This window comes from Nonomuraea sp. K271 (assembly GCF_009908215.1).
GTDB lineage: Bacteria > Actinomycetota > Actinomycetes > Streptosporangiales > Streptosporangiaceae > Nonomuraea > Nonomuraea longispora.
The window spans coordinates 1-91,002 of record NZ_JAAAHR010000016.1 but is presented as its reverse complement, the minus strand read 5'-3'; the positions used below and the strand labels follow the sequence as shown (position 1 = coordinate 91,002).

The window sequence follows — 91,002 nt, the reverse complement described above, 5'->3', positions numbered from 1 at the left end:
CGCCCGCCTCCTCCTCTGACCCCGGACGGCCACCCCTTCGCGACCTTGAGCGCGCCCGCCCAGCGGCCCTTCACACCGGCTCCATGAAACTCTCCGGACGACCGGGACCGGAAGCCCACGCGACCTGCCCCGGCACGGCGCTCACGTTGCGCTGCACCAGTGCCCTGCCCCACTCGAAGTCCAGACATGGCCGCCTGCGACGAGGCGTCAGATTCGGGCCGGGAGCGATCAGGCGCGGTCAGGTGTGGTCGATCTCACCGATCACTTGGGCGCCGAGCTCGCGCTCCAGCAACGCCATGCCCGAGACCGCGTCCACGTCGGCGTCCGCGTCGTTGAGCGGGTCGACATCGTCGGCGTCCAGGCCCTTGGAGCGGCCGGGGATCGCGTCCGGCCATGCCGCGGTCCCGCCGCGGGAAGCCGCGCCTGCGCGGGGCGACGGGACGCGAGGGCCTGACTGCGCGGCCGCCTTCGCCGCCGACCGCGCGGCGGCCAGCCCGGTGCCCGCCGCCCCACCGCCGGGCGATCCCGCCTGCTGGGCGGCCGCCACCGTACGGGTGTGGTCGGGGCACGGAGGTGCGCCGGGGGCGAGGTCGTCAGGGGCGTCCGGCCACGACTCGTCGGTGGTCGGAGGACCTGGAGGTGCGGCCGGAGGTTGGCCGGGATCCTTGGCCGCGGCTTCCTGGTCGTCGTGGGAGGCGCCGTTGGACGAGCCGTGGGAGGCGCCGTGTGACGCCGTACGGCCCTGGGAGCCCGGCGTGCCATGGGACGAGGACGAGGCAGGCGCTCCCTGCGGCCCGGCCGGCCCCTGGCCCCCGCCATGAGGGGGCTGCTGCGGACGGGCGGGGCCGCGCGGGGCGGACGGCACGGGAGACCCGCCGACGACCGCCTCGACCCGCCACGTCCCGCCGAGCACGTCACCGAGCGCGGCGGCCACGACGGCGTCCTTGCCGCCGCCCGTGAAGTTCTTCATCGCGCCGACCTGGGTGAAGCCGAGCGTCACGAGGTTGCCCTCCACGCCGACCACCTGGGCGTTGGTGCTCACGTTGGCCCAGACGACGATGCTGCGCTGCTTCAGGGCGGCCAGTACGTTGGCCCACTGCGCCTGAATCGCCCCCGGTCCCCCAGCGACTGGAGCACCCTGGGAACCGTCAGCGGCACCACCTGCCGCAGGCGCCTCGCTCTCGGCCTGCTGCCCTCCACCCGTACCGGGGCGAACAGGCGTGGGCCAGTCATCACCGGACTCGGCCGGCTGGGCCGCGCCTGAACCATCCGGCGCGTCACCCTGACCGGCCGGCGAAGCGGCGACCCGCCCCTGCCCCGACCCTCCGGCGACACCGGAACCCCCCGCCGGGCCGGCACCGGCGGACAGGCCGGAACCAGCGGATGCGCCGGAACCAGCAGGCGCACCGGAACCCGCAGGGGCGCCTGAGGCGGCGCGGGCGGCCATCTGGGCGACCGCGCCGCCGCGTTCGAGGCGTTCGAGGCGGGCGAGCAGCGCCTCCTCGCCCCGCGCCGCGCCGGGCAACAGCACCCGCGCGCACATCAACTCCAGCAGCAGGCGCGGCGAGGTGGCGCCGCGCATCTCGGTGAGACCGGCGTTGAAGATCTCGGCGGCGCGAGTGAGCTCGGCCGGCCCCATCGAGGCGGCCTGCTGGACGAGACGCTCCAGCTCGTCGGCCGGCCGGTCGAGCAACCCACTCGACGCCGCCTCGGGAACGTTGGCCAAAATCACCAGGTCGCGGAAGCGCTCGAGCAGGTCGGAGGCGAAGCGGCGCGGATCGTGGCCGCCCTCGACGACCCGGTTGACCGTGTGGAAGACCTGTCCGCCGTCTCGGGCCGCGAACGCGTTGACGACCTCGTCGAGCAGGTCGCCGTCGGTGTAGCCGAGCAGGGAGACGGCCTTGGCGTAGGTGATGCCCTCGTCGTCGGCCCCGGCGAGAAGCTGGTCGAGGACCGACAGGGAGTCACGCGCGGACCCGGCGCCCGCCCTGACCACCAGAGGCAGCGCGGTCGCCTCGAAGGGCACGTTCTCCGAGGTGAGGATCTCCTCCAGCAGCGCCCGCAACGTCGCGGGCGGCATCAACCGGAACGGGTAGTGGTGCGTGCGCGACTTGATCGTGCCGATGACCTTTTCCGGCTCGGTCGTCGCGAAGATGAACTTCAGGTGCGGCGGCGGTTCCTCGACGAGCTTGAGCAGCGCGTTGAACCCCTCGCGGGTCACCATGTGCGCCTCGTCGATGATGTAGATCTTGTAGCGCGCGGAGACAGGGGCGAAGAACGCCCGCTCACGCAGGTCGCGCGCGTCGTCGACACCGCCGTGCGAGGCGGCGTCGATCTCGATGACGTCGAGGTGGCCGGGACCGGTGGGGGCGAGCGCGACACACGACTCGCAGGCGCCGCAGGGTTCGGGCGTCGGGCCCTGCTCGCAGTTGAGAGAGCGCGCCAGGATGCGGGCGCTGGAGGTCTTGCCGCACCCACGAGGGCCGCTGAACAGGTAGGCGTGGTTGATCCGGCCCGTACGCAGGGCCTGCCGCAGCGGATCTGTGACGTGTTCCTGACCCTTGACCTCGGCGAAGGTCCCGGGTCGGTACTTGCGGTAAAGCGCAAGGCTCATGCGACCATCCCGCCTGCGAGGGGGCTCTCAACGAAGAGACCCCCCGCACACCCGCCAGAGCCCGCTTATCCTTGCTGCCTTCCGGCCCTGGGGAGGTTCACAGGATGACGCCGCGCGAGGGGTCCGTTGACAGTCTAGCCTCATGCCGCAGTGCTCGCTCCATCCCCGGCGACCCGGGAAAAACATGGTCTCCGTACGTCCCGGAGTCAGGTAAGCTCGTCGGCGGAGGATTCGCCTAGTGGCCGAGGGCGCACGCTTGGAAAGCGTGTAAAGGGCAACCTTTCGGGGGTTCAAATCCCCCATCCTCCGCCAGCTCGGAAGGGGTGCACCGTGATCGCGGTGCACCCCTTCCGGCTTTCCAGTCCCACTTGGCCTGTTCGGACGGCCTCTGCACCTTGCTCCGCAGCCAGCCGCTCGGTCGGCTCAGCGGGCAAATCTGGGCAGAACGTGTTCACGCTGACAGCCCATGGGGCGATGGTCCGACTGGCGGTTTCCGCCAGGTTCCTTCGACGACGAGCCCGTGACACTCGACGGCACGCCCGGTGCTGGCCATGAGCGTCGCCGGCATGCTCGCCATGAAGGAGCAGTTCCCCCGCCTCGGCCATGGCCGACCACGGCGGCAGAAGGACATCGCCGCTATCAAGACGCTCCGAGGGCCGGCCTGAACGAAGGCCCGCAGGACCCGCCTGACCACTGTCCGCGCTTCGGGCCGGGGCCGCCGGGTGCGCGGGTCAGAGCAGATTCTTGATCGGCTGGGGTGGTTCCGGCACGGCCTGGGCGAGGACCTCGGTCGCCTCCCGGGGCGTGAGCAGGCGGGCGGAGCACAGGAGGCTGACGGAGTTTCCCCACTGTTCCCGTGCGTCGCCGTGGCGTTCGAGGCGGTGCAGCATGGTGCCGAGCCACCAGCGTGACCTGGCCTCCTTCAGGCGGTAGCTCGACTCGTGGAACAGCCGTGCCGCCGTCGTGTAGCTTTCCACCGCCTCGGTCAGCCGGCCGGCATGGCGGTAGACGTCGCCCAATGAGTCGTGTGCCGACCCCTCACCGACGAACGGGTCCGTCTTCGGCCACAGCTCCACCAACTCGCGTGCCTCCGCGATCGCCTCGTCGAAGCGCCCCTGCCGGAAGTAGACATGCACCCGGTTGTTGCGGAGCACGTTCGGGGCCCCGGGGCGTTCGGCGTCGTCGTTGAGCGCCAGAGCGGCCTCCAGGTAGGCGAGCGCGTCGTCGAGACGTCCCACGATCGTGTGGATGACGCCGAGGTTGCTGAGGGCTCCCACCTTCCTACGGGGCAGTCCGGCGCGGTCCCAGTCGCTGAGAGCCGTCTTCAGTTGCGCGATGGCCTCGCCGTAGCGGCCCTGATCACGGTGAACCCAGCCGAGGAAGCTGCGGAGCTGGGCCTTGTCCTCCCATGCCGCGGCGCCATCGGCCGCGTCGATGGCGTGCACGTAGAGGTCGGCCAGTTGCGTGTGCCAGCCCTGGTAGCTGAAGGGCCAGTGGAGTCCGATGGCCAGGCCGACGGCGGTCACCGGGTCGGTACCGGCCAATGCCTGCTGCGTGGCGGCGATCAGGTTGTCCCGCTCGCCCTGAAGCCATCGTTCCGCCTCGGCCAGTTTCTTGAAGGTGGGTTCGGGCAGTTCGACGGGGCATCGCAGTACGGGATCGCTGTTCAACATGGTGCACACCGTCCAGGTGGTGCACAGATAGTGGTGCAGCACTCGCTGTACGGCGGTGGCGCGCTCCTCCTCGGACAGGTCCTGGTGTGCCCGTTCGCGGGCATAGAGGCCGACCAGGTCGTGGAACTGGTAGTGGTCAGGCCCGGCGGGTTCGACAAGGCGGGCGTCCTGAAGGCGTTCCAGTGCGGCTTCCGCGCGGTGGTGCGGCCAGCCGGTCAGGGCGGCGGCTGCGGCGGATGTGTGGGTGGGCAGGTCGAGCAGGCCCAGCAGGGGCAGCAGGTGGGCGGCGTCACGGCCGGCGGGTTCTTCGTGGAGTTGGTCGTGGCCGACCGCGACGCTGGCGCGGACGGCCAGATCGGCGTACTCCAGCACGTCCAAGCGGCGGGTGGCGTCGGCCAGCTGCACCTCCAGGTCGGACAGGGTCCAGTCGGGGCGAGCGACCAGGCGGGCGCCGACGATCCGCAGGGCGAGGGGGACACCTCCGCACAGGTGGGCGATCCGCTCGGCAGCCTGCGGTTCGGCGCGTACCCGGTCGGCTCCGGCCAGTCGCGACAGGAGCACGGTGGCGTCGGCGGCATTCAGGGTGCCCAGGTGGAGGTGGCGGGCGTCGTCCAGGACGGCCAGCGGGTCCCTGCTGGTGATCAGGACCCGGCAGCCCGGGCCGGCGGGGATGAGCGGGCGGATCTGGCGGACGTCTCGGGCGTTGTCCAGGATGACGAGCAGGTCGCTGGTCGCGGTCAGGGAGCGGTAGCGGGCGGCGGCCTCCCCCTGGTCGGCGGGAACGGCGGCGCCGTCCAGGCCGAGGGAGCCCAGCAGGTGGCGCAGGGCTTGGGCCGGGGTCAGCGGGTCGACGCCGGGGGTGGCTCCGTGCAGGTTGAGGTAGATGACGCCGTCGGTGAACCGGGCGGCCATCGCGTGGGCGACGTGGACGGTCAGGGCGGATTTGCCGATGCCGCCGGGCCCGTCGATCACCGTGATCACAAGTCCGTCGGCAGGGCCGAGTGCCGTGCGCAGGAAGTGGATCTCGGCGGCGCGGGCGGTGAAGGCGCGGGTGTCGGCGGGCAGTTCGAACAGCACGTTCGGCCGGCTGACCGTGACCTCTTGGGCCGGTGCGGTCAGGTCGAGGGCCGGGTCATCGGCCAGGATGGCCTGGTGCAGGCGGCGCAGTCCGGTGCCGGGTTCGATGCCGAGTTCGGAGACCATGACCCGGCGGCTGTCCTGGTAGACGGCGAGTGCTTCGGAGGTGCGGCCGGCGCGGTGCAGGGCGAGCATGAGTTGCGCGGCGGGGCGTTCGCGTAGCGGATGGGCACGCACGTGTCCGGCCAGGTCGGCGGCCACCGCGTGGTGATCCCCGGCGGCGAGGCGGAGGTCGGCGTGGGCTTCCAGGACGGAGAGGCGTTCTTCTTCCAGGCGGGCGGCTTCGGTGCGGGCCCAGAGGGTGGTCATTTCGGTCAGGGGTTCTCCTCGCCACAGTCGCAGGGCCGCTCGGAACAGGGCGTCCGCCGTGGCGCCGTCCCCCTGCTCCTGGCTGGTGCGGGCGCGTTCGGCCAGTCGCAGGAACAGGTGGGCGTCGATGTTGTCCGGTTCCAAACCGATCCGATAGCCGCCGGGCACGGTCTGGATGATCTTTTCCGTGGCGTGGGGCCCGAGGGTCTCACGGAGTTTCGAGATCACGATGTGAAGTTGTTTGGCCGCGGTCTCCGCGGAGTCGTCTCCCCAGATGTCGGTGACGATCCGCTCGGCGCGTACGGCCTGCCCTGCGCTCAGGGCGAGTCTGGCCAGCACACCGATTCGTCGATGCCCGACGAGCCGTACGGGTTCGCCGGCGGCCAGGACCCGCAACGGGCCGAGCAGCCTGATCTCCAGCGCCATCAGGAGATGCTCCCCTCGTTTGGCGGAGTCGGCGCAACCCTGAGGTGGCCGGGCTCCTTCGTGGCGATGACGTATGGCGCCATGATCCACAGATTCTGCGTAGACGTGCCGAGTTGCAGATGCCTTACAAGTGCCTGGGCAGACTACTGGTCGATCAGACAAGACCGGCCCGCTCCGCCGGTTCGACCTGCGGGTCCCCGGGCCAAGTTCCCCCGTGTCCCTCTGTAGGGTCGGCGTCATGCCTGATGTGATCACAGTCCGCTCCGCGCAACCCGGTGACGGGGATGTTCTCGGGGAGATCCACACCCTGTCCTGGGGTGTCTCTCACGGGCCGCTGTGCACGCCGAAGGTCGCCGCGGCCGGAGTCGAGGAGCGTCGCTCCAAGTGGCACGGCATTCTGGCCGAGGACGCGGACACGATCCTGCTGGCCCGCCTGAACGAACGGCCGGGGGCCTTCGCCCGGTACGGGGCCTCCACTTCCCGCCCTGACTCCGCGGAGATCCACACCTTCTTCGCCCACCCGGACGTCTGGGGCAGCGGCATCGCGACGGCCCTGCTGGAGGCCGTCCTGGAGCGGGTGAGAGAGGCCGGGTACGCCGACGTGCACCTGTGGACGCTCCGCGACTCCGCCCAAGCGCGCCGCTTCTACGCCAAGAACGGCTTCGCCGAGACCGGCAGGACCCACGACCACGACTTCGGCGAGGGTGCACCGCTGGTGCTGGTCGAGTTGGAGCGGGCCGTGCCCGGCCGCTGAAACGACACCATGCTCAGTCCCGCGCGGCTCGCCGCGAACTCGCCCTTCAGCAGCCTGGAATCCCGCGTCTTCAGCCGAAGGCTGACCTGGGACGTGGACGGACTGGTGGATCTCCAGCTCTCCTATTCCTACAGCTCGCCCGCAAGGCTCGGCGGTCGCCTGCCCGCCTTCGTCAAGGCGCTGCGACGGGCGCTGCTCGCCGACAACCCCGCGGGGCGGTGGGAGCAGACACTGGTGTCCGAGGTGCTGGTCGCCAGGCGGCCATCCCTTGCCTGAATCGGGTCCAAAGCGCTTTCCTCTACGCTGCCGTCCCATGTTACGAACCAAACCTCTCTGGGCGGTCGCGGCCGGCCTTCTCACCCTGCCGCTCCTGCCGACGCCCGCCACCGCCGCCCCGGCGACGCTCCGCGTCATCTCGTGGAACATCTGCGGCGAGGCGGGCGGGGATCGTGGCGATGCCGGCTACTGCCCCTACCGCAATGAACCCGGCAAGAAGGTGAAGCAGATCGCCGGCCTCGTGGCCGAGCACCAGGCCAACGTGGTGCTGCTCCAGGAGGTCTGCGGCGTCGCCTCCGACAGCCATCTGGAGTTGCTGAAGGCGGCGCTCGGCTCCGGCTGGTCCTTCGCCAGGGCCGACGGCGCGCGCCCCGACGGCCGCGTCGACTGCCGTGGCTCGCTGTCGGGCAACCTCGGCCTGGGCATCGCGGTCAAGTCGCAGATCACCGACACGAAGGTCACGCAGACGCTGCCGCCCGACCCCACGGGAAAGAGCAAGCAGACGTTGCCGACGTTGTGCGTACGTACGGCGAGCTGGGCGGAGACCCGGATCTGCACGACCCACGTGCTCGCCGATCCGGTGGACCCGCGCCGCCCCCAGCAGGTGAAGAACATCAAGACGGCGGTGTCCGCGGGTGGCCTGGACGTCGTGCTCGGCGGCGACTTCAACCTGTTCCCCGGCTCGGCGGAGCTGAAGCCGCTGTCCAGCGCGTACGAGGAGTGCGACGCCGCCGGCGCGAAGCGCAACGAGGTCACCCACCACGCCTGGACCAACGGCAAGCACGTCTACCGCAAGCGCGACCACATCTTCGCCGCCAAGGCCGGCACGAGCAGGCGCTTCACCGCCTGTGACGCCGACCAGTCGTTGATGGACACCACCGCGAACGAGGCGGACAGCGGCCGTCCGAGCGGCTACTCCGACCATGCGCCGCTGATCGGTTACCTTCCAGCGAAATCCTGAGCCGGCGATGACTGCGTGGCAGGGAGCGTGACACCCATAAGGTGTGACGATGGTAGGAAACAGCCCAAAGCAGGCAAAGGCCAGGCTGTCCTGGATATATCCCGCCATGCTGGTGCTGGTGCTCGCCGACCTGTTCCTGATCGACGTCCTGCCGGGCGGCCTGAGCGTGCACAGCCTGGTCGGGCTGGTGCTCGTCTCGGCCGTCGCCCTGCACCTGTTCGACCAGCGCGCCTGGATCAGTCGTACGGTCCGCCGGCTGCTGTCACGGCGTGGGCTGCACAAGGCGGTGCGGCGCGTGGGTGTCCGGGACGGCTCCCTGCTGATCGCCGGCCTCGCGCTGATCGTCACCGGGCTGGTGCAGTGGAGCGGCGTACCGGCCGCCAAACCGTGGCACAGTACGGCGACCGTGGCCTTTCTGATCACCGCAGGCGTGCACCTCTGGGGCAACCGGCGCAGACTGGCCCACCGTATTCGTGAGACCGGCCGCCTCTTCCGGCCGGGCCGCTGACCCGGCCGCGGTCAGACCAGCTCGGCCCAGGGCGACGGTGGGTTCTCCGTGAAGAAACGCAGCAGGCCCAGCAGGCGGCCGGCCGGGGGCGCGGTCCAGTGACGCTCCCCCGGCCTCGGTACGGGATCGGCCAGGCGCCCGAGCGCCCAGGCGAGGTGGACCCGCAACACACGCGCCTCCCAGCAGCCGCCGGAACCGTCTTCCTCGGAGTACCCGCCGAGCATGGCGGAGACGGCGCTCAGCGGCATCTTGGCGAACTCGACCGCCGGGTCGGCCCAGTGCGCGTCGCCCCAGTCCACGATGCCGGTCAGAGCGGCTTCCGACGCGAGCAGATTCTGCGGGGCGACGTCGCCGTGCACCAGGACCATGGGCGGCTCGGCCGGCACGTACGGGCTGAGCACGTCGAACCATCCGGTGAGCCAGCGGGCGGCCTCGGCGTCGATCCAGCCGTCGGCGAGGAGCCGGTCCAGCAGCACTCGCGGATCGCCGGGAGGTTCGCCCCGCGGGACGGCGGACAGGCCGTCCTCCGGCGTCGGGGGCAGCCGGTGCAGCCTGGCCAGTTCGCGGCCCACCTGCCGGTGGACTCGCTCCGCCTGGTGGGCGGGCAGGTCGAGCCTGGCCAGATCGGCTCCCCGCACCCGGTCGAGCACCATGTACGGCACGTCGACCTCGGCGCAGGTGTCGTCAAATGTCACGACCTCAGGCGTCCGTACGCCGAGCCGCCGGGCGGCGGGGATGACCGACGCCTCCTTCACGAGGTCGGCGAGGAACCGCGGCGTACGCGGGATCCGCAGCACGAGGCCGTCGCCTATCAGGTAGGCCCGGTTGGCGACACCGGACAACGCCGGGCGTACTGACTCGGCGGTGTGCCCGTGCCGGGCGGCGATGGCGGCCAGGGTGTCCTGGGTCGGCTCGTACTCCTCCATGGAGCAGCATGCTGGCAGAGCGCGGCATGCGCGGTCCTTCCCTTTTCCGGGGCGTCTCAGGCGGGCGCGAGGGCCTTGGAGCGGTCGGTGGCCATGAGGACGGCGAAGCCCCCGAGCAGGCTGCCCATGATGTAACGCTGCACGCGCAGCCAGGCGGGGCGGCCGGCCAGGAACGCCGCCAGCGCCCCCGCCGAGATCGCGATCAGGCCGTTGACCATGGTGGCGACCACGATCTGCACCGAGCCGAGCGCGAGGCTCTGCAGCAGCACGTGACCCATCGACGGGTCGATGAACTGCGGGAGCAACGACAGGTACAGGATGGCGATCTTGGGGTTCAGCAGGCACGTCAGCAGCCCCATGCCGAACAGCCTGGCCGGCCGCTCCACCGGGAGGTCGCGCGCCTGGAAGGCCGACGTGCCGCCGGGCCTGACCGCGTTCCATGCCAGCCAGAGCAGGTAGGCGGCGCCGGCCAGCTTGAGCGCGGTGTACGCGGCCGGCACGTACGCGAAGACGGCCGTCAGTCCCAGGCAGGTCGCCGTCAGATAGACGGTGAAGCCGAGCACGACCCCGGTGAGGGAGATCAGCCCGGCCCTGCGGCCCTGTGTGATCGACCGTGAGACCAGATAAACCATGTTGGGGCCTGGTGTGAGAACCATGCCCAGCGAAACCAGCGCAATACCGATCAATTCCACCGTCATGTCGGCAGCTTATCCCCGCTATATCCCCCATATATGGAAAAAACGCCCTGCTATGCCACCCTGCGTATTCATGAAACTACGGGGGATGACATTTGCAAGGAGGTGGCATGCAATTCGATGACGACAGGCCTCTCGACCCGTCCCAAGTCGAGGACGTACGGGCTCCGCGCCCGCGACGCGGCGGTGGCGGCAGGCCGGACGGCTGCATGGTGCCCGTCGGCGGCCGGCGCGGCGGCTGCCTGACGCTGGCCCTGGCGGTGGCGGGGCTGCTGCTGTTCGGCGTCGTCCCCTCGCCGTTCAGCGGTGACGAGAGCGAGCGTCAGGGTGAAGGGCAGGCGCCGAGCGCCCCTCCGGCCCGCTCACCGGACGGCAACCTGACCGAACGCTGCCGTACCGGCGCCGACGCCGACCAGTCCGAGGACTGCCGCATCGTCGGCACGGTCAACAGCATTCAGTCGTACTGGCGGGCGGAGTTCGGGCGGCAGGGGCAGGGGGCGTACCGGCCGGCCAGGACCGTGCTGTTCTCCCGGACGGTCAGCACCGGCTGCGGCGCGGCCGACTCCGCCGTCGGGCCCTTCTACTGCCCGCCCGATCGCAAGGTCTACCTCGACCTGACCTTCTTCGACACCCTCCAGCGGAACTTCGGCGCCGAAGGCGGACCTTTCGCCCAGGCATACGTCGTCGCCCACGAGTACGGCCACCACGTACAGAACCTGCTCGGCACCATGGAACGCCTCGGCGGCGCGGGCCTGCCGGGCGCGGGCAGCGCCTCCGTACGTCTGGAGCTGCAGGCCGACTGCTACGCGGGCGTCTGGGCGCGCAACGCGGTCAGAACCGGCTTCTACGACGAGCCGTTCTCCGAGGCCGACATCCACCAGGCGCTCAGCGCGGCCGCGGCGGTGGGCGACGACAGCATCCAGCGGCGCTCGCAGGGCCGGGTGAACCCCGACGCCTTCACGCACGGCACCTCGCGGCAGCGCGCGAAATGGTTCAGCAGAGGATATGAGAGCGGTGAACCCCAGCGGTGCGACACCTTCTCCGGCGCCATCTGAGACCTGGAAAATCGATCACGAGAGCCGGCGAAACCCCTTTTCCAGCAGGGCTGTGAAAACCCGTACCCGCGGACCGAACTGGGCCGACGCAGCCCGGATAACGCAAGGAATCGGATTCTCTCCTAAAATCAGGGGGGTGATCTTCAAGCTTGTCGGCGACGGACGCCCTTATCCAGAACACGGTCTGACGTCCCGGGAGTGGGCGCAGATCCCGCCACGGCAGGTCCGGCTCGACTCGTTGATCACCACGAAGGCCATGCTGGACCTGCACTCACTCCTCGCCGCCGACTCCACGTTCTACGGTGACCTCTTCCCGCACGTGGTGCAGTGGCAGGGCGAGCTCTATCTCGAGGACGGCCTGCACCGCGCGTTGCGCGCCGCCCTCCACCAGCGATCGATCCTGCACGCCAGGGTCCTGGAGATCCCCGACTGAGGGGTGGGGCGGACACGCGAAAGGGCCCCCGGAAAGTCCGGAGGCCCTTGGGCGGATGGCGGTGGTGGTGGGATTTGAACCCACGGATGAGTTGCCCCATCACACGCTTTCGAGGCGTGCGCCCTCGGCCACTAGGCGACACCACCGCGACCGAGCTTACCGGATCCTGCGGGTAGCGAAGAACCGCTTTAGTACGGCCGAGCACTCGGCGGCCAGAACCCCCATGACGACCTCGGGCCGGTGGTTGAGCCGGCGATCGCGTACGACGTCCCAGAGCGAGCCCACGGCGCCGCCCTTCTCGTCGACGGCGCCGTACACGATCCTGTCGACCCGCGCCAGCACCGCGGCGCCCGCGCACATCGTGCAGGGTTCCAGGGTCACCACGAGCGTGCAGCCGGTCAGCCGCCAATGCCCGCGTCGGGCGGCGGCCCGCCGGAGCGCGAGCACCTCGGCGTGGGCGGTCGGGTCGGCGGAGGACTCGCGGTCGTTGCCCGCCGCGGCCAGGACCTCGCCGAGCCGGTCCAGCACGACGGCCCCCACGGGGATCTCTCCCCTGTCGGCCGCCGCGGCGGCTTCGGCCAGGGCGAGGCGCATGGCTTCCTCGTGGGTCACCGCAGCCGGTCGAGCTCGTCGGTGAACGACAGCCGCTCGGCGATCACCGACAGGATGTCGGCGGGCAGCATGCCCTCTTCCATGCTCAGCTCCAGCAGTTCTTCCGAGCTCACGCCGAGGTCGCTGAGCAGCTCGAAGTCGCCGGCGGGGCGCACGCCGAGGCCGTTGCCCTCCTTGTCGGGGACCACTCCGGCGAACTCGGCGAACAGCTCGCCCAGGCTGTCGGAGGCGACCGCGTGCACATCGGAGAGGAAGACGCGCGGCTCGTCGTCGCCGCGGTAGCGGACGAGCGCGAACCATTCGTCCTCGACCTCAACGCAGAGCAGGGCCAGCTCGTCGCCCGTGAGCCCCAGCGTCTCCATCACGGTGTCACCGAAGTCGTCGACGATCTCGGCGTCGTCCAGATCGACCTCGGCTCCGCTCCAACCATCGGAGGTCCTGACAAAAGCCGCAGAGAAGGTGTTGGACGCCATGTCCGCGCTCCAGGGGGTCAGCCGAAGACCGATTCGATGGCACGCTCGAACGGCTCGGAGAAGCCGAGCCGGGCGGCGATGCTGGACAACACGTCTTCGGGCAGCAGGTCAATGTCGCCGGAGAGGATGCCCAGCTCCATCTCGTCCAACCCGAGATCGGCGAAGATCGACAGATCTCCGGCGGGAAGCACGGTCTCCTCGTCCTGGAGGATCTCGTCGAGCTCCTCCTCGTCGGGGACGGGCACGTCGAGGTAGTCGAGCACCTGCTCCGCGAGCGGGAAGTCCCATGAGGCGGCGATGTCGGAAAGGAACACGTCGACCCGCTCGCCGAGGACCCGCAGCGCCACGAAGAACTCGTCGCCGACCGCGACAAGACCGATCGTGCTGCTCTCGCTCGGCTGCTGTCTGAGGGCGTGGATCAGCCCCTTGAGATCGGACGTGAGCGTGCTCGGCAGCAGCCCCGCCTCCCAGCGATCGTCCTCGCGATAAACCACGATGGCGAAGTCGAGAGCGTCTTCGTCTGTCATCGCCATCTCCACCCGACCTCTGACACGACAGATATCACCAACACCTAATCGTTCCAGAGTCGGCCACTGGTCGTGTGCCTCTCCGACCAAATTGTGATCAAAACCGATGAGGTGAGCGGCCGTGAGCAGCACGGTCTGCGTCCTCCGCCGTCACGAGATAGCGTGGCACCCTATGGAAACCCTCGTCGTCGACCATCCGCTCGTGGCCCACAAACTGACCGCGCTGCGTGATGTCCGCACCGACTCGCCGACGTTCCGCAGGCTCGCCGACGAGCTGGTGACGCTGCTCGCGTACGAGGCCACCCGCGACGTGCGCGTCACCGACGTCACCGTCGAGACGCCCGTCGCCCCTGCCCACGGCGTCCGGCTGGCCAAGCCGCACCCGCTGGTCGTGCCCATCCTGCGTGCGGGGCTCGGCATGCTCGACGGCATGACGAGGCTGCTGCCCACGGCCGAGGTCGGGTTTCTCGGCATGATCCGCAACGAGTCGACGCTGCAGGCGGAGACCTACGCCACGCGCCTGCCCGACGACCTGTCCGGGCGGCAGTGCTTCGTGGTCGACCCCATGCTCGCCACCGGCGGCACGCTGGCGGCGGCCGTGCAGTTCCTGTTCGAGCGGGGGGCGGTCGACGTCACGGCCATCTGCCTGCTGGCCGCGCCCGAGGGCCTGGCCCACATGGACAAGGTGTTCGCCAACTCCGGCAAGCCGATCCGCGTGGTGACGGCCGCGCTCGACGAGCGGCTCAACGACAGCGGCTACATCGTGCCGGGGCTCGGCGACGCGGGCGACCGGCTCTACGGCGTGGTCTGAACCCCTGAAGCGGCGCGATCTGAAGCCCTGGCGTGAAAAGTCCTTTTTCCGTCACACGGAGTCGTCACTTCGTTACATACTGTGGTTGAGTGGGTACGAAGAGACAGGAAGGCAACTTCCGCATTGCGCGTGGGGGAGCACGATGAGCGACATGCCCGGTGCCGAGGTGTTCTCGTGAACGATCACACCAAGGCCGATCCGACTCCGTACGCGGAGGTGGAGGCGCTGCTGCGCGACGAGTTCGCCGGCATCCACTCCTCGACCACCGTAACGCGCTGCGTCGAAGCCGCGCACTACGGCGCGCTGGAGGTCACCGGCTACGCACATCCGGGGCTCGTGGAGCGCATCGCGCGTAAGCACCTTCACGTGTTGGCCCTGGTGGCCAGCGAACGTGGCTAGCAAGATCAGAACATACCCACCAAGTTACCTTTACCCCGGCACCCGGGTGGGTAATGTAGACGGTGGGTGGAGTGGGTAAGTGGCACGGAGGCGACAGTGCAGGTCAAAAAAGTCCTCACATACGGTGGTATCGCATTTGTCGCGTACTACCTGTTCGCGCGACCAGCTGACGCCGCGGACGCGGTGAGAGGAGCGTTCGACACGGTGTTCAACGCAGCCGACTCGCTGGCTCAATTCGTGAACAGCCTCGCATGAGACTTGTGACCCACGGGGACTCCGCTCCGTCGTCGGTCAACCGCTACCTCCTCCCCCACGAACAACAGGTCCTCATGGTGCGGCGGCACCCTGCCATCCTGCTCCGTCCGGTCGCCGAGGTCTTCGGCGGCCTGATCGTCGCGGGACTGCTCAGCAGCTTCTTCGGCGGCGCCGGAGCGGGTGGCACGGCGCTGGTCGTCGTCTGGTGGCTGTGGCTCCTGCTGCTGATCCGTTTCGTATGGAAAGTGGCGGAGTGGTCGGTCGATTACTTTGTGGTGACGTCCACGCGAATGTTGCTGACCACCGGGCTCATCACCCGCAAGGTCGCGATGATGCCGTTGGGCAAGGTCACCGACATGAGCTTCCAAAGATCTCTGCTTGGGCGCATGCTCGGTTACGGTGAGTTCATCCTCGAGTCGGCCGGCCAGGACCAGGCGCTGTCAACAGTCGGGTACATTCCGTATCCGGAGACCTTGTACCTCGAGGTCTGCCAGATGCTTTTCCCCGGCAAGGACGAGGGCGACGATTAATCTCCCTGCGGGGAATTCTTCACGTGGGGATACCCGATTCGGCTACTTCATGCAATCATTGCGTGTTGTTGACCCTTCCCCGCCTTGAGAGATGAGATGCCGAGTCAGGGAACCATCGGTGACCGCGTCCGAGGACTGCGGCTGAACAGGCGGATGTCCCAGGCCCAGCTGGCCGGGCCCGACCTGTCTGACAGTTATGTCTCGCTCATTGAGTCGGGCAAGCGCACGCCGACTCCCGTCGTGGCCCGGCTGCTCGCCGAGCGACTCGGCTGCACGACCGAGTTCCTGCTGCACGGGATCGAGCCCCGTCAGCGGATCGACACCGAGCTGGGACTGCGCCACGCCGAGCTGGAGTTGCAGCACGGCGACCCTTCCGCAGCCGCCGATCGTTTCACGGAGATCGTGAAGGCGGCCGACGAGGAAAACGCCATGCTCACCGCGCACGCCCGCTTCGGCAGGGCGCGCGCTCTTGAGGCACAGGGCCGGCTCGGCCAGGCCGTCGAGGCCTTCGAGCGCCTGCGCAGGGAGGCGTCGGCCCATCCCGAGCGGCTGGCCGACCTGCCGCTCGCCATCTCGCTGAGCCGCTGCTACCAGCGGGCCGGCGACCGGCTGCGCGCCCACGACCTGGCCGTCTCCGCGCTGCGGCAGGCCAGGCGGCTGTCCATCACGCAAGGTGAGGTCGCCATCGACCTGGCCACCGCGCTGGTGGAGGCACGCAGCGAGCGCGAGAGCCACTCCCCCGAGCTCGACTACGTGAAGGACGTGCTCGACCTGACCGGCGTCCCTCGGGTTGTGGACCGTTCCGGGGAGATCCGGTCGCTGTGGGAGGCCAGCTCGGCCGCCGCCGCGGGCGAGGACTCCGCACTGGCCGTACGCCTCGCCGACGACGCGATCATGGCAGGGCGTGAGGCCCGTCTGGCGCTGCAGCTCGCACGGGCCGCCATGCACTGGTCGCGGCTGCCCACGGCCGGCATCTCCGAGGCCGAGCGGCTCGTCAGTGCCGCCTCCGAGGCGTTCGCCGTCTTCCCCGCCACCATCCGTGAGCACGGCGAGAGCCTCATCGTGCACGCGCGGGTGCGGGTGCGGGCCGGCGACCCGGCGCGGGCCGGAGAGCTCGCCACGACGGCCCTGGGGCTCTCCCACGACCGTTTCGGCACGACTACCGCCGAGGCGCACCTCGTCCTCGCCGCCGTCGCGCTCGAGCTCGGCGGCGACGCCGCGGCCCACGTGCGCAGCGCGCAGGAGCTGCTGGCCGGGCTCGACCGGCCGGTGTTCGGCTCCGACCGGCCGGCCGCGCGCTGCTGGCGCGAGCTGGGCGACCTCTACGGCAGACTAGGGTCCGTGACGCGGCAGACGGCGGCCTACCACAAGGCTCTCGAGTCGGCCGGGGTACGCTCCGCCATGGCGGGGGTGACGGTCGACACCAGCGTTTCTCGCTGAACCTCCGGGAGCTCCAGATTTGGCTTTTCGAGTCTGGAATAATTAGGGTCTACCAGTCATTCACTCATAGGATGATTGGCTTTCCCGGAGGAGGCGGACTGTGAGTCTGCGTACGGCGCAGCGGGCTTCGCTCGTCGACCAGGTGATCGAGCAGCTCAAGGAGCAGATCACCTCAGGGACGTGGCCGATGAACGGCAAGATCCCTACGGAGACGGTGCTCGCCGAGCAGCTCGGTGTGGGCCGCAACACCGTTCGGGAGGCCGTACGCGCGCTCACGCACGCCGGGCTGCTCGAATGCCGCCAGGGCGACGGCACGTACGTCCGGGCCACGAGTGAGTTGTCCGGCGCGATGTTGCGGCGGTTGCGCCAGGCCGAGCAGCTCGAGATCTTCGAGGTGCGCCGCGCGCTCGAGGTCGAGTCGGCGCGCCTGGCCGCCACCCGGCGCACCGACGAGGACATCCAGCGCATCGAGGCGGCGCTGGCCGAGCGTGACCGGGCCTGGGAGCTGGACGACCCCGACCACTTCGTCGAGGCCGACCTGGCCTTCCACATGGCGGTCGCGCACGCCACCCACAACCTGGTGCTGATCGACCTCTACGAGGACTTCTCGGCGGCGCTGCGGGCCAGCATCACGGCCGCGGGCACATCGCTGAACAGGAGCTACATCCCCCACGACGCGATCGCCAGAGCCATCGCCGCCGGCGACGCCTCGGCCGCCGAGCGGGCGGGGCACGCCTGCATGGAGCACATCCTCATCGCCCTCACCGAGTCATGACTGGCGCAGCGACATGACGAGGTAGCGGAAGACGGGCTGGGCGTCTCCGGGCACGTCCTGGATGAGGGCGGGCCTGGTGGGCGACTCCATGTTGATGCGCGCCAGCTCGCTCTCGATGCCGGTCAGCCCGTCGAGCAGGAACTGCGACTGGAAGGCGATCTGGATGTCGTCGCCGCGCAGCTCGCACTCGACCACCTCGGTACCGCGGCCGATGTCGCCCCCGCCGGCCTGGATGAGCACCTGGCCCTGGCTGAACGACAACCGGATCGCGGTGTTGCGCTCGGCCACCAGGGCCACCCGCTTGATGGCGTTGACGAACGGCATTACCGCCACGTCGGCCCTGATCGACCAGTCGTTGGCCAGCCGCGAGCGGTAGTCGATGAACTGCTCGTCGAGCAGGCGCACGGTCGTGCTGCGGCCGACGCTCTCGAACCCGGCGACCCCGTCGCCCATCGAGACCGACACCTCGCCGCCGCGCAGCGACCTGGCCACCTCGACCAGCACGCGGGCAGGCACCATGGCGGAGACGGCGACGTCGGGGGCGACCGGACGCCAGGAGAAGTCGCGGGCGGCGATGCGGTAGCGGTCGGTCGCCGCCATCGCCACCGACTCGCCCTCGATGTCGACCCTGATGCCGGTGAGCATGGGCAGCGTGTCGTCGCGGCTGGCCGCCGGCGCGACCTGGCCGACGGCCGCGGCGAACACGCCACCGCCGATCGCTCCGACGCTCGGTGGCATGGCCGGCATGGTCGGGAAGTCCTCCACCGGCATCGTGATCAGCCCGAACTCGGCGCTGCCGCAGGTCAGCACCGCCTCTGCGCCTTCGGTGACGATCTCCACGTCGTCGGCGGGCAGGCTCCGGCTGATCTCGGCCAGCAGCCGGCCGGGGATCAGCACGCTGCCCGTCTCGGCCACGTCGGCGTCGATCGCGGCCCGCGCGGAGACGTCGTAGTCGAACGCGGACAGGGTGAGCTCGTCGCCCGCCTCCAGCAACAGCCCGGACAGGACGGGCACCACAGGGCGGCTGGGCAGGACTCGGGCAGCCCACGCCACCGCATCTGCCAAAACATCGCGGTTAACCCGGATCTTCACCTGTTACCACCTCTTCGTCGCCTGCCCCTATGAAAATAGCCGCTGGGACCGACAACTCGGGGCGGGCGGCGCGGCTAGCGGCTGTTCAGGTAGGCCAGCACGGCCAGCACCCGCCGGTTGTCGTCGTCGGACGGCGCCAGGCCGAGCTTGCCGAAGATGGAGGCCGTGTGCTTGGCCACGGCGCTCTCGCTGAGGTAGAGGCGTTGGGAGATGGCCGCGTTGGACCGGCCCTCCGCCATGGCCTCCAGCACCTCCCGCTCGCGGGGGGTCAGCCCGGCCAGTGGCTCGTCCCTGGCGTTGCTGGCCAGCAGCTTGGCGATCACCTCGGGGTCCATGGCCGTGCCGCCCGCGGCGACCCGGCGTACGGCGTCGACGAACTGCTCGGCGTTGAAGACGCGGTCCTTCAGCAGATAGCCGATGCCGCCCGAGCCGTCGGCGAGCAGCTCGCGGGCGTAGAGCTGCTCGACGTGCTGGGACAGCACCAGGATCGGCAGGCCGGGCACCTTCTCCCTGGCCGCGAGGGCGGCCTTCAGGCCCTCGTCGGTGAACGTGGGCGGCAGCCGTACATCGACGATGGAGACGTCGGGGCGGAGCTCCACCAGGCCCTTGAGCAACTCGGGCCCGCTCTCCACGGCCGCCACGACCATGAAGCCGTGGGCCTGGAGCAGGTGGACCAGCCCGTCTCTGAGCAGGTAGAGGTCTTCGGCGACGAGAACACGGTTTGTCATCAGCACAACACCTTGGCCGCCGGCTTGCCGGTGAGCAAGCGCTCGCGGTTGTGGGCGGCCGGGATCCGGATGGCCAGGACGTGCATGAATAGGCCCACCGTGATCATGCCCAGAATCATGGGCCACTGCCAGAACTCGGGCAGGTACAGCGCGAGGAACCAGGCCTTCTCCTCGGTTCCCAAGACCTTGAAGACGCCCGCCACGACCCCCTGCGGCATCGTCGGGCACCAGGCCGTCGCCCACAACATGACGACCGCCACCGTCTTCCATCGCGGCATCTTGTGCACGTCGCCCGCCCAGTGCTCGGGCAGCACCCGGGGCATCTCCATCGTCACGGTGGTGGGACCGCCCGGCGGGCTGTTCAGGGCGAGCACGCCGTCGAAGGCGGCCAGCCGCCGTTCGATGCCCGACAGGCCGGTGCCCTTCGACGGGTCGGCACCGCCCATGCCGTCGTCGGTGACCGAGATGCGCAGGTGAGGGCCGTTGGCGCTGACGTCGACCGTCGCCTTGCGGGCGTTGCCGTGCCGCGCCGCGTTGGAGAGCAGCTCGCTGACCGCGAAGTAGACCGCGGCCTCCACCGGAGCGTCGGGCCGGTGCGGCAGGTCGATGTCGACGGTGACGTCCATCGGGCTGTCCATGGCGAGCGCGCGGACGGCGTCGGCGAGCCCGCGCTCGGCCAGCACCGGCGGATGGATGCCCCGGATGACCCGGCGCAGCTCCGTCAGCGTCTCGGAGGAGGCGTCCCTGGCCTTGGCCAGCAGCGCCTTGGCCGCCTTGGGGTCCTGGTCGACGAGCTGCTCGACGGCGCCCAGCGTCATGCCGATGGCCACCAGCCTGGCCTGCGTGCCATCGTGCAGGTCGCGCTCGATCCTGCGCATCTCGGCCGCCTTGGAGTCGTTGGCCAGGTTGCGGGTGCGCTTGAGATGGCTGACCTGTCCCGCCAGGCGGCTGGCGGTGGTCGCGCCGAGCAGCAGCTCGCTCCACTGCGCGTACAGGCGCAGGCCGCGTGCGGGAAGCACGACGAACAGCGGCGCCAGCAGCGGCTTCACCACCACGTCGAGGACCAGCCAGAGCAGGTCACGCCACGAGCCCGGGTCGGTGAGCAGCCACTTCCACCGGTTGTTCCACGCCGGGATCCTGGGCGTCTTGTAGAGGGTGCGGTCGGAGCGGTACATGCCGTCCGCCTGCGGCACCGGGGGTGGCGGTTCGGGCAGGTACGGGGGCTCGATCTCGATGTCCATCCACTTGCGCATCAGCCGCCGGTTCAGCTCGGCCAGGCGCCGGACCATCATCACCTGCCACGGGAACAGGAAGACCATGCCCAGGCCGAACGTCAGCAGCAGCATGAGCCCGGTCAGCGGGATCGCGGGCACCTCGAGGACGAGGAGCGCGAGAAGCACCAGAATCCGGCCGAAGCTGCGAAGCATGCCTCTAGTCTGCGGCAACGGTGCGCCACGGTCACTGCATCTAAGTACACCCTTGGCGGGCATCCACCCGGATTCCCCCGCTCCCGCCGGATTTCTAGCGTCGATGACATGAAAATCATCGAGGTCAGGAACCTGCGCAAGCAGTATCCGAACCACGTTGCGGTCGAGGACGTGTCCTTCGAGGTGGCGGAGGGCGAGATCTTCGGCATCCTCGGCCCGAACGGCGCAGGAAAGACCACGACCGTGGAGTGCGTCGCGGGCCTGCGGGTGCCGGACGGCGGCACCGTACAGGTGGCCGGGCTCGACCCCCGGCGTGACCGGGCCGAACTGCGTCGGGTGCTGGGCATGCAGTTGCAGGCCGCCGAGCTGCCGGAGAAGATCACGGTGTCGGAGGCCATGGACCTGTACGCCTCCTTCTACCCCGACCCCGCCGACTGGTCCGAGCTGATCGAGCGGGTGGGGCTCAGCGGCAAGCGCGACACCATGTTCAAGAAGCTCTCCGGCGGGCAGCGCCAGCGGCTGTCGGTCGCGCTCGCGCTGGTCGGCAGGCCGCGCGTGGCGGTGCTGGACGAGCTGACGACCGGGCTCGACCCGCAGGCCCGCAGGGACACCTGGGAGCTGGTCGAGCAGGTACGCGCATCCGGGGTGACGATCGTGCTCGTCACGCACTTCATGGAGGAGGCCGAACGCCTTTGTGACCGGCTCGCGCTCATCGACGCCGGCAAGGTGGCCGCCATCGACACGCCGTCGGGGCTCATCGCGCAGGTGGGCGACGAGCAGCGGGTGACGTTCCGGCCGTCCGCGCCCGTCGACGACGCCGTGCTGCTCGCCCTGCCCGAGGTGCGCGACGTGACCAGGAGCGGCGACCAGGTCGTGGTGACCGGCTCGGGCAACCTCGCGCCCACCGTCACCCTGGCGCTCGCCCGGCAGCAGATCGTGCCCGGAGACCTGCGCATCGAGCGGGCCACGCTCGACGACGCGTTCCTCGCGCTCACCGGAAGGAAACTCTCGTGACGAAGATGTTGGTCCTGGAGGCCAGGCTCTACCTGCGTGACTGGCCGACGTTGTTGTTCACCATCGGGCTGCCGCTCGGGCTGCTGCTCGTGCTGGGCCTCAGCATCCCGGTCATGACGCAGGCCGGGGAGTCGGGCGAGCGCATGGTGGACGCCCAGCTGCCCACCATGATGACGCTGCTGGCGTTGCTCACGCTTTCCTGCAACATCGTGCCCGCGGTGCTCACCACGTACCGGGAGCGGGGGGTGCTCCGGCGGATGTCCACCACGCCCGTGCATCCCGCGCGGCTGCTCGGCGTGCAGCTGCTGATCAATCTGGTCGTCGGCGTGGTGTCCGCGACCCTGCTCATCGTGGCCGCCGCCGTGGTGTTCGGCGCGCCGCTGCCGGGGCGGCCGGTGGTCTTCGTGCTCGTGTTCCTCCTGGGCACCGCCGCGCTGCTGGCCATCGGGCTGGTGATCGCCGCGCTCGCGCCGAACGGCAAGACCGCGCCCGGCATCGGGGCCGTGGTGATGTTCCCGCTGATGTTCCTGGGCGGGATGTGGGTGCCGCGCGACATCATGCCGGACGCGGTGCGCGCCGTCAGCGACTTCTCCGTGGCCGGGCCGTTCGCCCAGGCGCTCAAGGACGCCTGGGCCGGGCAGTCTCCCGAGCTCGGGCACCTCGCTGTGGTGGCCGCCGGGCTGGTGATCTTCGGTGGTCTGGCCGTACGGCTCTTCCGGTGGGAGTGAGGCTAGCGCGCCGCCCACACGGGAAGCGCGCCGGTCACGCTGGTCATCAGCGAGTAGAGCGAGGTCGAGGCCGTGATGAACATGCGGTTGCGCTTGGGCCCGCCGAACACCAGGTTGGCGGTGAACTCCGGCAGCCTGAGCCGGCCGATCAGCGTGCCGTCGGGGTCGTAGCAGAGCACCGCCTTGCCGGCCGCGGTCCAGACGCGGCCGGTGTTGTCGAGCCGGATCCCGTCGAAATTGTCGTTCGCGGAGCCGTCGGCGAACACCTTGCCGCCCGTGAGGGAGCCGTCGTCGCGTACGTCGAACACCCGGATGTGCCTGGCCCGCGTGTCGGCGACGTACAGCAGGCTCTCGTCCGGCGAGAAGGCCAGGCCGTTGGGCCGCACGAAATCGTCGGCCACGACGAGGACCCCGCCCGTCACCGGGTCCGCGCGGTAGACGTGGCAGCCGTCGATCTCCTGCTCGGCCGCGTGGCCCTCGTAGTCGCTGAGGATGCCGTACGGCGGGTCGGTGAACCAGACGGAGCCGTCGGAGCGCACCACCGCGTCGTTGGGGCTGTTGAGCCGCCTGCCCTGCCAGCGGTCGGCGATCACCGTTATCGAGCCGTCGTGCTCGGTGCGGGTGACCCGGCGGTTGCCGTGCTCGCAGCTGATCAACCGGCCCTCGCGGTCGAGGGTGTTGCCGTTGGAGTAGCCGGCGGGCTGCCGGAAGGTGCCGACCACGCCGGTCGTCTCGTCCCAGCGCAGCATGCGGTCATTGGGGATGTCGCTCCAGACGAGGAACCGGCCGGCCGGGAAGTAGACCGGGCCCTCTGCCCAGCGGGTGCCGATGTGGAGGCGTTCGACCCTGTCGTCTCCGTTGACCGCGGCGAACCGTTCGTCGAGCACGTCGAACTCGGTGGGGATCGTGTCCATCATGGCATCTACCATACGGAGTTCGGAGCGTAGGGCAAAGTACGAGATATCATCCTGCTGTGGACGATATAGACAGAATGCTGATCGGTCTGCTGCAGGACGACGCGACGCGGTCGTACGCGATGCTCGGCAAGGCGGTGGGGCTGTCCAGCGGCGCCGCGCACGAGCGGGTGCGCAAGCTGCGCGAGCGCGGCGTCATCAGGCGCACCACGATCGAGGTCGACCAGGAGGCGATGGGGCGCACGGTCACCGCCTACGTGCTGGTCGACGGCAGCACATGGATGGGCGACAGCGGTGACCGGCTGGCCGCGATCCCGGAGATCGAGGAGGCGCACGTCATCGCGGGTCCCGCGTCGGTGCTGCTCAAGGTGCGTACGAGCGGACCCAAGGAACTGCAGGACCTCCTGCGTCAGGTCTTCGGGGTGGACGGGGTGACCGGCACCCAGACGGTCGTCGTCCTGGAGACGCTTTTCGAACGGACCCTCAAGTAAACTCCAGGTATGACGAAGGTCGCCTGGAACACACGAGAGCTCACCGTGGGCCAGCTCGCCGAGCGCAGCGGTGTCGCCGTCTCAGCCCTGCACTTCTACGAGACCAAGGGTCTCCTCACGAGCCGCCGCACGGCCGGCAACCAGCGCCGCTACGCCCGCGACAGCCTGCGCAGGGTCGCCTTCATCAGGCTGGCGCAACGCATCGGCATCCCCTTGAAGACCATCAAGGACGCCCTCAGCCGGCTACCGGACGAACGCACCCCTACCCGCGACGACTGGGCCCGGTTGTCGGCCGCCTGGCGGAGCGAGCTCGACGACCGCATCGAGCAGCTCCAGCGGCTGCGCGACGACCTCACCGAGTGCATCGGGTGCGGCTGCCTGTCGCTGGACCGGTGCCCGGTGGCGAACCCGTACGATCGGCTCGGCGACGAGGGGCCGGGCGCGCGGCGCATCGACACCCGGCTGTGCCCTCCCCACACGTCCTGCTGCGTCCCGCCGACCGAGGTGTCCTGAGCCCTGTTCTCCCGCGTGCCGCGGCTCCTCCTACGACGGGTTCTTGTGCGGCGGGACGATGAGCGTGGGCCGGCCCGCGTGGTGCAGCACGTGGTTGGAGACGCTGCCGAGCAGCACCGACCTGACCCCTGCCAGGCCGCGCGAGCCGATGACGACGAGCGAGGCATCGATCTCGTCCGCCACGTCCACGATCTTCTTCCAGATCGACTCGTTGTCGGCCACCGCCCGGTAGGTGACGTCGGACATCCCGCCCGCGACCGCCAGGTCCGCCCCCTCCTTGGCGTGCTGCTCGGCCTGCGTGTGAGCCTCGTCCTCGGCTCCCGCGTCGAACGCCGCCGCGGCCAGCGGATATCTCCTGATCTGTACGAGCAGCGGCTCCCACACCGTGACGACGACGGTGGGCTCGGCGGTCAGGTGCTTGGCCGCGAACTCGATGGCGGCGCGCGAGTCGGCCGAGCCGTCATAGGCGACGAGGATGGTCATGGCGTTCTTCCCTTCGCTCTTCGGCAGAGCACCGAAGCTCCACCCGTGAAGCGCCGGAGCGATCAGACGCCATTCCGGGGGTCGCTGTCTGCTCGGTCACACCGTCACGGACGGACGGCGGGTGTGACCCGGCCGTCCGCGCTCCTCACCCTTGCCTAAAGCTATTAGGGAAATGCCTTATAGTTGTCGGCGAACAGGAGGAAGCTTATGGTGAGAGCAGGGCTGACCCCCGAACGGCTGACCCGGGCGGGGGCGGAGCTGGCCGACGAGGTCGGCTTCGACCAGATGACCGTTTCGGCGCTCGCCCGGCGGTTCGACGTCAAGGTCGCGAGCCTCTACTCGCACCTGAAGAGCTCTCACGACCTCAGGACCAGGATCGCCCTGTTCGCGCTGGAGGAGCTCGCCGACCGGGTGGCCGCCGCCGTCGCTGGGCGGGCCGGCAAGGTTGCCCTGGCCGCGTTCGCCGACGCCTACCGCGACTACGCCCGCGAGCACCCCGGCCGCTACGCCGCAGCACGGCTCCGGCTCGACCCCGAGACGGCGGCCGCCAGCGCCGGCGTCCGGCACTCGCAGATGACACGGGCGATCCTGCGCGGCTACGACATGCCGGAGCAGGACCAGACGCACGCGGTGCGGATGCTGGGCAGCGTGTTCCACGGCTACGTCAGCCTGGAAGCGTCCGGAGGCTTCAGCCACACCGCCGTCGACCCGCAGGAATCCTGGGCCTGGGTCGTGGACTCCCTCGACATCCTCCTACGGAGCCGGTCCGCGGACCGTAGCCGATCAGCAATGCCGGACACCTCTACCGACAGGCGGAGACCATGACCACCCGACACGACCTGACCACCACGCCTGTCACCGCGGACCTGTTGCGCGGCGCCCTCGACGTGGAGACGACCCCGCACGGCCTGCTGCCGCATCGGCTGACCGCCTGGGCGCGCCGGCAGATCCCCGACGACCGGCTGGCCATCGCCGAGGCCCAGCCCTCCGGCGTACGCCTGGTCTTCCGCACCCGGGCCACCACGATCGAGCTGGACACCCTGCCCACCAAACGGGTCATCCAGGGGTTCCCTCCCCCGGCGGACGGCGTGTACGACCTGCTGGCCGACGGCCGGCTCGCCGCCCAGGCCACCGTGGCAGGCGGCCGGCTCCGCACGATCACCGACATGGTCACCCAGTCCTTCGAAGTGCGTGAGGGGCCGGCCGGCACCGCCCGGTTCACCGATCTGCCGGCGGGCGACAAGGACATCGAGATCTGGCTCCCGCACACGGAGGTCACCGAGCTGATCGCCCTGCGTACCGATGCCCCGGTCGAGCCGGCACGAGACGCCGGGCGCAGGGTGTGGCTGCACCACGGCAGCTCGATCAGCCACGGCTCGAACGCCACCCATCCGACCGCCATCTGGCCGGCCCTGGCCGCCGCCCAGGGCGAGGTGGACCTGGTCAACCTCGGGTTCGGCGGCAGCGCCGTGCTGGATCCGTTCACGGCACGTACGATGCGGGACACCCCCGCCGACCTGATCAGCGTCAAGCTCGGCATCAATGTCGTCAACGGCGACCTGATGCGCCTGCGCGCCTTCACCCCCGCGGTCCACGGCTTCCTCGACACCGTCCGCGAGGGGCATCCGACCACTCCGCTGCTGGTCGTGTCCAGCATCCTGTGCCCGGTCCAGGAGGACACCCCCGGCCCGCTCGCGCCCGACTACGACGGCGTGACCCTGCGGTTCAAGGCCACGGGCGACCCGGCCGAGCGCGCCGCCGGCCGCCTGACCCTGAACGTCATCCGTGACGAACTCGCGCGGATCGTCGAACAACGTACGGCCGACGACCCGAACCTGCACTACCTCGACGGCCGTGCCCTTTACGGCGAGAGCGACTACGCCGAATTCCCCCTGCCCGACGAGATCCACCCCGATCCCGCAGGGCACCGCCGCATCGGCGAGAACTTCGCGCGGCTGGTCTTCGGCGACGGCGGCCCCTTCGCCGCGCAGACCGGCTGAGGGCCGCGCGGCCGATTACCCTGTGAGGCTCGGCGCTCGGGGCCGGGGCAACGGCGACATCGTCGACATCCCCCGAGCAGGCCCGCCGAGAAACCGGATGTTCTCGGTCTCGACCGGATCCGGCTCGCTCCACCATTCGAAATCCCAGCCGCGCGACTCGATTACCCGCCTGCTCCAGGCGAAGGTGGACGCGACCTCTGGACGCGCCAGCCGCCCGTCAGAGTCACCCGTGCCCGCCGGCGGTCGCGAGTGACCGGAGCTTCCCGCCGTTGGCGTCGAGCCAGCGGGTCGTGTCCTCCAGCTTACGGATCCGGTCGGCGACCTCGCCGAGCTCTGCCTTCCCGTTCAGCCAGCGGCCCCCTCGCGACAGAGCGCTACCGACGGCCCGGGCGAGGAGCAGCCGGGGCAGCGCGTCGGCCTCGGCGGCGTCCAGCGGGCGGACCGAGGCGTACCCCCGGAGAAAGGCCGCCGTGCGGAGTTGCCAGTCGCGCGTCTCCAAGGCCCCGCTGTAGAACAGCGCCGCCGTCACGTCCTGGACCAGGAAGCCGACCCCGGCGAACTCGAAGTCGAGCACCCCGCTCACCTCTCCGGTGTCCTCGTCGACCAGCACGTTCGGGGCCGCCAGGTCACCGTGGATGACCTGGGTCGGCAGCGCGCCGCCGCCCGCAAACCACTCCTGCTCGACGCGGCGCGCCACGGCGTCGAGACGGGCGACCCGCTCCTCGCTGATCCCGGCGGCGCGCAGCTGACGGCAAAGGGCGCCAATGTGCGGCACGGCGGGATGCGTCAGAGGATTATCGCGCCAGTGCCCCAGCCCGTCTTCTGGCGGCACGCCCAGCATCGCCTCGCCGAGCAGCCCGGCCGCCCGACCGAAGCGCTCGAGTGCCGTCTGGCCCGTGAGGTCGGGCCGCACGCCGGGGATCCACCGGCAGACGGTCGCGGGCCCGGCCGCGGTCTCGATCACCGTGTCCCCGCTGAGCGCGGCGACTGGCTCAGGCACCTGGAAGGGAAGTCCGGCCTGCCGTAGCCACCGCAAGATCTGGTGCTCGGCGTCCACCTGCGCGGCGGACAGGGACTGGCTGACCTGGAGCACGAATCGGAGGTCCGCCTGGCGGAGCATGAACGTCTGGTTGTTGGTTCCCTGCTCGGCTCGAGTGATCGTGGTGCCCGGGGGGAAACCCCACGCTGCAAGCAGCCGTGGCAGGAACTCGAGATCGGCGGGCGCGCTCACGCGCCAATTCTGGCCGCATGCCCAGACCGGCGCGCAACCGGTTATAGGCGCGCCCGCATCGGTTTCACTGAGCCGACATCAGACCTACTGAGTCACGACGTCAGCTTGACTGAGCCGCATCACCTTCACCGAGCAAGGACAAACATCGCTAGATCATGCGACCCTGTAGACCTGCGAGTCCGCGAATGGTGTCCTAAGGGCCATCTATGGGACAAGGCGACGCGGAAAGGGACATCAAAGCGCGGACCCTACAGCGGCACGCGCTAGTGCTGGGCCATGTCGACGAAGCGGCTGTAGTGGCCCTGGAACGCCACCGTCACGGTGGCGGTGGGGCCGTTACGGTGCTTGGCCACGATCAGGTCGGCCTCGCCCGCCCTGGGCGACTCCCGCTCGTACGCGTCCTCCCGGTGCAGCAGGATCACCATGTCGGCGTCCTGCTCGATGCTGTTGTGGACAGACATGCCATTCGCGACGAAGTTGTGGGTGCCTGGCACCGTGGCGTCGTAGACCGGCTGCTCACCCAGGTGTTCGATCGAGGCGATCTCGTCCCAGAACACATCGTTCGTCGCCAACATGTCGAGATCGGAATCGCCGAGAATCGCAGCCACCTCGCCCAGCCGTCCCCGAGTCGGTGCGTGCTTCCCCAGCGTGCTACCGCAGAACTGGCGATGACTCACGCTTCGTTCTGCCAGAACGCCTCGAACGCGGCCCCAGACGTCACGCGGAACCGTATCGACATTGGCGTTACGCTTGACCTCCTGGAGGAGAGTGATGCATCGATCGGCCTGCTTCGAACGCTCGCCGTGCGCCCCCACCTCCTTCAAGAACCGGAGTTGGTTCTCCGCGCCGTAGACGGACAACTGATAGCACGGCCGGTGGTTGCCCTTTCGCGCCTCTTTGACGCGAGTCATCACGTTGCACCGCAGAAGCAGTCGTGCGACGTCATCGACCAGCCGCCGGCTCGTCGAGGCATAGTGGATCCTCGCCTGCCCCACCTTGTCGTCCCACCAGATGCACCCATCGGTTGCCCACAGGTGCCGCAGGAAGAGGGCGACCTGCCGCGTCGGAAGTGAGAAAGCTCCGTCAGGGACAAATCTCTCGTGGCTGCGAGGACCGATCGGCCGCCGCTGGGCGAAGGATCCGTCGCCGATCATGTGGGCGAGCAGGACGACCTCGTCCTCCCGCCACTCCTGAAGCTTCTGAGGTGCTGAGACGTGCCGTGGAACAGCAAGCCGCACCCCAGGCCGAAGCTCGCCAAGGGGCCGCCACCCGTCGTAGGTCATGAAAGGGTGGTTGGCCGTCGCTTTGATCTCCAAGCCGGACTTCAACCGCAGCCGGAAGACGTCCTTCACACCGCTGGAGAACACGTGGGTCATGGTCCGCGGGACAAGCCGGAGCCTCTCGTCAAGGGACCACACCGGAATGTCACGCGCCCCCGACTCCAGCAGATCGCCCAGCGACGCCTCCGCGCCGGTGTCGGCCCGAAGAATCCGAGTATCTGCAGTCAAACAGCCCGACTCCCTCAGGTCGGACACCTGTGGGCGTTTGTCGGTGCGTTGTTCGGGGCCTCGGTTGAGCTGGGAGATCGCGATGACGGGCACCTCGAGCTCCTTGGCCAGCAGCTTGATGGCACGGGAGATTTCGGAGACTTCGTTCTGGCGGCTCTCGACCCGCTTCGGCGAGCTCATCAGCTGGAGGTAGTCGATGACCACGAATCTCAGGTCGTTACGTTGCTTGAGCCGCCGGCACTTGGCCCGGATCTCCATCATCGACATGTTGGGCGAGTCGTCGATGAACAGCGGCGCCTCCGCCACCTCGCTCATGCGGCGGGCCAGGCGGGTCCAGTCGTCGTCGCCCATCATGCCGGAGCGCATGGCGTGCAGCGCCACGCGGGCCTCGGCGGACAGCAGGCGCATGGTGATCTCGTTGCGGGACATCTCCAGCGAGAAGATGACCGTGGCCATCCCGTGCTTGATAGCCGCAGACCGAGCGAAATCCAGACCGAGCGTGCTGTTGTGCGTCGGTATACATGATCTGCTCGCAAGGTACATGTGGTCGGCGTTGTCCACTTCAACGCATCGGACCGGGCGCGATGGGACAGGGCGGACGTCGACGATGTAGCGGACCAGCATGGTCGGGTGTGCCGTGCCAACCTGCCTGGACGCCTTGCGGGACAGCCGGAAGACCTTGTCGGGAGTGGTGAAGTCGATCACGTAGCAGGTGGACTCGGTCCTGCCGTTGACCGGCTTCGTCCGCATGGTGGCCTCGTAGCCGAGGCTCAGGACGAGTTCGAAAGCGTCATGGGCGAGGCTTCGGTTCGTCAGCGCGAGCCGGATCTGCCCGGCTGCGCCGACATCACCGCCGGTGTCGAGCAGGCCGGCCAGCAGTTCACGCCTCTGCTGCTCCGACGCACGCAGGTAGACCCGCGGGATGTGCTTGTCACGGAGGACTCCGAGCGTACGCAGAATGCCCTCAACGGTTCCATATCGCAGGCCGCCCGTGGGCCGACCACGATCAGGACACGTCGGCGCCGCCACGGGAAGACTCATGCGATAGGTGATGGTGGAGCCCGCTCGCGTGATGCGCAGCCCTTCGGCCCTCAGATGGGCGATGATCTCAGGGTCGGTCGTGGTGAAGCGTGCCGCCGCGCTCTCGCCGTCACCGAGCCAGACGCCGAGCGCGTACGGCGGCAGCGGCACATCCTGTGGCGCGAGGTCGAAGGGCGCCGCGACCGCCACCGCGTGGCTGGGCCGGTTGTCAGACCCACAGCGCAACGAAGCCGCGATCTCCTCGGTGGTGACCACGCTCTTGTGCTCTGCCGTCAGGGCTGCGTACTTCGGCGTCGTGACACGCTCCGCCGCCGGACAGGCGGGGAGGTGTCGTACGTAGCCGGTGCGGACCGGCCCGCCCACGCGGGCAGGGATCTTGCCGACGGACCGGAACGTGTCCCCCACGACCGCAAGCGCTTCGCGGTGAGTGACCTGCTTGTCAGGCTCCGTACAAGCCGACCGGCGGGCTTCTTCCACCGCTGTGCCGGACCAGTAGACGTGCGCGGCCCGCCTGGACGCGCGGGTGGTGGTGCGCCACTGGTGCTGAGCGTCCGCGACGATCACGGTGCCGTCGCTGAACTCCACCTCATAGCAGGGCCGGGCGTACATGATGTCCGTTGCGGCGACCACCCGCGTCGGGCGTCCGTCGGCTCCGATCAGCTGATCGCCGACCCTGACCTCACCCATCGTCGTCCAGCCCGTAGGCGTGGGCAGCGGGGTGTCGAGCGCGAGCGCCTTCCCGATGGCCGGGCGGGCGGCGACGACGATCATCTGCCCGGGGTGGAGGCCGTTGGTGAGCTGGTCGAGGTCCTGGAACCCGGTGGGCACGCCGACCATCTGGCCGCCGCGGCTGCCGATGGCCTCCAACTCGTCGAGTGCGCCGGGCATGATGTCGGCCAGCGGCGCGTAGTCCTCGGACGTGCGGCGCTCGGTGACCTGGTAGATCTCGGCCTGGGCGCGGTCGACGAGGTCGTCGACCTCTTCGTTCTGGCCGCCGTAACCGAAGGAGACGATGCGGGTGCCGGCCTCGATGAGACGGCGCAGGATGGCCTGCTCCCGGACGATCTTCGCGTAGTAGCCGGCGTTGGCGGCGGTGGGGACGACGGCCGTGAGGGTGTGGAGGTAGGCGGCGCCGCCGACCCTGGCCATCTCGCCGCGTTTCTGCAGCTCGTCGAAGACGGTGACGGCGTCGGCGGGCTCGCCCCTGCCGTAGAGGTCGGTGATGACGTCGTAGACCATCTGGTGCGCGGGGCGGTAGAAGTCGTCGGAACGCAGGATCTCGACGACGTCGGCGATGGCGTCTTTCGACAGGAGCATGCCGCCCAGCACCGACTGCTCCGCGTCGATGTTGTGCGGCGGGGTGCGCTCGAAACCTGGGCCAGCGCCACCGGTCTCCTCGTCAATGCTCATTGCGCCCCCTCAACCTCGCAGGTGGTCGCACCACCCCCACTTGTAGTCGACCGGTCTGACAGTTTCTCGGAGTCGCGGTCAGTCGGCAACGTGGCCTGTGGACAACGTTGTGGTCAAGCTGTGCACTATTGCCCCCAGCCTGTGAAAGGCCTGTGGACGGGGCTGTGGATAACCTTTTCACGTCTTCACCGAACCCATCCTCACCTGGGCAAAGACTGTCCACCGACTGTGGAGGGAAGAAAGTTTTCCCGACATGCCGTGTAAGGCCCATAATGGAGCAATGCCCATTACCGCCAGAGACCGGGAGATCCTGCGGCTGGCCGTGCCCGCGTTCGGCGCACTGGTCGCCGAACCGCTGTTCCTGCTGGCCGACTACGCCATCGTGGGACACGGCCTGGGCACCACGGCGGTGGGCGCGCTGGGGGTGGCGGGCGCGGTCCTCACCACGCTGGTCAACCTCTGTGTGTTCCTCGCGTACGGCACCACGGCCTCCGTGGCACGCCAGAGCGGCGCCGGCAACCACGATCGAGCCATGCGCAGCGGCGTGGACGGGATCTGGCTGGCGCTGGGCATCGGCGTGGCGCTCATCGCCTTGTGCTGGCCGCTCGCGCCGGCCATCGTGGAGGTGTTCGGGGCGGCGCAGGAGCAGAGCGCGCAGGCGGTGACGTACCTGCGGATCAGCCTGCTCGGCGCGCCCGGGATGCTGGTCGTTCTGGCGGGCACCGGCGTGCTGCGCGGGCTGCAGGACACGGTGACGCCGCTGGTGGTGGCCGTGGGCTCGTTCGCGCTGAACGCGGCGCTCAACGCCTGGTTCGTGCTGGGCCTGGGGTGGGGCATCGCCGGGTCGGCCTGGGGCACCGTGCTGGCGCAGACGCTGGGCGCCGCCGTCTATCTCGTCGTGGTGGTCAGAGGGGCGCTGCGGCTCGGTACGGCGCTGACGCCCCGCCTCGAAGGGCTCCGGCAGGCGGGCGCGGCGGGGGTCGCGCTGCTCATCCGTACGATATGTCTGCGCGTCGTGCTCCTGGTGGCCACCATGGTCGCCACCAGGATGGGCCAGGCCCATCTGGCCGCGTTCGCCATCGCCACCCAGGTCTGGACGCTGCTCGCCTTCGCCCTCGACGCCATCGCCATCGCCGGGCAGGCCATCACGGGGCGTTCGCTCGGCGCCGGCGACGTCGCCGCCACCAAGGACGCCACCAGACGCATGGTCCAGTGGGGCATCTGGTCGGGCATCGCGCTCGGCGGGCTCGTGCTCGCGGCGCGGCCGCTGCTGCCCGGGCTGTTCGACGCCGATCCCGCGGTCACCGGGCTGCTGCTGGCCGTGTTGTGGCCGATCGCGCTGTTCCAGCCGGTGTGCGGGGTGGTGTTCGTGCTGGACGGCGTGCTGATCGGCGCGGGCGACCAGCGCTACCTCGCGTGGGCGGGGGTGTGGACGACACTGGCCTACCTGCCGGCCGCATTCCTCGCCACCGGTTTCGGCGTGGTCGCTCTCTGGTGCGCGCTCGGGGTGTGGATGTTCGCGCGCCTGATCACCCTGGTACGCCGGGCCGCCGGCACTGCCTGGCTGGTGACAGGGGCGTGACCTGCCCGTGCTTGCCGTCATCCACGTGGTGAGACATGGTGGGCGAGGTCCCTGAGGGGTGTTCCGTGTCCACGATTCTGCGACGACTGCCTCCTTCTGAGGCGCGCGGGCTGCGCACCGGCGCCCGGCACAGCCTGGCCGAGGTCTACCGCCCGGCCGATCTCGTGGTGCTCGGGTTCGGCGTGATGATCGGCGCGGGCATCTTCAGCATCGCCGGCCGGCAGGCCGCCACCACGGCGGGTCCCGGCGTGATCCTCTCGTTCATGATCGCGGGGATCGCGTGCCTGCTCGCCTGCCTGTGCTACGCCGAACTGGCGTCCACGATGCCGGCCTCCGGCAGCGCCTACACCTTCACGTACGTCATCTTCGGCGAGGTCTGGGCGTGGATCATCGGCTGGGCGCTCATCCTGGAGCTGCAGTTCGCCGCGGCCGTGGTGGCCAGGGCGTGGGCCGCTATCACGGTCGGGGCCGTCACCGCCTTCGGCGTGCGCGTACCGAACCCCGAACTCGTCGGCGACGTGCTGGTGCTGGTGATCCTGCTGACGCTCACCGGCATCGTCGCACTCGGCGCGCGGGTCGGACTGCGGGCACTGTGGATCATGGTGGCGGCCAAGCTGGTGGCCGTCGGCGCGGTGATCGTCGTCGGCCTGACCCAGGTCGACGTGGCGAACATCGGCGAGTTCTACGTGCCGCCCAAGTCGCTGCCGACCCCGCCGGCCACCGTGCTGGAGATCGTGGTCGGTGAGAGCCAGGCGTTCGGCTGGTTCGGCATCTTCGCGGCGGCCTCGGCCATCGCGTTCGCGTACATCGGGTTCGACGTGGTCGCCACCGCGGCCGAAGAGACCGTGAACGCCTCCGAAGCCGTGCCCAGGGGCATGATCCGCAGCCTGGTGCTCACCACGGTCATCTACCTCGCGGTCGCCCTCGTCATGGTGGGCATGGTGTCGTACACGCGGATCTCGGTGGAGGCGCCGCTGTCCAGCGCGTTCCGTACGGCGGGCGTCGACTGGATGGTGCACGTCATCGACGTGGGAGCGGTGCTCGGCCTGACGACCGTGATCCTGGTGCTGATCGTGGGGCAGACGCGGGTGCTGTTCTCCATGGCCCGCGACGGGCTGATCCCCCGCGGGCTGGCGTCGGTCAGCCGCCGCTACCACACGCCCACCAGGGTGACGCTGCTGATCGGCTTCGTCGCGATCCTGCTCGCCGAGTTCGTGCCGGTGCTCACGATGCAGGAGCTCGTCGTGATCGGGGCGCTGTTCGCGTTCCTGTTCGTCTCGGCGGGCGTGATCGTGATGCGGCGGCGCATGCCCGGCCTGGAGCGCGGCTTCCGGGTGCCGCTCTCACCCGTGCTGCCCGCGCTCTCGCTGGTCGCCACCCTCTGGCTCATGGTCAACCTGCGGGTGCAGACCTGGGCGTGGTTCATCCTGTGGATGGCCTTCGGCCTGCTGGTCTACCTCGTGTACGGCCGCCGCCACAGTGTGCTGGCCCGCCCCCGCGACCCCGTCGAGCCGTCCCGCGGACGGCACCGGCGCTGACCTCTCAGAACCGTCCCGATTCCAGCACGCTGCTCAGGAACTCCCGGGTGCGCGCGTTCTCCGGCTCGTTGAAGATCTTCTCGGGCGGGCCCTTCTCCAACAGCACACCGCCGTCGAGGAAGCAGACCGTGTCCGAGATGTCCCGGCAAAAGCCCATCTCGTGGGTGGTGAGGATCATCGTCATGCCCGCGTCCTTGAGCTCCCTGATGATGCCCAGCACCTCCACCACCAGCTCGGGGTCGAGCGCCGAGGTGACCTCGTCGAGCAACATCAGCCGCGGCTGGGTGGCCAGCGCCCTGATGATCGCCACCCGCTGCTGCTGGCCGCCGGAGAGCTGGTCGGGGTAGGCCCGCGCCTTGTCCGCCAGCCCGAACCTGGCCAGCAGGTCGTGCGCCTGCTCCTCCGCCGGCCCCCTGGCCACCCGGTGCACCTGCCGGGGCGCCAGCGTGACGTTGTCGAGCACGGTCATGTGCGGGAACAGGTTGAACGCCTGGAACACGATGCCCAGCCGCTTGCGCACGTCGTCGACGTTCACGCGCGGATCGGTGATCTCGTCGCCGTCGAGGTGGATCGTGCCGTCGTCCACGGTCTCCAGCAGGTTGACGCAGCGCAGCAGCGTGGACTTGCCCGAACCCGACGCGCCGACCAGGCTGACCACCTCGTGCGCCTCGACCTCCAGGTCGATGCCGCGCAGCACGCTGTGCCCGCCGAAGGTCTTCCACACCCCGTCGATCGAGAGGACGCTCATGCGCCACGCCTCCTGCGCGTACGTGCGGCCAGATGGTCGGTGAACCTGGCCATGGGGATGGTGAGCAGGATGAACAGCAGCGCGGCGGCGAGGTAGGGCGTGTAGTTGAACGTGCTGGCCGCGTGGATCTGCGCCTGCCGAAGCGCCTCCAGCGGCCCGATGGTGGCCACCAGCGCCGTGTCCTTCTGCAGCGAGACGAAGTCGTTCAGCAGCGGCGGCACCACCCTGCGGGTCGCCTGCGGCAACACCACGAACCGCATGGCCTTGCCGTGGCTCAGCCCGAGGGAGCGGGCCGCGGCCACCTGGCTGGGATGGATCGACTCGATGCCCGAGCGGAACACCTCCGCCACGTACGCTCCGTAGGAGAGGGTCAGCGCGATGATGCCCAGCGTGGCCAGGTCGGTGGGAATGCCCTGCAACCGCAGGGCCGGCAGCCCGAACCCCACCAGGTAGATCACCAGGATCGTCGGCACGCCGCGGAAGACGTCGGTGTAGAGCGTGGCCAGCGCCCGGATCGGGAAGAACGCGGGCGTCCTGATGCCCCTCGCCAGCGCCACCAGCAGCCCCACGACGAGGATCAGCGGCTCGGCGATCAGGAACATCTTGATGTTGAGCAGAAACCCGTCCAGCACGTCGGGCAGCGCCTCGCGGAACTCGCCGAAGTCGAAGAACGTCTCCCTCACCCGCGGCCAGCCCGGCGAGCTCGTCACGATCCACCCGACCATGACGACGAAGACGACCGTCGAAGCCGTCGCGATGGAGGCCGTGCGGCGGCTGCGCGACCTGCGCATGCGCTCGCGCTCGGCCTGCCGCTCCGACTTGACCCACTCGCTCACCGCGGCATCACTTCAGCTCGGGCGCGCCCGCCGCCGAACCGAGCCACTCCTGCTCGATTTTGGCCAGCTCACCCTTCGTCTTCAACGTGTCCACGGCCTTGTCCACGCAGGACTTGAGCGGGCTGCCCTTCTCCATGACCAGCCCGAACTCCTCCGGCGTGCCGCCCGTCGAGCTGAACTGGCCCACGATCTTGGCGTTCTCCACCTGCGCGGCCGTCACGTAGAACGCCGTCGGCAGATCGACGACGATCGCGTCCACCTGCTTGTTCTTCAGCGCGTTCACGGCGTCCACCTGCTCGTTGTAGACGTTGGGGTCCTTGCCGGGCTGGATGACGCTCTTGACCGCGTCGAGCGAGGTCGTCCCCACCTGTACGCCGATCTTCGCGTCCTTCAGCTCGGCCAGGCTCTTCGCCCCCGCCACCTTGCTCCCGTCGACCGCCACCACGGCCTGCTTGACCGTGTAGTAGCCCTTGCTGAAGTCGACCGCCTTGGCCCGGTCAGGCGTGATGGACACCTGGTTGATGTCGAAGTCGAACTGCTTCTTGCCCGGCGCGTACGCCGAGTCGAACTTGACCGTGTTCCACTGCACCTCGGTGCGGTCGAATCCGAGCTCCCCCGCCACGGCGAACGCCACCGCGCTCTCGAACCCCTGGCCGTTGCCCGGGTCGTCGTCCTTGAACCACGGCTCGTAGGCCGGCTTGTCGGTGCCGACGGTCAGCTTGCCGGGGGTGACGAGCTGGAGCTGCTCCTTGGCGCAGGCGGTGGACGTGGTCGGGGCGGCCGCCGTGTCCTCAACGGGTGCGCAGCCAACGACCGCCACCGCGAGTGCGAGCAGCATGAGGGGACGGGCCATGGCCTAGCCTCCAGGGGGAACGTGCCAGATAAACGTGGGCATTCTACGCTGCCCAAACCAATCTCCCAGCCCGCGCACCCTCTCCCGAACCACCCGCAACGTTCCCCCCAAGACCAGGTCAAGTAGTTCACCATGGACCATGGGCAACGTTGTGACCACGGCGACGGGCCCACGTGGGCTCGCGTTACGGCGCTCGGCCGGTGAAGGGTCAGAGGCCGTTCCCTGGAGGGCCCTCGACCGGAGTACGGCGGGTGGCGGACCACGGCAGCGCGTGCCAGATGGAGACAGCACCCCCTACGGCGCCTCAGTTGCGTGCTGACCCTACTTTCGACAGGGGTCATGGTTGACGATCGAGGGATGTTCCGCCTGGCTCGCCCTTGACAGGCTCCCTCCATGAACACGAACTTTCCCGGCCGGTGGATCGGCGGTGTGACGCTTATCTTGGGGCCGGTGGCTCTGTGCGCCGGATACCTGCTGCGTTACGTGAGCACGGCCACCGCTCTCACTTCTCAGCAGCACGCGTGGGCCGAGGCGCAGCCGTTCGCCGCCTACGGTCAGTTACTCGCCTATACCTCAGAACCCGCTCTACTCACCCTCTCCTACGCGGTCTTCGCGCTGGGGGCGGTGCTGCTCTTCCCCGCTTTCATCGCCTTGGCTGGATGCGTGGGTGGCGAACTCGCCTTCTGGGGCGCCGCTCTGCTGGTCGTCGGGCTTTTCGCCCGGCTGTACTTCGCCGGTGCCGACCAGACAGCCTTCCAGCTCACCGAGGTCCTCGGGCTGGACCAGGCGACACATGCGATTATGAAGGAGTACGTCGATATCTCCTACGGGCCGTGGCGCGTACCTGTCTGGGCCTCGGTCGGCCAGTACGCCGGCTCGCTCCTGCTGGCCATCGCTGCCTGGCGCTCGGGCGTCTTCGGCACCGCCCGCTCCTTGATGGTGTTGTTGGCGGGAGGCACCTGGATGGGTGTGCTGAAAGGCGCCTCAATCCCCGATGTGCTGGTCACCGGCCTGCTCTGCGCGGCGCTGCTCCCGATGGGCGCGCAAGTGCTGCGGGAGCGGCTGCCAGCCCCAACCGGCCGTTCGAAGCTGCTGAGCTGGTGAAGGGCGAGCCTGCTCAGCACACAGTGGTCACCCGAAGGGCCCACGTGGGCTCGCGTTACGGCGCTCGGCCGGTGAAGGGTCGGAGGCCGTTCCCCGGAGGGCCCTCGACCGAAGTACGGCGGGTGGCGGACCACGGCAGCGCGTAACAGATGGAGACAGACCCCGCACGACGAGCCTCGCCGCAAAGGAGAAGAGTCAGCGCAACAGACGGAGACAGCACGCCGCACGCGGAGACAGAAAAGCCCCCGCACGAGGCGGGGGCTTTTCGCACAGGTCAGCCTGCGACGACCTCGACGTCGATCGCAGCGGACACCTCAGGGTGCAGCTTGACGGTGACCTTGTGGGAGCCGACGCTCTTGATCGGGTTGACGATCTCGATGCGGCGGCGGTCGATGATCGGGCCGCCGGCGGCCTTGACGGCGTCGGCGATGTCGCCCGTGGTGATCGAGCCGAACAGGCGGCCGGACTCGCCGGCGCGGGTGGCCAGGCGCACACGCAGGGCGCCGAGCTGGCCGGCGACCTCCTTGGCGGTGCCGAGGTCGCGGATCTCGCGAGCGTCGCGGGCCTTCCTGATGGTCTCGATCTGCTTCTCGGCGCCGCGCGTCCAGCGCATGGCGTAGCCGCGCGGGATGAGGTAGTTGCGGCCGTAGCCGTCCTTCACCTCGACGACGTCGCCAGGGGTGCCGAGGCCGGAGACCTCGTTGGTGAGGATGAGCTTCATGTCGACATGCCTCCTTAGCGCGCCGTGCTCGTGTAAGGCAGCAGGGCCACCTCACGGGCGTTCTTGATCGCGGTCGCCACGTCGCGCTGGTGCTGGGTGCAGTTGCCCGTCACCCGGCGGGCACGGATCTTGCCGCGGTCGGAGATGAACTTCCGCAGCAGCGCCGTGTCCTTGTAGTCGACGTAGGAGATCTTGTCGTGGCAGAACAGGCAAACCTTCTTCTTGGGCTTGCGCAGTGCCGGCTTGGCCATCGTGGTGCTCCTCTCAGAGCCCCGCACCAGGGCGGGAATGGACAGTCATCCGCTTGCGCGGATCTTCACGTGTTAGAAAGGCGGTTCGTCGCTGAAGTCGTTGCCGCCGCCGCCGAAGCCGCCGCCGCCCTGCTGGCCGCCGCCTCCACCGCCGAAGCCACCACCACCGCCGCCCTGGGGCGGGGCGGGCGTCGCGGAGGCCCACGGGTCGTCGGCCGGGCCGCCGAAGCCGCCGCCGCCACCACCCTGGCGGGAGGTGCGGTTGACCTTGGCGGTGGCGTTGCGCAGGGACGGGCCGACCTCGTCGACCTCGACCTCGTAGACCGTGCGCTTCTCGCCTTCCTTGGTCTCGTAGGACCGCTGCTTGAGCCGCCCCTGAACGATGACCCGCATGCCGCGCTGGAGGCTCTCGGCGGCGTTCTCCGCCGCCTGCCGCCACACGTTGCAGGTCAGGAAGAGGCTTTCGCCGTCTTTCCACTCGTTGGTCTGGCGGTCCATATACCGCGGAGTGGATGCGATGCGGAATCGAGCCACCGCTTGCCCCGTGGGGGTGAAGCGCAGCTCCGGGTCGTCGACAAGGTTGCCGACAAGGGTGATTACGGTGTCGCCTGCTGCCATGGCTAGCGCTCGCCTTCCTGCACGCCTTCGCTTGGGTTTCGCTCAGACTACGGTCGCCGCCCGACAGAATTCCGGGCAACGAGCTTGCTCAGTGCACGTCCGGACGCAGGACCTTGGTGCGGAGGATGCCCTCGTTGAGGTTCATCTGCCGGTCGAGCTCCTTGACCGTCGCGGGCTCCGCGGCCAGGTCGATGACGGCGTAGATGCCTTCGGACTTCTTGTCGATGTCGTAGGCGAGACGGCGACGGCCCCAGACGTCGACCTTCTCCACGGTGCCGCCGTCGTTGCGGACCACGGTGAGGAACTGGTCGAGGGACGGCGCGACGGTGCGCTCATCGAGCGAAGGGTCCAGAATGACCATTACTTCGTAACGACGCATGCGGGACTCCAACCTCCTCTGGACTCTTGCGGTCACGACACTCTGCCGTGACAGGAGGACGCTGACGTCTGAACCCTGGCGCCCCTTTCGGCGCCCGGACCGATGGATCAACCATCACAACGCAGCGTGCCCAAGGTTACCAGCCTCGACAAGGTGGGAAAGCCTTTAGGAAAGCGAGGGGGTGGTAGTTGTGCCGCACGTGCTTCAGCCCTCCGAACAGGAGCGGTTCCGTCTCAGGCTCAACACCGACGGACGTTCGCACCCAGTTGAGAACACACTGGCCGTCGTCACGCTGGTGTGCGGTGTGGTGGCGTTCGTCGCGACGTTCTGGGACTCCGCGCACATGATCGCGTCCTGGGTCGGAACGCTGGGGTTCGGCGTCGGTCTCTACTCTCAGTACATCTCGGCGACCACGCCGCAGCGCACGCTCAACGTCGTCGGTCTCGTGGGGGCGTTCATCGGCGCCGCGCTGGGCATCGCGCACGGCGGTTTCCTTCCCCATCCGTGAGCGAGGACCCCGGCGTACGCGCCTGGCGCCGAGCCCGTACGGAGCTCATCCGCTGATGTGCAGGTCTATCCCGAGCAGCACCAGGAACCAGAGGAAGACGGAGAGCAGCGCCTCGGCGAGGTCCCTGAGGAGTCCTGGCGTGATGTAGTCGTGAACCCACGCGACGTAGATGCCGATGACCACGTAGATCACGATGATCAGCGCTCTTAAGCGCCAGCGGCTCATGGTTTCTCCTCGGGTCGGGGGTGCCTGGCGACTTCCCCGGCGTGCCCCGACCAAACGGATAAGCTCGGTGACATGGTGCGCATCGGAGCTCACGTCGACCAGGACGACCCGGCCGCTCACGCCGAGGAGGTGGGGGCCGAGGTGGTGCAGTTCTTCCTCGGCGATCCCCAGGGCTACAAGAAGCCCGTGCTGCCCGCCGAACCTGTGGAGGGCGTCGACATCTACATCCACGCCCCCTACCTCGTCAACGTGGCCGCCACCAACAACCGCATCAGGATCCCGAGCCGCAAGCTGCTGCAGCAGCACCTGACGGCGGCCGCCGGCCTCGGGGCCAAGGGCCTGATCGTGCACGGCGGTCACGTCGGCAAGGACGACGACCCGCAGACCGGGTTCGACAACTGGCGCAAGGTGTTCGAGCGCATGGAGTGCCCCATCCCCGTGCTGATCGAGAACACCGCGGGCGGCGGCAACGCGATGGCCCGCAAGCTTGAGCGCATCGCCCGGCTGTGGGAGGCGCTCGACGGGTTCGACGTGGGTTTCTGCCTCGACACCTGCCACGCGCACGCGGGAGGCGAAGAGCTGGTCGACCTGGTCGACCGGGTCAAGGCCATCACCGGCCGGATCGACCTGGTGCACTGCAACGACTCCCGCGACGCCTTCGACTCGGGCGCCGACCGCCACACCAACCTGGGCAGGGGAACGATCGACCCCGAGCTGATCCTGGCGGTCTGCCGGGCGGCCGGTGCGCCGGTCGTTGTGGAGACGCCGGCCGAGGGCCAGGCCGACGACATTGCCTTCCTGAGGAAGAACCTCTAGCGAATACACACAGGCTGTGGATAACTTCCCTGGATTACCGAGGAAAGAAAGGGGGTAGAGAGATCATCCCCCGACCGACCCGCCCACGCCCGCGACTCAGCCCGCCCACGCGCCGTCGAGGAAGCGGGCGGTGTTGACCAGCATGAGCGGCCCCGAGATCAGGGCATAGAGCGCCAGCACCCACGCCTTCCTGGTCATGACCTTGGCGACCAGCACCCACACCGGAAACCACAGCAGCAGCGAGCGCGGGATCGACAGGTAGTACGCCGACGTCATCAGCGCCGCCGCCTGCGCCCCCGTGTAGACGAGCTCGCTCCACCGGCGCAGCACGGCCAGCCAGACCAGCGCGGCCACGGCCACCACGGCCCCCACGATCTCCATCCTGAAGGCCACCGCGAAGTCGTCGGCGCCCGTCGCGGAGTGCCAGGTCGTCTGCCACGCCTCCCACGGCCACACGAAGTCGCGCCCCCAGCCGGCCTCCTGCGCGTGCTTCCAGGCCAGCCAGTCGCCCGTCCTGCTGTAGTGGTACGACGAGTACGCCACCAGCGGCACGAACGGCACCACCAGCCACCCGGCCCGGCGCGGCGACTCCCTCCTCACACCGAACTCCACGATGAGCGCGACCGCCAGGAACAACCCGGTGATCCGCACGCAGGAGGCACCCGCGGCCAGCAGCGCGGCCGCCGGCCAGCGCCCCTGCCTGGCGGCCAGCCACGCGGGGATGGCGAAGGCCAGGAAGAGCGACTCGCTGTAGCCCGCGGCCAGGAACACCGCCATCGGGAAGAGCAGCAGCGCCAGCACCGCCATCCAGCCGGAGGCGCCCTCGAACTCGGTCAGCCGGGCCAGCGCCATCATGGCGACCGCCCCGGCGGCCAGCGAGACCAGCAGTCCGGCCGCCGCCCAGTCGGGTACGAGCAGGTAAACCATGCGCAGCGCCGCGGGCAGGCCGGGGAAGAACGCGGGCAGCCCCTCGTCCACCGGTCTGCCGGGCTCGCCGTCGTAGCCGTACTGGGCGATCGTGATGAACAGCGTGGCATCCCACTTGCGCCACTTGTCCAGATATTCGCCCAGCGCCACGCCGAGCACGGTCGCCAGCAGCAGCCCCGCCCGCGAGCCGCACCAGAGCAGCAGCGCGTCCCGGCCGGACGAGCGCGTGATCATCGCGTGATGGAGGCCAGGGTGAAGCGGTCACGCGCGTCGGCGAACACGCCGCCCGCCTGGTCGTCGATCCCGGCCTGCCGCACGACGTCCTTGCCGGGGCGCAGGATGTCGCGCACCACGAACGCCATCATGATGCCGATCGTGATGACCCGCCCCCAGACGGCGGTGAAGTATGTGTCGTCGCCGATGCCCAGGTCGTCCCTGCTGAGCGGCGGCTGCGCGAGCAGGTAGAGCCAGATGGCGACGAAGTACCACACCTCCGCGAGCTGCCACAGCGCCAGCGGCTTCCAGTTGGGCCTGGCCAGCACGGCGAACGGCACCAGCCAGAGCACGAACTGCGGCGACCACACCTTGTTCGTCATCATGAACGCGGCCAGCGCCAGGAAGCAGATCTGCGCGAGCCTCGGCCTGCGCGGCGCGGCCAGCGTGAGCACGGCGATGCCGAAGCACAGGACGGCCAGCGACGCCATGCCGAGCATGCTCACGTCGGCCTCACCCAGGACCGGCCAGCCCTTGTTCTGGAAGAACAACCACGGCGAGCCCCAGTCGACGCCGCGCTCCTGGGAGAAAACGTAGAAGCGACGCCAGCCGTCCCACGCGAAGACCATGAACGGCACGTTGACCACGAGCCACGCGCCGGCGGCCGAACCCATGGTGACCAGGAACGGCCGCCATCGCGCCGTACGCCAGGTGAGCAGGAACAACGCGCCCACGAACATCAGCGGATAGAACTTCGTGGCGATCGCCAGCCCGAGCAGCGCCCCGGCCAGCACCTGCCGCTTGCGCGCCCAGGCCAGCAGCATGCCCATGGACAACGCGCCGGCGATGAGGTCCCAGTTGATGTACGCGGCCAGCACCACGGCGGGCGCGACGGCGTACCAGAGCGCGTCCCACCGACGCGTGGGCCCGGCCACCGCGGCCATCAGCAGCACGCCGGCCACGAGGGACAGGCCGAGCAGGATGACCGTCAGGTCGTAGAACCTGACCGCCTGCGCGACCTGGTCGGGCTCCAGCCACCGGGCGATCCAGCTGAACACCTGCATGACCTCGCCCAGCACCACCGGGTATTCGACCTGCTTGTCGAACGGCACCGCGGCGAAGTAGGGGTTCTCGGTGGCCAGCTGCCTGTCGAAGTAGAGCGGGTAGATGTCGGTGTAGCAGAAGTTGGTGTATGTCGAGATCTGGTCGTTCCAGCCGCCGGTGCGGCACGGCAGCCGCACGACGTACGCGAGGGACGCCCCCAGAGCCGCGAACAGCCCCAAGGGGAGGAACGGAATGGCGCGTGCCGCCAGCGGCACGCGCACCTCCGTGGTCGTCATTGGTCCTCGAGCCTGCCGTTGACCGGCCCGGGCTCTCCGGCTCGCGTGTCGGTCCCGGTCTCGCCGCCCGCGACGTCCGGGTCGTCGGCCTCGGGGAACCCGTCGTCGGCCGGCGGCGGATCGTCGGTGGTGGGCTCGTCGCCGGTGTCGCCGTCACAGCCGATGAGGCAGTCGGGGTCGTCGCCGGTCTCGTCGTCGAAGGGGTTCTCGCCGTCGTCGAACGGGTTCTCCGGCGTCTTCGTCGGCGTGGGACTCGGGCTCGGCACGATGTTCTCCGGCGTGCCGATCTCCGCCCTCTCGGGGAACTGCTCGACCGGCTTGCCCTCGTGCGCGGCCAGCATGAACCGCTGCCAGGCGATCGTGGGCGGGCCCGCGCCCTCGAAGCCCAGGGACACTTCGAACGGCGTGGTGTACGGGTTGTTGAGGTTGTATTTCTTGCTCGCCTTGCCCTTGGGCGTGATGGGGCAGTTGGAGTGGAGCGGCGGGACGACCTTGCCGTTCCCTGTCCTGCACTGCTCGCGGTAGAACCCGACGGCGGTGGAGATCTGCGGCGTGTAGCCGACGAACCAGGCGCCGTTCTCGTCGTTGTTGGTGCCGGTCTTGCCGGCGGCCGGCCGGTTGCCGAGGCCCTTGCCCGCCGCGGTGCCGTTGCGCAGCACCTGCGCCATGGCGACGGTGGAGTCGGCGGCCACGCCGGGGTCGATGACCGACTTGGAGAGCTGCTGCTCCGGGTAGGCGACCTGGCCGTTCTGCTCGACCTTCTGCACGACGTGGTAGCGGGTGTATTTCCCGGCGTTGGCGAAGATGGAGTAGCCGGCGGCCTGCTCGACCGGCGTCACCGGGGCGCTGCCGATGGCGAACTGGTAGTGGTGCTCCTGGATGTCTTTGGTCATGTCCTGTTCGTTGAACCCGGCCGCCACGACGAGGTTCTTCACGTCGTCGAGCCGGTTGGGCAGCGCGAACGCCATGGAGACGAAGGCGGTGTTGACCGACTGGGCCGTCGCCTTGACCACGTCGACGGCCCTGCCGACGTTGTGGCTGTTGGTGATGCCGCCCTTCTGCTGGCCGGGGAGCTCCTTCGGCACGGTCTCGTTGCCAGGCACGTAGCTGCTGAGCGAGTAGCCGGCCTGCAGCCAGGCGGCCAGCACGTACGGCTTGAACGCCGACGCGGCCTGCTTCTTCGACTCGAAGGCTTCGTTCCACGGGTCGTTGATGTAGTTGTCGCCGCCGTAGAAGGCGAGGACGCGGCCGTTCTTCGGGTTGACCGCGGCCAGGCCGCCGTGGAACTCCTTCGACATGCCCTGCATCGTGGTCTTCATCGCCTGCCGAGCGGCCTTCATCAGTTTCCTGTCGAAGGTGGAGACGATCTTGTAGCCGCCGCTCTCGACCTCGTCGCGGGTCAGGCCGCGCGACTCCAGCTCGTTGAGCACCTGCTTGACCATGTAGCCCCGGTCACCGCCCAGGGAGTTGCTGGTGGTGGTTTTCCGCGTCTTGGGGAACTTCGCGGTCTGCGGGAGCTGGCCGTATTTCTCGGGCCAGAGCTCGGCCATCCTCTTGACGGTCTGGTTGAAACGATATTTCAGCCCTGGGGCGTCGGGCTCCCAGGCCGGCTGCTGGATCCGCGCGGCGAGGTAGGCGCCCTGCTCGGGGGACAACTTAGCGGCGGTCATCCTCTTGCCGAAGTAGGCCCGCGCGGCGGCCTCCACGCCGTACGCGCGGCCGAAGTTGACGGTGTTGAGGTAGTTGCGCAGGATCTCGTCCTTGGTCAGCGTGTCGTCGAGCTTGACCGCGACGAAGATCTCCTTGATCTTACGTTCGATGGACACTTCCTGGCTGAGGCCGTCGTAGTAACCGCGGGCCATCTGCTGGGTGATGGTCGAGGCGCCCTGCAGCTGCTGCCCGGTCGCGGTCATCCACACCGAACGCGCCATGCCGGAGAAGGAGATGCCGGAGTCCTCGTAGAACGTGTCGTTCTCGATGGCGATCGCGGCGTCCTTGACACTGTCGGCCATCTGGTTGATCTCGACGCTCTTGCGCGGCATGCCGAGCCTGGCGATCTCGGTCTTGCCGTCGTTGTAGTAGATGGTGCTCTGCTGTGCGGTCGCCTCGGCCTGCACGGTCGTCGGCACCGGTACGTTGGCGTACGCCACCATGATCATGCCGAACATGCCCGCCGTGAGCACCACGACGCCGGCGACGACGATCTTCCAGCTCGGCACGAACCTGCGCCAGCCACGGCGGCCACCGCCGCCGCCCTTCTTGACAGGTGGCTCCGGGGGACCTGGCGGCCCGCCCTGACCTCTTCTGCGCGAGCGCCGCGGCGCGTCGCTGACCATCGTCTCCTGGTTACTGAGCGTGCGCGACTCCGAACGCGAACGAGAGCGCGGCGGCGGCTGGTCGCCGCGCTCATCCGCCGGGTCGGCGCGTCTGGGAGGCTCGTCGTACGGCTGTGCGGCCATGGCCCCGGTCTGCTCGTACGCCGCTTCGGCACGTCGGGGCTCCGGCGCCTCGCCCCAGCCGGATCCGCCGGTCTGGCGAGAGGAACCCTGGGGCACAGAACGGGATGAGCTGGAGCGACGGCGCCTGCCTTGGCGCGCCGATCCCTCATTCATGCTGTTACTCACACGTCCTCGCAACGTCGTCGGAACTGAAACGGCGGTTGGGCGTGAGGCTCCTCGCCGCCCTCGGTCTTCACGCTTGGCCGACGAGGTCAGGCGGTCCGTTCCCGAGTACGTACGAAACCGTCAAGTGGTTCCAGGAACAACCTTGGCAGACCTCGACAACGTACGCCCGGAACTCATCGTAATCATGAGCCATGGTGATGAGCTCTGATGTGACTTTTGCCTGGCCGGCATGGCGCCCAAGGCACTCACCGTAGACATAAGTCACATTGGTGACGTTCTCCCTTTCGCAGACCGGGCAGAGACGTTCGGTCGGCTCGCCGAAGTGGCGGGCCGCGCGAAGGAGGTAGGGCTGTGCGTCACAGACGTCACCGCGCGAGGCTCGCCCGGAATGCAGGGAGCGGACTGCCGCTCTCTTCGCGAGACCGTAATCCACCACCCTTCGCTGTGACCACATGAGCGTCAGACTACGGCGTTTTGAGTGTCCATCCCAACGACTCCGCGGAATCATAGATTGCAGCGATATAGCGCCACGACGTATCATCGGGATGTATCGGCTCGATACATCGACGCGAGAGGGGGCGGTTCCCATGGCCAGCGGGCAGGGCAGGGTCTTGGAGCTGGCCGTGCTCGGGTCGCTGCACGAAACGCCGCTGCACGGCTATGAGCTGCGCAAACGTCTCAACGCCCTGCTGGGGATGTTCCGTGCGTTCTCCTACGGATCGCTTTACCCCTGTCTGCGATCACTTCTCGCTCGGGGCCTCATCGCGGAGGAGCAGCCCGCTCCCGCCACGATCGTCGGCGGCCGGTCGAAGATCGTTTACAAGCTGACCGCCGAAGGCAAGGAACGCCTGCAGGACCTGCTCACGCAGGCCGGTCCTTCCGCATGGGAGGACGAAAGCTTCGGCGTGCATTTCGCGTTTTTCCGGCACACCGAGGCCGAGGTGCGGCTGCGCATTCTCGAAGGCCGCCGCAGCCGGCTGGAAGAGCGGCTCGACGCGGTGCGCACGGCGCTGGCGCGCACCAGGGAACGTCTCGACAGCTACACGCTCGAGCTGCAGCGTCACGGGCTCGAGTCGGTCGAGCGCGAGGTGCGCTGGCTCAACGAGCTGATCGCAACGGAGCGCCGGGCCTCGGAAGAGCCCGGCAGAGACACCACGTCAACTGATGAGTAAGGGAGCGAGTGCGATGGGTTCGGTTCGCGTGGCCATTGTCGGTGTCGGCAACTGCGCGTCGTCGCTGGTCCAGGGTGTTCACTATTACAAGGACGCCGACCCGGACACACGGGTCCCGGGCCTGATGCACGTGAAGTTCGGCGATTACCACGTCGGCGACGTCGAGTTCGTCGCGGCCTTCGACGTTGACGCCAAAAAGGTCGGCCGTGACCTGTCCGAGGCCATCGTCGCCAGCGAGAACAACACCATCAAGATCACCGATGTGCCGCCCACCGGCGTGACCGTGCAACGCGGGCCCACCTTCGACGGACTCGGCGAGTTCTACCAGGACATCATCGACGAATCCGACGAGACGCCCGTCGACGTGGTCCAGGTGCTGCGCGACAACCAGGCCGACGTCCTGGTCTCCTACCTGCCCGTCGGCTCCGAGGACGCCGACCGCTTCTACGCCCAGTGCGCCATCGACGCGGGCGTCGCCTTCGTCAACGCGCTGCCCGTCTTCATCGCCTCCGACCCCGTCTGGGCGGCCAAGTTCACCGACGCCGGCGTGCCCATCGTCGGCGACGACATCAAATCCCAGGTCGGCGCCACCATCACCCACCGCGTCATGGCCAAGCTCTTCGAAGACCGCGGCGTCGAGCTGCTACGCACCTACCAGCTCAACTTCGGCGGCAACATGGACTTCATGAACATGCTGGAGCGCAAGCGCCTGCAGTCCAAGAAGATCTCCAAGACCCAGTCGGTCACCTCCCAGATCCCCCGCGAGATGGGCAAGAGCGACGTGCACATCGGCCCCTCCGACCATGTGCCCTGGCTCGACGACCGCAAATGGGCCTACGTCCGCCTCGAAGGCCGCTCCTTCGGCGACACCCCGCTCAACCTGGAATACAAGCTCGAGGTGTGGGACTCACCCAACTCCGCCGGCATCATCATCGACGCCGTCCGCGCCGCCAAGATCGCCCTCGACCGCGGCATCGCCGGGCCCATCCTGTCGGCCTCCTCCTACTTCATGAAGTCCCCGCCCGAGCAGTACTCCGACGACCAGGCCCGCGAATACGTCGAGAAGTTCATCCGCGGCGAAGTCGAACGCTGACCTCCGCACCATCCCCAGGGCGCCGCACAGGTGCGGCGCCCTGGGCTTCGCTCACAGACGGGCGGCCGGAGGCAGCTCGTCGGCCGGGGCCGACCGCCAGGTGAGCGGGTCGGAGCCGAGCCTCGCCAGCTGCGGCACCTGCTCCCTGCACCACGGCGAGATCGCCAGCAGGCCGTTGAGCACGCCCTCGGCGAACTCCTTCCACGGCATCCACGAGGTCTCCCCCACCTCGTCGGGGTTGGGCACGGCGGGCGCGTCGACCGTGACCCGGAAGACCGGGCAGAGCTCGTGCTCGACGATGCCGTTGGACATGACGGCGCGGTAGGCGAAGGCGGGCAGCATCAGGTCGGCGCGCTCGGCCTTCAGCCCCAGCTCGTAGGAGAGCCGGCGCATGACCGCGCGGTCGAGCGACTCACCCGGCAGCGGGTGGCCGCAGCAGCTGTTGGTCCAGACGCCGGGCCAGGTGAGCTTGTGGTCGGCCCTCCTGGTGAGCAGTACGCGGCCGTCCCGGTCGAAGACATAGCTGGAGAAGGCCAGGTGAAGGGGGGTGTCGTGGCAGTGCACCGACATCTTCGGCGCGGTGCCGAGCGGATGGCCACTGCGATCGACCAGCACAACGAGTTCGTCAGTCGTCACGCTTCGAAGCGTACGTGATCATGTGTGCTGTGGGGAAGCCGGGTTCACCTGCTGGACCGGCATCCGCGCGTCCCGCACGACGAGTCCGGGGCTAGGCTGACGGCGTGTCATTCGTCGCCGATCTCCGCGTGGTCCTGCGGGGCAGAGATTTCCGGCGCCTGTTCGGGACCCGTCTGGTCTCCCAGTTCTCCGACGGGATCTTCCAGTTCGGCGTGACAGGTTTCGCCTTCTTCAGCCCCGAGAACCAGACGACCGCGCTCGAGGTGGCGGTGGGGCTGGCCGTGCTGCTGCTGCCGTACAGCGTGCTCGGGCCATTCGTCGGCGTGTTCATCGACCGCTGGTCGCGGCGGCAGATCCTGGTGGTCGCGCCCTTCATACGCGGTGTGCTGCTGCTCGTGGCGGCCGGGCTGGTCGTCGCCGACGTGCCCGACCCGCTGTTCTACGGCGCGGCGCTGCTGGTCCTCGGCGTCAACCGGTTCTTCCTGGCCGCGCTCGGCGCCTCGCTGCCGCACGTCGTCCCACCCGAGCGGCTGATCGCGGCCAACGCCGTCACCCCCACCTCAGGGACGGTGGCCACGTTCATCGGCGCCGGTCTTGGGTTCCTGTTGCGGGAGATCTTCGGCGGCGGCGACTTCGGCGTGGCGCTGCTGCTTGCGACGTCCGGCGTGGTGTTCACGCTGAGCGCGCTCGTGGCGCGGACCATGGACCGCCGGTTGCTCGGCCCGTGGTCCGACCCCGACCTGCCGCAGGCCCGCCAGGCCCTGCGCAACGTTGTCACCGGTCTCATCGACGGCGCCAGGCACCTGGTGCACCACCGGGTGGCCGCCGCGACGATGGGCGCGATGGCCACGCACCGGTTCCTGTTCGGCATGTCCACCGCGCTCGGCATCATCCTCTACCGCTACTACTTCGCCGACGGCGACGCCGAGACCGCGCTGCGCGGGGTCGGCCTCGTCGTGGTCGGCGCCGGCATCGGCACGGCCCTCGCCGTGGTCATCACCCCGTACACGACCGAGTGGTTCGGGATCGAGCGGTGGGTGCAGATCGCGATGGCGGGAGCGGGCGTGCTGACGGCGGCGCTCGTGCTGCCCTTCCAGGAGTGGGGGCTGCCGGTGGCCGGGTTCGTGCTGGGCGTGGCCGGGCAGAGCGTCAAGATCTGCGCCGACACGACGGTCCAGCGCGACGTCGAGGACATCTACAGGGGCCGCGCGTTCTCCATCTACGACATGCTCTTCAACGGCATGTACGTGCTCGCCGCCGCCGTGTCGGCGGTGATCCTGCCGGCCGACGGCAAGTCGTACGCCGCCGTCGTGATCATCTCGGTCGGCTATCCGGCGGCGGCCCTCGTCTACCGGATGATCACCACCGCGTCACGCGCCGAGGTCGTCTGACCTGGCCCACTCCAGCAGCGCCTCCGTGGCCGCCTCCTTGCCGATCATGCCCTTGTCGAGCCTGAGCTCGAGCAGGAACTTGTACGCCCGCCCCACGACCGGCCCAGGCCCGACCCCGAGCACCCGCTGGATCTCGTTGCCGTCGAGCTCGGGGCGGATCTTGGCCAGCTCCTCCTCCTCGGCCAGCCTGGCGATGCGCTCCTCCAGGTGGTCGTAGGTCCGCGCCAGCGCCGCGGCCTTGCGCTTGTTGCGGGTCGTGCAGTCGGCCCTGGTCAGCTTGTGCAGCCGGTCGAGCAGATGGCCGGCGTCGCGCACGTAGCGACGCACGGCGCTGTCGGTCCACTCCCCCGTGCCGTAGCCGTGGAAGCGCAGGTGCAGCTCGACCAGCCGGGAGACGTCGGACACGACGTCCTTGGGGAACTTCAGCTCGGTCATGCGCTTCTTGGTCATCTGGGCGCCGACCACCTCGTGGTGGTGGAACGACACCCGGCCGCCCGGCTCGTGGCGGCGCGTCTTCGGCTTGCCGACGTCGTGCATGAGCGCCGTCCAGCGCAGGATCTTGTCGGGCTTGCCGTCCTCCTCCTGCGCGATGGCCTGGTCGAGCACCGTCAACGTGTGCTCGTAGACGTCCTTGTGCCGGTGGTGCTCGTCGATCTCGAGGCGCAGCTTGGGCAGCTCGGGCAGCACGTACGCCGCCAGCCCCGTCTGCACCAGCAGCCGCAGCCCCTCGCGCGGGTGGGCGCCGCAGACGAGCTTGTCGAGCTCGTCACGGATGCGCTCGGCCGAGACGATCTGGATGCGCTCGGCCATCGCGGACATCGCCGCCAGGGCGTCGTCGTCGACCGTGAACCCGAGTTGCGAGGCGAACCTGGCCGCCCGCAACATGCGCAGCGGATCGTCGCCGAAGGAACGTTCGGGCGACCCCGGTGTGCGCAGCAGCCCGGCCCGCAGGTCGCGCAGCCCGCCGTAGGGGTCGATGAACTCGTGCCCCGGCAGCCGCACCGCCATCGCGTTGACCGCGAAGTCGCGCCGCTCCAGGTCGGCCTCCAGCGTCTCGCCGTACATGACGTCGGGTTTGCGCGACTTCGGGTCGTACGACTCGCTGCGGTAGGTCGTGACCTCGATGAGCGAGCCGCCTTTGCGCAGGCCGACGGTGCCGAAGTCGATGCCGATCGTCCACACGGAGTCGGCCCAGTCCTTGACGATCTCCAGCACCCGCTCGGGGCGGGCGTCGGTGGTCAGGTCGAGGTCGTTGCCGATGCGGCCGAGGAGGAGGTCACGCACGGGCCCGCCGACCAGGGCGAGCTCGTGGCCGTGCGCGGCGAACAGGCGGCCGAGCTCGTCGGCCGCCGGCGCGATCTTGCGGAACAGGTCGTGCATGGCCTGCCGCTGGCTTTCGGTCAGAGTTGAGTCGGACAAACGCAGTGGGTCCTTCCGGAACATATCCCCCGAGCCACACCAGGTCCGGGTTACCTTCGGTCAAAGGACCGTCGGGGGCCATGGAACGAGGTAAGGAGGACTATATGAAGGATGCCCTCGCGATCCACCGCCGGCTCCTCGCACACCAGGTCCATCATGAGATCGTACGCCTTCCGCGTCCCATGACGTCCGCGCGGGAACTGCCGGACATGGTCTCCGCGGCGCCCGAGAGGTGCCTGATGGTCACCGTGCTCGAAGTGGCCACCAGGGTCGGCCGCGAGGTCGTCGTCGCGGTGACCTCCCCCGTCGCCCTGCCGCCCAGGCCCGGAGCCGTCGGCGCCCTGCTCGGCGCGCGCCAGGTGCGCCACGCCCCCTCCCACGTGGTCAACGCGGCCACCGACTACGCCGACGGGCTGGTGTGCCCGCTGCTGCTGCCGCAGCCGCTGCCCGTGTTCATCGACGACCGGCTGCGCGTGGACGAAGGACCGGTGTTCATGCCCATCGGCGAACGCCACACCGCCCTCTCCTTACGTGCCCGCGACCTGCTGGAACTTCTGCCGGGAAAGCTCGCCGACCTACGGGGCACACGCCTGAGGGGAGCACGTGGGGCGGTCGCGCGACGGCACTGAACCCGTACCATTGCGGGCGTGCGTCGTCGTACTCCAGCTCGGGCATGCGCGTGATCCGTAAGGCCACGCTGCTCGCCGTGCTCTCCGCCGCGTTGCTCGCCCTCATGGTGGCGGCGACGCCGGGCACGGCTGCCACCAGCGCGAGCAGGCAGACCGTCACCGTGTCGATCGCGTCGATCACCCCCGACGTGCCCACTTCCCCAAGCGACGAGATCAAGTTCGCCGGCACGGTCCGCAACGACACGGGCGCTCCCAAACCGGCCATGCGCGTACGCCTGCGCTACACGCCACAGAGGATCATCGACCGGGCGTCCATGGAGGTCTACGCGGCCGACCAGAACACCACGACGCTCCCGGGCAACGTCTCGTCCTCCTCGGCGATGGACATCCCGCCGCTCGCCGCCGGCGAGGAGACCCGCTGGGAGTTCACCGCGACGCCGGTGCAGCTCGGCTACCGTTCGTTCGGGGTCTATCCGATCGCCATCGACGTGGCCCAGTACGGCGTGCCGATCTTCGCGCAGCGCACGTTCCTCACCTACGCGCCTCCCACCGTCCCCAAGCCGCCGCGCAACAAGCTGGCCGTCGCCCTGCCGATCATCGACCAGCCGCACCGGGCGACCGACGGGTCCATGTTCGTGGACGACAAGTTGAGCCAGTCGGTCGCCGGCCGGGGCCGCCTGGCCGACCTGGCCCGCGTCGCGCAGGTCGCGCCCAAGACTGTGACCTGGTTCTTCGAGCCCGGGCTGCTCGACGACCTCGACGTGATGAAGAGCGGCTACACGGTCAAGACGAAGGACGGCGAAGAGAGCCAGCCGGCCAGCGCCGCGGCCGGCGCGTGGCTGACGAGCATGCGCACCTCGCTGGCCTCCTCTCCCGTGGTGGCGGTCCCCTACGCCGATCCCGACGTGACCGGGATGGCCCACCGCGGCCTCGACGTCCAGCCCAACAGGGCCATCCAGCTGGCCGGGCAGAAGGCCGGGGAACTGCTGGGCCGCGAGGTGAAGACCAATGTCAACTGGCCGCCCTCCGGCCGGCTCGACCCGGACGCGCTCGACCTGCTCTCGGTCTCCGACGCCAAGGTCGACCGGGTGCTGCTCGACCCCGGCAACCTGCCCCCGCAGCCGCCCGTCACGTTCACGCCCGACGCCGCCTCGACCCTCGACTCGGTCAACGGCCCCGTCACCGCGCTCGTCGCCGATCCCCAGCTGAGCGCCCTGTTCGAGCCCAAGGGCGCCACGAGCGTCCTGCTCAGCACGCAGCGTTTCATCGCCGAGACCGCGATGATCTCCGCCGAGCAGGGCCAGACCTCGCCCAGGTCGCTGGTCATCGCCCCGTCGAGGCGCTGGGACCCCAACCCGGCCCTCGTCTCCGCCCTGCTCAAGGCCGCGGGCCGCCTGCCGTGGCTGCAGATGACCACGCTTGAGTCGATCAAGCCGAGCAAGGCTTCGGTGCCGCGCGCCGGGCTGACCTACACCGACGCCGACCGCAAGGACGAGTTGAGCGGCAAATACCTCAAGCGGGTCAAGGAGACCTGGGAGAAGGCGCAGCTGACCGCCGAGATCACCACGACGAAGACACGGTCCAGCTTCGACGCGGCCGTGCTCAGGCTGTCCTCCTCGGCCTGGCGCTCCAGCTCGCGGACGGGCCGCGCGCTGACCAAGCAGGTGAGCGCGGCGGTCGATGACCGCCTGGGCAAGGTCACGATCACCGGAGCCGGCTCCGACCGGCCACGCAAATCGCTGGCCGGCAGCGACGGCGTGGTGCCCATCAGCGTGAAGAACTCGACGGGCGCCCAGATCTCCCTCTACGTCGACGTCCAGTCCAACAACCGCAAGCTGTTGCAGGTCAAAGACCAGAACGAGCGGCTGACCATCGGCGTCGGGCAGAGCGGCACGGTCCCGGTGCCGATGAACGCCACCGGCAACGGCGACGCCACGGTCACCGTGCAGCTCAGGACCGTCGACGGCAAGGCGTACGGCGAGCCGGTGCGGCTGACCATCCGCACCACCGGCTACACCGGCATCGCCTCGGTGATCGTCGGAGCCGCTCTCACCGTTATGCTCGCCGCCGTGGTGACGCGGGTGCTGCGCCGACGGTCAGAACGCAAGCTCGCCCGGGCCGCCAAGAACCGGGAGGTGAGCACTGCATGAGCCGCATGCTGAAGGCCAGCGCCATCATGGCGGCGGGCACGATGGTGTCCAGGGTGACGGGTTTCGTCAGGACCATGGTGCTGGCGTACGCCATCGGCACGGCTCTGCTCGGCGACGCCTACAACGCGGCCTACGCGATCCCGTACAGCATCCTCGACCTGCTGCTGCTGGGTGTGCTGAGCAGCGTCGTGGTGCCGATGATCGTACGGGCGCAGCAGCGCGACGCCGACGGCGGGCGGGCCTACGAGCAGCGGCTGCTGACGCTCGCCACGCTGGCGCTGGCCGTCATCGCGGTCGCCGCCGCTTTCGCCGCGCCGCTGCTCATCGACCTCTACACGGTGTGGGACCGGGACAGCAGGGAGTTCGAGGTCGCGGTCATGCTGGCCCGGTTCATCCTGCCGCAGTTGGCCTTCTTCGGCACGGGCGCGGTGGCGGGCGCCATCCTCAACACCCGCGACCGCTTCGCCGCCCCCATGTGGGCGCCCGTACTCAACAACCTCGTCGTCATCTGCGCGTTCCTTCTCTTCGCCCTGGTCAGCACCGCAGGCGGCGACATCGCCAAGGTCACCGACGGTGATCTCGTCCTGCTGGGCCTCGGCACCACCGCCGGCATCGTGGCCCAGGCGTCCGTGCTGATCGTGGCGCTCAAGCGCGCCGGGTTCTCCTTCAAGCCCCGCCTCGACCTGCGTAACGCCCGGCTGGGCGAGATGGCCAAGGCCGGCGTCTGGACGATCGGTTACACCGTCGTCACCCAGCTCGGCTTCGTGCTGACCACCAACCTGGCCAGCGCCGCGGGCTCCGTGGTGGAGGGACACGGCATCAGCCCGTACACCCTGGCGTTCCAGCTCTTCCAGCTGCCCTACGGCGTCATCGGCGTCTCGGTGATCACGGCCATGCTGCCGCGGATGAGCAGGGCCGTCAGTGACGGGCGGTTCGACGACGTACGCTCCGAGTTCGGGTCGAGCGTCCGCCTCGTCTGCTCGCTGATGGTGCCCGTGTCGCTGCTGCTCATGGTGCTCGGCCCGGCCATCACCGTGCCGATCTACGGCCACGGCGCCAACAGCGTCGCCGACGCCGTCTACATCGGCAACGTGCTGCAGGTCTACGGGCTGGCGCTCGTGCCGTTCGCGCTCTTCCAGCTGCTGCTGCGCGTCTTCTACAGCTTCGGCGACACCCGCACGCCGGTGTTCGTCGGCGCGGGCACGACCGCGGTCAACGCCCTGCTCATGTGGCTGTTCTTCACGCTGCTGCCGGCGCGTTATGCCGTAATGGGGCTGGCTCTCGCGTACGCGGTCGCGTACGCGCTGGGCGCCCTTACGGCCTGGTGGCTGGCCGGCCGGCGGGTGCAGGGGCTGGGCGGATGGAGCATCGGCATGGCGCTGACCAGGATGTACCTCGCGGCGCTGCCCACCGCTGTACTGGCCCTCGGGGCAGTATGGGTGGTCACGGGGGTCTTCGACGGGCTAGGGTTCGTCAATTCGCTGATCGTTCTGGCAGTCGGAGGCGGTCTCGGGTTGCTCCTCTATCTCGGCGTTGCGCACAGAATGCGCATCCCGGAGGTCAACTCCATCGTTGGGATGGTCGCGGGGCGGGTAGGTCGGTAAAGAACGCGGGCGGAATCTACTCGGCACTACCATGGAGCCCGACACGCGCGAATGAGAGCAGGAGGGGCGTGGGCGGATCCACCCGGCATAGCGTGCCTTCGTGGTACACGACCACGCAGGTGAGTCGAGTCATGAGCACGCCCGATCGGCGCAGCGGAGTGAGCCAGTGAGCACGTCGGCGGTCGAACCCGGCACCCGCCTCGCCGAGCGCTTCCGCCTGGAAGACCGCGTCAGCGAGTCCGACGGCGCCACCCTGTGGAAGGCCATCGACGAGATCCTCGCCAGGCCGGTGGCGGTCCACACCTTCAGCCCCGGTTTTCCCCGGGTCCACGAGGTCGTCACGGCCGCCCGGTCGGCCAGTCGGCTGACCGACCCGCGCCTGACCCAGGTGTTCGACGCGGCGGAGGACGAAAAGGCCTCCTACGTCGTGAGCGAGTGGGTCACCGGCGAGAGCCTGACCGACCTGCTGGCCTCGGGCCCGCTGGATCCGGAGCGCGCGGCCGGGCTGGTGGCCGAGGCCGCCGAGGCGCTCGCGCACGCCCACGAGGCGCAGCTCTACCACCTGTGCCTGCGCCCGTCCCACCTGGTGTGGACGACCGGCAACACGGTCAAGGTGCTCGGCGTGGCCGTCGACGCGGCCATGTACGGCCTCACCACCGACCAGCCGGCGCTCGACGACGCCGAGGGCCTGGGCCGGCTGCTCTACGCGGGGCTGACCGGACACTGGCCAGGCGACGAGGAAGAGGGCGGGCTGCCCGCGGCGCCGATGACCGATGGCCATTTCTGCACGCCGCGGCAGGTCACCGCGGGCGTGCCCGGCTATCTCGACGCGGTGACCGTGCGGGCGTGCCTGCCCGAGTCGCGCAAGGGCCACGGCGCGCTGGCCACCCCGGACGAGGTGGCCGCGGCGCTGGCCGACGTCGCCAGGCCGATGCCGATCCCGATCTCCTACCCTTCGACCCCGGCGGTGGCCTCCGCGTCCCACACCGAGGGCCTCGACATCGCCCACCGGCAGAAGTTGTCCGTCCCGCCGCCGCAGCTCCCGCCGCACCGCGTGCCCAAGGGCGAGGGCAGCATGGTCAACCGGGTGCTGATGGCGTTGGTGGTGCTGCTCGTCATCGCCGCCGTCGGTGTGGGCGCGTGGACGATCGGCAGGAGCCTGGGCAGCCCCACCGACCCTGAGGCCCAGCAGACCGTTCCCAGCGCGTCGGCGTCGGCGTCCGCGCAGGTCGAGGCCGTCAAGCCCGACAGCGCCAAGGGCTTCGACCCGCTCGGCGACGATGACGAGAAGTCCGACATCGCGAAGCTGGCCATCGACGGCAAGCCGAGCACGCTGTGGAAGACCGAGTCCTACAGCAGCGCCGATCTCGGTCGGCTGAAGGACGGCGTCGGCCTGCTGCTCGACATGGGCAAGTCCATGCGGATCAGCGACGTGGTGGCTACGCTGGGCGACGCGCCGGGCGCGACCGTCGAACTCAAGGTGGGCGACTCAGCCGATCTCGACGCCCTGAAGACGGTGGCCACGAAGAAGGACGCAGCAGGTAAGACCACTTTGACCCCCGAAGAACCAGCAAGCGGTCAGTACGTTTTGATCTGGTTCACGCGCGTTCCGACAGATGCGGGCAAGTTTCATGGCACCATCTATGACGTAGTGGTGCACTCTCCCGGATCGGCATAATCAGGAAACTCTCTTGTGAACTCCCCACCCGAGACACCCTCAGCAGCGGAGCGGCCGGCGGTCACAGACGCCGAGCTGCTGACTGCCCATATCAACGGGGATACCCACGCCTTCAGCGAAATCGTCAAAAGGCACCGCGACCGCATGTGGGCGGTCGCCCTGCGTACGCTCGGTGACCCCGACGAGGCCGCCGACGCCGTGCAGGACGCCTTCGTCTCCGCGTACCGCAAGGCTGCCACGTTTCGCGGTGAGGCGGCCGTCACCACCTGGCTGCACCGCATCGTGGTCAACGCCTGTCTCGACCGCATGCGCCGCAAGTCCGTCCGGCCCGTCGCGGACGACGAGCTGATCGAGGCCGCCGAACGCGAGACCCCCCTGCCCGACCAGACCGTGGAGCGTGAGGTCTCCATGGAGGTGTCGGCCGCGCTCAAACTCCTGCCCAGCGATCAGCGGGCGGCCCTCGTCCTCGTCGACATGATGGGGTATTCGGTCGAAGACGCAGCTCACGTGCTCCAGGTTCCGAGCGGCACGGTGAAGAGCCGATGTGCCAGAGGACGCGCGAAACTTGCCCCGATTCTTTCGCATCTGCGGAACCGAACGGACCTTAATCGCGTCTCATCCGCGAAGGGAGCAGAACTTCGTGACGGGTGATACGCACTACGATCTGGACATCCTGGCCGAGTTGGCCGAGGGTCTCCTGGACGTCGACACGGCACGCCAGGTCCGCGGGCATCTCGCGGTCTGCGACCCCTGCGGGGAGCTACTGGCAGACCTGGCGACGGTTCGCGAGGTGCTCGCGGCGACCCCCACACCGGCCATGCCGATGGGTGTCGCACTGCGCATCGACAAGGCTCTGGCCGCCGAGGCGGAGTCCCGCAAGGGTGGAGGCGTCGGCCTCGCCGACACCCCGGACTGGGACGAGCTCATGCGGGACGCGCCGTGGGAGCGCGCGGCCGAGGTGCCGGAGCCCGCACGCTTCGGCGCGGGCAAGGTCGCCGAGCCGGCGCGGACCGACGCCCCCGGGCAGGACGCCACTGAGCCGGTGCGTCTCGGCGTGGTCGCCGACGACGGCACCATCGTCCCGGCCAGGCGCACGCGCGCACGACGGCGCGGCTGGGCGTTGCCCGCGGTCGCGGCAGCGGCGGCGGCCGCCGTGGTCGGCACGGCGATGGCCTCGACCAGCCTGCTGGCGAGCGGCGGAGGCGGTCAGGGCGAGACCGTCGCCCCACCGGTGGCGCAGTCCAAGGCGGTGTCGACGCCCACGCCGGTGGAGCGGAATCCGACGCGGGCGAGGTCGTACGCGCTGACCGACAGCCAGCACAACTACAGCGACCAGGAGCTTCGGCAGCCGCTCGAAGGCGTCTTCGGCCCCGCGCCCATCGTCGGTGGCGGCACGTCCGACGCCGCGAGCGTCGACAAGTGCGTGAACAGGGTGGCGGATCGCTCGAAGCTGCCGACGTACGCGGTCGACCAGGGACAGTACAACGGCCAGGAGGCTCTGGTGATCGCCTCGTGGAAGGACAAGGCCGCCCAGAAGCTGCGCATCGACATCGTCGACCCGTTCAACTGCAAGAACCTGCGTAAGCCCGCACTGGGCCGTTGGTAGGCGAAACCCCATGTCAGAGCCCGCTTCGGCGGGCTCTTTCGTTTCGGGTGGGTGTGGCGGGCGGGGCAGGGAATCAGGGCGGCCTAGGATCTGTTGACGCCGATGGCATCAGCTGACTGAGGAAGGCAGGCGTGAAGCGTTGAGTGACGTGCGTAACGTGATCATCATCGGATCCGGCCCAGCCGGCTACACCGCGGCCGTCTACTCCGCTCGTGCCGAGCTCAAGCCGCTGATCTTCGAGGGCTCCGTCACAGCGGGCGGCGCGCTCATGAACACCACCGACGTGGAGAACTTCCCCGGGTTCCCTGACGGCATCATGGGCCCCGACCTGATGGACAACCTGCGCAAGCAGGCCGAACGGTTCGGCGCCGAGCTCATCGCCGACGACGTCGTCGAGGTCGACCTGCGGGCCAACCCCAAGGTCGTCAAGACCCACACCGACACCTACTACGCCAAGTCCGTCATCCTGGCGATGGGGTCCGGCTACCGCGAGCTCGGCCTGGCCAACGAGAAGCGTCTGTCCGGCCACGGCGTGTCCTGGTGTGCCACCTGTGACGGCTTCTTCTTCCGCAACAAGGACATCGTGGTGGTCGGCGGCGGCGACACCGCGATGGAGGAGGCCACGTTTCTGACCAGGTTCGGCCGCATGGTGACGGTGGTGCACCGGCGTGACCAGCTGCGGGCCAGCAAGATCATGCAGGACCGCGCCTTCGGCAACGACAAGATCCGGTTCGTCTGGGACTCCGAGGTCGTCGACGTGATCGGCGACACCAAGGTCGAGGCGGTCAAGCTGCGCAACCTCAAGACCGGCGAGGAGTGCGAGCTGGCCACCGACGCGCTGTTCCTGGCCATCGGCCACGACCCGCGCACCGAGCTGATCAAGGGGCAGATCGACCTCGACGAGAACGGCTACATCAAGGTGGCCTCCCCCAGCACCGCCACCAACATCGAGGGCGTCTTCGCCGCAGGAGACGTCGTGGACCACACCTACCGCCAGGCCATCACCGCGGCCGGCACCGGCTGCGCGGCCTCGCTCGACTCCGAGCGCTGGCTGGCCACCATCGAGAAGTAAGGAGCGCACCGTGAAGGCTGTCACCGACGCCAACTTCGACACCGAGGTCCTCAAGAGCGACAAGCCCGTTCTGGTCGACTTCTGGGCCGAATGGTGCGGCCCGTGCCGCCAGGTCTCGCCGATCCTCCAGGAGATCGCCAACGAGCACAGCGACAAGCTGGAGGTCGTCAAGCTCAACATCGACGAGAATCCTGAGGTTCCGCGCCAGTACGGCGTACTCCAGATTCCCACCATGAACGTCTACAAGGGTGGAGAGGTCGTGAAGCAGATCATCGGCGCCAAGCCGAAGGCCATGCTGCTGCGCGAGCTCGAGGGCATCATCTAGCGCCACGGATGGTTCGCCCTTTGTGGCGCGCTTCGCCCGGCAGAGCCCCCGTCCATCGTGGCGGGGGCTTCTGCATGGGCGCGTGCAGGGCTGAGATGCCATCAGACGGGACGTAGGGCGCGTTCCGGGCTCATGGATCCCAGGAGCCGTTCCAGAGCCACCTCGACGTCCTCGCGCCACGAAACAGCGGTCTTGAGTTCCAGTCTGAGCCGCGGAAATCTCAAATGCGGACGAACTGTCTTAAAACCAACAGAAAGCAGATATTCCGCGGGAACTATGCAACTCGGCTCTTCCCACTTGAGGTCCCCAAAAGCTTCTATGGCTTTCACCCCACGCCGGGTGAGGTCTTTGGCGACGCCCTGGATCAGCATCCGGCCCAGCCCGCCGCCCGAGAACTCGGGAATGATATGGGCCGTCATCAGCAGCACCGCGTCCGCGCTGACGGGCGAGGTGGGGAAGGCGAGCGAACGCGGACTGTAGAGCGGCGGGCTGTAGAGCACGAAGCCCGCGGGCACCCCGTCGACGTAGAGGATCTTCCCGCAGCTCCCCCACTCCAGGAGCGTGCCGGAGATCCAGGCCTCCTTCTCCAGCCCGGAGTCGCCCGACTCCACCGCGCGCTCGCCGCTGACGGGATCGAGCTCCCAGAACACACACCGCCGGCAGCGGCGCGGCAGATCGTCAAGATTGTCCAGGGTTATGTTGACCAGCCGGCGCGACAACTACCGCCCCTATCGTTGACCCGGAAAAGCGCGCGAAAACCGCGTCCACAGGTGGCATCGTAGCCCAGTGAAGATGCCACCAGCCGACACCACGACGGTCAGCCCCGTCACGGGCGACATGTCCGTCTAGCGTAATCTGGTATTTCAGTCCGATATGACACCTAGGAGGTGGGCCGTGACAGCAGAGCGGGATCACGGTCAGGCACCCGCGACCCACGGGTCGCGCATCGACGCGTACGTCGATCGGTACGCCGCACGAGCTACCGGGATGGTCGCCTCCGAGATCCGAGCTCTCTTCGCCGTCGCGTCGAGACCCGAGGTGGTCTCGCTCGCCGGCGGCATGCCGTACGTCACGGCGCTCCCCCTCGACATGGTCGGCGAGCTCGTCTCCGACCTGGTCACCAAGCGCGGCCCCGTCGCGCTGCAGTACGGCTCCGGCCAGGGTGACCCGCACCTGCGCGAGCAGATCTGCGAGGTCATGCGGCTGGAGGGGATCCACGCCGGGGCGGACGACGTCGTCGTCACCGTCGGTTCGCAGCAGGCCCTCGACCTGATCACCCGGATCTTCATCGATCCCGGCGACGTGGTGCTCGCCGAGGGTCCCTCGTACGTGGGGGCTCTGGGGACATTCGCCGCCTACCAGGCAAAAGTGGTGCATATCGCCATGGACGATCAGGGCATCGTGCCCGAATCCCTGGCCCAGACCATCTACGCCCTCGAAACCGCCGGCGCGCCCATCAAGTTCCTCTACACGATCCCGACCTTCCAGAACCCCGCCGGCGTCACCCTCAACATCGCCCGCCGCCAGCAGGTGCTCGACATCTGCCAGCGGGCCGGGGTACTCGTCATCGAGGACAACCCGTACGGGCTGCTCGGCTTCGACGGCGAGCCCATGCGCGCCCTGCGCGCCGACAATCCCGACGGCGTGGTCTACCTGGGGTCGTTCTCCAAGACGCTCGCCCCCGGTTTCCGCGTCGGCTGGGCGCTCGCCCCGCACGCCATCCGCGACAAGCTCGTGCTCGCCATGGAGTCGGCCGTGCTGTCGCACTCGTCCTTCACCCAGCTGGCCGTCGGCCAATACCTCACCACGCAACCCTGGCGCGAGCAGATCAAGACGTTCAAGGAGCTCTACCGCGAGCGCCGCGACGCCATCCTCGACGCGCTGGAAGCCCTGATGCCGCCCGAGGTCACCTGGACCCGCCCCGCCGGCGGGTTCTTCGTCTGGGCCACCCTGCCCGAAGGGCTCGACTCCAAGGCCATCCTGCCGCGGGCCGTGGCCGAACGGGTCGCGTTCGTCCCGGGCACCGGCTTCTTCTCCGACGGCAGCGGATCTCGGCACATGCGCCTGTCGTTCTGCTTCCCCGAGCCCGACCGCATCCGCGAAGGCGTACGACGGCTCGCCGGAGTGATCGAACAGGAGATGCAACTGCGCGACACGTTCGGCACCTCGTCGGCCCGCGACCACGCCGGAGTCGACACACCAGGACCCGACCTGGCCTGAACCTCACGACGAAGGGCCGGCGCCGGGCGGCGCCGGCCCTTCGTCTTTCCCCGTCCCATGCCGGGCGCGCGGACGAAGCACCTGCCGTACACCATCCACCCCCGACGCCGGTACGGTTGGACAGCGTGCGATCAGCGGAGGAGATGTGATGAGCGATCTGGGCCACGTGCTCGTGCTGGCCGGAGGCCTCTCCTACGAGCGAGAGGTCTCTCTGCGGTCCGGTCGCCGAGTCAGCGAGGTGCTGCGCGCGGCGGGCGTCGACGTCGAAGCCCGCGACACCGACGCGTCCCTCGTGCCCTCCATCCTCGCCGACCCGCCGGAGGCCGTGTTCGTCACCCTGCACGGCGGCGCGGGCGAGGACGGCGCGATCCGCTCCGTCCTCGAACTGCTCAACGTCCCCTACGTGGGCGCCGACCCCGACGCCTGCCGGGTCGCCTTCGACAAACCCACCGCCAAGGCCGTCGTACGCTCCGTCGGGCTGCACACCCCCGAGTCCGTCACACTGCCGAAGGAGACCTTCCACGACCTCGGCGCCACCGTCGTGCTGGGCCGCATCGTCGAACGGCTCGGCCTGCCCCTCTTCGTCAAGCCCGCCCGTGGTGGCTCGGCGCTCGGCGCCTCCATCGTCCGCACCGCCGAAGACCTCCCCGCCGCCATGGTCGGCTGCTTCGCCTACGGCGACACGGCCCTGATCGAGCAGTACGTCGAAGGCGTCGAGGTGGCCGTCTCCGTCGTCGACCTCGGCAACGGCCCGGAGGCCCTGCCCGCCGTGGAGATCGTCCCCGACGAAGGGGTCTACGACTACGCGGCCCGTTACACGGCCGGCCACACCGAGTTCTTCGCCCCCGCCCGTCTCTCCCCCAAGGCCGCCGCGGCGTGCGCGGACACGGCGGTGACCGCCCACACGGCGCTCGGCCTGCGCGACATCTCCCGTACGGACCTGATCGTCGACGCGGCGGGCGTGCCCCATTTCCTCGAGGTCAACGTGGCGCCGGGGATGACGGAGACCTCCCTGCTGCCCATGGCCGCAGAAGCAGCCGGCCAGGACCTGGGCGACCTCTGCCGCGCACTTCTCCAGAACGCCGCCATCCGCTCCCGGCCCTGACCTCCACCCCGGACACCGGCCCCGCCGTACCACTCGCCCGCCGACGCTGAGCCGTCATCCCCTGCTGACGGTCACGCAGGACTACAACGGCGGCCTTTCCGCCCGACACCACCGCGCGCCACTGACCCACGTCGAGGGCGCCTCCTATGTCGTCCCCCAGCGGCCGTCTCGGGCAAGCCACCCCCATAGGACACGTCTGCCCTACCGCGCATACCGCCGACCCGCCTCACCCGACATCACCTCCTGCGCACCGCGAACCCGTACCTGCACTCCGCGCAACGCCAACCCGCCACAGCTCCCCACCGTGCACCGCCACCCCGCATCCGCACATCCAACAACCGCCCGCCGCGAACCCACACGGCACACCGCTGACCCGAAACGGGGCGTCTGCCTACCACGCGCACCTGACCAACAACGCGGCATGAGTCTGCCACGCTCCGACACACCCACGACGCGACCGTCCGCCGGCCCGCAACGCGGCATCCCCTGCCGAGTCCCCACAGACCCACAAGGCGACGTCTCCCTGCTGTGCCCGCCAGCCCACAGCGAGATCTTCTCCACGCCGCCTGACCACGAACGCCTCGCCCATTCCCGAACCCCGCCGACCCACGACGACGGCAGCAGCGGCGGCCGCGCCTCCGCCACATACGCCGAATGCATCACCAGCCACCGACTCCGAGCCCTCTCTCCAGACGGTTGCCTTCCACCCGTAGGCGGGGCCGTGTCTGCCCGCGGAAAGTAGCCTTGCGGTGTGCTGATCGATTCCACGTACCCCAAGAGCTTCGCCAGCGACAACCACGCGGGCGTGCACCCCGACATCCTGGCGGCGATGGCCGCCGCGAACGACGGAGACGCGCCCGCCTACGGCGGCGACCGTTGGACCGCGGCCTTCGAAGGAAGCATCAAGGAGGTGTTCGGGCCGGACGCGGAGGGCTTCGCAGTGCTCAACGGAGCGGGCGCCAACATGGTCGGCCTCGCTCTGATGCTCGGCCGCTACGACGCCATTCTCTGCGCCGACGGCGCCCACATCGCCACCCATGAAGCGGGCGCGGCTGAGCGGTTGCTCGGTGTGAAGTTGATGACGATCCCCACCGCGCAGGGCAAGCTCCAGCCCGGCGACATCCAGGCGCGCCTGGGCGGCGTCGGCAACCACCACGAGTCCCAGCCCGCCGTCGTCTCCATCTCCCAGTGCACGGAACTCGGCACCACCTACTCCCCTGAGGAGATCGCCGCGCTGGCGGAGGCGGCGCACGAGGCGGGCCTACGCCTCCACGTGGACGGCGCCCGGCTCGCCAACGCCGCCGCCTTCCTCGGCTGCGATCTGAAGGCCATCACCACCGACTTGGGGGTGGACGTCTTCAGCTTCGGCGGCACCAAGAACGGTGCCCTGGCCGCCGAAGCCGTGGTGGTGCTCGACCCGGAGCTGACCCGGGCAGTGCCATTCCTGCGTCGCCAGTCGCTTCAGCTCGCCTCGAAGATGCGATTCATCTCAGCCCAACTCTCGGCGCTCCTGACCGGCGACTTGTGGCGTCGGAACGCGGACCACGCCAACCGGATGGCCATGCGACTGGCGACCGGCTTGGAGGGCATCGCGGGGGTGTCGTTGGCGTTCCCCGTCCAGTCCAACGCCGTCTTCGCCTCGCTCCCGCCGGCAGTGGCCGAGACGCTTCAGCAGCGGTACCTGTTCCACTTCTGGGACGAGGCGTCCGGCGTCGTCCGCTGGATGACCGCCTTCGACACGGCGGCCGAACACGTCGACGACTTCCTGGACGACATCCGCAAGGCCGCCATGTGACCACCCACGTGTTTCACGTGAAACACGCTCAGCCCCGTCCGCGCGCCGCTCATGTTTCACGCGAAACACAAGCCCCGCAACGGCGAGGCTCCTACTCACAAGACTCACAAGGCATCGGCCGGTCACGGCGCAGTCGAGCAACACGCCACGAAGAACTGGTACGACGGTCGACCGGCTTGCCCCGCCCTCGCCGCCGCCCGCCCGCGGCAGGGCGGCGGCGGCGCGGCGCAATCCCGCCGCCAGCCGAGCCGCGAACGGAGGCCAGTGTTTCACGTGAAACAGCGCATCAGAGCTGGCGTGGTTTCACGTGAAACACCCGCTCATTCCTGAGCTTCCCTCATCGCCCGGACGGCCTCAGGGGCCATCGTGTCGATGATGCGCTCAAGGTCGTCGATCGTGGCGAACTCGACGACGATGCGGCCCTTGCGGCGTCCGAGGTCGACCTTGACCTTCGTCTCGAAGTGGTCGGAGAGGCGGTCGGCGAGATGAGTGAGCCCGGGTGCGGTGGGCTTGGAGGGCGTACGTTCACGGGGAGCCTTCTGGGCCGCCTGGGCACTTCCCATCGCCACGATCTCTTCGACCGCGCGTACAGAGAGAAGCTCCGCCACGATCCGCTGAGCGAGCTGGATCTGCTCCTCCACGGAGCTCAACCCGAGCAGAGCCCGCGCGTGGCCGGCGCTGATGACACCGGCGGCCACCTTGGGCTGGATCTCGGGTGGCAGGTTGAGCAGGCGGAGGGTGTTGGTGATGTGGGAACGGGACCGGCCCACCTTCTGCGCCAACTGGTCGTGCGTCGCCTGGAAGTCATCAAGAAGTTGCTGGTATGCCGCGGCTTCTTCCAACGGGTTCAGCTGCTCACGCTGAAGGTTCTCGATGAGCGCGTCCCGCAGGAGGTCGGTGTCCTGCGTGTTGCGGACGATCGCGGGGACCGGGTCAAGGCCGACCTGCTTGCAGGCCCGCCAGCGCCGCTCCCCCATGATCAGCTCGTACTGCCCACCGCCGACCGAACGCACCACGATCGGCTGCAGAAGCCCCACCTCGCGGATGGACTTCGCAAGCTCCTCAAGACGTTCGCCGTCGAACACCTCACGCGGCTGGCGTGGGTTGGGGACGATCGCTTCGAGGGCGACCTCCTTGAAGTACGCCCCCGCGACCGGCTGCGGGCCCGTCTCCGCCGTTGACCCGTTGGCCGAGGACGGAACCGCCCCCATGCCGTCAACGATGGGACCGGTCGGGATGAGCGCCCCGAGCCCCTTGCCCAATCCCCGCCGCTGCTGACTCACTGCGTCTCCTCATCCAGCCGGTCGAATCCGGTCACTCCTGGAGAGGTTACCGTTGCGCGCCGGACGGAGTGCCCGCTCGCCACACACCGCCCCGTTTGATTTACCCCGAGACGATCACAAATCTGCCCAGCCCATGACCACCCCTACGATTCCCTATCCTCGCCCAGCGGACGCATCGCAGTCTCGTACGTCGCGTGGGTATGGACGCTCGGTCGGCGTTGGGAAGCGTCCGACGACCGGGAGGCGGCATCCCGCGTCCCCGTGAATGGCGGGTTCAGGCGACCGTGGCGCGGTGGGCTATCTCCCGGGCGGCGTCCATGTAGGCCATCGCACCGCTGGACCCCGGGTCGTACGTCATGACCGACTGGCCGTAGCTGGGCGCCTCCGACAGGCGGACGCTGCGCGGGATGACCGTGTTGAGCACCGTGTCCCCGAAATGGGCTCGCACCTCGTCCGCCACCTGCGAGGCCAGCCGGGTGCGGCCGTCGTACATCGTCAGGACGATCGTCGACAGGTCGAGCGTCGGGTTGAGGTGCGCCTTGATCAGGTCGACGTTCCTGAGGAGCTGACCAAGGCCCTCCAGCGCGTAGTACTCGCACTGGATGGGGATCATGACCTCGTCCGCGGCCACCAACGCGTTCACGGTCAGGAGCCCCAGGGACGGAGGACAGTCGATGACGATGTAGTCGAGGTCGATCGAGTCGTACGCCGTCAGCGCCCGGCGGAGGCGGGCTTCCCTCGCCACGAGGGAGACCAGCTCGATCTCCGCACCCGCCAGGTCAATGGTGGCGGGCGCGCAATACAGGTTGGGCATGTCGGGCACTTGCTTGACGATGTCGGCCATGGGCAGATCGTCCACAAGCACTTGGTAGACATCCGGTACGTCGCCGCGGTGCTCCGTGGCGAGCGCCGTGGAGGCGTTGCCCTGCGGGTCGAGGTCGACCACGAGGACACGCTGGCCGTGCATCGACAGGGCGGCGGCGATGTTGACCGAAGTGGTGGTCTTGCCGACGCCACCCTTCTGGTTGGCCACCGCGATCACTCTCGTCTTGGCCGGACGCGGCCAGGAGCCGTCGCCATTAGCAGGGCTCTCGCCGGACTGGGCAGCCGTCTGCGTTGCGGATGTTTCACGTGAAACCACTGAGCTGAGCGCCTCTCGTACCAACGGCGATTCACCGGGGTTCAGGGGGGTCTGGGTCACGATGGCCATCCTTTCAACGAGTGGTGTGCCGCTGCCGGGAATTGACTGTCGCGACACGCCCATTTCAGGCCAGCCAACTCCGGATGGACTCTCGGACGGACGGCTGTCCGGCCAGCCAAGACCGCTTGACGCGACTGGCACAACCGTCACCTCCTTCGTCGCCGCCTGGGTTGCTCCGGCGCGCGACCCGCTACCACCCGAACCAATGTTGCAGGCGGCTCGACCTTACCGCGCCCGACGGTCACGAGCTCAGCCGTTCGGGCCCCGGTGGCTCGCAATTCGGCCTCCGCCTCGGCCAGTTCGCCCGCGGCCCGCTCCCCCTTCATGGCGATCAGCTCGCCACCTTCGCACAACAGCGGCATGGCCCATGTGAGCAGGCGTTCGAGCGGGGCCACCGCGCGAGCACTGGCGACGTCGTACTCACGCTTGCCCGCCAGCTCCTCCGCCCGCCCGCGCAGCACCTCGACGTTGCCCAGCTTGAGCGTGTCGACGCACTCCTGCAGGAACACGGTACGCCGAAGCAGCGGCTCCAGCAGCGTGACCGTGATGTCAGGGCGGACAATGGCCAGCACGAGGCCGGGCAGCCCGGCGCCTGACCCGATGTCCACCAGACGCACATCGGCAGGGATGGCCTCCGCCACGACCGCGCAGTTGAGCAGGTGGCGATCCCAGATCCGCGGCACCTCCCGGGGCCCCAGCAGCCCGCGGACGACTCCAGGACCCGCCAGCAGCTCGGCGTACGCGTTCGCACGTCCCCAAGCCTCCCCGGTGAAGACGTCACGCGCTGTCTCCGGCGGCTCCGAAAGCTCATCGCTCACTGGTCGGTGGCCCTTTCTTGGTGCTTGGTCGAAGCCCGGACGCCGATCGCCCTCGGGGACCGCGAGGACGTCAGAAGCCGTCCCCCACCCAAGGCTAGATGCGCGATCACATGGGAAGACTAGCGGGCTGTCCCAACGCCGACGCCGGACCGCGTGCCCCCGCCCGGCCCTGTGCCCGAAACACCCGCAAGCCCGTTCGGCGGACCGCACGCCACTCGTACCCCCGGACATGCACAAGCCGCATGACCAAGCACGTGCCAGTCGTACGGCCTGATCCGACCGGGTGAGCCTCGCGCCCGAGCACGGGCAAGTCGCACGCGCCACGCGCGACCAGGACGTGTGCCCGAGCGTGCCTGAGGCCAGGTGCGGCGTGTGCACCGATCGTGCTCAACGATTGTGCACGGTCCTGCACACGACTCCCGGGTCACGGTAGCGCCCGTACATCCCGTGCCCGGAGTGCCCGTCGGGACGACGGACATGCGAACGGCCGCCTGTTCCCGCGAAGGTGGCGGAGGCAGACGGCCGTTGGGAGGGGTCAGGCGGGCAGGACCACGACGTACCGCTGAGGCTCCTCGCCCTCGGACTCGCTGCGGAGCCCGGCGGACGCGACGGCGTCGTGGACGATCTTGCGTTCGAAGGGAGTCATCGGGTGCAGGGACTTGGGCTCCCCGCGCTCCTTGACCTGGTTGGCGACCTCGGTGCCGAGCTTGGTCAGCTCTGCCCTGCGCCGCTCGCGGTAGCCGGCCACGTCGAGCATCAGCCGGGAACGTTCGCCGGTCTGCCGGTGCACGGCCAGGCGGGTCAGCTCCTGCAGCGCTTCCAGGACCTCTCCCCCGGGCCCCACCAGCTCCGTGCCCTTGAGCCCGACCACGGAGACCAGGGCACGGTCGCCCTCGACGTCCATGTCGATGTCGCCGTCGATGTCGGCGATGTCGAGAAGGCCTTCGACGTAGTCGGCAGCGATCTCGCCTTCCTGCTCCAGCGCGGTGAAATCAGGAGCCTGCTCCTGCTCGGCCTCGGTCATGGCCGGCCTCTCCTTCGTGTTCACGACTTCTTGCTGCCGGTGCGCTTGCTGCGGGGCTGCCGGCTCGGCTGTTGCCTGATGATCTTAGGCTCCGGCGGGGGCGGCGGCGCCTGCTCCTCGGGGGGTGTCTTGCGGATCTTCGCGATCAGGCCCTGCTTGGGCGGGGTGGGGATCACGTTGCCCTTGGCGTCGTACTGAGGCATCGGGTAGCGGCTGTAGAACCAGTGCTGCTGGCCGAGCGTCCACACGTTGGTCGTGACCCAGTAGAGGATCAGGCCGAGGGGGAAGTTGAGGCTGAAGATGGCGAACAGCGGCGAGATGTACATCAGGATCTTCTGCTGCTGCGCCATGGGGTTGTCCGGCATCTGGGCCATGGACCGGGTGACGCTCTGCCGCACGGTGAGGAACGTGGTCAACGAGCTGATCGCCACGAAGATGCCAAGCACGATCTTGGTCTGCACCGCGCCGGCCTGGAACGTCGTGAGCTGCTCCGCCGACATCCAGAAGTGGGCGGGCAGCGGCGCGCCGAAGATGTGCGCGCTTCTGGCGCTGTCGACCAGGTCCTGCGTCATGCCGTAGCTGGGCTCGCCGTTGGCCATCTTCTGCAACACGGTGAACATGGAGATGAAGATGGGGAACTGCGCGAGAACGGGAAGGCAGCCGCCGAGCGGGTTGGCCCCGGCACCCTGGTAGAGCGCCATGACCTCCTGGTTCATCCGCTGCTTGTCGTTCTTGTAGCGCTTGCGCAGCTCCTGCACCTTGGGGGCGAGTTCCTGCATCTTCCGCGACGATCGCATCTGCTTCAGGAAGAGCGGGAAGATCAGGATCCGCATGAAGGCGGTCAGCGTGATGATCGTCAGCGCCCAGGTCAGCCCGCTGTCCGGGTTGAGGACCGTGCTGTACGCAGTATGGATCCAGATGATGACTTGGGCTACGGCTTGGTACAGCCAGCTCAGCCAGGACAGCTCCACCGAGCTATCTCCCTTGCGTTTCGTGAGACCGGACCGGGCGTGGGGGCACCGGGTCAATACCTCCGGGATGGAATGGGTGGCACCGCCCGATGCGCCGGACAGTCAGCCATGTGCCGCGCAATGCTCCGTGCACGGCAATCGCCTCGAGTCCATATGCACTGCACGACGGGTAGAACCGGCAGCGTGGACCGAGCATCGGGCCGATGAAGGCCCGGTAGAACCGGATGGGGAGGATGAGCGCCCGAGCGGCGTGGCTCGGCGCCACCACTTGCGGCTGCTCTGTCATCTCTGCTGTCCACCCGTCGAGGACTCGTGCCGCCTGAGCAAACGTTCCAGCGCGGAATCGAGCTCGGCGGCCAGGTGCTCGAATCGCGCGGACGCGGCCGGTGGATTGGCGCGTACCACCAGAAGGCTACCTCGCGGCAGCCGGTCAAGACGGTCCCGCATCAGGTGTCGGAGCCGTCGCTTGACCTTGTTGCGCGTCACGGCGCCGCCGACGGCCTTGCTCACGACGAAACCCACTAGGGGTTCGTTATCCCCAGATATGGCGAAATGCACCACTAGAGTCGGTCGGCCGGCGCGCTTGCCGCGCCGCACCGCCGTCTCGAACTCGTCCCCGCGTCGCATGCGGGATTGGCGGGACAGCACCGTATACGCCTAACGCCCGCCGGCGAGAAACACCGGCGGGCCGACAATCAGGCGCGGGTCGATCAGGCCGACAGCTTCTCGCGGCCCTTGCGGCGGCGAGAAGCGAGGATGGCGCGACCGGCCCGGGTGCGCATCCGCAGCCGGAAGCCGTGGGTCTTCGCGCGGCGACGGTTGTTCGGCTGGAAAGTACGCTTGCTCACGGGTGGGCTCCAGGCTTGATGATGCGCCACAGCGGCGCTTAACACACAGGATGGCCTGTCAGGGAAGCGAGGGCACGCGAAATAGCCGTCGCGTGACAAGCCGACCGTCGTACGTTACGGGTGAAGCGCGGCTCAGGTCAAACCAGACCGGTTATCCACTAATCCACAGGCGACTTTTCCACGGGCCCGCCGGCGTCCACAGTATGTGCACCCAGGTGCCACTACGCTGTGGACAACGTCTTGAACACGGCTGTGCACATAGATACTGTCAGCCCTTCTGGGCCAGCCCCAAGGCTGTGCACAACCTGTGGATCTCCTGTGGAGAGCCTGTGGAGCGCCCGGGCGGGAAGCCCGGCAGCCACGCTGTGGACGAAGGGGCCGCCGAGAGCCGGGGCGGCCGCGAGATGTGGATAACGATCGCGGGGGGCCGCGAGAGGAAGGAGGGGGAGCCGCATCATGAACGCTGTCGACCTCGGCACGGTATGGCAGAGGGCACTGGGCAACTTCCTCAACGAGAACGTGCCGGTGCAGCAGCGCACGTGGCTGTCGATGGTGCGGCCGATCGCCCTGGCCAACGACACGATCGTGCTCGGCGTCCCCAACGACTTCCTCAAGGACCTCATCGAGGGCAAGCTGCGCTCGCTCGTCACGCACGCGCTGTCGCAGGAGCTCGGCCGGACGATGCGGCTGGCGGTGATGATCGACACGACGGCGCCCGAGCAGCCGGCCGGGGACCTTCATCAACAACCTGTGACTCACAGTTATCCCCAGGATGTGGAGAGTCAGCCGCGTTATGCACAGCCTGCGCCACCGCAGCACAACCAGGCTTCCGAGCCTCCACAGTTCTATTCTCCACAGCCCGAGCAGCCCCAGATATCCACCGAATATCCACAGCAGAGCTTCTCTTTTGAACAGGCGCAGCCGTACACACCGCCTGTGGAGAAGAGCCCCGAGCCGGCGCAGAACCGCTGGGAAGCGAAGAGCAGCAAGCCCAGCGAACCAGCACGGCTCAACCAGAAATACACATTCGAGACATTTGTCATCGGCGCCAGCAACCGGTTCGCCCACGCGGCGGCCGTGGCGGTGGCCGAATCCCCCGCGAAGGCGTACAACCCCCTCTTCATCTACGGCGATTCGGGGCTGGGGAAGACGCACCTGCTGCACGCGATCGGGCACTACGCCCAGAGCTTGTACGACGGCGCGCGGGTCAGGTACGTGAGCTCCGAGGAGTTCACCAACGACTTCATCAACAGCATCCGCGACCACAAGGCCGACGGGTTCCGCGGCCGCTACCGCGCGATCGACATCCTGCTTGTGGACGACATCCAGTTCCTGGAAGGCAAGGAGCAGACGCAGGAGGAGTTCTTCCACACCTTCAACACGCTCCACAACGCCAACAAGCAGATCGTCATCTCCAGCGACCGGGCGCCGAAGCAGCTGATCACGCTGGAGGACCGGCTGCGCAACCGGTTCGAGTGGGGTCTGATCACCGACGTGCAGCCGCCCGAGCTGGAGACCCGGATCGCCATCCTCAGGAAGAAGGCCATCCAGGAAGGGCTGGCCGCGCCGCCCGAGGTGCTCGAATACATCGCGAGCCGCATCTCCACCAACATCCGCGAGCTCGAAGGCGCCCTGATCAGGGTGACCGCGTTCGCCAGCCTCAACCGGCAGGGCGTCGACCTGCAGCTGGCCGAGGTGGTGCTGAAGGACCTCATCACCTCGGAGTCCGACACCGAGATCACCATCGCGGCGATCATGAGCGAAACCGCCCAGTACTTCGGCATCAGCATCGACGACCTGTGCGGTACCTCCCGCAGCCGGGCGCTCGTCAACGCCAGGCAGATCGCGATGTACCTCGCCCGCGAGCTCACCGAGCTGTCGCTGCCGAAGATCGGCCAGCAGTTCGGCGGCCGGGACCACACGACCGTGATGCACGCCGAGCGCAAGATCCGGTCGCTCATCGCGGAGCGAAGGTCGATGTACAACCAGGTCAACGAGCTCACAATGCGGATCAAACAGACGCCCCGTGGATCTTGAGTTTCATACACAGCCTGTGGAAAACGCTGTGGACCAGCGGAAACGCAAAAATTCACTCGCCGTTCGCCCGACAATGCTGGGAAAAATCCGTCCACAATGGTTGGGGACAACGGTGGGGACATCCTGGGGAGAACCTGGGGACTACCAGTGGACAGTGTGTGGACAGACTGTGAACAACGGATCTGGGGCTCCAGAAGGGCCTCTCGTACCCCGTGGATAACCTGTGGAAACCTCGTGGATAACCCCGGCCCGGCCGTGGATGAAGGCACCAAGATCTGGGGACGGCCTGTGGGCGAAAAATCTCTGTCCCCAGGCGCGGAAGTTCTCCCCAGGCGTCACCCACAGCATCGGTGGATGAAAATATGGCCTCTGACCAGCCAAGACGCCGGTTGTCCACAGTACCCACAGCCCCTAGTGTGATGACCTCTTATCTCTCTTACTAAGAAACTCAAAGACCCATAGAGGGGTTCTCCCGGAGCGCGAGTCCGGGAGGGTGGATCCTTGAGATCCTTGAAGCAACGACGAACCCAGGAGGCTGATCACCGTGATGTTCCGAATCGAGCGAGACGTCCTCGCTGAGGCGGTGGCATGGACGGCACGCAGTCTCCCGGCGCGACCGTCGGTGCCCGTGCTCGCCGGCATGCGCTTGGAGGTCACGGACGAGCAGCAGCTCAAGCTCTCCGGATTCGACTACGAGGTCTCCGCCGAGGTGACGCTCGAGGTCCACACCGGCGAACCGGGCGTCGTGCTCGTCTCGGGCAAGCTCCTCGCCGAGATCACCCGGTCCCTTCCCGCACAGCCTGTGGATTTCGTGGTCGACGGCGCCAAGGCGGTCGTCACGTGCGGCAGCGCGCGGTTCACCCTGCTGACCATGCCTGTGGAGGACTACCCGTCGCTCCCCGCGATGCCGCCGGCAGCGGGCCGCGTCGGCAGCGACGTGTTCGCCTCGGCCGTCGGTCAGGTCGCCGTCGCCGCGGGCCGGGACGACACCCTGCCGATGCTCACGGGCGTACGCATGGAGATCGAGGGCGACACGGTGACGCTCGCCGCGACCGACCGCTACCGGCTGGCCGTGCGCGAGCTCAAGTGGCAGCCGGGGCAGCCCGACTTCTCCGCGATCGCGATGATCCCCGGCAAGACGCTCGCCGACACCGCGAAAGCGCTCGGCGCGACCGGCGCCGAGGTGGAGATCGCGCTCAGCTCCGCCGGCGGCACCGGCGAAGGCATGATCGGTTTCTCCAGCGCCGGGCGGCGCACCACGACCCGGCTGCTCGACCCCGAGTTCCCCAAATACCGTTCGCTCCTGCCGACCGAGTTCTCCGCCCGCGCCGACCTGTCCACAGGCCCGTTCGTCGAGGCGGTCAAGCGGGTGGCCCTGGTCGCCGAGCGCAACACCCCCGTACGGCTGGCCTTCAAGAGCGGCGAGGTCGTGCTGGAAGCCGGCAGCGGCGACGAGGCGCAGGCCGTCGAGGCGCTGCCCGTCGACTACGAGGGCGAGGAGATGAACATCGCCTTCAACCACCAGTTCCTGCTGGAAGGGCTGGGCGCGATCGACTCCGACGTGGCCAGGCTGCAGATGACCACGTCGACGAAGCCCGCTATCCTCACCGGTGGCAAGCCTGTGGACGACGCGGCCGCGGCGGACTACCGCTACCTGATCATGCCCATCCGCCTGTCCGGCTGACCCGGCCTTCGGGGGATGATGGAAGCCTGACGAGGGGGAGACAACATGCAGATCGGCATGGTCGGACTGGGCAAGATGGGCGGCAACATGGCCGAGCGGCTGCGCCGCGGCGGTCATGAGGTCGTCGGCTACGACCGCGACCCGGCCATCAGCGACGTGGCCAGCCTGAAAGAGCTGGTCGAGCGCCTGCGAGCCCCACGCGCGGTCTGGGTGATGGTGCCCGCGGGCAAGCCCACCCAGACCACCGTCGACGATCTCGGCGAGCTGCTCGACGAGGGCGACATCGTCGTCGACGGCGGAAACTCCCACTACGGCGACGACCAGAAGCACGCCGGCGAGCTGGCGGAGAAGGGCATCGGATTCGTCGACTGCGGCGTGAGCGGCGGCGTCTGGGGCCTGGACAACGGCTACGCGCTCATGTGCGGCGGCGACTCCTCCCACGTCGAGCGGCTGATGCCGATCTTCGAGACGCTCAAGCCCGAGGGCGAGGACGGCTTCGTGCACGCCGGGGACGTCGGCGCCGGGCACTTCGTGAAGATGGTCCACAACGGCATCGAATACGGCATGATGCAGGCCTTCGCGGAGGGCTGGGAGCTTCTCGAGGCATCCGACGTGGTCAAGGACGTCAAGGGTTCCTTCAGCAGCTGGCGCACCGGCACCGTGATCCGTTCCTGGCTGCTCGACCTGCTGGTGCGCGCGCTCGACGACGACGAGCACCTCGACCAACTGCGCGGCTACGCACAGGACTCCGGGGAGGGCCGGTGGACGGTGCAGGCGGCCGTCGACCACGCCGTTCCGCTGCCGGTCATCACCGCCGCGCTCTACGCGAGGTTCGCCTCGCGCCAGGACGACTCCCCCGCGATGAAGGTCGTCGCGGCGCTGCGCAACCAGTTCGGCGGCCACGCGACCACCGCGGCGGAAGGCAGCACCGCGAAGGGCGCCGACTCGCCGGGCGCCGACGTCACGCCGCCCGGCCCGGGCGAGCGCTAGCAGCCGTCCATCGCGAGCCGGTGACCCCAGTGACGGGCGAGGCCGACTAACCTTCGTGGGGTGCATGTCGCCCACCTCTCGCTGACCGACTTCCGGTCCTACGCGTCCGTGGAGCTCGGCCTGGAGCCGGGCGTCACGGCGTTCGTGGGGCCCAACGGCCAGGGCAAGACCAACCTGGTCGAGGCCCTCGGCTACGTCGCGACGCACTCCAGCCACCGGGTGGCGAGCGACGCGCCCCTCGTCCGGCAGGGCGCCACGCGCGCGGTCGTACGCTGCGCCGTGCAGCGCGACGACCGCCGGGCGCTCATCGAGCTGGAGATCAACCCGGGCCGGGCCAACCGCGCCAGGCTCAACCGCTCGCCCGTGCCGAGGGCGCGCGACGTCGTGGGTCTGCTGCGCACGGTGTTGTTCGCCCCCGAGGACCTGACGCTGTCCAAGGGAGACCCGTCGGAGCGCCGCCGGTTCCTCGACGACCTTCTGGTGGCCAGGGCCCCCAGGTTCGCTGGAGTGCGCGCCGACTACGACCGGGTGCTCAAGCAGCGCGGCGCCCTGCTCCGCACTGCCGCGCAGGCCCGCAGAGGCGCCAGGAGCGCGAGGAGGGCGGAGCGCGACACCGGGTTCGCCGCGGCGGGCGCGGGCGACGTACTGAGCACTCTGGAGGTGTGGGACGCCCATCTCGCCAGGCACGGCGCCGAGCTGTTGCAGGCGAGGCTCGAGCTCATCGAGGCGCTGCGCCCGCTGGTCGCGGGGGCCTACGCCGCGCTCGCCCCCGCGAGCGCTCCGGCGACGATGGCCTATCGCAGTACGTTGTCCACAGGTGGGGACAACGGTGAGGGTGACGAACTGCCCGAACACGCCGGTGAGCGGGGATCTTCCGATACACAGACGTTATCCACAGACTTGGGGAAAACCCTTGAGGAGCGTCTCCGCGCGCGCCTCCTGGAGGTGCGCCAGTCCGAGCTGGAGCGGGGCGTCACCCTCGTCGGCCCGCACCGCGACGACCTGATCCTCGGTCTCGGCGACCTGCCCGCCCGCGGCTACGCCAGCCACGGCGAGTCCTGGTCGTTCGCGCTGGCGCTGCGGCTGGCCGCCTACGACCTGCTGCGCGCCGACGGCGGGGATCCCGTGCTGATCCTCGACGACGTGTTCGCCGAGCTCGACACCCAGCGCAGACGCCGCCTCGCCGAGATGGTCGCACCGGCCGAGCAGGTGCTCATCACCGCGGCAGTGCCCGACGACGTCCCCAAGGAGCTGTCAGGCGGCAGGTACGACGTCGCGGAGGGGAGTGTGACCCGTGTCCGCTGAGGACAACCCCACAGCCAAGGGCGCAGCGATGGCCAGGGAGAAGCTCGCCCAGGCCAAGGCAGACGCGGCCAAACGCGGCCAGCTCCCCCGGCGCGAGCCCAGGCGCAGGGCCGCGGGGCCGCGCAGGGAGGGCGGCGATCCACAACTTTTCGGACGGGCCATCGCCGACCTGCTCGCCGATCGCGGCTGGGAACGCTCGGCGGCCGTCGGCGGGGTGTTCGGGCGCTGGGCCGACATGGTGGGCCCCGACCTGGCCGCCCACACCAGGCCCGAGTCGTTCGACGACGGCGTGGTGCTGATCGCGGCCGACTCGACGGCCTGGGCCACGCAGGTGCGGATGCTCGCTCGCACCCTCGTACGCAGGCTCAACGAGGAACTGGGCGACGGCACGGTGACGAAGGTCAAGGTCAGAGGACCGCAGAACGCCCCGCGCCCGTCAGGCGGGTTGCGGGTGACCGGAAGCCGCGGCCCCGGCGACACCTATGGGTAGCCCTGTCGAGTGGTGTCCCGCATGGTGTGGATCGTGGCCAAGGGCGATCAGAAAGCCGCAGACGCGATAAGCCCCCCTTTCCGGAGGGGGGATGCGGCCCGGGGGGCAAAACGAGCTAGCGGGCATCACAGGCGCGTTCATTGCCACCTTGAGGCTCCGGAGGCGGTAGAATGAAAAAGGATTCCGGACACGTCCGCTTGCGTGTCACCCCGGCAGCAAGCCGACTCCCCTGGGTGACCGCGCATCGGGGCACTCACGACGGTGACGGGCACGGCAGGGGCAGCTTTGTGACGATCATGGCGTCCCTGGCCGCGTGTCCGCGGCAGGAGGATTTCGCAGTTGTCCTACGACGCTAGCTCAATCACCGTACTCGAAGGGCTTGAGGCGGTTCGCAAGCGCCCGGGTATGTATATCGGCTCCACCGGGGAGCGAGGTCTGCACCACCTGGTTCACGAGATCGTGGACAACGCGGTGGACGAGGCTCTCGCCGGATTCGCCACCAGGATCGACATCACGCTGCTCGCCGACAACGGCGTGCGGGTGATCGACGACGGCCGCGGCATCCCCACCGGCATACACCCGGTGGAGAAGCGCTCGGCGGTCGAGCTCGTGCTGACCACGCTGCACGCGGGCGGCAAGTTCGACAGCCAGGCCTACGCGGTCTCCGGCGGCCTGCACGGCGTCGGCTCGGCCGTCGTCAACGCGCTGTCCACCGCGATGGACGTCGAGGTCAAGCAGAACGGCCACTACTGGCGCCAGCGCTTCGAACACTCCAAGCCCACCGCGCCGCTGGCCAAGGGCGAGGAGACCGACGAGACCGGCACCACGATCACGTTCTGGCCCGACCCCGAGGTCTTCGAGACCACGACCTGGAACTACGAGACGCTCTCGCGGCGCTTCCAGGAGATGGCCTTCCTCAACAAGGGCCTGACGATCACGCTGACCGACGAGCGCCCCGAATACATCAACGGCGAGCCGCGCAAGGTCACCTACCTCTACGAGGGCGGCCTGGCCGACTTCGTCAAGCACCTCAACGTGAAGAAGGAGCCGGCGCACGCGTCGATCATCTCCTTCGAGGAAGAGGGCGACGGCATAGCGGTCGAGATCGCCATGCAGTGGAACAACTCCTACTCCGAGTCGGTCTACACCTTCGCCAACACGATCAATACGGCCGAGGGCGGCACCCACGAGGAGGGCTTCCGTGCGGCGCTGACGTCGATCGTCAACCGCTACGCCCGCGAGCAGAAGTTCCTCAAGGAGGGCAAGGACGACAACCTCTCAGGCGAGGACGTCCGCGAGGGCCTGACCGCGATCATCTCCGTCAAGCTCTCCGACCCGCAGTTCGAGGGCCAGACCAAGACCAAGCTCGGCAACACCGAGGCCAAGTCGTTCGTCCAGAAGGCGTGCAACGACCACCTGCGCGACTGGCTGGAGCGCAACCCCGGCGAGGCCAAGGACATCGTCAACAAGTCGCTTCAGGCCTCACGCGCCCGCCTGGCGGCCCGCCAGGCCCGCGACCTCACCCGGCGCAAGTCGCTGCTCGAGTCGGGCAGCGGGCTGCCCGGCAAGCTGGCCGACTGCCAGTGGAACGACCCCGAGCGGTGCGAGCTGTTCATCGTCGAGGGCGACTCGGCCGGCGGCTCGGCCAAGGGCGGACGCGACTCGCGGTTCCAGGCGATCCTGCCCATCCGCGGCAAGATTCTCAACGTCGAGAAGGCGCGGATCGACAAGGTCCTGAAGAACAACGAGGTCCAGGCGCTGATCACCGCGCTCGGCACCGGCGTCCACGACGAGTTCGACATCGCCAAACTGCGCTACCACAAGGTCATCCTGATGGCCGACGCCGACGTCGACGGCCAGCACATCAACACGCTGCTGCTGACGCTGCTGTTCAGGTTCATGAGGCCGCTGATCGAGGCGGGGCACGTCTACCTGTCGTGCCCGCCGCTCTACAAGATCAAGTGGGACCGCAAGGGTGAGGACGCCTCCTACGCCTACTCCGACCCCGAACGCGACGCGGTCATCGCCGAGGGCATCGCCAACGGCAAGCCCGACCCGCGGTCGCGCGACAACGTACAACGCTTCAAGGGCCTGGGCGAGATGAACGCGGCCCAGCTCTGGGAGACCACGATGAACCCGGAGACCCGGCTCCTGCGCCTGGTCACGCTCGACGACGCGGCCCAGGCCGACGACCTGTTCAGCGTGCTCATGGGCGAGGACGTCGAGGCCAGGCGCGACTTCATCATCCGCAACGCTCGCGATGTTCGTTTCCTCGACGTCTGAGCGACCGGCCGTGGGTGCAGATTCCGCTACCTGCGGTGAGCCGCAGGACCTGGCTCATCGTTCCATGAAGAAGGACCACAACCTGTGACGGACGTGAACACCACTCCCCCGGCTGACCGCATCGAGCCTGTGGACATCCAGTCCGAGATGCAGCGCAGTTACATGGACTACGCGATGTCCGTCATCGTGTCCAGGGCGCTGCCGGACGTGCGCGACGGGCTCAAACCGGTGCACCGCCGGGTGCTCTACGCGATGTACGACGGTGGCTACCGCCCCGACCGCGGCTACTTCAAGTGTGCCCGCGTCGTCGGTGACGTGATGGGCACCTACCACCCCCATGGCGACACCTCGATCTACGACGCGCTGGTGCGCCTGGCGCAGCCGTGGTCGCTGCGTTATCCGCTGGTCGACGGCCAGGGCAACTTCGGTTCGCCGGGCAACGACCCCGCGGCGGCGATGCGGTACACCGAGTGCAAGCTCGCGCCCATCGCCATGGAGATGCTGCGCGACATCGACAAGGAGACCGTCGACTTCCGGCCCAACTACGACGGAAAGTCGCAGGAGCCGGACGTCCTGCCGGCGCGTTTCCCGCAGCTGCTGGTCAACGGCTCGGGCGGCATCGCCGTCGGCATGGCCACCAACATCCCCCCGCACAACCTGCGCGAGGTCGCCTCGGCGGTCAGGTGGGCGCTGGAGAACCCGGAGGCGACCGACGAAGAGCTGCTCGAAGCCTCGATCAGACTGGTCAAGGGGCCCGACTTCCCCACCAGCGCGCTGATCGTGGGCCGGCGCGGCATCGAAGACGCCTACCGCACCGGGCGCGGCTCGATCACCATGCGGGCCGTGGTCGAGGTCGAGGAGGACAAGGGCCGGCAGGCGCTCGTCGTCACCGAGCTGCCGTACCAGGTCAACCCCGACAACCTCGCGCTGAAGATCGCGGAGCTGGTGCGTGAGGGCAAGCTGACCGGCATCGCCGACGTACGCGACGAAAGCTCCTCGCGGGTCGGGCAGCGCCTGGTGATCGTGCTCAAGCGTGACGCGGTCGCCAAGGTCGTGCTCAACAACCTCTACAAGCACACCCAGCTCCAGGACACCTTCGGCGCCAACATGCTGGCGCTGGTCGACGGGGTGCCACGCACCCTGCGGCTCGACCAGTTCATCCGGCACTACGTGGCCCACCAGATCGAGGTCATCGTCCGCAGGACCCGCTACCTCCTGCGCAAGGCCGAAGAGCGCGCCCACATCCTGAGCGGGCTGCTGAAGGCCCTCAACCGGCTCGACGAGGTCATCGCCCTCATCCGGGCCTCCGAGTCCGCCTCGGCCGCCCAGCAGGGCCTCATGGGGCTCCTGGAGATCGACGAGATCCAGGCGCAGGCCATCCTCGACATGCAGCTGCGCAAGCTGGCCGCCCTGGAGCGGCAGGCCATCCAGGACGAGTACGACTCCCTGATGACGCAGATCGCGGAGTACAACTCGATCCTGGCCAGCGAGGCCCGCCAGCGTGAGATCGTCAACGACGAGCTGGCCGAGCTGGTCGGCCGTTACGGCGACGAGCGCAAGACCGAGATCATCGCCTACGACGGCGACATGTCGATCGAGGATCTGATCGCCGAAGAGGAGATCGTCGTCACGATCACGCGGGGAGGCTACGCCAAGCGCACCCGCACCGACCTCTACCGCGCCCAGAAGCGCGGCGGCAAGGGCGTACGCGGGGCGCAGCTGCGCCAGGACGACATCGTCGACCACTTCTTCGTCACCACGACGCATCACTGGCTGCTGTTCTTCACGAACAAGGGCCGGGTCTACCGGGTCAAGGCGTACGAACTGCCCGACGCCGGCCGCGACGCCCGCGGCATGCACCTGGCCAACCTGCTGGCCATGCAGCCCGACGAGACCGTCATGGAGGTCCTCGCCCTTCGTGACTACGACGTCGCCCCCTACCTGGTCCTCGCCACCCGCAGCGGGCTCGTCAAGAAGACGCGCCTGGCCGAGTACGACTCCCCCAGGTCCGGCGGCCTGATCGCGATCAACCTGCGCGACGACGACGAGGTCATCGGAGCCCGCCTGGTCTCCGAGGAAGACGATCTGCTGCTCGTCTCCAAGGGAGCGCAGTCGATCCGGTTCACCGCCTCCGACGACGCGCTGCGGCCCATGGGGCGTGCGACCAGCGGCGTCATCGGGATGAGGTTCCTCGACGGTGACGAACTTCTCGCCATGAATCGCATCGCCGACGGTCAGCATGTGCTTATCGCCACGAAGGCTGGGTACGCAAAACGGACGCCAGTGGAGCAATATCCAGTTCAAGGACGTGGCGGTAGGGGCGTGCTTACTGCGAAAATCGTATCCTCCCGTGGCAAGCTGGTCGGAGCCGTCATGGTCAATCCAGAGGACGAGGTCTTCGCGATCACGTCTGCCGGCGGGGTGATCCGGACGAGTGCCGGAGAGATCAAACAGTCCGGCCGTCAGACCATGGGAGTGCGATTGATGAATCTCGCTGAAGGCGACAGCGTGGTGGCCCTCGCCCGGAACGCGGAGTCCTTGGTGACTTCGATGGAGAGTGAGGAAGACGGGGGAGGAGAGTAGTCATGAGCGCCCAAGGTGGCACCGCCAGGGCAAAGGCGGCTTCGGGTAACGGACAACAACCGAAGAGACCCACAGAGAAAGAGACCTTCGACGAAACCCGGGACACCTCGCCCACACAGGGCAGGCCCTTCCCGGCCAAGGACGACGCCAAGCCCGCGCCGCCGCCGACGCCTCCGCAGAAGCAGTCGTCGCAGCAGCCGGAGGGCAACGACACGGTACGCATCCGCCCGTCGCTGGCCACGGAGGCACCTCCGCCGCCCGCGGCGGAGGTGCCGAAGAAGAAGTCGGGCGGCGCGGGGGCGCGGCTCCCCCGCAAGGCCCACCTGGTCCTGCGCCGCATCGAGCCATGGTCGGCCATGAAGTTCAGCTTCGTGGTGTCCCTGGTCTGCTTCGTGGTGCTGTTCGTGGCGGTGGCCGTGCTCTACGGCGTGCTGTCGGCGCTGGGCGTGTTCGACTCGATCGTCGACCTGGTCAACCAGCTCGGCCAGGGCGAGCAGGGCCAGAACTCGATCCCGATCGACATCGCGTCCTGGTTCGAGCCCGTGCGCATCCTGGGCTACACCGCCCTGATCGGAGCGGTCAACGTCGTGCTCATCACGGCTCTGGCCACACTGGGGGCGGTCATCTACAATGTCGCCTCCGACCTCGTCGGGGGCGTCGAGGTGACCTTCAGCGAGGCCGAATAGGCCGTAGCCGGTGTGCTCGCGCCGTGCCCTCGCTCGGCACGGCGCGAGCAGCAGGCCGGACACGGTAAGCTTTTCCCGGCCGAACAAACCGGTTCGCCTCCGATCGCCGGATGCGATAACGTTCGGTGTGCGTGCGGGGCTATAGCTCAGACGGTTAGAGCGCTTCCCTGATAAGGAAGAGGTCCCAGGTTCAAGTCCTGGTAGCCCCACCCAGTTCACAGGCCATTTCCGGAGTTCGGGAGTGGCCTTTTCCGATCCTCGGACGCTGGGCTCACAAGGGCGTTCAGGCCGCCGTTGACTCCTCAGCCGGCCCTTCGGGTCTGCCTCTCCACTGCGGCGCGGAACGCCACACCGAACTGGTCCGGTGCTTCCAGCCAGGGAAAGTGCCCGGCGTTCGGGACGATGATGACCTCGCAGCCGAGGCGTGTTCCGAGACGTCGCAGGGCAGCGGCGGGGCGGCTGTCACCGGCCCCGCCGATGATCATGGAGCCGGGCGGCAGGCGCTCGTGAAGGTCGTCCACGTGTGATTCGAGCGGGTCGGCTTTGGCCGCCGCGTTGAGCTGGGCGTTCATCGCGTAGTTGATGGGCCGCAGCGTACGCGCTGATGCCAGCGCCCACTCGCATGCCCGAGCTCGGTCGGCGTGGTCGGTGAGCCACGACAGCGTGAGGTACTCGACCTCCTCGGTGTCCGTGCGCGTTTCGATCGCATCGAGTTCGTCGAGCCTGGTCTGCTGCTCGTCAGTGAGTCGTGCCCGCTGTGCTGCTCGGTAGGCCTTTCGCCACGGATCCAGGAAGGGCCCGGCGAGCTGGATCAGCCCGGCCACGCGCTCGGGATGGGCCAGCAGGAAGTAGCCGGCCATGTTGGTTCCGAACGAATGCCCCACCAGCACAACCCGGTCGTGTCCCCACGCGTCGAGCAGCGACGCCAGGTCGTCGACGTGGCGAGCGATCGTGTGCTGCCCCTCCCAGGACGACCCGCCGGTGCCGCGCTGGTCGTAGCGGTGGACCAGGCACAGATCGTCGATCATGCCCGCGACCGGGGCGAGATTGTCGGGGACGCCTGGACCGCCGTGCACCATGACCACCGGGTGTCTCCGCGGGCCCGGAGAGCCCGCGGTCCAGGTGCGCAGCCGCGCACCGTCATCCAGCTCGATCACGGACGTGAGTGTAGTGCGGCAGCCACCAGGTCACGCGGAGCAGACAAGGCAGGATTGGTGTTCAGCGTCTTGTGCGCGGTGAGAGCCGCGGCCCCGCGGCTCCTGCTCGGTCGACGGCTCGCCGACCGAGCAGGGGCGCGAGCATCGGTGTGAACGCCTCGTCAGGCGTTCGGTCCCTTGAGCACGCCGAGCTGCCGCATCTGTGACATGACGTCGACGACCGCCCAGGTCTCGGCGACCCGCCCGTCGGTGAAACGGGCGATGAGGATTTCCTTGTACGTGATGAACTTGCCGGTCGGCGGCACGCCCATGTACTCGCCCCGGTGCGTCCCGGTCACCGTGTTCCTGGTGACGACCTTGTCGCCTTCCGCGATCACGTCCTCGATCTCGACGTGGAGGTCGGGGAAGGCCCGGCGCAGCACCGCGAGCACCTCTTTCATCGCCGACGTCCCCTTTGTCTCGATCGGCAGCGGCGTGCGAATCTGCACATCCGGCTGGACGACCTCGTCGATCGTCCTGGAGATGATCTCTTCGTCGCCGGTGCTGACGGCGTCGTGGAAGCGGCGGAGCGTCTCCTTGTTGCGTTCCACCGTGGCGATGACGGACATGTGCTCTCCTTCTGAGGCGGGTGGGTCATACGGCGTAGGGGCCGAACCGGCCCCAGACGACGAGCGCGGTGAGGGCGAGGAGAATGACGGTGACCGCCAGCCCGGACGGCTCCCTGCGGCGGACATGCACGGCGGCCGCCACGATCATCATCACCGCCAGTCCGGCCGCGGCGATCGGCGTCAAGGCGGGAACGATCCCGGTGGCGGCGGGGAGGATCAGCCCGGCCGCCCCGAGCACCTCCATCACGCCGATGAACCGCACCGCACCCTGGGAGAACGTCTCCATCCACGGATACTTGCCGACCAGCTTGTCCTTCGGCCTGGTGAGCTTCGCCAGGCCGGACATGACGTACAAGGCGGCCAGGAGCACCTGCACGATCCACAGGACCACGTTCATCGAGGTGTCTCACCCCCGGCTCTCGGTGTGGAGGCCGTGTCGGTGCGGCCGTGCCGCCCGCGCGGAAGGCCGGAAAGGTTGTCGCTCATGTCCAGGTGACGAACGGGCGGCCTGCCTGGGGACAGGGTCATTCCATGGCGCGCCGATGAGTTCCCGGCGTTGCGGAAGTCAGTATGAGTGACCCATCGACCACGCACGTGGAGGACGACATGGCGCGAGACCTCTTCGCCGGCATTCCCGTCACCGACTACGCGTCGGCGTTGCCGTGGTACGAGCGGCTGTTCGGCGGGCCTCCCGCGTTCTTTCCGAACGACATCGAGGCGGTGTGGGAGTTGGCCGACAACCGCTACGTCTACATCATTCAGGACCCGGAGCGGGCGGGGAACGCCCTGCTGATGTCGTTCGTCGACGACCTGGACGAGCGGGTCGCCGAGATCGCCCGGCGCGGCATCGAGGCCGCCGGGCGCGAGACGTACGACGGTGGCGTGACCAAGGTGACCTACCGCGACGCGGAGGGCAACGAGATCAGCTTCGGCGGCGGTCGGGACTGAGGCCTTCAGGCGGCCGGCCCCGTCTCAGTCGGGGGAGTCACCGCCGTGTTCGATCAGGTACTGCTGCTCCAGGCCGGCCGCGTCTTCGCCTTCGGCCTCGTAGATGTGGGCGGACCAGGGAATCGGGCAGGGCGGCCGGTGGTCGGGATCGGGGCAGAGCAGCCGCTGCACCTGCTCCTTGATGTCCCGAGCCTGCTCCTCGGTGGCGTACATCTCCACGCGCAGTTCCCACCGGGTTCTGTCGTCTGCCATGCCTCTATTGTCGCGGGAGGTGGGGAGTGCCCGGTTCGTGGCGCGTACCGGTTCCGGACACTCCCCGCCTGCTCCGCCAGGATCACCTGGCGCCGGTCATGGCTAGCACCACTCCTTGACGCTGATGGTGACGGGGATGGACTCGGTTCGTGTACCGTCCGAGGCCGTTAACCGCGACTCGTACACCTTGGCCGACGACGGGGGGAAGGTCAGGAAGATCCAGCCGTTGATCGTCGTGGCCCCGTCCTCGGGGTCGGTGTAGTTGGAGCCGGGCGGGATCGGCGCGCTTTCGTGGGTCGCACCCGGGGGCAGGTTCTTCATTCCCATCTGGATGGTCGTCGACCAGCTTCCGACCACCGCGGCGATGAGGTAGGTGCTGTGGTTGTAACCGGCCTGCACGCAGATCTTCTGGTGGGAGTGCTTCAGCTCCCACGTGCCGGCCGAGGCGGGGACGGTGCCGGACAGGGCCAGCGCCACGCCGGCCGTCGCGCCGAGTGCCAGCCTGGCGGCACGCTTCATCGTGGGCACGGTTTCCTCCTTGATGTTCGTACGTCGGGTGTTCTCGCATGTGCGAGACCGGGCATCACGTTGACATGTTCAAATTTAAACATCTGGTGGATCAAGGGAAAGACGTTTGCCGCGTGGTGGAAACTCCCGCTCAGGACCATCCGTGGACGGACCTGATCGCCGGGCGGGACAGCATCCACCCCCATGACAACGCCCACCGTTGATGTCCGGCATGCCCGGTTATGCCACGGCGACCCTCCACGAGCGTTCCGGCGACGTGCTCACGCGGCCGAGGAACTGGAGCATCTCGCCGTGGACCCCGACGTGGTGCGTACAGGGATTGGCGCCGCCCTGGTCGAGGCCGTGCGTACGGCCGGAAAGGAGGCGGGGTGCGCGAGCCTGGTCACTGACGTGTGGAACTTCAACGACGGGGCCCTGGCCTTTTTCGACGCGCTCGGCCTCACGCCGATGCGGCACTGGCTGGAACGGCCGTCGTAGCAGTCACACCGCAAAGGAGGCGGGGCTGCTCCGGTCTGGCAAATGCGGCGGTGAAATGGTGCCGTGTGGAGCAGCCGGCGCTCCTTGACGTTCCGCGGTTGAAATGCCGCGTGTCAGTTTCCCGCGGAGTTGGACGCCGTCACCGCACCGACCCGCAACGGGGTCTCTTCCACCTTCACCATGACCGGGCGTCGTTTCACAGCTGCCCCTTCGTCGGATCGATCCCTTCAGTATCCTTGCCCACACCACGTCCATTGACAAACTCTACATCCGAATTGTCATCCGACCGGTCAGCAGAACTCACAAATGGATTCCTCGCCACCGGTGGATTTCCATCCGGCACGGCGTACGCGCTTGACACAGACTGATCGGAGAGGGGTCGGTGCGCGAGGCAGGGAGATCGGGTGAGTGACCGGGTGAGAGATGGCGCGCGGTGGGTCCTGGCGTTCGACGCGGAAGGCGCGGGGCTCGCCCTGCCGCTCCGCTCGGCGCTGGCCCTGTCGCTGGTGGGCGCTCTGGGGGTGGTGCTGGCCGCGATCGTCTGGCACACTCTGCTCGACGACTACGGCGTACGCAACGTGACGGCCGGCACCCTGGGGCTGGCGACGGCGATCGCGCTGGTGGTGGCCCGCTTCCGGCCCAGGGCGGCGTGGTGGCTGTCGCTGACCGCGGCCGTGGCGGCGACCGTGACGTCCCACGCCGAGCTGGACGGGATGGTGTGGCCGGCGCCGGTGCTGGTGGCCCACGTGGCCGTGCTGGGTCTGGTGGGATTCGGGGCACCGCACGTGATGCTGGCCGAGATGTGGCTCGGGACGCTTGCGGCCGGGATCGTTCTGGGGGCGGGGCTGCCGGGCGAGCAGGCGCTGGTGAGCCTGATGGACATGTCGTTGTTGTCCGGCATGGTGCTGATCACCGTGGGCGCGCTCGGCGGGCATCGTGACGCGCTGCGCCGGGTGGCCCTCGCGGACCAGAAGGCGCTGGCGGAGCAGACCAGGTCCGCGCTGCTGGCGGAGCGCGCCAGGATCGCGCGGGAGCTGCACGACGTGGTGGCCCACCACATGTCGGTCGTCGCGGTGCAGGCCGAGGCGGCTCCCTACCGGGTGTCCGATCCTCCGCCGGAGCTGGCGCGGAGTTTCGCCACGATCCGGTCGAGCGCGGTGGAGGCGCTCACCGAGCTTCACCGCATCCTCGACCTGCTGAGGAACGGCACGGACGAGGCGAGCCCGCAGCCGACCCTGGACCGGCTGGGCGAGCTGGTCGGCCGGCTTCGGGCCGCGGGCACGCCGGTGACCATGCGCGTCGACGGCGAACGCAGGGCGCTCCCGCCGGGGGTGGAGCTGTCGGCGTACCGGATCGTGCAGGAGGCGCTGAGCAACGCGCTGCAGCACGCGCCGGGTGCACGGGTCGGCATCGAGGTGACGTACAAGCCTGGCGATCTTCACATCCGCGTCGACAACGACCCGCCACCCCACCCGCCTCCAC

Annotated in this window: 89 protein-coding genes, 3 tRNA genes and 1 other RNA gene; 49 read left to right on the top strand and 44 right to left on the bottom strand. The window is 68.7% G+C overall.

All coding sequences use genetic code 11. The features are described from left to right. Positions 1–238: 238 nt before the first annotated feature. Together GUY59_RS08345 and ffs are read right to left on the bottom strand one after the other, a co-directional pair. A complete protein-coding gene (locus GUY59_RS08345) occupies positions 239–2,614 on the bottom strand; it encodes a DNA polymerase III subunit gamma and tau (protein WP_161714449.1) in 2,376 nt (791 codons plus the stop codon). 31 nt (positions 2,615–2,645) lie between these two features. Further along, positions 2,646–2,741, bottom strand: an RNA gene (ffs, locus tag GUY59_RS08340) — signal recognition particle sRNA small type. Positions 2,742–2,838: 97 nt separating this feature from the next. Between ffs and GUY59_RS08335 the strand changes: the two genes are divergently transcribed. Further along, positions 2,839–2,926 (top strand) — tRNA-Ser (locus GUY59_RS08335). Between the two features lie 419 nt (positions 2,927–3,345). On the opposite strand, the gene GUY59_RS08330 is transcribed toward GUY59_RS08335, so the two are convergent. Further along, positions 3,346–6,159 (bottom strand): AfsR/SARP family transcriptional regulator, encoded by a 2,814-nt coding sequence (locus GUY59_RS08330; RefSeq protein ID WP_161714448.1) that lies wholly within the window; start codon positions 6,157–6,159, stop codon positions 3,346–3,348. A 238-nt stretch (positions 6,160–6,397) separates the two neighbouring features. Between GUY59_RS08330 and GUY59_RS08325 the strand changes: the two genes are divergently transcribed. The 4 genes from GUY59_RS08325 to GUY59_RS08310 are packed head-to-tail and all read left to right on the top strand — an operon-like array spanning position 6,398 to position 8,658. Beyond that, complete coding sequence (locus GUY59_RS08325; protein ID WP_201760616.1) at positions 6,398–6,913, top strand: GNAT family N-acetyltransferase; 516 nt, start codon at positions 6,398–6,400, stop codon at positions 6,911–6,913. Between the two features lie 9 nt (positions 6,914–6,922). Next, positions 6,923–7,189 carry a hypothetical protein gene (locus tag GUY59_RS08320; protein WP_171055310.1) on the top strand — a complete coding sequence of 89 codons (267 nt, stop codon included), beginning with the start codon at positions 6,923–6,925 and terminating at the stop codon, positions 7,187–7,189. Positions 7,190–7,226: 37 nt separating this feature from the next. Continuing rightward, positions 7,227–8,150, top strand: coding sequence for an endonuclease/exonuclease/phosphatase family protein (locus GUY59_RS08315; RefSeq protein WP_138199371.1), 924 nt, complete (start codon positions 7,227–7,229; stop codon positions 8,148–8,150). Between the two features lie 49 nt (positions 8,151–8,199). Further along, complete coding sequence (locus tag GUY59_RS08310; RefSeq protein ID WP_138199372.1) at positions 8,200–8,658, top strand: DUF4405 domain-containing protein; 459 nt, start codon at positions 8,200–8,202, stop codon at positions 8,656–8,658. An 11-nt stretch (positions 8,659–8,669) separates the two neighbouring features. Here GUY59_RS08310 and GUY59_RS08305 read toward each other — a convergent pair whose 3' ends face one another. Then, the gene (locus tag GUY59_RS08305; RefSeq protein ID WP_138199373.1) at positions 8,670–9,584 is read right to left on the bottom strand and encodes a phosphotransferase family protein; all 915 of its coding nucleotides are present in this window, start codon (positions 9,582–9,584) and stop codon (positions 8,670–8,672) included. A 56-nt stretch (positions 9,585–9,640) separates the two neighbouring features. Then, on the bottom strand, positions 9,641–10,282 hold the full coding sequence (locus tag GUY59_RS08300; RefSeq protein ID WP_138199374.1) for a LysE family translocator: 642 nt from the start codon (positions 10,280–10,282) through the stop codon (positions 9,641–9,643). 107 nt (positions 10,283–10,389) lie between these two features. Between GUY59_RS08300 and ypfJ the strand changes: the two genes are divergently transcribed. Together ypfJ and GUY59_RS08290 are read left to right on the top strand one after the other, a co-directional pair. Then, on the top strand, positions 10,390–11,334 hold the full coding sequence (gene ypfJ / locus GUY59_RS08295; protein WP_138199375.1) for a KPN_02809 family neutral zinc metallopeptidase: 945 nt from the start codon (positions 10,390–10,392) through the stop codon (positions 11,332–11,334). Between the two features lie 136 nt (positions 11,335–11,470). After that, positions 11,471–11,767, top strand: coding sequence for a type II toxin-antitoxin system VapB family antitoxin (locus GUY59_RS08290; RefSeq protein WP_138199376.1), 297 nt, complete (start codon positions 11,471–11,473; stop codon positions 11,765–11,767). A 56-nt stretch (positions 11,768–11,823) separates the two neighbouring features. Here GUY59_RS08290 and GUY59_RS08285 read toward each other — a convergent pair. From GUY59_RS08285 to GUY59_RS08270, 4 genes are all read right to left on the bottom strand, one after another. Next, a tRNA-Ser gene (locus GUY59_RS08285) sits at positions 11,824–11,913 on the bottom strand. A 10-nt stretch (positions 11,914–11,923) separates the two neighbouring features. Continuing rightward, on the bottom strand, positions 11,924–12,379 hold the full coding sequence (gene tadA / locus GUY59_RS08280) for a tRNA adenosine(34) deaminase TadA (protein WP_212746142.1): 456 nt from the start codon (positions 12,377–12,379) through the stop codon (positions 11,924–11,926). Next, entirely contained in the window at positions 12,376–12,852 is a 477-nt protein-coding gene (locus GUY59_RS08275) for a tRNA adenosine deaminase-associated protein (RefSeq protein ID WP_132329620.1), read from the bottom strand. Before GUY59_RS08275 ends, tadA begins: the two co-directional genes overlap by 4 nt. 17 nt (positions 12,853–12,869) lie before the next feature. Next, positions 12,870–13,385 carry a tRNA adenosine deaminase-associated protein gene (locus GUY59_RS08270; RefSeq protein ID WP_425465064.1) on the bottom strand — a complete coding sequence of 172 codons (516 nt, stop codon included), beginning with the start codon at positions 13,383–13,385 and terminating at the stop codon, positions 12,870–12,872. Positions 13,386–13,551: 166 nt separating this feature from the next. Between GUY59_RS08270 and upp the strand changes: the two genes are divergently transcribed. The 5 genes from upp to GUY59_RS08245 all read left to right on the top strand — a co-directional run bounded on the left by upp (position 13,552) and on the right by GUY59_RS08245 (position 17,589). Then, on the top strand, positions 13,552–14,190 hold the full coding sequence (upp, locus tag GUY59_RS08265; RefSeq protein ID WP_132329616.1) for a uracil phosphoribosyltransferase: 639 nt from the start codon (positions 13,552–13,554) through the stop codon (positions 14,188–14,190). 174 nt (positions 14,191–14,364) lie between these two features. Beyond that, positions 14,365–14,589, top strand: coding sequence for a hypothetical protein (locus tag GUY59_RS08260; protein ID WP_132597103.1), 225 nt, complete (start codon positions 14,365–14,367; stop codon positions 14,587–14,589). 251 nt (positions 14,590–14,840) lie between these two features. Then, the gene (locus GUY59_RS08255; protein ID WP_132329612.1) at positions 14,841–15,374 is read left to right on the top strand and encodes a PH domain-containing protein; all 534 of its coding nucleotides are present in this window, start codon (positions 14,841–14,843) and stop codon (positions 15,372–15,374) included. A 96-nt stretch (positions 15,375–15,470) separates the two neighbouring features. After that, a complete protein-coding gene (locus GUY59_RS49900; RefSeq protein ID WP_138199377.1) occupies positions 15,471–16,814 on the top strand; it encodes a helix-turn-helix domain-containing protein in 1,344 nt (447 codons plus the stop codon). Between the two features lie 100 nt (positions 16,815–16,914). Then, entirely contained in the window at positions 16,915–17,589 is a 675-nt protein-coding gene (locus GUY59_RS08245) for a FadR/GntR family transcriptional regulator (RefSeq protein ID WP_138199378.1), read from the top strand. Here the strand turns inward: GUY59_RS08245 and dnaN (GUY59_RS08240) are convergent. The 3 genes from dnaN (GUY59_RS08240) to GUY59_RS08230 form a co-directional block, all read right to left on the bottom strand. Then, positions 17,584–18,681, bottom strand: a complete 1,098-nt coding sequence (dnaN, locus tag GUY59_RS08240; RefSeq protein ID WP_138199379.1) for a DNA polymerase III subunit beta — start codon at positions 18,679–18,681, stop codon at positions 17,584–17,586. The genes GUY59_RS08245 and dnaN (GUY59_RS08240) overlap by 6 nt on opposite strands. Before the next feature lie 74 nt (positions 18,682–18,755). Further along, positions 18,756–19,409: a response regulator gene (locus tag GUY59_RS08235; RefSeq protein ID WP_138199380.1), complete on the bottom strand. Its 654-nt coding sequence runs from the start codon at positions 19,407–19,409 to the stop codon at positions 18,756–18,758. Beyond that, positions 19,409–20,836 carry a histidine kinase gene (locus GUY59_RS08230; protein WP_138199381.1) on the bottom strand — a complete coding sequence of 476 codons (1,428 nt, stop codon included), beginning with the start codon at positions 20,834–20,836 and terminating at the stop codon, positions 19,409–19,411. The genes GUY59_RS08235 and GUY59_RS08230 overlap by 1 nt, the downstream gene beginning before the upstream one ends. A 108-nt stretch (positions 20,837–20,944) precedes the next feature. Here GUY59_RS08230 and GUY59_RS08225 point away from each other — a divergent pair, with 108 nt between their 5' ends. Together GUY59_RS08225 and GUY59_RS08220 are read left to right on the top strand one after the other, a co-directional pair. Beyond that, the gene (locus GUY59_RS08225; RefSeq protein ID WP_138199382.1) at positions 20,945–21,850 is read left to right on the top strand and encodes an ABC transporter ATP-binding protein; all 906 of its coding nucleotides are present in this window, start codon (positions 20,945–20,947) and stop codon (positions 21,848–21,850) included. 5 nt (positions 21,851–21,855) lie between these two features. Then, entirely contained in the window at positions 21,856–22,578 is a 723-nt protein-coding gene (locus GUY59_RS08220; protein WP_201760626.1) for an ABC transporter permease, read from the top strand. A 2-nt stretch (positions 22,579–22,580) separates the two neighbouring features. Here GUY59_RS08220 and GUY59_RS08215 read toward each other — a convergent pair whose 3' ends face one another. After that, a complete protein-coding gene (locus tag GUY59_RS08215; protein ID WP_236666948.1) occupies positions 22,581–23,495 on the bottom strand; it encodes an SMP-30/gluconolactonase/LRE family protein in 915 nt (304 codons plus the stop codon). 56 nt (positions 23,496–23,551) lie between these two features. On the opposite strand from GUY59_RS08215, the gene GUY59_RS50600 reads away from it, so the two are divergent. Both GUY59_RS50600 and soxR read left to right on the top strand, forming a co-directional pair. Further along, the gene (locus GUY59_RS50600; protein WP_212746143.1) at positions 23,552–23,983 is read left to right on the top strand and encodes an Lrp/AsnC family transcriptional regulator; all 432 of its coding nucleotides are present in this window, start codon (positions 23,552–23,554) and stop codon (positions 23,981–23,983) included. A gap of 9 nt (positions 23,984–23,992) precedes the next feature. Beyond that, positions 23,993–24,496: a redox-sensitive transcriptional activator SoxR gene (gene soxR, locus GUY59_RS08205; protein ID WP_132329599.1), complete on the top strand. Its 504-nt coding sequence runs from the start codon at positions 23,993–23,995 to the stop codon at positions 24,494–24,496. Positions 24,497–24,526: 30 nt separating this feature from the next. Here the strand turns inward: soxR and GUY59_RS08200 are convergent, their stop codons facing one another. After that, complete coding sequence (locus tag GUY59_RS08200) at positions 24,527–24,979, bottom strand: universal stress protein (RefSeq protein ID WP_138199383.1); 453 nt, start codon at positions 24,977–24,979, stop codon at positions 24,527–24,529. 207 nt (positions 24,980–25,186) lie between these two features. Between GUY59_RS08200 and GUY59_RS08195 the strand changes: the two genes are divergently transcribed. Next, complete coding sequence (locus tag GUY59_RS08195; protein ID WP_138199384.1) at positions 25,187–25,804, top strand: TetR/AcrR family transcriptional regulator; 618 nt, start codon at positions 25,187–25,189, stop codon at positions 25,802–25,804. Continuing rightward, a complete protein-coding gene (locus GUY59_RS08190; protein WP_138199385.1) occupies positions 25,801–26,979 on the top strand; it encodes a GDSL-type esterase/lipase family protein in 1,179 nt (392 codons plus the stop codon). The genes GUY59_RS08195 and GUY59_RS08190 overlap by 4 nt, the downstream gene beginning before the upstream one ends. Before the next feature lie 223 nt (positions 26,980–27,202). On the opposite strand, the gene GUY59_RS08185 is transcribed toward GUY59_RS08190, so the two are convergent. Together GUY59_RS08185 and dnaB are read right to left on the bottom strand one after the other, a co-directional pair. After that, the gene (locus GUY59_RS08185; protein WP_138199386.1) at positions 27,203–28,210 is read right to left on the bottom strand and encodes a phosphotransferase enzyme family protein; all 1,008 of its coding nucleotides are present in this window, start codon (positions 28,208–28,210) and stop codon (positions 27,203–27,205) included. Positions 28,211–28,473: 263 nt separating this feature from the next. After that, positions 28,474–32,169, bottom strand: coding sequence for a replicative DNA helicase (dnaB, locus tag GUY59_RS08180; RefSeq protein ID WP_138199387.1), 3,696 nt, complete (start codon positions 32,167–32,169; stop codon positions 28,474–28,476). A gap of 280 nt (positions 32,170–32,449) precedes the next feature. On the opposite strand from dnaB, the gene GUY59_RS08175 reads away from it, so the two are divergent. Continuing rightward, positions 32,450–33,751: an MATE family efflux transporter gene (locus GUY59_RS08175; protein ID WP_138199388.1), complete on the top strand. Its 1,302-nt coding sequence runs from the start codon at positions 32,450–32,452 to the stop codon at positions 33,749–33,751. Positions 33,752–33,816: 65 nt separating this feature from the next. Beyond that, positions 33,817–35,289: an APC family permease gene (locus GUY59_RS08170; protein WP_252374833.1), complete on the top strand. Its 1,473-nt coding sequence runs from the start codon at positions 33,817–33,819 to the stop codon at positions 35,287–35,289. Between the two features lie 4 nt (positions 35,290–35,293). Here GUY59_RS08170 and GUY59_RS08165 read toward each other — a convergent pair whose 3' ends face one another. Genes GUY59_RS08165 through GUY59_RS08155 form a run of 3 tightly spaced genes read right to left on the bottom strand, consistent with a single transcriptional unit; the run spans position 35,294 to position 37,726 of the window. Beyond that, a complete protein-coding gene (locus GUY59_RS08165; RefSeq protein ID WP_138199389.1) occupies positions 35,294–36,037 on the bottom strand; it encodes an amino acid ABC transporter ATP-binding protein in 744 nt (247 codons plus the stop codon). Beyond that, complete coding sequence (locus tag GUY59_RS08160) at positions 36,034–36,873, bottom strand: amino acid ABC transporter permease (RefSeq protein WP_252374834.1); 840 nt, start codon at positions 36,871–36,873, stop codon at positions 36,034–36,036. The genes GUY59_RS08165 and GUY59_RS08160 overlap by 4 nt, the downstream gene beginning before the upstream one ends. 7 nt (positions 36,874–36,880) lie before the next feature. After that, complete coding sequence (locus GUY59_RS08155; protein WP_138199390.1) at positions 36,881–37,726, bottom strand: ABC transporter substrate-binding protein; 846 nt, start codon at positions 37,724–37,726, stop codon at positions 36,881–36,883. A 393-nt stretch (positions 37,727–38,119) separates the two neighbouring features. Between GUY59_RS08155 and GUY59_RS08150 the strand changes: the two genes are divergently transcribed. Next, the gene (locus tag GUY59_RS08150; protein WP_138199391.1) at positions 38,120–38,830 is read left to right on the top strand and encodes a hypothetical protein; all 711 of its coding nucleotides are present in this window, start codon (positions 38,120–38,122) and stop codon (positions 38,828–38,830) included. A gap of 274 nt (positions 38,831–39,104) precedes the next feature. Here the strand turns inward: GUY59_RS08150 and rplI are convergent, their stop codons facing one another. The 4 genes from rplI to rpsF form a co-directional block, all read right to left on the bottom strand. After that, positions 39,105–39,551 carry a 50S ribosomal protein L9 gene (rplI, locus tag GUY59_RS08145; RefSeq protein WP_132329583.1) on the bottom strand — a complete coding sequence of 149 codons (447 nt, stop codon included), beginning with the start codon at positions 39,549–39,551 and terminating at the stop codon, positions 39,105–39,107. 14 nt (positions 39,552–39,565) lie between these two features. Beyond that, positions 39,566–39,802 carry a 30S ribosomal protein S18 gene (gene rpsR / locus GUY59_RS08140; protein ID WP_020543048.1) on the bottom strand — a complete coding sequence of 79 codons (237 nt, stop codon included), beginning with the start codon at positions 39,800–39,802 and terminating at the stop codon, positions 39,566–39,568. A 72-nt stretch (positions 39,803–39,874) separates the two neighbouring features. Next, positions 39,875–40,420, bottom strand: coding sequence for a single-stranded DNA-binding protein (locus GUY59_RS08135; RefSeq protein WP_132631398.1), 546 nt, complete (start codon positions 40,418–40,420; stop codon positions 39,875–39,877). An 88-nt stretch (positions 40,421–40,508) separates the two neighbouring features. After that, entirely contained in the window at positions 40,509–40,799 is a 291-nt protein-coding gene (rpsF, locus tag GUY59_RS08130) for a 30S ribosomal protein S6 (protein ID WP_132329579.1), read from the bottom strand. A gap of 190 nt (positions 40,800–40,989) precedes the next feature. Between rpsF and GUY59_RS08125 the strand changes: the two genes are divergently transcribed. Continuing rightward, the gene (locus GUY59_RS08125) at positions 40,990–41,307 is read left to right on the top strand and encodes a hypothetical protein (protein WP_236666946.1); all 318 of its coding nucleotides are present in this window, start codon (positions 40,990–40,992) and stop codon (positions 41,305–41,307) included. A 45-nt stretch (positions 41,308–41,352) separates the two neighbouring features. On the opposite strand, the gene GUY59_RS08120 is transcribed toward GUY59_RS08125, so the two are convergent. Continuing rightward, positions 41,353–41,532: a hypothetical protein gene (locus tag GUY59_RS08120; RefSeq protein WP_138199392.1), complete on the bottom strand. Its 180-nt coding sequence runs from the start codon at positions 41,530–41,532 to the stop codon at positions 41,353–41,355. Positions 41,533–41,604: 72 nt separating this feature from the next. On the opposite strand from GUY59_RS08120, the gene GUY59_RS08115 reads away from it, so the two are divergent. Then, positions 41,605–42,348, top strand: a complete 744-nt coding sequence (locus tag GUY59_RS08115) for a deoxyribonuclease IV (protein ID WP_171055311.1) — start codon at positions 41,605–41,607, stop codon at positions 42,346–42,348. 96 nt (positions 42,349–42,444) lie between these two features. On the opposite strand, the gene GUY59_RS49885 is transcribed toward GUY59_RS08115, so the two are convergent. From GUY59_RS49885 to GUY59_RS08095, 4 genes are all read right to left on the bottom strand, one after another. Continuing rightward, positions 42,445–43,509, bottom strand: coding sequence for a mannosyltransferase family protein (locus GUY59_RS49885; RefSeq protein ID WP_138199393.1), 1,065 nt, complete (start codon positions 43,507–43,509; stop codon positions 42,445–42,447). Continuing rightward, a complete protein-coding gene (locus GUY59_RS08105; protein ID WP_138199394.1) occupies positions 43,506–44,828 on the bottom strand; it encodes a glycosyltransferase family 87 protein in 1,323 nt (440 codons plus the stop codon). Before GUY59_RS08105 ends, GUY59_RS49885 begins: the two co-directional genes overlap by 4 nt. After that, positions 44,825–47,287, bottom strand: coding sequence for a transglycosylase domain-containing protein (locus tag GUY59_RS08100; protein WP_138199395.1), 2,463 nt, complete (start codon positions 47,285–47,287; stop codon positions 44,825–44,827). The genes GUY59_RS08105 and GUY59_RS08100 overlap by 4 nt, the downstream gene beginning before the upstream one ends. 232 nt (positions 47,288–47,519) lie before the next feature. Continuing rightward, the gene (locus GUY59_RS08095; protein ID WP_138199396.1) at positions 47,520–47,906 is read right to left on the bottom strand and encodes a DUF5318 family protein; all 387 of its coding nucleotides are present in this window, start codon (positions 47,904–47,906) and stop codon (positions 47,520–47,522) included. Between the two features lie 133 nt (positions 47,907–48,039). Here GUY59_RS08095 and GUY59_RS08090 point away from each other — a divergent pair, with 133 nt between their 5' ends. Then, positions 48,040–48,624 (top strand): PadR family transcriptional regulator, encoded by a 585-nt coding sequence (locus GUY59_RS08090; protein WP_138199397.1) that lies wholly within the window; start codon positions 48,040–48,042, stop codon positions 48,622–48,624. 13 nt (positions 48,625–48,637) lie between these two features. Continuing rightward, positions 48,638–49,717, top strand: a complete 1,080-nt coding sequence (locus GUY59_RS08085) for an inositol-3-phosphate synthase (RefSeq protein ID WP_132329560.1) — start codon at positions 48,638–48,640, stop codon at positions 49,715–49,717. Positions 49,718–49,768: 51 nt separating this feature from the next. Here GUY59_RS08085 and idi read toward each other — a convergent pair whose 3' ends face one another. After that, on the bottom strand, positions 49,769–50,353 hold the full coding sequence (gene idi, locus GUY59_RS08080) for an isopentenyl-diphosphate Delta-isomerase (protein ID WP_138199398.1): 585 nt from the start codon (positions 50,351–50,353) through the stop codon (positions 49,769–49,771). Between the two features lie 104 nt (positions 50,354–50,457). Between idi and GUY59_RS08075 the strand changes: the two genes are divergently transcribed. Further along, entirely contained in the window at positions 50,458–51,744 is a 1,287-nt protein-coding gene (locus tag GUY59_RS08075) for an MFS transporter (RefSeq protein ID WP_138199399.1), read from the top strand. Here GUY59_RS08075 and GUY59_RS08070 read toward each other — a convergent pair. Further along, positions 51,724–53,187: a CCA tRNA nucleotidyltransferase gene (locus GUY59_RS08070; protein WP_138199400.1), complete on the bottom strand. Its 1,464-nt coding sequence runs from the start codon at positions 53,185–53,187 to the stop codon at positions 51,724–51,726. The genes GUY59_RS08075 and GUY59_RS08070 overlap by 21 nt on opposite strands. Positions 53,188–53,267: 80 nt before the next feature. Here GUY59_RS08070 and GUY59_RS08065 point away from each other — a divergent pair, with 80 nt between their 5' ends. From GUY59_RS08065 to trxA, 8 genes are all read left to right on the top strand, one after another. Beyond that, positions 53,268–53,792 (top strand): aminoacyl-tRNA deacylase, encoded by a 525-nt coding sequence (locus GUY59_RS08065; protein WP_138199401.1) that lies wholly within the window; start codon positions 53,268–53,270, stop codon positions 53,790–53,792. A 44-nt stretch (positions 53,793–53,836) separates the two neighbouring features. Next, on the top strand, positions 53,837–55,942 hold the full coding sequence (locus GUY59_RS08060) for a DUF6049 family protein (RefSeq protein WP_138199402.1): 2,106 nt from the start codon (positions 53,837–53,839) through the stop codon (positions 55,940–55,942). Further along, positions 55,939–57,546 (top strand): murein biosynthesis integral membrane protein MurJ, encoded by a 1,608-nt coding sequence (gene murJ / locus GUY59_RS08055; protein ID WP_236666945.1) that lies wholly within the window; start codon positions 55,939–55,941, stop codon positions 57,544–57,546. The genes GUY59_RS08060 and murJ overlap by 4 nt, the downstream gene beginning before the upstream one ends. A 166-nt stretch (positions 57,547–57,712) precedes the next feature. After that, on the top strand, positions 57,713–59,224 hold the full coding sequence (locus GUY59_RS08050; RefSeq protein WP_138199403.1) for a protein kinase family protein: 1,512 nt from the start codon (positions 57,713–57,715) through the stop codon (positions 59,222–59,224). Positions 59,225–59,239: 15 nt separating this feature from the next. Then, the gene (gene sigM, locus GUY59_RS08045) at positions 59,240–59,875 is read left to right on the top strand and encodes an RNA polymerase sigma factor SigM (protein WP_132329539.1); all 636 of its coding nucleotides are present in this window, start codon (positions 59,240–59,242) and stop codon (positions 59,873–59,875) included. Beyond that, complete coding sequence (locus tag GUY59_RS08040; RefSeq protein ID WP_138199404.1) at positions 59,865–60,830, top strand: hypothetical protein; 966 nt, start codon at positions 59,865–59,867, stop codon at positions 60,828–60,830. Before sigM ends, GUY59_RS08040 begins: the two co-directional genes overlap by 11 nt. A gap of 139 nt (positions 60,831–60,969) precedes the next feature. Next, positions 60,970–61,902, top strand: coding sequence for a thioredoxin-disulfide reductase (gene trxB / locus GUY59_RS08035; protein WP_138199405.1), 933 nt, complete (start codon positions 60,970–60,972; stop codon positions 61,900–61,902). A gap of 10 nt (positions 61,903–61,912) precedes the next feature. Continuing rightward, the gene (trxA, locus tag GUY59_RS08030; protein WP_132329530.1) at positions 61,913–62,227 is read left to right on the top strand and encodes a thioredoxin; all 315 of its coding nucleotides are present in this window, start codon (positions 61,913–61,915) and stop codon (positions 62,225–62,227) included. Between the two features lie 101 nt (positions 62,228–62,328). On the opposite strand, the gene GUY59_RS08025 is transcribed toward trxA, so the two are convergent. Next, complete coding sequence (locus tag GUY59_RS08025; RefSeq protein ID WP_138199406.1) at positions 62,329–62,946, bottom strand: GNAT family N-acetyltransferase; 618 nt, start codon at positions 62,944–62,946, stop codon at positions 62,329–62,331. A gap of 268 nt (positions 62,947–63,214) precedes the next feature. Between GUY59_RS08025 and GUY59_RS08020 the strand changes: the two genes are divergently transcribed. The 3 genes from GUY59_RS08020 to GUY59_RS08010 all read left to right on the top strand — a co-directional run bounded on the left by GUY59_RS08020 (position 63,215) and on the right by GUY59_RS08010 (position 67,347). After that, positions 63,215–64,447 (top strand): aminotransferase-like domain-containing protein, encoded by a 1,233-nt coding sequence (locus GUY59_RS08020; RefSeq protein WP_171055312.1) that lies wholly within the window; start codon positions 63,215–63,217, stop codon positions 64,445–64,447. A 148-nt stretch (positions 64,448–64,595) separates the two neighbouring features. Further along, the gene (locus GUY59_RS08015) at positions 64,596–65,552 is read left to right on the top strand and encodes a D-alanine--D-alanine ligase family protein (protein WP_138199407.1); all 957 of its coding nucleotides are present in this window, start codon (positions 64,596–64,598) and stop codon (positions 65,550–65,552) included. Positions 65,553–66,303: 751 nt separating this feature from the next. Continuing rightward, positions 66,304–67,347: a threonine aldolase family protein gene (locus tag GUY59_RS08010; protein ID WP_138199408.1), complete on the top strand. Its 1,044-nt coding sequence runs from the start codon at positions 66,304–66,306 to the stop codon at positions 67,345–67,347. Between the two features lie 320 nt (positions 67,348–67,667). Here GUY59_RS08010 and GUY59_RS08005 read toward each other — a convergent pair whose 3' ends face one another. From GUY59_RS08005 to rpmH, 8 genes are all read right to left on the bottom strand, one after another. Then, entirely contained in the window at positions 67,668–68,630 is a 963-nt protein-coding gene (locus GUY59_RS08005) for a ParB/RepB/Spo0J family partition protein (RefSeq protein ID WP_138199409.1), read from the bottom strand. Positions 68,631–68,904: 274 nt separating this feature from the next. Next, positions 68,905–69,840, bottom strand: coding sequence for a ParA family protein (locus GUY59_RS08000; RefSeq protein WP_201760614.1), 936 nt, complete (start codon positions 69,838–69,840; stop codon positions 68,905–68,907). Between the two features lie 137 nt (positions 69,841–69,977). Then, complete coding sequence (rsmG, locus tag GUY59_RS07995) at positions 69,978–70,649, bottom strand: 16S rRNA (guanine(527)-N(7))-methyltransferase RsmG (RefSeq protein WP_138199411.1); 672 nt, start codon at positions 70,647–70,649, stop codon at positions 69,978–69,980. A 535-nt stretch (positions 70,650–71,184) separates the two neighbouring features. Beyond that, positions 71,185–71,673, bottom strand: coding sequence for a Jag family protein (locus GUY59_RS07990; protein ID WP_138199412.1), 489 nt, complete (start codon positions 71,671–71,673; stop codon positions 71,185–71,187). A gap of 20 nt (positions 71,674–71,693) precedes the next feature. Further along, positions 71,694–72,644, bottom strand: a complete 951-nt coding sequence (yidC, locus tag GUY59_RS07985) for a membrane protein insertase YidC (RefSeq protein WP_132329506.1) — start codon at positions 72,642–72,644, stop codon at positions 71,694–71,696. A 4-nt stretch (positions 72,645–72,648) separates the two neighbouring features. After that, positions 72,649–72,930, bottom strand: a complete 282-nt coding sequence (yidD, locus tag GUY59_RS07980; protein WP_132329503.1) for a membrane protein insertion efficiency factor YidD — start codon at positions 72,928–72,930, stop codon at positions 72,649–72,651. Beyond that, positions 72,927–73,271: a ribonuclease P protein component gene (gene rnpA / locus GUY59_RS07975; RefSeq protein WP_201760613.1), complete on the bottom strand. Its 345-nt coding sequence runs from the start codon at positions 73,269–73,271 to the stop codon at positions 72,927–72,929. The genes yidD and rnpA overlap by 4 nt, the downstream gene beginning before the upstream one ends. Positions 73,272–73,354: 83 nt before the next feature. Then, on the bottom strand, positions 73,355–73,492 hold the full coding sequence (rpmH, locus tag GUY59_RS07970) for a 50S ribosomal protein L34 (protein WP_020547366.1): 138 nt from the start codon (positions 73,490–73,492) through the stop codon (positions 73,355–73,357). A gap of 456 nt (positions 73,493–73,948) precedes the next feature. On the opposite strand from rpmH, the gene dnaA reads away from it, so the two are divergent. The 9 genes from dnaA (at position 73,949) to GUY59_RS07925 (ending at position 85,759) form a co-directional block, all read left to right on the top strand. Then, positions 73,949–75,529: a chromosomal replication initiator protein DnaA gene (gene dnaA / locus GUY59_RS07965; protein WP_138199413.1), complete on the top strand. Its 1,581-nt coding sequence runs from the start codon at positions 73,949–73,951 to the stop codon at positions 75,527–75,529. A 544-nt stretch (positions 75,530–76,073) separates the two neighbouring features. After that, positions 76,074–77,213, top strand: coding sequence for a DNA polymerase III subunit beta (gene dnaN / locus GUY59_RS07960; protein WP_132329495.1), 1,140 nt, complete (start codon positions 76,074–76,076; stop codon positions 77,211–77,213). A 45-nt stretch (positions 77,214–77,258) separates the two neighbouring features. Continuing rightward, entirely contained in the window at positions 77,259–78,203 is a 945-nt protein-coding gene (gnd, locus tag GUY59_RS07955; RefSeq protein WP_138199414.1) for a phosphogluconate dehydrogenase (NAD(+)-dependent, decarboxylating), read from the top strand. 60 nt (positions 78,204–78,263) lie between these two features. Further along, positions 78,264–79,508, top strand: a complete 1,245-nt coding sequence (recF, locus tag GUY59_RS07950) for a DNA replication/repair protein RecF (RefSeq protein WP_138199415.1) — start codon at positions 78,264–78,266, stop codon at positions 79,506–79,508. Next, positions 79,498–79,998 carry a DUF721 domain-containing protein gene (locus GUY59_RS07945; protein WP_246063387.1) on the top strand — a complete coding sequence of 167 codons (501 nt, stop codon included), beginning with the start codon at positions 79,498–79,500 and terminating at the stop codon, positions 79,996–79,998. The genes recF and GUY59_RS07945 overlap by 11 nt, the downstream gene beginning before the upstream one ends. A gap of 339 nt (positions 79,999–80,337) precedes the next feature. Continuing rightward, complete coding sequence (gene gyrB, locus GUY59_RS07940; protein WP_132329486.1) at positions 80,338–82,281, top strand: DNA topoisomerase (ATP-hydrolyzing) subunit B; 1,944 nt, start codon at positions 80,338–80,340, stop codon at positions 82,279–82,281. An 84-nt stretch (positions 82,282–82,365) separates the two neighbouring features. Continuing rightward, the gene (gene gyrA / locus GUY59_RS07935; protein ID WP_132329484.1) at positions 82,366–84,864 is read left to right on the top strand and encodes a DNA gyrase subunit A; all 2,499 of its coding nucleotides are present in this window, start codon (positions 82,366–82,368) and stop codon (positions 84,862–84,864) included. A 2-nt stretch (positions 84,865–84,866) separates the two neighbouring features. Then, positions 84,867–85,550 (top strand): DUF3566 domain-containing protein, encoded by a 684-nt coding sequence (locus GUY59_RS07930; protein WP_138199416.1) that lies wholly within the window; start codon positions 84,867–84,869, stop codon positions 85,548–85,550. A gap of 135 nt (positions 85,551–85,685) precedes the next feature. After that, positions 85,686–85,759: transfer RNA gene (locus GUY59_RS07925), tRNA-Ile, on the top strand. 93 nt (positions 85,760–85,852) lie between these two features. Here GUY59_RS07925 and GUY59_RS07920 read toward each other — a convergent pair. The 3 genes from GUY59_RS07920 to GUY59_RS07910 form a co-directional block, all read right to left on the bottom strand. Continuing rightward, the gene (locus GUY59_RS07920) at positions 85,853–86,707 is read right to left on the bottom strand and encodes an alpha/beta fold hydrolase (RefSeq protein WP_201760611.1); all 855 of its coding nucleotides are present in this window, start codon (positions 86,705–86,707) and stop codon (positions 85,853–85,855) included. 161 nt (positions 86,708–86,868) lie between these two features. Beyond that, the gene (locus GUY59_RS07915; protein WP_138199417.1) at positions 86,869–87,315 is read right to left on the bottom strand and encodes an ester cyclase; all 447 of its coding nucleotides are present in this window, start codon (positions 87,313–87,315) and stop codon (positions 86,869–86,871) included. A 25-nt stretch (positions 87,316–87,340) separates the two neighbouring features. Further along, a complete protein-coding gene (locus tag GUY59_RS07910) occupies positions 87,341–87,712 on the bottom strand; it encodes a DoxX family protein (RefSeq protein ID WP_138199418.1) in 372 nt (123 codons plus the stop codon). A gap of 173 nt (positions 87,713–87,885) precedes the next feature. On the opposite strand from GUY59_RS07910, the gene GUY59_RS07905 reads away from it, so the two are divergent. Further along, a complete protein-coding gene (locus tag GUY59_RS07905; RefSeq protein ID WP_236666944.1) occupies positions 87,886–88,263 on the top strand; it encodes a VOC family protein in 378 nt (125 codons plus the stop codon). A gap of 24 nt (positions 88,264–88,287) precedes the next feature. Here the strand turns inward: GUY59_RS07905 and GUY59_RS07900 are convergent, their stop codons facing one another. Together GUY59_RS07900 and GUY59_RS07895 are read right to left on the bottom strand one after the other, a co-directional pair. Further along, entirely contained in the window at positions 88,288–88,515 is a 228-nt protein-coding gene (locus GUY59_RS07900; RefSeq protein ID WP_138199419.1) for a hypothetical protein, read from the bottom strand. 102 nt (positions 88,516–88,617) lie between these two features. Continuing rightward, entirely contained in the window at positions 88,618–89,034 is a 417-nt protein-coding gene (locus GUY59_RS07895; RefSeq protein WP_236666950.1) for a DUF5980 family protein, read from the bottom strand. Positions 89,035–89,226: 192 nt separating this feature from the next. Between GUY59_RS07895 and GUY59_RS07890 the strand changes: the two genes are divergently transcribed. Continuing rightward, complete coding sequence (locus GUY59_RS07890) at positions 89,227–89,520, top strand: GNAT family N-acetyltransferase (protein ID WP_138199421.1); 294 nt, start codon at positions 89,227–89,229, stop codon at positions 89,518–89,520. 404 nt (positions 89,521–89,924) lie between these two features. Continuing rightward, positions 89,925–91,002: sensor histidine kinase (locus GUY59_RS50595; RefSeq protein WP_330849147.1), on the top strand; the 1,078-nt coding region annotated here is incomplete at its 3' end.

Excerpts from the sequence above, each read along its gene's own strand:
- GUY59_RS08345 (WP_161714449.1), bottom strand. The coding sequence starts at position 2,614 with ATGAGCCTTGCGCTTTACCGCAAGTACCGACCCGGGACCTTCGCCGAG.
- GUY59_RS08330 (WP_161714448.1), bottom strand. The coding sequence starts at position 6,159 with ATGGCGCTGGAGATCAGGCTGCTCGGCCCGTTGCGGGTCCTGGCCGCC.
- GUY59_RS08325 (WP_201760616.1), top strand. The coding sequence starts at position 6,398 with ATGCCTGATGTGATCACAGTCCGCTCCGCGCAACCCGGTGACGGGGAT.
- GUY59_RS08320 (WP_171055310.1), top strand. The coding sequence starts at position 6,923 with ATGCTCAGTCCCGCGCGGCTCGCCGCGAACTCGCCCTTCAGCAGCCTG.
- GUY59_RS08315 (WP_138199371.1), top strand. The coding sequence starts at position 7,227 with ATGTTACGAACCAAACCTCTCTGGGCGGTCGCGGCCGGCCTTCTCACC.
- GUY59_RS08310 (WP_138199372.1), top strand. The coding sequence starts at position 8,200 with ATGGTAGGAAACAGCCCAAAGCAGGCAAAGGCCAGGCTGTCCTGGATA.
- GUY59_RS08305 (WP_138199373.1), bottom strand. The coding sequence starts at position 9,584 with ATGGAGGAGTACGAGCCGACCCAGGACACCCTGGCCGCCATCGCCGCC.
- GUY59_RS08300 (WP_138199374.1), bottom strand. The coding sequence starts at position 10,282 with ATGACGGTGGAATTGATCGGTATTGCGCTGGTTTCGCTGGGCATGGTT.
- ypfJ (WP_138199375.1), top strand. The coding sequence starts at position 10,390 with ATGCAATTCGATGACGACAGGCCTCTCGACCCGTCCCAAGTCGAGGAC.
- GUY59_RS08275 (WP_132329620.1), bottom strand. The coding sequence starts at position 12,852 with ATGGCGTCCAACACCTTCTCTGCGGCTTTTGTCAGGACCTCCGATGGT.
- GUY59_RS08270 (WP_425465064.1), bottom strand. The coding sequence starts at position 13,385 with ATGGCGATGACAGACGAAGACGCTCTCGACTTCGCCATCGTGGTTTAT.
- upp (WP_132329616.1), top strand. The coding sequence starts at position 13,552 with ATGGAAACCCTCGTCGTCGACCATCCGCTCGTGGCCCACAAACTGACC.
- GUY59_RS08255 (WP_132329612.1), top strand. The coding sequence starts at position 14,841 with ATGAGACTTGTGACCCACGGGGACTCCGCTCCGTCGTCGGTCAACCGC.
- GUY59_RS49900 (WP_138199377.1), top strand. The coding sequence starts at position 15,471 with ATGCCGAGTCAGGGAACCATCGGTGACCGCGTCCGAGGACTGCGGCTG.
- GUY59_RS08235 (WP_138199380.1), bottom strand. The coding sequence starts at position 19,409 with ATGACAAACCGTGTTCTCGTCGCCGAAGACCTCTACCTGCTCAGAGAC.
- GUY59_RS08230 (WP_138199381.1), bottom strand. The coding sequence starts at position 20,836 with ATGCTTCGCAGCTTCGGCCGGATTCTGGTGCTTCTCGCGCTCCTCGTC.
- GUY59_RS08225 (WP_138199382.1), top strand. The coding sequence starts at position 20,945 with ATGAAAATCATCGAGGTCAGGAACCTGCGCAAGCAGTATCCGAACCAC.
- GUY59_RS08220 (WP_201760626.1), top strand. The coding sequence starts at position 21,856 with ATGTTGGTCCTGGAGGCCAGGCTCTACCTGCGTGACTGGCCGACGTTG.
- GUY59_RS08215 (WP_236666948.1), bottom strand. The coding sequence starts at position 23,495 with ATGATGGACACGATCCCCACCGAGTTCGACGTGCTCGACGAACGGTTC.
- soxR (WP_132329599.1), top strand. The coding sequence starts at position 23,993 with ATGACGAAGGTCGCCTGGAACACACGAGAGCTCACCGTGGGCCAGCTC.
- GUY59_RS08200 (WP_138199383.1), bottom strand. The coding sequence starts at position 24,979 with ATGACCATCCTCGTCGCCTATGACGGCTCGGCCGACTCGCGCGCCGCC.
- GUY59_RS08195 (WP_138199384.1), top strand. The coding sequence starts at position 25,187 with ATGGTGAGAGCAGGGCTGACCCCCGAACGGCTGACCCGGGCGGGGGCG.
- GUY59_RS08190 (WP_138199385.1), top strand. The coding sequence starts at position 25,801 with ATGACCACCCGACACGACCTGACCACCACGCCTGTCACCGCGGACCTG.
- dnaB (WP_138199387.1), bottom strand. The coding sequence starts at position 32,169 with ATGAGCATTGACGAGGAGACCGGTGGCGCTGGCCCAGGTTTCGAGCGC.
- GUY59_RS08175 (WP_138199388.1), top strand. The coding sequence starts at position 32,450 with ATGCCCATTACCGCCAGAGACCGGGAGATCCTGCGGCTGGCCGTGCCC.
- GUY59_RS08165 (WP_138199389.1), bottom strand. The coding sequence starts at position 36,037 with ATGAGCGTCCTCTCGATCGACGGGGTGTGGAAGACCTTCGGCGGGCAC.
- GUY59_RS08155 (WP_138199390.1), bottom strand. The coding sequence starts at position 37,726 with ATGGCCCGTCCCCTCATGCTGCTCGCACTCGCGGTGGCGGTCGTTGGC.
- GUY59_RS08150 (WP_138199391.1), top strand. The coding sequence starts at position 38,120 with ATGAACACGAACTTTCCCGGCCGGTGGATCGGCGGTGTGACGCTTATC.
- rplI (WP_132329583.1), bottom strand. The coding sequence starts at position 39,551 with ATGAAGCTCATCCTCACCAACGAGGTCTCCGGCCTCGGCACCCCTGGC.
- rpsR (WP_020543048.1), bottom strand. The coding sequence starts at position 39,802 with ATGGCCAAGCCGGCACTGCGCAAGCCCAAGAAGAAGGTTTGCCTGTTC.
- GUY59_RS08135 (WP_132631398.1), bottom strand. The coding sequence starts at position 40,420 with ATGGCAGCAGGCGACACCGTAATCACCCTTGTCGGCAACCTTGTCGAC.
- rpsF (WP_132329579.1), bottom strand. The coding sequence starts at position 40,799 with ATGCGTCGTTACGAAGTAATGGTCATTCTGGACCCTTCGCTCGATGAG.
- GUY59_RS08120 (WP_138199392.1), bottom strand. The coding sequence starts at position 41,532 with ATGAGCCGCTGGCGCTTAAGAGCGCTGATCATCGTGATCTACGTGGTC.
- GUY59_RS08115 (WP_171055311.1), top strand. The coding sequence starts at position 41,605 with ATGGTGCGCATCGGAGCTCACGTCGACCAGGACGACCCGGCCGCTCAC.
- GUY59_RS49885 (WP_138199393.1), bottom strand. The coding sequence starts at position 43,509 with ATGATCACGCGCTCGTCCGGCCGGGACGCGCTGCTGCTCTGGTGCGGC.
- GUY59_RS08105 (WP_138199394.1), bottom strand. The coding sequence starts at position 44,828 with ATGACGACCACGGAGGTGCGCGTGCCGCTGGCGGCACGCGCCATTCCG.
- GUY59_RS08100 (WP_138199395.1), bottom strand. The coding sequence starts at position 47,287 with ATGGCCGCACAGCCGTACGACGAGCCTCCCAGACGCGCCGACCCGGCG.
- GUY59_RS08095 (WP_138199396.1), bottom strand. The coding sequence starts at position 47,906 with ATGTGGTCACAGCGAAGGGTGGTGGATTACGGTCTCGCGAAGAGAGCG.
- GUY59_RS08090 (WP_138199397.1), top strand. The coding sequence starts at position 48,040 with ATGGCCAGCGGGCAGGGCAGGGTCTTGGAGCTGGCCGTGCTCGGGTCG.
- GUY59_RS08085 (WP_132329560.1), top strand. The coding sequence starts at position 48,638 with ATGGGTTCGGTTCGCGTGGCCATTGTCGGTGTCGGCAACTGCGCGTCG.
- GUY59_RS08070 (WP_138199400.1), bottom strand. The coding sequence starts at position 53,187 with ATGTTCCGGAAGGACCCACTGCGTTTGTCCGACTCAACTCTGACCGAA.
- GUY59_RS08065 (WP_138199401.1), top strand. The coding sequence starts at position 53,268 with ATGAAGGATGCCCTCGCGATCCACCGCCGGCTCCTCGCACACCAGGTC.
- GUY59_RS08060 (WP_138199402.1), top strand. The coding sequence starts at position 53,837 with ATGCGCGTGATCCGTAAGGCCACGCTGCTCGCCGTGCTCTCCGCCGCG.
- murJ (WP_236666945.1), top strand. The coding sequence starts at position 55,939 with ATGAGCCGCATGCTGAAGGCCAGCGCCATCATGGCGGCGGGCACGATG.
- GUY59_RS08020 (WP_171055312.1), top strand. The coding sequence starts at position 63,215 with ATGGTCGCCTCCGAGATCCGAGCTCTCTTCGCCGTCGCGTCGAGACCC.
- GUY59_RS08015 (WP_138199407.1), top strand. The coding sequence starts at position 64,596 with ATGAGCGATCTGGGCCACGTGCTCGTGCTGGCCGGAGGCCTCTCCTAC.
- GUY59_RS08000 (WP_201760614.1), bottom strand. The coding sequence starts at position 69,840 with ATGGCCATCGTGACCCAGACCCCCCTGAACCCCGGTGAATCGCCGTTG.
- GUY59_RS07990 (WP_138199412.1), bottom strand. The coding sequence starts at position 71,673 with ATGACCGAGGCCGAGCAGGAGCAGGCTCCTGATTTCACCGCGCTGGAG.
- yidD (WP_132329503.1), bottom strand. The coding sequence starts at position 72,930 with ATGACAGAGCAGCCGCAAGTGGTGGCGCCGAGCCACGCCGCTCGGGCG.
- rnpA (WP_201760613.1), bottom strand. The coding sequence starts at position 73,271 with ATGCGACGCGGGGACGAGTTCGAGACGGCGGTGCGGCGCGGCAAGCGC.
- dnaA (WP_138199413.1), top strand. The coding sequence starts at position 73,949 with ATGAACGCTGTCGACCTCGGCACGGTATGGCAGAGGGCACTGGGCAAC.
- gnd (WP_138199414.1), top strand. The coding sequence starts at position 77,259 with ATGCAGATCGGCATGGTCGGACTGGGCAAGATGGGCGGCAACATGGCC.
- GUY59_RS07930 (WP_138199416.1), top strand. The coding sequence starts at position 84,867 with ATGAGCGCCCAAGGTGGCACCGCCAGGGCAAAGGCGGCTTCGGGTAAC.
- GUY59_RS07915 (WP_138199417.1), bottom strand. The coding sequence starts at position 87,315 with ATGTCCGTCATCGCCACGGTGGAACGCAACAAGGAGACGCTCCGCCGC.
- GUY59_RS07910 (WP_138199418.1), bottom strand. The coding sequence starts at position 87,712 with ATGAACGTGGTCCTGTGGATCGTGCAGGTGCTCCTGGCCGCCTTGTAC.
- GUY59_RS07905 (WP_236666944.1), top strand. The coding sequence starts at position 87,886 with ATGAGTGACCCATCGACCACGCACGTGGAGGACGACATGGCGCGAGAC.
- GUY59_RS07900 (WP_138199419.1), bottom strand. The coding sequence starts at position 88,515 with ATGGCAGACGACAGAACCCGGTGGGAACTGCGCGTGGAGATGTACGCC.
- GUY59_RS07895 (WP_236666950.1), bottom strand. The coding sequence starts at position 89,034 with ATGAAGCGTGCCGCCAGGCTGGCACTCGGCGCGACGGCCGGCGTGGCG.
- GUY59_RS07890 (WP_138199421.1), top strand. The coding sequence starts at position 89,227 with ATGACAACGCCCACCGTTGATGTCCGGCATGCCCGGTTATGCCACGGC.